At 36.6% G+C, this 88118-nt stretch carries 78 protein-coding genes, 16 tRNA genes, 1 rRNA gene, 1 pseudogene and 1 riboswitch; of the genes and pseudogenes, 71 read left to right on the top strand and 25 right to left on the bottom strand.

Features of this window, described 5'->3' with window-relative positions; translation table 11 throughout:
* Window positions 1–58: 58 nt before the first annotated feature.
* The 31 genes from rrf (at window position 59) to FHY47_RS16675 (ending at window position 19824) form a co-directional block, all read left to right on the top strand.
* Window positions 59–175: ribosomal RNA gene (gene rrf / locus FHY47_RS16825) — 5S ribosomal RNA — on the top strand.
* Window positions 176–186: 11 nt separating this feature from the next.
* A tRNA-Asn gene (locus FHY47_RS16820) sits at window positions 187–261 on the top strand.
* 5 nt (window positions 262–266) lie between these two features.
* Window positions 267–358 (top strand) — tRNA-Ser (locus FHY47_RS16815).
* A gap of 18 nt (window positions 359–376) precedes the next feature.
* Window positions 377–451 (top strand) — tRNA-Glu (locus tag FHY47_RS16810).
* Window positions 452–459: 8 nt separating this feature from the next.
* A tRNA-Val gene (locus FHY47_RS16805) sits at window positions 460–535 on the top strand.
* Window positions 536–562: 27 nt separating this feature from the next.
* Window positions 563–636, top strand: a tRNA-Met gene (locus FHY47_RS16800).
* Window positions 637–641: 5 nt separating this feature from the next.
* Window positions 642–718: transfer RNA gene (locus tag FHY47_RS16795), tRNA-Asp, on the top strand.
* 16 nt (window positions 719–734) lie between these two features.
* A tRNA-Phe gene (locus FHY47_RS16790) sits at window positions 735–810 on the top strand.
* Between the two features lie 45 nt (window positions 811–855).
* A tRNA-Thr gene (locus FHY47_RS16785) sits at window positions 856–928 on the top strand.
* 11 nt (window positions 929–939) lie between these two features.
* Window positions 940–1023 (top strand) — tRNA-Tyr (locus FHY47_RS16780).
* Between the two features lie 8 nt (window positions 1024–1031).
* Window positions 1032–1105 (top strand) — tRNA-Trp (locus FHY47_RS16775).
* A 9-nt stretch (window positions 1106–1114) separates the two neighbouring features.
* A tRNA-His gene (locus tag FHY47_RS16770) sits at window positions 1115–1190 on the top strand.
* 52 nt (window positions 1191–1242) lie between these two features.
* Window positions 1243–1317 (top strand) — tRNA-Gln (locus tag FHY47_RS16765).
* A gap of 7 nt (window positions 1318–1324) precedes the next feature.
* A tRNA-Gly gene (locus FHY47_RS16760) sits at window positions 1325–1399 on the top strand.
* An 8-nt stretch (window positions 1400–1407) separates the two neighbouring features.
* Window positions 1408–1481, top strand: a tRNA-Cys gene (locus FHY47_RS16755).
* A gap of 7 nt (window positions 1482–1488) precedes the next feature.
* Window positions 1489–1570 (top strand) — tRNA-Leu (locus tag FHY47_RS16750).
* A 383-nt stretch (window positions 1571–1953) separates the two neighbouring features.
* Window positions 1954–3228, top strand: a complete 1275-nt coding sequence (gene codB / locus FHY47_RS16745) for a cytosine permease (protein ID WP_140462301.1) — start codon at window positions 1954–1956, stop codon at window positions 3226–3228.
* Complete coding sequence (codA, locus tag FHY47_RS16740) at window positions 3212–4477, top strand: cytosine deaminase (protein ID WP_148631206.1); 1266 nt, start codon at window positions 3212–3214, stop codon at window positions 4475–4477. Before codB ends, codA begins: the two co-directional genes overlap by 17 nt.
* Window positions 4478–5580: 1103 nt before the next feature.
* Window positions 5581–6924, top strand: coding sequence for an ABC transporter substrate-binding protein (locus FHY47_RS16735; RefSeq protein WP_148631204.1), 1344 nt, complete (start codon window positions 5581–5583; stop codon window positions 6922–6924).
* A gap of 92 nt (window positions 6925–7016) precedes the next feature.
* Window positions 7017–7958 (top strand): carbohydrate ABC transporter permease, encoded by a 942-nt coding sequence (locus FHY47_RS16730; protein WP_225983650.1) that lies wholly within the window; start codon window positions 7017–7019, stop codon window positions 7956–7958.
* Complete coding sequence (locus FHY47_RS16725; RefSeq protein WP_066102847.1) at window positions 7958–8800, top strand: carbohydrate ABC transporter permease; 843 nt, start codon at window positions 7958–7960, stop codon at window positions 8798–8800. Before FHY47_RS16730 ends, FHY47_RS16725 begins: the two co-directional genes overlap by 1 nt.
* A gap of 27 nt (window positions 8801–8827) precedes the next feature.
* The gene (locus FHY47_RS16720; protein WP_066102844.1) at window positions 8828–9487 is read left to right on the top strand and encodes a DUF624 domain-containing protein; all 660 of its coding nucleotides are present in this window, start codon (window positions 8828–8830) and stop codon (window positions 9485–9487) included.
* 245 nt (window positions 9488–9732) lie between these two features.
* Complete coding sequence (locus FHY47_RS16715; RefSeq protein ID WP_066102841.1) at window positions 9733–9990, top strand: hypothetical protein; 258 nt, start codon at window positions 9733–9735, stop codon at window positions 9988–9990.
* Window positions 9991–10049: 59 nt separating this feature from the next.
* Entirely contained in the window at window positions 10050–11564 is a 1515-nt protein-coding gene (gene arfA, locus FHY47_RS16710; RefSeq protein WP_148631202.1) for an arabinosylfuranosidase ArfA, read from the top strand.
* Window positions 11565–11892: 328 nt separating this feature from the next.
* Window positions 11893–13224, top strand: coding sequence for a xylose isomerase (gene xylA, locus FHY47_RS16705; RefSeq protein ID WP_148631200.1), 1332 nt, complete (start codon window positions 11893–11895; stop codon window positions 13222–13224).
* Between the two features lie 66 nt (window positions 13225–13290).
* On the top strand, window positions 13291–14790 hold the full coding sequence (gene xylB, locus FHY47_RS16700; RefSeq protein ID WP_148631198.1) for a xylulokinase: 1500 nt from the start codon (window positions 13291–13293) through the stop codon (window positions 14788–14790).
* 299 nt (window positions 14791–15089) lie between these two features.
* On the top strand, window positions 15090–16712 hold the full coding sequence (aspD, locus tag FHY47_RS16695; RefSeq protein WP_148631196.1) for an aspartate 4-decarboxylase: 1623 nt from the start codon (window positions 15090–15092) through the stop codon (window positions 16710–16712).
* 303 nt (window positions 16713–17015) lie between these two features.
* A complete protein-coding gene (locus FHY47_RS16690; protein WP_148631193.1) occupies window positions 17016–17708 on the top strand; it encodes a DUF969 domain-containing protein in 693 nt (230 codons plus the stop codon).
* Window positions 17708–18637: a DUF979 domain-containing protein gene (locus FHY47_RS16685; RefSeq protein WP_148631191.1), complete on the top strand. Its 930-nt coding sequence runs from the start codon at window positions 17708–17710 to the stop codon at window positions 18635–18637. The genes FHY47_RS16690 and FHY47_RS16685 overlap by 1 nt, the downstream gene beginning before the upstream one ends.
* 30 nt (window positions 18638–18667) lie before the next feature.
* Window positions 18668–19309, top strand: a complete 642-nt coding sequence (pcp, locus tag FHY47_RS16680) for a pyroglutamyl-peptidase I (RefSeq protein ID WP_066102816.1) — start codon at window positions 18668–18670, stop codon at window positions 19307–19309.
* The gene (locus FHY47_RS16675) at window positions 19309–19824 is read left to right on the top strand and encodes a gamma-glutamylcyclotransferase family protein (RefSeq protein ID WP_077247998.1); all 516 of its coding nucleotides are present in this window, start codon (window positions 19309–19311) and stop codon (window positions 19822–19824) included. Before pcp ends, FHY47_RS16675 begins: the two co-directional genes overlap by 1 nt.
* Window positions 19825–19963: 139 nt before the next feature.
* On the opposite strand, the gene FHY47_RS16670 is transcribed toward FHY47_RS16675, so the two are convergent.
* From FHY47_RS16670 to FHY47_RS19050, 6 genes are all read right to left on the bottom strand, one after another.
* Window positions 19964–20650: a YoaK family protein gene (locus tag FHY47_RS16670; RefSeq protein ID WP_066102813.1), complete on the bottom strand. Its 687-nt coding sequence runs from the start codon at window positions 20648–20650 to the stop codon at window positions 19964–19966.
* Window positions 20651–20966: 316 nt separating this feature from the next.
* Entirely contained in the window at window positions 20967–22445 is a 1479-nt protein-coding gene (locus FHY47_RS16665; RefSeq protein ID WP_140462306.1) for an amino acid permease, read from the bottom strand.
* 211 nt (window positions 22446–22656) lie between these two features.
* Window positions 22657–23334 (bottom strand): ABC transporter ATP-binding protein, encoded by a 678-nt coding sequence (locus tag FHY47_RS16660; protein WP_066102807.1) that lies wholly within the window; start codon window positions 23332–23334, stop codon window positions 22657–22659.
* 4 nt (window positions 23335–23338) lie between these two features.
* On the bottom strand, window positions 23339–24406 hold the full coding sequence (locus FHY47_RS16655; protein WP_148631189.1) for an ABC transporter permease: 1068 nt from the start codon (window positions 24404–24406) through the stop codon (window positions 23339–23341).
* 153 nt (window positions 24407–24559) lie between these two features.
* Window positions 24560–25453 (bottom strand): MerR family transcriptional regulator, encoded by an 894-nt coding sequence (locus tag FHY47_RS16650; RefSeq protein WP_140462308.1) that lies wholly within the window; start codon window positions 25451–25453, stop codon window positions 24560–24562.
* A gap of 417 nt (window positions 25454–25870) precedes the next feature.
* Window positions 25871–26017 (bottom strand): hypothetical protein, encoded by a 147-nt coding sequence (locus FHY47_RS19050; protein ID WP_175354247.1) that lies wholly within the window; start codon window positions 26015–26017, stop codon window positions 25871–25873.
* A gap of 268 nt (window positions 26018–26285) precedes the next feature.
* On the opposite strand from FHY47_RS19050, the gene FHY47_RS16645 reads away from it, so the two are divergent.
* The 6 genes from FHY47_RS16645 (at window position 26286) to FHY47_RS16620 (ending at window position 33005) form a co-directional block, all read left to right on the top strand.
* The gene (locus FHY47_RS16645; RefSeq protein ID WP_066102797.1) at window positions 26286–27461 is read left to right on the top strand and encodes an ABC transporter substrate-binding protein; all 1176 of its coding nucleotides are present in this window, start codon (window positions 26286–26288) and stop codon (window positions 27459–27461) included.
* 71 nt (window positions 27462–27532) lie between these two features.
* On the top strand, window positions 27533–28411 hold the full coding sequence (locus FHY47_RS16640) for a branched-chain amino acid ABC transporter permease (protein ID WP_066102795.1): 879 nt from the start codon (window positions 27533–27535) through the stop codon (window positions 28409–28411).
* A gap of 13 nt (window positions 28412–28424) precedes the next feature.
* On the top strand, window positions 28425–29393 hold the full coding sequence (locus FHY47_RS16635; RefSeq protein ID WP_066102793.1) for a branched-chain amino acid ABC transporter permease: 969 nt from the start codon (window positions 28425–28427) through the stop codon (window positions 29391–29393).
* Entirely contained in the window at window positions 29368–30147 is a 780-nt protein-coding gene (locus FHY47_RS16630; RefSeq protein WP_066102791.1) for an ABC transporter ATP-binding protein, read from the top strand. The genes FHY47_RS16635 and FHY47_RS16630 overlap by 26 nt, the downstream gene beginning before the upstream one ends.
* Window positions 30147–30854: an ABC transporter ATP-binding protein gene (locus FHY47_RS16625; protein ID WP_066102789.1), complete on the top strand. Its 708-nt coding sequence runs from the start codon at window positions 30147–30149 to the stop codon at window positions 30852–30854. The genes FHY47_RS16630 and FHY47_RS16625 overlap by 1 nt, the downstream gene beginning before the upstream one ends.
* A gap of 243 nt (window positions 30855–31097) precedes the next feature.
* A riboswitch (Lysine riboswitch) is annotated at window positions 31098–31278 on the top strand.
* Window positions 31279–31424: 146 nt separating this feature from the next.
* The gene (locus tag FHY47_RS16620) at window positions 31425–33005 is read left to right on the top strand and encodes a Na+/H+ antiporter NhaC family protein (protein ID WP_148631186.1); all 1581 of its coding nucleotides are present in this window, start codon (window positions 31425–31427) and stop codon (window positions 33003–33005) included.
* Window positions 33006–33497: 492 nt separating this feature from the next.
* On the opposite strand, the gene FHY47_RS16615 is transcribed toward FHY47_RS16620, so the two are convergent.
* A complete protein-coding gene (locus FHY47_RS16615) occupies window positions 33498–33761 on the bottom strand; it encodes a hypothetical protein (RefSeq protein WP_066102780.1) in 264 nt (87 codons plus the stop codon).
* A 218-nt stretch (window positions 33762–33979) separates the two neighbouring features.
* Here FHY47_RS16615 and FHY47_RS16610 point away from each other — a divergent pair, with 218 nt between their 5' ends.
* A complete protein-coding gene (locus tag FHY47_RS16610; RefSeq protein WP_148631184.1) occupies window positions 33980–34765 on the top strand; it encodes a glycosyltransferase family 2 protein in 786 nt (261 codons plus the stop codon).
* A 121-nt stretch (window positions 34766–34886) separates the two neighbouring features.
* Window positions 34887–34957: transfer RNA gene (locus FHY47_RS16605), tRNA-Gly, on the top strand.
* A 57-nt stretch (window positions 34958–35014) separates the two neighbouring features.
* Here FHY47_RS16605 and FHY47_RS19355 read toward each other — a convergent pair.
* Together FHY47_RS19355 and FHY47_RS19350 are read right to left on the bottom strand one after the other, a co-directional pair.
* Window positions 35015–35344, bottom strand: a complete 330-nt coding sequence (locus tag FHY47_RS19355; protein ID WP_262366035.1) for a hypothetical protein — start codon at window positions 35342–35344, stop codon at window positions 35015–35017.
* Window positions 35320–35682, bottom strand: coding sequence for a hypothetical protein (locus FHY47_RS19350; RefSeq protein ID WP_262366034.1), 363 nt, complete (start codon window positions 35680–35682; stop codon window positions 35320–35322). Before FHY47_RS19350 ends, FHY47_RS19355 begins: the two co-directional genes overlap by 25 nt.
* An 82-nt stretch (window positions 35683–35764) precedes the next feature.
* On the opposite strand from FHY47_RS19350, the gene queG reads away from it, so the two are divergent.
* From queG to yhbH, 7 genes are all read left to right on the top strand, one after another.
* A complete protein-coding gene (queG, locus tag FHY47_RS16595; RefSeq protein ID WP_148631182.1) occupies window positions 35765–36904 on the top strand; it encodes a tRNA epoxyqueuosine(34) reductase QueG in 1140 nt (379 codons plus the stop codon).
* 71 nt (window positions 36905–36975) lie between these two features.
* Window positions 36976–37842: an amidase domain-containing protein gene (locus FHY47_RS16590; RefSeq protein ID WP_148631180.1), complete on the top strand. Its 867-nt coding sequence runs from the start codon at window positions 36976–36978 to the stop codon at window positions 37840–37842.
* A 72-nt stretch (window positions 37843–37914) separates the two neighbouring features.
* Window positions 37915–38391 carry a tRNA (uridine(34)/cytosine(34)/5-carboxymethylaminomethyluridine(34)-2'-O)-methyltransferase TrmL gene (gene trmL / locus FHY47_RS16585; RefSeq protein WP_148631178.1) on the top strand — a complete coding sequence of 159 codons (477 nt, stop codon included), beginning with the start codon at window positions 37915–37917 and terminating at the stop codon, window positions 38389–38391.
* A 107-nt stretch (window positions 38392–38498) separates the two neighbouring features.
* Window positions 38499–39236, top strand: a complete 738-nt coding sequence (gene nfsA, locus FHY47_RS16580; protein WP_148631176.1) for an oxygen-insensitive NADPH nitroreductase — start codon at window positions 38499–38501, stop codon at window positions 39234–39236.
* Window positions 39237–40063: 827 nt separating this feature from the next.
* Window positions 40064–41959: a PrkA family serine protein kinase gene (locus tag FHY47_RS16575; RefSeq protein ID WP_066102762.1), complete on the top strand. Its 1896-nt coding sequence runs from the start codon at window positions 40064–40066 to the stop codon at window positions 41957–41959.
* A 310-nt stretch (window positions 41960–42269) separates the two neighbouring features.
* A complete protein-coding gene (locus FHY47_RS16570) occupies window positions 42270–42464 on the top strand; it encodes a hypothetical protein (protein WP_066102759.1) in 195 nt (64 codons plus the stop codon).
* A 521-nt stretch (window positions 42465–42985) separates the two neighbouring features.
* Entirely contained in the window at window positions 42986–44149 is a 1164-nt protein-coding gene (gene yhbH, locus FHY47_RS16565) for a sporulation protein YhbH (RefSeq protein ID WP_066102758.1), read from the top strand.
* Between the two features lie 82 nt (window positions 44150–44231).
* Here yhbH and FHY47_RS16560 read toward each other — a convergent pair whose 3' ends face one another.
* From FHY47_RS16560 to efeO, 3 genes are read right to left on the bottom strand one after another with little or no spacing between them, the layout of a single operon-like run.
* Window positions 44232–45959, bottom strand: a complete 1728-nt coding sequence (locus FHY47_RS16560) for an FTR1 family iron permease (protein ID WP_148631174.1) — start codon at window positions 45957–45959, stop codon at window positions 44232–44234.
* Complete coding sequence (efeB, locus tag FHY47_RS16555) at window positions 45934–47166, bottom strand: iron uptake transporter deferrochelatase/peroxidase subunit (protein WP_066102869.1); 1233 nt, start codon at window positions 47164–47166, stop codon at window positions 45934–45936. Before efeB ends, FHY47_RS16560 begins: the two co-directional genes overlap by 26 nt.
* 27 nt (window positions 47167–47193) lie before the next feature.
* Window positions 47194–48078 (bottom strand): iron uptake system protein EfeO, encoded by an 885-nt coding sequence (gene efeO / locus FHY47_RS16550; protein ID WP_175354246.1) that lies wholly within the window; start codon window positions 48076–48078, stop codon window positions 47194–47196.
* A gap of 573 nt (window positions 48079–48651) precedes the next feature.
* Between efeO and FHY47_RS16545 the strand changes: the two genes are divergently transcribed.
* Window positions 48652–53430, top strand: a complete 4779-nt coding sequence (locus FHY47_RS16545) for a S8 family peptidase (protein WP_148631172.1) — start codon at window positions 48652–48654, stop codon at window positions 53428–53430.
* A 190-nt stretch (window positions 53431–53620) separates the two neighbouring features.
* On the opposite strand, the gene FHY47_RS16540 is transcribed toward FHY47_RS16545, so the two are convergent.
* Complete coding sequence (locus tag FHY47_RS16540; RefSeq protein WP_077247996.1) at window positions 53621–55000, bottom strand: peptide MFS transporter; 1380 nt, start codon at window positions 54998–55000, stop codon at window positions 53621–53623.
* Between the two features lie 416 nt (window positions 55001–55416).
* Here FHY47_RS16540 and arcA point away from each other — a divergent pair, with 416 nt between their 5' ends.
* The gene (arcA, locus tag FHY47_RS16535) at window positions 55417–56649 is read left to right on the top strand and encodes an arginine deiminase (protein ID WP_148631170.1); all 1233 of its coding nucleotides are present in this window, start codon (window positions 55417–55419) and stop codon (window positions 56647–56649) included.
* Window positions 56650–56706: 57 nt separating this feature from the next.
* On the opposite strand, the gene ald is transcribed toward arcA, so the two are convergent.
* The 5 genes from ald to ltaS all read right to left on the bottom strand — a co-directional run bounded on the left by ald (window position 56707) and on the right by ltaS (window position 63476).
* Window positions 56707–57846, bottom strand: coding sequence for an alanine dehydrogenase (ald, locus tag FHY47_RS16530; RefSeq protein WP_066102745.1), 1140 nt, complete (start codon window positions 57844–57846; stop codon window positions 56707–56709).
* A gap of 149 nt (window positions 57847–57995) precedes the next feature.
* Complete coding sequence (locus FHY47_RS16525) at window positions 57996–59231, bottom strand: PucR family transcriptional regulator (protein WP_148631168.1); 1236 nt, start codon at window positions 59229–59231, stop codon at window positions 57996–57998.
* Window positions 59232–59380: 149 nt separating this feature from the next.
* On the bottom strand, window positions 59381–60379 hold the full coding sequence (locus tag FHY47_RS16520; RefSeq protein ID WP_148631166.1) for an inorganic phosphate transporter: 999 nt from the start codon (window positions 60377–60379) through the stop codon (window positions 59381–59383).
* Between the two features lie 20 nt (window positions 60380–60399).
* The gene (locus tag FHY47_RS16515) at window positions 60400–61020 is read right to left on the bottom strand and encodes a DUF47 domain-containing protein (protein ID WP_066102736.1); all 621 of its coding nucleotides are present in this window, start codon (window positions 61018–61020) and stop codon (window positions 60400–60402) included.
* A 473-nt stretch (window positions 61021–61493) separates the two neighbouring features.
* Complete coding sequence (ltaS, locus tag FHY47_RS16510; protein ID WP_066102731.1) at window positions 61494–63476, bottom strand: lipoteichoic acid synthase; 1983 nt, start codon at window positions 63474–63476, stop codon at window positions 61494–61496.
* A 1158-nt stretch (window positions 63477–64634) separates the two neighbouring features.
* Here ltaS and FHY47_RS16505 point away from each other — a divergent pair.
* Window positions 64635–64889 (top strand): GlsB/YeaQ/YmgE family stress response membrane protein, encoded by a 255-nt coding sequence (locus FHY47_RS16505; protein ID WP_066102728.1) that lies wholly within the window; start codon window positions 64635–64637, stop codon window positions 64887–64889.
* Between the two features lie 110 nt (window positions 64890–64999).
* Here the strand turns inward: FHY47_RS16505 and FHY47_RS16500 are convergent, their stop codons facing one another.
* A complete protein-coding gene (locus tag FHY47_RS16500; RefSeq protein ID WP_066102726.1) occupies window positions 65000–65884 on the bottom strand; it encodes an RluA family pseudouridine synthase in 885 nt (294 codons plus the stop codon).
* A gap of 107 nt (window positions 65885–65991) precedes the next feature.
* Here FHY47_RS16500 and FHY47_RS16495 point away from each other — a divergent pair, with 107 nt between their 5' ends.
* The gene (locus FHY47_RS16495) at window positions 65992–66384 is read left to right on the top strand and encodes a DUF5365 family protein (protein ID WP_148631164.1); all 393 of its coding nucleotides are present in this window, start codon (window positions 65992–65994) and stop codon (window positions 66382–66384) included.
* A gap of 34 nt (window positions 66385–66418) precedes the next feature.
* On the opposite strand, the gene FHY47_RS16490 is transcribed toward FHY47_RS16495, so the two are convergent.
* Both FHY47_RS16490 and FHY47_RS16485 read right to left on the bottom strand, forming a co-directional pair.
* Window positions 66419–66883: a thioredoxin family protein gene (locus FHY47_RS16490; RefSeq protein ID WP_148631162.1), complete on the bottom strand. Its 465-nt coding sequence runs from the start codon at window positions 66881–66883 to the stop codon at window positions 66419–66421.
* Window positions 66880–67317, bottom strand: a complete 438-nt coding sequence (locus FHY47_RS16485; RefSeq protein ID WP_148631160.1) for a disulfide oxidoreductase — start codon at window positions 67315–67317, stop codon at window positions 66880–66882. The genes FHY47_RS16490 and FHY47_RS16485 overlap by 4 nt, the downstream gene beginning before the upstream one ends.
* 186 nt (window positions 67318–67503) lie before the next feature.
* Between FHY47_RS16485 and FHY47_RS16480 the strand changes: the two are divergent.
* The 3 genes and pseudogenes from FHY47_RS16480 (at window position 67504) to FHY47_RS16470 (ending at window position 72732) form a co-directional block, all read left to right on the top strand.
* Window positions 67504–69181: pseudogene (locus FHY47_RS16480) on the top strand (glycoside hydrolase family 13 protein).
* Between the two features lie 164 nt (window positions 69182–69345).
* On the top strand, window positions 69346–70890 hold the full coding sequence (locus tag FHY47_RS16475) for a bifunctional GNAT family N-acetyltransferase/carbon-nitrogen hydrolase family protein (protein ID WP_066102710.1): 1545 nt from the start codon (window positions 69346–69348) through the stop codon (window positions 70888–70890).
* A 114-nt stretch (window positions 70891–71004) separates the two neighbouring features.
* Window positions 71005–72732, top strand: a complete 1728-nt coding sequence (locus FHY47_RS16470) for a phospho-sugar mutase (RefSeq protein WP_066102708.1) — start codon at window positions 71005–71007, stop codon at window positions 72730–72732.
* A 111-nt stretch (window positions 72733–72843) separates the two neighbouring features.
* Here the strand turns inward: FHY47_RS16470 and FHY47_RS16465 are convergent, their stop codons facing one another.
* Complete coding sequence (locus tag FHY47_RS16465) at window positions 72844–73095, bottom strand: YhdB family protein (RefSeq protein WP_066102706.1); 252 nt, start codon at window positions 73093–73095, stop codon at window positions 72844–72846.
* A gap of 398 nt (window positions 73096–73493) precedes the next feature.
* On the opposite strand from FHY47_RS16465, the gene FHY47_RS16460 reads away from it, so the two are divergent.
* Window positions 73494–74906 (top strand): SpoVR family protein, encoded by a 1413-nt coding sequence (locus FHY47_RS16460; RefSeq protein ID WP_066102703.1) that lies wholly within the window; start codon window positions 73494–73496, stop codon window positions 74904–74906.
* A gap of 790 nt (window positions 74907–75696) precedes the next feature.
* Here FHY47_RS16460 and FHY47_RS16455 read toward each other — a convergent pair.
* Window positions 75697–75927: a hypothetical protein gene (locus FHY47_RS16455; protein ID WP_066102700.1), complete on the bottom strand. Its 231-nt coding sequence runs from the start codon at window positions 75925–75927 to the stop codon at window positions 75697–75699.
* A 372-nt stretch (window positions 75928–76299) separates the two neighbouring features.
* On the opposite strand from FHY47_RS16455, the gene corA reads away from it, so the two are divergent.
* The 3 genes from corA (at window position 76300) to FHY47_RS16440 (ending at window position 78444) form a co-directional block, all read left to right on the top strand.
* Window positions 76300–77241, top strand: coding sequence for a magnesium/cobalt transporter CorA (corA, locus tag FHY47_RS16450; protein WP_066102697.1), 942 nt, complete (start codon window positions 76300–76302; stop codon window positions 77239–77241).
* Window positions 77242–77468: 227 nt separating this feature from the next.
* Window positions 77469–77867 (top strand): DUF3021 family protein, encoded by a 399-nt coding sequence (locus FHY47_RS19535; protein ID WP_148631157.1) that lies wholly within the window; start codon window positions 77469–77471, stop codon window positions 77865–77867.
* Window positions 77868–78009: 142 nt separating this feature from the next.
* A complete protein-coding gene (locus FHY47_RS16440; RefSeq protein ID WP_148631155.1) occupies window positions 78010–78444 on the top strand; it encodes an SMI1/KNR4 family protein in 435 nt (144 codons plus the stop codon).
* 102 nt (window positions 78445–78546) lie between these two features.
* Here FHY47_RS16440 and FHY47_RS16435 read toward each other — a convergent pair whose 3' ends face one another.
* Complete coding sequence (locus tag FHY47_RS16435; protein WP_148631153.1) at window positions 78547–78915, bottom strand: winged helix-turn-helix transcriptional regulator; 369 nt, start codon at window positions 78913–78915, stop codon at window positions 78547–78549.
* Between the two features lie 323 nt (window positions 78916–79238).
* On the opposite strand from FHY47_RS16435, the gene FHY47_RS16430 reads away from it, so the two are divergent.
* From FHY47_RS16430 to FHY47_RS16380, 13 genes are all read left to right on the top strand, one after another.
* The gene (locus FHY47_RS16430) at window positions 79239–79436 is read left to right on the top strand and encodes a VOC family protein (protein ID WP_148631151.1); all 198 of its coding nucleotides are present in this window, start codon (window positions 79239–79241) and stop codon (window positions 79434–79436) included.
* A 190-nt stretch (window positions 79437–79626) separates the two neighbouring features.
* Window positions 79627–80013 (top strand): DoxX family protein, encoded by a 387-nt coding sequence (locus FHY47_RS16425; RefSeq protein WP_148631149.1) that lies wholly within the window; start codon window positions 79627–79629, stop codon window positions 80011–80013.
* Window positions 80010–80363 (top strand): DoxX family protein, encoded by a 354-nt coding sequence (locus FHY47_RS16420; protein WP_148631147.1) that lies wholly within the window; start codon window positions 80010–80012, stop codon window positions 80361–80363. The genes FHY47_RS16425 and FHY47_RS16420 overlap by 4 nt, the downstream gene beginning before the upstream one ends.
* Before the next feature lie 134 nt (window positions 80364–80497).
* Window positions 80498–81361: an SDR family oxidoreductase gene (locus FHY47_RS16415; RefSeq protein ID WP_148631145.1), complete on the top strand. Its 864-nt coding sequence runs from the start codon at window positions 80498–80500 to the stop codon at window positions 81359–81361.
* Window positions 81362–81678: 317 nt separating this feature from the next.
* Window positions 81679–82464 carry a helix-turn-helix domain-containing protein gene (locus tag FHY47_RS16410; RefSeq protein WP_148631143.1) on the top strand — a complete coding sequence of 262 codons (786 nt, stop codon included), beginning with the start codon at window positions 81679–81681 and terminating at the stop codon, window positions 82462–82464.
* 145 nt (window positions 82465–82609) lie between these two features.
* Window positions 82610–82984: a DUF2750 domain-containing protein gene (locus FHY47_RS16405; RefSeq protein ID WP_148631141.1), complete on the top strand. Its 375-nt coding sequence runs from the start codon at window positions 82610–82612 to the stop codon at window positions 82982–82984.
* Window positions 82985–83133: 149 nt separating this feature from the next.
* Window positions 83134–83532, top strand: a complete 399-nt coding sequence (locus FHY47_RS16400; RefSeq protein WP_148631139.1) for a DUF5412 domain-containing protein — start codon at window positions 83134–83136, stop codon at window positions 83530–83532.
* Window positions 83533–83686: 154 nt separating this feature from the next.
* Entirely contained in the window at window positions 83687–83836 is a 150-nt protein-coding gene (locus FHY47_RS19045) for a hypothetical protein (protein WP_175354244.1), read from the top strand.
* Window positions 83837–83897: 61 nt separating this feature from the next.
* The gene (locus FHY47_RS16395; RefSeq protein WP_066102689.1) at window positions 83898–84098 is read left to right on the top strand and encodes a hypothetical protein; all 201 of its coding nucleotides are present in this window, start codon (window positions 83898–83900) and stop codon (window positions 84096–84098) included.
* 117 nt (window positions 84099–84215) lie between these two features.
* On the top strand, window positions 84216–84704 hold the full coding sequence (locus FHY47_RS16390) for a tetratricopeptide repeat protein (RefSeq protein WP_066102683.1): 489 nt from the start codon (window positions 84216–84218) through the stop codon (window positions 84702–84704).
* Between the two features lie 3 nt (window positions 84705–84707).
* A complete protein-coding gene (locus FHY47_RS19040; RefSeq protein ID WP_187393504.1) occupies window positions 84708–84878 on the top strand; it encodes a hypothetical protein in 171 nt (56 codons plus the stop codon).
* A 47-nt stretch (window positions 84879–84925) separates the two neighbouring features.
* Window positions 84926–85234 (top strand): hypothetical protein, encoded by a 309-nt coding sequence (locus tag FHY47_RS16385; RefSeq protein ID WP_148631136.1) that lies wholly within the window; start codon window positions 84926–84928, stop codon window positions 85232–85234.
* 135 nt (window positions 85235–85369) lie between these two features.
* Entirely contained in the window at window positions 85370–85927 is a 558-nt protein-coding gene (locus FHY47_RS16380) for an AAA family ATPase (protein WP_148631134.1), read from the top strand.
* A gap of 419 nt (window positions 85928–86346) precedes the next feature.
* Here the strand turns inward: FHY47_RS16380 and FHY47_RS16375 are convergent, their stop codons facing one another.
* On the bottom strand, window positions 86347–87006 hold the full coding sequence (locus FHY47_RS16375; RefSeq protein WP_148631132.1) for a hypothetical protein: 660 nt from the start codon (window positions 87004–87006) through the stop codon (window positions 86347–86349).
* 331 nt (window positions 87007–87337) lie between these two features.
* Here FHY47_RS16375 and FHY47_RS16370 point away from each other — a divergent pair, with 331 nt between their 5' ends.
* Window positions 87338–87946 carry a hypothetical protein gene (locus tag FHY47_RS16370; protein ID WP_148631131.1) on the top strand — a complete coding sequence of 203 codons (609 nt, stop codon included), beginning with the start codon at window positions 87338–87340 and terminating at the stop codon, window positions 87944–87946.
* Window positions 87947–88118 lie beyond the last annotated feature (172 nt).

Raw genomic sequence — 88118 nt, 5'->3', positions numbered from 1 at the left:
ATTTCTCTTGAAAAATGTCAGAAATACGATATAATAATAAATGTCGCTGACAAAATCGTCTGGTGACGATGGCGAAGAGGCCACACCCGTTCCCATTCCGAACACGGAAGTTAAGCTCTTCAGCGCCGATGGTAGTTGGGACGCGAGTCCCTGTGAGAGTAGGACGTCGCCAGGCATTATAATTATTCCGCAGTAGCTCAGTGGTAGAGCATTCGGCTGTTAACCGAACGGTCGTAGGTTCGAATCCTACCTGCGGAGCCATAAATGGAGAGCTGTCCGAGAGGTCGAAGGAGCACGATTGGAAATCGTGTAGACGGTCAACGCTGTCTCAAGGGTTCGAATCCCTTGCTCTCCGCCATAATAACTCACAATAATTGGCCCCTTGGTCAAGCGGTTAAGACACCGCCCTTTCACGGCGGTAACACGGGTTCGAATCCCGTAGGGGTCACCATTTAATGTGGAGGATTAGCTCAGCTGGGAGAGCATCTGCCTTACAAGCAGAGGGTCGGCGGTTCGATCCCGTCATCCTCCACCATAAAAACTAGTATCACACTCACATTGGCGCGGGGTGGAGCAGTCTGGTAGCTCGTCGGGCTCATAACCCGAAGGTCGCAGGTTCAAATCCTGTCCCCGCAATAAATGGTCCGGTAGTTCAGTTGGTTAGAATGCCTGCCTGTCACGCAGGAGGTCGCGGGTTCGAGTCCCGTCCGGACCGCCATTTACATAATGAAGTTGGCTCAGTAGCTCAGTCGGTAGAGCAAAGGACTGAAAATCCTTGTGTCGGCGGTTCGATTCCGTCCTGAGCCACCATTATTAATTAAAATTTAACAGATAATGATTTTCCCTAAATATTATGCCGGTGTAGCTCAATTGGTAGAGCAACTGACTTGTAATCAGTAGGTTGGGGGTTCAAGTCCTCTTGCCGGCACTCTTAATATCGGAGGGGTAGCGAAGTGGCTAAACGCGGCGGACTGTAAATCCGCTCCTTCGGGTTCGGCAGTTCGAATCTGCCCCCCTCCACCATTCATTATAGGGGCATAGTTTAAAGGTAGAACAGAGGTCTCCAAAACCTCCAGTGTGGGTTCAATTCCTACTGCCCCTGCCAATAAATATGGCGATTGTGGCGAAGTGGTTAACGCATCGGATTGTGGTTCCGACATTCGTGGGTTCGATTCCCATCAGTCGCCCCATTTTTAGATTAAACTCGAATAATAGCTTATACTAACTAATAAATTTAATTGTTGGGCTATAGCCAAGTGGTAAGGCAACGGACTTTGACTCCGTCATTCGTAGGTTCGAATCCTGCTAGCCCAGCCAACTTAATGCGGAAGTAGTTCAGTGGTAGAACATCACCTTGCCAAGGTGAGGGTCGCGGGTTCGAGCCCCGTCTTCCGCTCCAACAAATTTGGCGGCATAGCCAAGTGGTAAGGCAGAGGTCTGCAAAACCTTTATCACCGGTTCAAATCCGGTTGCCGCCTCCAAAATCTTGCCGGTGTGGCGGAATTGGCAGACGCGCACGACTCAAAATCGTGTTCCGTAAGGAGTGTCGGTTCGACCCCGACCACCGGTATCATTAGATTAATTCTTGCCAAGATTAATCATTAAAAAGACTCCCAAATGTTGAATTAAAACATTTGGGAGTCTTTTTTTGTATAAGAGTAGCAAATCGAAATAGATACCGGAATCTTTATACATTCCCTTCAAATCCCTCCATCTATTACCATTGGACTATCTGAGATAATCTGTTAATATAGATTTAATTTAAATTGAGAACCTTTAAGAGCAGTCCAGAGAGGCTGACAAGGTGGGCGATACTTTGTTTGGAGAACGTATTTATACACATAATATATTATTGTGTGAATAATACGGTTATTTCTGACACCTTCCACTTGTCACTTTATGGCAAGTGGTTTTTTTTTGCTCACCAAGACTAATAACTTGGGAGGAAACAAAATGCAATTAAAAGACAAAGATTTTTCATTTCAATCAGTACCTGAAGCAAAACGTAACAGCTTTCTGAAAATGCTTGTTGTTATGCTTGGCTTCACATTCTATTCAGCAAGTATGTGGGCTGGTGGATCATTAGGTGAAGGATTAACATTTATGCAGTTGATTGGTGTCATCTTATTAGGAAACCTTATATTAGGAGCATTTACCGGTGCATTAAGTTATATTGCAGCAAAAACAGGATTATCGACTCACTTACTGGCACAATATAGTTTTGGTGAAAAAGGAGCATATATCTCTTCATTCATGTTATCTGCAACCCAAGTCGGATGGTTTGGTGTAGGGCTAGGAATGTTTGCCTATCCGGTTTCTAAATTAACTGGCCTCCCACTGGTACCGATTGTCATCATTACAGGGATTTTAATGACAGCAACTGCTTATTTCGGTATGAAAGCTTTAACAATCTTAAGTTTTATCGCTGTACCGGCTATTGCGATTTTTGGATCAACGAGTGCAGGAATGGCCATTTCAGATATGGGAGGAATGGAAGCGCTCATTGCTTATAAACCTGAAACTTCATTAACATTAGCAGCAGCTTTAACGATTACAATCGGTTCATTCATTAGTGGTGGTACATTAACACCCGACTTTGCACGCTATGCAAAATCAGGAAAACATGCTGTAACAACAACTGTCATTGCCTTTTTCTTAGGAAATACATTAATGTTCCTATTTGGTGCGATTGGTGTAATAGCAACCGGTCACAATGATATTTCAGATGTAATGATTTCACAAGGCTTACTATTGCCGGCTGTTTTAGTGCTCGGATTAAACATTTGGACAACAAACGATAACTCCCTGTACGCATCTGGACTTGGTTTTGCAACCATGTTCAAGAAGCCAAAGGTATTTATGGTTATGATGAACGGTACGATTGGTACGGTATTTGCCATCGTACTTTATAACAATTTCACAAGCTGGCTGACATTCCTAGGATCCACTCTGCCGGCTATTGGATCAATTATTATTGTGGATTTCTTCTTTATCCAAAAAAGACAATATATTCAGTATGAGCAGGCAAACATTGCAAAAGTACATGTTCCAGCCATCATTGCATGGGCTGTTGGTGTCATCTCGGGGTTAACATTGCCGGGAATCGCTTCACTAAACACATTATTGATTACAGGAATTGTTTATGTAGTTGCTGTTAAGCTAATGAAAACAACAGTTGTTACGGTAAGGGAAGAGGAGGTAGGATGCTATTATGAAAAAGTGGGCTAATGCTGCAATCTTCGGAAGAGAAGGCCTTTGGGATTTACTAATAGAAAATGGTTCATTTTTAAAGATTGTTGAGGCAGGTACAGGTGAATTTGACAGCTGTGAAACAATTGATCTAAGTGGAAAGCTGGTTTGTGCGCCATTTATTGAACCTCATATTCATCTAGATACTACTTTAACGGCAGGCCAACCACGTTGGAATGAAAGTGGGACTTTATTTGAAGGTATTCAATGTTGGTCTGAACGCAAAGATTCCTTAATAAAAGAGGATGTAAAAGAGCGTGCAAAGAAAGCCCTTAGCTGGCAAATTGCTAACGGAATAGGTGCTGTGCGTACACATGTCGATACAACGGATCCTTCTTTAGTAGCATTAGAAGCTATGCTTGAAGTGAAAGCAGAAATGAAAGACTTTGTTGATTTACAAATTGTCGCTTTCCCGCAGGAAGGTCTAATATCTTATCCAAATGGGTTGGAGCTAGTAGAGGAAGCCTTAAAAATGGGTGCTGATATTGTTGGGGGAATCCCTCACTTTGAATTTACGCGTGAAGACGGAGTTCAATCGGTTCGCGAGATTTTTAAATTGGCCATGAAATATGACAAGCCGATTGATATTCATTGTGATGAAATTGATGATGAGCAGTCTCGCCATGTGGAAGTTGTAGCACGTGAAACGATTATGAATGATTACCAAGGTCGTGTTACAGCAAGTCATACGACGGCAATGGGATCTTACAATGATGCCTACGCATATAAATTAATGCGTGTACTTAGACTTGCCGAATTGAATTTCGTAGCAAATCCATTAGTGAATATTCATCTGCAGGGGCGTTTTGACACGTATCCAAAACGTCGTGGCTTAACACGCGTAAAAGAGCTTGATCAAAACGGATTAAATGTTTGCTTCGGTCATGATGATATTATGGATCCTTGGTATCCAATCGGAAACGGGAATATGCTTCAAGTATTGCATATGGGCTTACATGCTTCACAGTTAATGGGCTATAGTGATATTGCAAACAGTTTACGTTTTGTGACTGGTAATAGTGCTAAAGCATTGAACCTTAAAAATTACGGTATTGCAGAAGGAAATCCAGCAAACTTCGTTGTGCTGAATGCGGAAGATGGTTACCATGCCCTTCGCCTGCAAGCAGAGATTCTATACTCTGTTCGAAACGGTAAAGTGATTGCTGAAACGAAGCCTCACGAGACGAACATTTTTCTGCAAGGTCAAAAGAACATTACCTTTATGTAAGTAAAAGTGAAGACTATCATCAGTTAATGAACTGCCCCTGAAACGGTAGACACGGATTTACCTCTTCAGGGGATTTTTTGAGTGAATGTATATGATGAACAACGTATTGAAGCGGTTAAAAGATACATAAATGGCTCTGAAACATAAGAGAAAGTTCGAAAATGAAATTAAACACGGGAGTTATCAAAAAACGAAATTTATATATGAAACGTAGTGCCATCTTCCGGATTGTGGAAAATTCTCGAAGCAGGTAGGTTAATCTTAATAAAATATAAAAAAGCCAAGGGCAAATTCTTAGCTTTTTTTCCGATTATTGAGTGGGATGGATGGCTGAGAATTCTTTTTTGATTTGTATGATTGCTTTAGTTTTTTCTCCTTTTGTTACCTCGGATGATAAAGAACCAGGGCCTCCACTACGTTCATAATAGACTTTCCCATCAACCTCTCTCTTTTTCTGATTATCCTCTAAATATATTTCGAATTTAACCTCATCATTTTCTGGTAATGTATTTTCATAATAGTAAATATATAATTCTTTTGCTTAGTTCGCTTTCAATTTCTATAAAAGCAACTACAGTGGGATATCCACCACTTCCTGTAGGTCCATAGGGGAAAAAGACTCCATAATCAAAATTCTTATCGATGATCTTAGTAATTTTCTTTCTAATTGAGATTGATTCATAGAAGTTATGTTTTTCATATCTTCCTTAATGAACGATTTTATAATTATATTTTATCAAAATGAAGGATTCTCTCGCATTAGAAAATGGAAAATAATAGTTTTAATGATGTTCGTAACTGAATTCAGATTAATTGACGATGAGTAAGGTATATGAATGTTGGACATTTACTCACTATTCGCATGATTAGTAGTAATCGAATGGAACGTTATTCACCGAGTTGTTTGTATAATATTCAAAATATTAAAAAAGTAAGTTGACTTGTACAAACGAGTGGAATATGATGGTAAAAAATGAATACGCTTACAATAATAGAGCTTGTTTTAAAAGAGTAAAAGACTAAAGGAGGTTATAAATAGCTTGTAATTTAAAGGATTGACTAGGTTCAAATGAGTATAAACCATAAAAATTGAGGTGTATAGAATGAGCGTGTTAAGTGCTGGTAAACGTAAGATAATGACTCTTGTTTTGGCATTAATACTGGTTTTGTCCTTTTCATTGGCTGGCTGTAGTTCAGGTGACTCCCCTTCTGATGCTAAAACAAAAGATGGAAAAGCTCAATATACCATGTGGACATTTGTACAAGTACATGCTGATTATTGGAAAGATGCAGCTGAAACCTGGAATAAAAATCATCCTGATGAACAAATTAATTTGAAAATAAATGTTCTTCCTTTTGATCAGATGAATCAAAAGTTACAGGTAGCATTAAATTCTGGTAATGGTGCTCCAGATATCGCGGACGTAGAAATTGGACAATTCGCTAAATATACAAAAACAAACAAGCCTCCATTTGAAGATATTACAAATGAAGTAGAACCATATAATGAAAACTTAGTAAAAGGACGCACAGATAATTATACGGTAGATGGCAAAGTCTATGGTCTGGATTATCATGTAGGGACAACTCTTGTTTATTACAATATGGATATCATGAAAAAAGCGGGGGTAGATCCATCCACTATTAAAACTTGGGATGACTATGTGGAAGCAGGGAAAGTGGTTAAAGAAAAGACGGGTATATATATGACTTCTGTAGAAACAAGTTCCCAATTTGTATATACGGCAATGGTTGCTCAACAGAAAGCAGATATGGTAAGAGATGATAAGTCTATTTTATCCGAGGAAGCCAGTGTAACTGCTGTACAAACTCTTCAAGATATGGTCTACAAACATAAAATTGCTAAAACGGCAGAAGGCGGCCATCAAGATATTGAAGAATATTATGCAGCCTTTAATAAAGGTAAGTATGCTTCAGTGGTCATGCCAGCGTGGTATATGAGTCGTATGGTAAGCTTTATGCCTAAATTAAGCGGAAAAATAAAAATCCAGGGTTTACCAATATTTAAAGAGGGAGATCTCCGTTCGGCGGGACTTGGAGGAACAGCTACAGTTGTCACAAATCAAGCGCATGATAAAGATTTACTTAAGAAATTTGTAGTTGAATCCAAGGCCAGTGAAGAAGGATCTATTAAGACTTGGACAATACTTGGTTTTGATCCAATTCGATCAGATGTATGGCTGAGTCCTGAAATGGAAAAACCGAACAAATACACAGATTATTTCGGAACTGATATTTTTAAACAAATGGCAGTATTGAAGGATGAGGTAGGAACATTAAGTTTTACCCATAATAGTTATCCGATTATTATTGATGAGTTACTCACGAATGGTATGCCAAAAATGATGACTAAACAGGCGGACGTACAAAAAACTTTGGATGCTGTTGATAAATCTGCCAATAAACGAATTAAAGCAGGTAAATAATGTTTGCAATCTAACAAATTAAGGAGGGAACATTCTCTTCTTAATTTGTTGGATAACATTTTGGTATGAAGAGGGATAAGGGGGGAATGAAGATGACGAACGATATTACGGCACAAATAAGTCCAAAGAGCAAAAGTCCATTAAAAAGAGAAAAAAAGAAAATAAATATGCAGAAGATAGCTCCATATCTATTTGTCTCCCCGTTTATTATTGTATTTTTAGTGTTTTCTTTATACCCTTTTATAAATTCGATTATTATGAGTTTCCAAAGAATTTCAGGTTTCGATGAAACGACATTTATAGGTTTAGAGAATTATAAGCGGTTGTTTGCAGATCCTGTATTCTATAAAGCTTTATGGAACGTTACCAGGTATACATTTTGGACTATTTTAATTTTAATCCCATTACCACTCTTGCTGGCTTTAGTGATGAATAATAAAAATACTAAATATAAATATTTTTTTAGATCAATTTTCTTTATACCAGTATTAACATCTACGGTAATTGTAGGGCTGGTATTTAAATTTGCTTTCAGCAAAGAACCTACTGGAGTATTCAACAGTTGGCTTAGTTACCTTAACATAGGTCCGATTGATTGGCTTAATAATTCAGGGACAGCTATGTTTGCACTTGTAATAGTATGTGTGTGGAGATGGCTTGGTGTAAATATGATTTATTTTTTATCTGGGTTACAAAATATCCCACGGGAGTTGTATGAATGCGCTGAAATTGATGGCGCAAGTAAATGGGATAAATTTAAAAGTATAACATTGCCAATGATTAAACCAATTACTACTTATGTTTTAACTATATCTATACTCGCAGGCTTTTCATTATTTAATGAAACTTATGTGTATTGGGGAGCACAGTCTCCAGATAATATTGGAACAACTTTCTTAACATATATTTACAAAACAGCCTTTAGCGATGGGGATTTCGGGTATGCATGTACGCTTGGAGTAATAATGTTTGTGATTGTGGTTGCAATAAATTTGATTCAAGTTTCAGTAAGAGGCTTATTTAAGGAGGATTAATGATGAAGGCCAAAAAAAGAGTATCAACCTTGATCACAACCCTAATACTTAGTGTTATCGGATTTATTATACTGATTCCTTTTTGGTTTATGTTAGTCTCCTCCTTTAAAGAATCCTCAGATATTTTTGCACAGGGTTTAAATATACATATAGATTTATCCAGTATCAACTTTAGTAACTATGGAAAATTGTTTACTAATAATAATGGTATATTTCTATCCTGGTTTAAAAATAGTGCACTAATAACAATTATACAAACAGTTTTAGTACTGATTTTTTGTTCAATGGTAGGTTATGGTTTGGCGCAATATCGTTTTAGAGGCCGAAATTTTATTTTTATGCTTGTCTTGATTATGTTGATGGTTCCGGGTGATATTTTATTAATTCCGTTATATAAGCTAGTTACAAATTTAGGCTTAATGGATACTTACGCAGGGGTGATATTACCAGGAATAGTTCCGCCTGCTACAGTGTTTTTCTTTAGGCAATATGCAATTGGGATTCCAAATGATTATGCTGAGGCCGCTAGAATAGATGGGGCGGGAGAATTTCGTATTTTCTCGCAAATATATGTACCGATGATGAAACCGGCTTTTGGAGCAATGACTATTATGACTTCCATGGGAGCTTGGAATAATTTTCTTTGGCCATTGATTGTTATGAGGTCAGATGAGAATTTGGTTATACCTGCAGGGTTATTAACTGCAATGACACCATATGGTAATAACTATGATATCGTCTTTTCGGGCTCGATCATGTCTATTATTCCTATACTTATATTATTCTTATTCAATCAAAAATCTTTTATATCAGGAATGACTGTTGGTGGGGTAAAAGGTTGATAGTGTCAGTAAATGAGGTGTTTTTTGATGGCAAATAAAAGCTTTTTAATCAAAACTACAAATATTGTCTGGAGTTTATTTGTGGTAGGTATTTGTGCTTTGTTAACGAGTGGTATTCTGATTTTTTTATTGCTATTTGTAAAATTCCACTTAATTACACTTCCCTTATATTTAATTGCTTTTTTGTTAATTGGCCCAACAATGGGGGCGATATTCCAAACTATTTTTAAAATGCTTTTTGAAACTGAAATTAGGGTCGTGAGAAAATATTTCTATTACTATAAGAAAGATTTCAAAGATTCCTTAAAACTATGGATTCCATACAGTGTATTAATACTGATTTTGTGTGCAGATATTGATTTTCTGGCCTCCAACGAAAAAGGCGCATATTTGTTACCTATGTTATTTTTAATCCTTCTTTTATCAATGATTAGTTATGTCTATTCACTCATTCTATATAGCCGCTTCATTATCAGGATGAGAGACATTATAAAATACTCCCTTTATTTAGTCATCAATCGCCCGGTACAATCTTTATCTATTGTTATATTAATCTTTATCCTGTATCAATCGTTTAAATATTTTGGCAACTTTGCGATATTTTGGGGAGTCCCGATGTTTGCAGCGTGTACTGTCTTGTTAGTGAGAAATGTGTTACTACAGATTGAAATGAAATATGTTCAATAAATAGATTGAAGAATACTATCATGCATATTACAGAAATCTGTTGAAGAAATATGGCTCTTAGTGAGGGATTCGGCAATTTATGAATGTGAGTTAAAAGTGAAATGATCCGATCTATCGTTTAAAACCAGAAAGCATTTAGAAATTGGAGGAGGATTGAGCGAATACGAAAATTATCACAACTGACATTTCATGTCGATCGTTACGGTAGAGATTGAAAGAGGTGAAAGAATGAATAGGAGAAATATTTGAAAAGCTGTTCAGGAAGTATCAAAGTCAGTGAAGATCATATTCAATCTTTAATTAAGGAAGCAGATTTAAATAAGTTCAATATTGTATCCGATGAATTATATAAAGCAAGGGTAGAAATATGCAAACAATGTTCTTCTTTTCAATATGGGACAACCTGTTCTTACAGCCGGTCAATCATTCATTATCAAGCGAAATTTAAAAGTCAGACTTGTCCGTACCCAAGGGAATCAAAATGGGCAATGATAACGATCTGATTTGAACATATTGTACTTATATAAGTTAGGCTAGTACAAACAAAATGGAGGGATTGTAAATGGCAGCCAATAAAGCAAAAATGATTCTAGAGAAAGATTTTAAAATCGCTGAAATTGATAATCGTATATATGGTTCATTTATTGAACATTTAGGCAGAGCTGTATATGGAGGTATTTATGAGCCTACTCATCCTCAGGCAGATGAAAATGGCTTTAGAAAGGATGTTCTAGAATTAGTAAAAGAACTAAAAGTGCCGTTAGTCCGATATCCTGGAGGGAATTTTGTCTCCGGCTATAATTGGGAGGATGGTGTGGGTCCTAAAGAAAAACGCCCAAACCGCTTAGATCTTGCATGGAGTACTACAGAAACAAATGAAATGGGTACCAATGAATTTATGAAATGGGCTAAATTGGTGAATGCAGATGTAAATATGGCTGTTAATTTAGGTACGAGGGGAATTGATGCAGCTAGAAATTTAGTGGAATATTGCAATCATCCTGGAGGCTCTTATTATAGTGATTTGCGCATCTCGCATGGTGTAAAAGAACCCTATAATATAAAGACATGGTGTCTTGGCAATGAAATGGATGGTCCTTGGCAAATTGGACATAAGACCGCTGCTGAATATGGAAGAATAGCTCAGGAAGCAGCAAAGGTGATGAAGTGGGTAGATCCAAGCATCGAATTGGTAGCATGTGGAAGTTCGCATAGAGCGATGCCTACATTTGCTGATTGGGAAGCAACGGTATTAGATTATACATATGACCATGTTGATTTCATCTCTCTTCATCAGTATTATGGGAATCGAGACAATGACCTATCCAATTATTTAGCTTTATCTTTAGAAATGGATGATTTCATAAAATCAGTTGTCGCCATTGCTGATTATATTAAGGCGAAAAAACGTGGTAAGAAAACTATAAATCTATCTTTTGACGAATGGAACGTTTGGTATCACAGTAATGAGCAGGATAAACAGATTGAACCTTGGAGTATTGCGCCTCCTCAATTAGAGGATATATATACTTTTGAAGATGCGCTCTTAGTTGGATGCATGTTGATTACGTTGCTGAAGCATGCGGATCGAGTTAAAATTGCCTGTCTTGCGCAGTTAGTGAATGTCATTGCGCCGATTATGACAGAAAATAACGGACCTGCTTGGAAGCAAACTATATTCTATCCTTATATGCATACTTCCGTTTATGGACGGGGTATTTCGTTAAATCCGATTATTACTAGTGATAAATACGATAGTAAAGATTTTACGGACGTCCCATATTTAGAGTCTACAGCGGTTTATAATGAAGAAGAAGATACATTAACTATTTTTGCGGTTAATCGTCATCTTGAAGAAGGTTTGGAGCTAGAGGTAGATATACGTAATTTTAATGAATATGAGGTAATCGAGCATATTGTTCTAGAAAATGAAAATATTAAACAAACCAATTCAGCACACAAAGAGACAGTAAAACCACATTCCAACGGGAATGCAAAATGTGAGGAAGGTAAAGTAATAACGATTCTGCCGAACTTGTCATGGAACGTCATTCGTTTAGCAAAACAGAGGTATTAGTATTAGAAAAGCCGCCATATTTCTGAATCTAGAAAATATGGCGGCTTATCTAGTATTATTTGAAGCAAGTAAGTACTTTATAGCTGTTCACAAATTGAGTGAGAGTTGTGGATTTAAAACAAGATCGATAGAAGAAAGAAGTATTTCTACATTTTCTCAATTAGACAGCTAATTTTGTTGTATACTTTGTTTATCTATTAGACAAACAAAGTATAAAGTGCTACAATGCTAATTAATACAGGTTGCAGATTAAGAATTTAGAGACTCATATTTTGTAAGCATTTACATAAACGATCTGAAACCTAAAAAATTTGGGAGGCATGCCACAATGGCTTATTTCGAAACTGTTAATAAAATCCAATATGAAGGCGCTTCATCTAAAAATCCTTTAGCATTTAAGTATTATAATCCAGAAGAAATGATAAATGGAAAAACAATGGAAGATATTCTCCGATTCTCAGTTACCTATTGGCACACGTTCACAGCAGATGGAACAGATCCATTTGGTGTTGGTACAGCGATTCGCCCATGGAATAATCTCAAAGGTTTAGATTTAGCAAAAGCCCGTGTGGAAGCGGCATTTGAACTCTTTGAAAAATTAAATGTTCCTTATTTTGCTTTCCATGATGTAGATATCGCTCCAGAAGGAAGCACATTAAAAGAAACAAATGAAAATCAGGATATTATCGTAGCAATGATTCAGGAATACATGAAAACAAGTAAAACAAAGTTGCTTTGGAATACAGCAAATATGTTCACAAATCCTCGTTATGTACATGGTGCTGCCACTTCTCCAAATGCTGATGTATTTGCCTATTCAGCTGCGAAAGTAAAAAAAGGCTTAGAAGTAGCGAAGGAACTTGGCGCTGAAAACTATGTGTTTTGGGGCGGTCGTGAAGGCTACGAAACACTCCTAAATACGGACATGAAGCTTGAACAAGATAACTTGGCTCGCTTCTTCCATATGGCAGTTGACTATGCGAAAGAAATCGGTTTGAATGTTCCTTTCTTGATTGAGCCAAAACCTAAAGAACCTACAAAACACCAATATGATTTTGATGTGGCGACTAGTATGGCTTTCTTGCAAAAATATGATCTGACAGATTATTTCAAGTTCAATATTGAAGCTAACCATGCAACTCTTGCTGGCCATACATTTGAGCATGAGTTAAGAACAGCTCGTATCAATGGAATGCTTGGATCAGTGGATGCAAACCAGGGGGATACACTCCTTGGATGGGATACAGATGAATTTCCGACTGATCTTTATTCTAATACATTAGCAATGTATGAAATATTGAAAAATGGAGGTTTAGGCAAAGGTGGTTTAAACTTCGATGCAAAAGTACGACGGGGTTCATTTGAGCCAGAGGATCTTTTTCATGCCCACATCGCTGGTATGGATGCATTTGCTATTGGATTAAAGGTAGCAAACAAGCTTATTGAAGATAAAGCTTTAGATAGCTTTGTTGAGGAACGCTATAGCAGCTATCAAGAAGGCGTTGGCTTAGATATCGTTGAGGGCAGAACCAACTTCCGTGAATTAGAAAAGTATGCTCTTCAATTAACTGAGATTAAGAACACATCTGGAAGAACAGAGCGCCTGAAAGCCATCATCAACCAATATTTATTAGAAACACTATCAAGCGTACACGTTTAATCTATTAATCTTACAAAGTGCTGGAAGCCTTTCCTCCAGCACTTTTTTTAGAAAAGGATGATAAGGATGAAATATGTTATTGGTGTAGACCTCGGAACAAGTGCAGTGAAAATCTTACTGGTGAATCAGCGTGGAGACGTATGTATGGAAGTAGCAAAGTCATATCCGCTTATTATTGAAAAATCTAGTTACAGTGAACAAAACCCGGAAGAATGGGTTGAAAAAACAACAGCAGGAATAGCGGAATTAATTCACCAGTTCGATGGAGATGTAAATGATATCGAGGGGATCAGTTTCTCGGGTCAGATGCATGGTTTAGTTTTACTAGATGAAGATAATCAAGTCTTAAGAAATGCAATTTTATGGAATGACACGAGAACGACAAGGCAATGTCAGGAAATATACGATGTTATGGGGAGTAAACGTTTATTAGAAGTAACGAAAAACCCTGCATTAGAAGGCTTTACCCTGCCTAAAATTCTCTGGGTAAAAGAAAATGAACCAGACATTTTCAAACGTGCCAGATTATTTGTGCTCCCAAAGGATTATTTACGCTACCGTCTAACTGGAAATATCCATATGGACTACTCCGATGCTGCAGGAACGCTATTACTGAATGTGGCGGAACGGGAATGGAGCCAGGAAGTATTGGCGGCATTTGGTCTATCCTCTGATTTTTGCCCACCATTAGTGGAATCACATGATTTCGTAGGTACAGTAACAGCTGAATTTGCCCAAAAAACAGGATTGACTGAAGCGGTAAAAGTGTTTGCAGGCGGAGCTGATAATGCATGCGGTGCGATTGGTTCCGGAATTTTAACACCAGGAAAAACGTTAGCAAGCATTGGTACCTCTGGTGTCGTACTATCTTATGAAGAAAGAAATGACCAAGATTTTAATGGGAAAGTTCACTATTTTAATCATGGTGAAGAAAATGCTTACTATACAATGGGTGTGACGCTTGCGGCTGGCTATAGCTTAAGCTGGTTTAAGGAAACGTTCGCGAAGCAAGAAGATTTTGATCAATTTTTGGCTGGAGTGGAAGAAGTACCTGCAGGCAGCAATGGTCTATTATTTACGCCATATATTGTCGGTGAAAGAACACCACACGCAGATGCCACTATTCGCGGTAGCTTTATTGGCGTTGATGCATCTCATGATCGGAAATATTTTGCCCGTGCGGTTCTGGAAGGGATAACGTTCTCTCTAAACGAATCAATTGAAATTTTCAGGGAAAATGGTAAGACGATTAATTCAATAATCTCTATTGGCGGCGGTGCCAAAAATGACACATGGCTGCAGATGCAAGCGGATATTTTCAATACGAAAATTGAAAGACTGACAAGCGAGCAAGGTCCAGGAATGGGAGCGGCGATGCTTGCAGCGTATGGATGCGGTTGGTTTGCTTCATTAAACGAATGTGCCAATCATTTTATTCAAGTTGCAAAATCCTATGATCCGATTCAAGAAAATGTCGAGACGTATAAGCGATTATTTAAGGTATATCAACAGGTATATACTCAAACGAAGGGGCTTAATGAGCAACTTGAAGAATATAGAAAATAATTAATGGTAATGGTGTTATTTGGGTTTTGAAGTGCCAAAGGTGATGTTGTAATCCTTTTCTAACTGCTAGTAAAAGTAAATAATATTCGTAAAATAAGTCGGACTATTAAATCTGACTTATTTTTTTGATTAATAGGTCAGATTTTTTTGTAATGAGAGAGAAAGTTCTAACCGTTATTAAATTTTTATAGGTCCCTCAATATTCTGTTAATGAGAGAAATAAATGAGTTCGATTATATTCCACGTGTACTTGTGGAATACTTTTTATATGGTTTTAGCAGTTTATTAGGAGGATCTTGATGGATGAACTAAAAAAGGAAAGTCATCAATTGGAGAAAATAAGTCCGTTTGAGTTAAAAGATAAGCTCATTGATCTTGCAAAAGGAAAAATGAGAATCACTAGAACTATGCTGGATGCAGGACGGGGGAATCCTAATTGGATTGCAGCGACACCTCGAGAAGCGTTTTTTGCTTTAGGGCAATTCGCTGTTACAGAATCGAGGCAAGTATGGGATGATGGCAATTTAGCGGGGATGCCAAGTCGGATAGGAATTGCAGAACGTTTTAATAAATATGTTGAGGCCAATCAGCAAGTTCCAGGAATTCATTTGCTGAAAGAAATTATTCAATACGGTATCAAAAATAAACAGTTTGAGCCAGATACATGGGTCTATGAATTAGTAGATGGAATTATTGGTGATAATTACCCGATTCCGGATCGAATGCTTGTTAGAACTGAACAGGTTGTACATGATTTTTTAATTAAAGAGCTATGTAATGGTGATTCGTCGGCTGGTCCGTTTGATTTATTTGCTGTTGAAGGAGCAACGGCAGCGATGTGTTATATATTTGATACGTTATTTAAAAATTATTTGCTGCCCAAAGGATCTAAGATTGCGGTGATGGTTCCAATTTTTCCGCCTTATATAGAGATTCCAGAGCTTCCTAACAATGATTACGAACTTGTGAAAATTGAAGCAACCGAATTAAACAATGAAGGACAGCATACATGGCAATACCCTGATGAAGAAATAGAAAAATTAAAAGATACGGACATTAAAGCACTTTTTTTAGTAAATCCGAGCAATCCGCCTTCAGTTTCTTTGGAAAAGAAATCCACAGAAAAAATCATACAAATCGTGAAACAAGATAATCCAAATCTTATGATAATTTCAGATGATGTATATGGTACTTTTGTTGAAGGGTTCCGTTCCTTAATGGTGGATTTACCATTCAATACAATTGGGGTCTATTCATTTTCTAAATATTTTGGTGTGACAGGCTGGCGATTAGGGACGATTTCCATAAATCGATCCAATGTCTTTGATAAATTAGTCGATGATTTACCAGAAGAAACGAAGGAGGTTCTACATAAAAGATACGCTTCGCTTACACGGAATCCAGAAAGTCTTACGTTTATCGATCGAATAGTTGCAGATAGCAGAGCCGTTGCGATGAATCACACAGCTGGATTATCGACACCACAACAAGTACAAATGGCTTTATTTTCAATTTTTGCAATGCTCGATACCAATAATGAATACAAGAAAAAAACAATAGACATTTTACATCGGAGGATGAATTTATTATACAAAGGTCTTGGTTTACCTAAGAAACATTTGCCCAATGATGCAGATTATTATACAGAAATCGATTTGGAAATCTGGTGTAATCATCATTTTGATAAAGGGTTCACCGATTACCTGAAAAAGAATTATAACCCGGTTGATATTTTATATCGCCTTGCAGAAAACTCATCGATAGTATTATTAAGCGGCGAAGGATTTTCAGCACCAGTATGGTCCATTCGTGTATCTCTTGCTAATCTAAATGATGAAGACTATTTGCATATTGGCCAAGAGTTAAAAAATGTACTCGAAAAGTATGTGATGGAATGGAAAGAGAAAATGGGAAATATCTAAATTAAAGCGTCTAAATTTCAGGAATTTTACTAATGCTATGAAGGTTCATTAGTCATATAATTATTATTTCTGTATAATAGTAATCAAAGCCTTGCTACGAAATTATGTAGCAAGGCTTTTTAAGTTATTTATTATTCTGTCATTTCATTTCTGTCATCTATTATTGATAATAACCATATTTTACTCCTTTACCAGATTAAAATGTTGAAGTATATTTATACGTGTTATTTACAATGTTAAAAGATGACTATATAATTATAAATTATTGTAGAATAACAAAAATGTTAGAATGGGAGAGTAGTAATGGAACTATTAGGGATCTTGATTATAATAATAGGATTTGCACTAAAGTTAGATACCATTGCAGTAGTAGTTGTAGCAGGTATTTCGACTGGACTTGTGGCAAACATGAATATCGTAGATATACTTAATACACTTGGAGAAGCATTTGTATCAAATAGAGTAACTTGTTTATTTTTGATTACCATTCCTGTTATAGGGTTGAGTGAAAGATACGGATTAAAAGCCAAGGCAGTTATGCTTATTAAAAAAGCAAGCAGTTTATCAGTAGGAAAATTACTGAGTGGTTATACGTTTATAAGAGAAGTAACGATTGGTATGGGCGTAACACTTGGTGGACACCCACAATTTGTTAGACCTTTAGTAAGCCCAATGGCAGAAGGTGCAGCCGTTGCTAAATACGGAGATAAGGTCGACGAAAAAGATATTGAAAAAATAAAATCATACTCAGCAGCATCTGATAATATCGGTAATTTCTTTGCACAAAATGTATTCATCGCAAATGCAGGTGTACTTTTAATTGCATCTACACTGGAAGGGCTAGGCATGCAGGTAGATACACTTGAAGTAGCGAAAGTTTCAGTACCAGTTGCCGTTATTGCATTCATATTCTGGACTGCTCAAAATTTATTATTCGATAGAAAAATGACGCAAAAATATTCTAGTAAAAATGGAGAAGGACGAGGTGAACAATAATGGATATAACACAAATCTCTAATCTTTTATTAGAACTCTTTTATATTATAATCGGTTTATTCATGGGAGTTACCATGGTATTTACTTTAAAGGATAAAAACCACAAAACAAGAATCGGTACAGCTATGTTTTGGGGAATACTAGCCGTAATTTTCATACTTGGAAACTATATTCCAAGTACGATAGTAGGTATTTTAGTAGTTCTTATCGCTGTATTATCGGCAACTAAGCAAATAAATATTGGAACGTTAAAACAATTAGATGAGACATTCGCTAACCTAAAAGCAGAAAAATTAGGCTTGAAAATTTTCATCCCATCACTGTCTATCGCAGTTATAGCCATGCTTGTGGCTCAATTTACAAGTTTCCCTGGAACGGTAGCGATTGGCATAGCATCAACAATAGCATTAGTATTAACGTTTATATTAACTAAAGCTACTTCTAAAGAGCTATTAGAGGATACAAATAGAATGTATCAATCAATTGGAGCATTTGCGATTCTGCCTCAATTATTAGCTTCATTAGGCGTATTATTTACGACAGCGGGTGTAGGCGATAAGATTGCATCGATTATTTCGAATGTGATCCCAACAGGTAATGCATTGGTAGGTGTAGCAACTTATTGTGTAGGTATGGCTTTATTTACAGCTATCATGGGTAATGCATTTGCCGCATTTGCTGTAATAACGGCTGGAATCGGTGTTCCGTTTGTATTTGCTATAGGCGGAGACCCCCTTATCTGTGGAACTCTGGCATTAACAGCTGGATACTGTGGAACATTAATTACACCTATGGCTGCGAACTTCAATATGTTACCAGCTGCATTGCTTGAACTAAAAGATAAGAATTCAGTCATAAAGGCACAAGCTCCAATCGCTTTAACATTATTAGTTGTTCATATATTTATGATGTATATTTGGGGATTTTAAGATAAAAAACTTACAATAGGAGAATAAATTATGAAAGTATTAATAACTGGATTTGATGCATTCGGAGGAGAGCCAGTAAATCCAGCTGAAGAAGCTGTTAAAATGGTAAACAACAAAATCGCAGGAGCAGAGGTTATTAAGGTCATTATACCGACGGTTCAAAATAAATCTGTTGAAGCAATAGAGAATGCAATAGAACAGCACAAGCCGGATATTGTCATATCAGTAGGGCAGGCAGGAGGAAGATTTGATATAACTCCTGAAAGAGTTGCTATTAACCTGGATGATTATAGAATTAAAGATAACGAAGGTAATCAACCAATTGATGCAGTTATCCAACCGGATGGTCAACCTGCTTATTTCTCAAACTTACCAGTAAAAGCTATGGTTAAACATATGAGTGAAAATGGAATCCCGGCAACGTTATCAAATACAGCCGGAACATTTGTATGTAACCATGTAATGTACGGAATTCTTTACATGATTGATAAGAAGTATCCAAATATAAAAGGTGGATTTATTCACATCCCTTATATGACTTCTCAAGTGATGGATAAGAAAAATACTCCGTTTATGTCGTTAAATGATATTGTAAAGGGCTTGGAACTGGCTATTGAAGCTTGTGTTATCTATGACGAAGATATAAAAGCAATCGGCGGAGAGATTTGTTAATGAGTCGGATCAATCTTTTTGTTTATGGAAGCTTACGGGAAGGGTTTTTCAATTATAATAAGTATTTAGCTAATAAGGTCATTGAGAAAAAAGAAGCCAAATTAGAAAATATGAAATTATATCATATGCCGTATAAAGGTTATCCTGCTATTACATTTGGTGAAGATGTAGTATGGGGAGAAATCATGGTCATAAAAGAAGATTGTTACGAGGATACAATGAAGGCAATGGATGAGATGGAGGGATACATTAGTGAAAATAATCCCGAAAATGAATACCATAAAGTAGTGCTGGAAGTAGAAAATCTTCATACCCATCAAAAAGAAAAATGTTTTGTTTATTTCTATAACAAAGACAAAGATTCAATTTTTGAGAGTAGTACCATTTATATTCCGCATGGTGATTGGAAAGAATACATGATAAGTGGAAATTTACAAAAAGAGCTTTCTCCAAATAAGAATATTTTAATCGGGATGGCTAAAGAAGAAATGCGAGAAAGCTATGTTTATAGCTGAGCTTTCTAATGAAATCCGAGTATTAAACAGCTGTGTAAAAGCAGCTGTTTTTCTTTTTTTGTTTTTTGATCTGGAATTAAAGAATTTCACCTAACCCTATCTCTTGGTAAGGTGTTGAAAACTAGCATTTTTCATTAGGTCAGGAGGTATTATTGTCCTCCATAAATCCTTTATTTTTATGATATAAAATAACGGTGAGCAGGATAATACTGGCTGCTATCCAGATGGCTGTGTTCCCCATATGAATACTGGAATAGGTCCCAACTAATGCACCAAAAATAAAGGAGAGTATAATGGCGGAAAACCCTTTAAATTTTCTTTTTGATTCTGAATCACGATCTATAAAGGCGCCGTAAAAAGCTGAAGAGGCAGTTCGCAGATTTCCGGTTGTGATGGTTGAATTGTAGCTCCAATTTTCCAATTTGTTAAAGGTAGCGATTTGCAGGGAGGATACAAAGGCAATGCTCATAGTGACAATCATATTCGGTACACTTCCTGGTAACCAACCGACAATAAATAAAATGACACACTCCAGTATTAAAACTGCTCGTCTATGCATATCGTGTTTGTCTTTGATGTATTCGGCTGTTAACACGCCGGCAATAAAAGCTAAAAAAGGCGGTACATTCTGAATGGCTGCACCGTATTTTGTGCTGGCTGCTCTCACCGCAAATAAAACGGTATTTCCTGTTTGTGCAGTTGCAAAAACTCCGTCCCTTGTAACGTATGTATAAGCATCTAAAAACCCACCTACTAATGCCAGGATCATTCCCATAACTAAGGAATTAGCTGATAATGAAAGAAATTTTCTTATTCTATGTTCCATATATATCTCCTTACGACCAGCCCATTTTTAGCAAAAAGGAAGAGAACGTGGCTTTTATGAAAATGATTCCACATACCTACTTAGATTATTCAAAAAATCTTGAATGTCATTATCCGAAAAATAAGTGGATGAGGAAACGGATGCGATTTTTTTGCATTTTAGATGGACGGAGAAGCTAACTGCTACTAAAGAATGTAAATGATTTATTACGCACTATTAGACCGTTTGCTCGAGGAAGAGGGGAGATGAAATAGAGGGAGTTATCTTTGCAACGAATGAAGAACCTCCATTAGTAACTAGAGGTTCTTCATTCTTTTTAGGCTTTAATTTTCTTTACATTCATTTCTTTTAGAGAAACAACTTTTGTTTTCTTACTATATTTATATCCAAACCACAAAATTAGAAATAGCGGAAGACTGATATAGGATACTAATAAACCGTACCAATCTATAGTACCGCCAAATAAGGCATCGGTATTTTGGCCAAGTATGATCAGGGTACATAGTGTGGCAGCAGCGAGCGGTGCGAACGGGAACCATTTTGCTTTATAAGGAAGATCATTTACATCATATCCCTGAGCCACATATGCTCTGCGAAAACGATAGTGGCTAATGGCGATGCCAAGCCAGGCAATAAACCCAGATAAACCGGCTGCATTAATGAGCCAGACATAAACCACACCATCTCCAAAAAATGAACTTAAAAATGCCAGACAGCCAACCAGGCCAGTAGCAATTAAGGCATTGATGGGTACACCTTTTTTGCTCAATTTTCCAAGGAATTTTGGAGCATGTCCTCTTTCTGCTAAGTTCCATAGCATTCGGGCTGCTGCATACATTCCTGAGTTACCTGCTGAAAGAATGGCGGTCAGGATGATTGCGTTCATAACAGATGCAGCAAAGGCAATGCCAGCGCGCTCAAATAGAAGAGTGAAAGGACTTTTTACGACACTATCGGTAGCAGCAAGGTCCGGAGTAGTATAGGGAATCACTAAACCGATGATTAAGATAGAAAGAATAAAGAAAATTAAAATCCTCCAAAAAACTGAATTTACAGCTTTAGGAATAGTTTTTGCTGGTTCCTTACTTTCTCCGGCCGTAATCCCAATAAGCTCTGTCCCTTGAAATGAAAAACCAACGACCATAAAGACTCCTAATATAGCCATGATTCCTCCATTAAAAGGTGCATCATCAACTGTGAAATTCTTGAATCCAATGGCTTCTCCGCCCATAATTCCAAATATCATCAAGACACCTGTACCAATAAAAACAATAATGGCAATTACTTTTATTAATGAGAACCAATATTCTGACTCTCCGAAGCTTTTAACAGAGAGAGCGTTTAGTAGAAAAATAATGAGAAGAAATAATCCACTCCATAATGCTGAAGGGCTATCAGGAAACCAAAACTTCATTATTAACACAATCGCTGATAGCTCTGCTGCAATCGTGACTGCCCAACTATACCAGTAATTCCAGCCAAGTGCGAAGCCAAAGGCAGGATCGACGAACTTTTCTCCATAGATACTGAATGATCCCGCAACGGGCATATGTGCGGCCATCTCTCCCAGACTTGTCATTAAAAAATATACCATTATACCAACAATTGCGAAGGCAACAAGGGCACCGCCAGGACCGGCAGCATGAACTGTATTTCCACTAGCCAGAAATAATCCCGTACCAATCGTTCCGCCGAGAGAAATCATTGTTAAATGCCTGGTTTTTAAATCTCTTTTTAATTTTCTTTTCTTTTTACGTTTATATATAGGTGATGTTTCTTTAATGGCAGGTTCCATTATTATGCCTCTTTCCTTCTTTATGTCATTTATTAATTAGTAGTGTTATATACCAATTTAGCAAGCAAGCTTAAACATTCTTGTTAACAATCTAATATTTTAGAAAAAACAGTAAATTTATAATTTGGGAATAATAAAAATAGCGTGGGCAATGAGAAAAGAGCCTCTCTTCTTTACAGAGAAAGGCTCTTTAAAACAGAGGGTAAGCTATTTATTTATGAGATTCGAGGTTTAGCGTTCCATCAATAATTTTATAAACTTTATCACAATAATCTATTAGTCTTGTATCGTGTGTGACCACAATGGTTGTTTTACCATGATTGGTAGTTGCATTTTTCAACATTTCCATTACCTCAAAGGCGCGGTCAGAATCAAGGGAGGCGGTTGGTTCATCAGCAAGAATGATACTAGGATCTGTATATAATGCTTTTGCTAATGCAACACGTTGGCGCTCACCACCCGATAAATCTGATGGAAAACTGGTAAGCAAATCCTCAATTCCAAGTGCCCTGTAAAGGCTTTGAATTTGAGTATTATCCATATTATCCTTCTTTACTTTATCCAGTAAATGCATTTGCTGATTTACTGTAAGAAAGGGTACAAGGTTAGAGGCTTGCAAAACAAAGCCTATTTCTTTTAAACGAATGGATGCTCGTTCTTTTTCCTTTAGGTTAGTCAGGTTTTGATCATTTACAATCACTTCACCGTTGCTTGGTGCTTGAAGACCGCCCGCAATGGTTAGAAAAGTACTTTTTCCAGAACCGGAAGGACCGATAACGGCAATTAATTCTCCTGAATCTGCCGAAAAGTTAGTAGTTTTTAATGCTTCGATTTCTGTACGGCCGGACATGAAAACTTTGTTGACCTCTTTTAATTCAAGTAATGCCATTATGTTAACCTCCTATCGCGTCTAAAGGATCGATTTTGACAATAGTCTGTACAGAGAATAGCGCTCCAAGTATAGATACAATAACCAGGACAGCAGCGTATATCAGCATATCCATATAGTTAAAGGCAACAGGAACAGCTGCTGGTAAGAAATATCCGGTTATAAGAGTTATGGTGAAACCAACAATAACTCCTGCTAAGGATAGGATAAATGTTTGGGCAATCACTGATTTGGACAAATAGCTGTTGGAAATTCCCTGTGCTTTCATAACTCCGAAAATACTGATTTTTTGAATGGTTAATACATAAAGGAATATCGCCAGGATGACGGCAGATATGATAAATAGAAAATAGATCATAAAGGTTAATGTCAAGTTTTGTTCGGAATATCCGGGCATGTTTTCAATAAATGTTTGTGTTGAAACCACACTAAGTGAATCGTCGACAGCGACGCTTTCTAAGTTATCTGTACGAATGACATAACCATTAATTTGATCATCTTTTTGCTCTGCTGCATCACCAAAACGAACTTCCTGTATCGTTTCCAGTGATCCATACAATACTGGTGCAGCATTAAATTTTGCATCCTCAGTGAATCCGGTAATCGTAAGAGTGATGTCCGTAGAAGAAAGGCTCAATTCATCGCCAATTTTAAACCCTTCATCTTTGAGAGAATCATCGGCTATTACATCACCCATTTTACTAAAAGCCTTCCCTTCACTTACATCAGGCATAATAAATTCATCTTCATTGATACCGAAAAGTGAGACATTTGTTTTTATATCATCTGTTTTTGCGATGGAGTTTACTTGAGACAAAATGGCGTATTCATCTGTACCGTCCCCCTCAAAATCGCCGATTGCCAAAGTTGATTGCGGGAGATTTATATCTGATTCATCCGTCAGTATGACTCCATCTGCCTCCCATTTATCAACGGCTTCTTTATTTAGGTTTTCAAGCCCATTAGCTAATCCGGATAAAAAGAATACTAGGTAGGAAACGAGTGTTAAAACACCGACAATTAATAAAAAGCGAAGTTTATTATTCTTTATTTCATTCCAGGCTAAAAACATGTACCCCATCCTCACATTATTTGTATTTAAAATATAATTAATATATAGATAATGTATAAGAAAAATATAATAATAGCAAATAATTGAATTTGAGGTAACTTTAATTATGAAAAGAAAAATGCCCCAACAGGAATTGGGGCATGAAGTAAGTATTTAATTTTTATAATCATTAATCTGACTCATGATGTTCAGCCAGTCTTTGTCAAACGGAGATACATCCCAGCGAGGTTCTTGTTTTTTGCTTTCTTTAATTCCTAAACCGCCGATGATGAATTTTAACTTTGGATTTTGCTTATAAAGAATATCTATATATTTTTGGGCCTTCAGTTCGTGTTCATCACTGGAGATAGAAATGGCCACTATCTCAATATCTTTTTCCTTAATCAACTCATCCAACCCATCAAGTGGTGTATCGGCGCCTATATAATAGACTGGATAATGCTGCTCTTTTAAAAAGAGAGTAAAGAGGATTAATCCAAGTTGATGATGCTCCCCTTCCGGACAAATGGCAATCACTTTGGGTAGAATGGGGGATGAATGGAAAATCGTAAAAAAATTAATGGCACGCTGAAGCACAATATTACTGATCATATGCTCCTTAATAACAGACAACTCTCCCTTTTCCCAAGCATCTCCAACTTTATACATAAGTGGGACGACAATTGAATAAAAGACCGTTTTATAATGAAATTGAGAAAAATATAAATCAAAGAGCTGATTGCATCTCTCGGAATCAAAATGTAGCGTTGCTTCAAATAATTCATTAATTTGCGCTTCAAATGAATGATTAATCGTGTTGTCGATTAATTGCTCCTTTTCAATTTCACCTTTGTGGATTTTCAGAAGCTGAACTGCCTGGCTGACGCTCATCTTATGATCCTGAACCTGTTTTTTGAGCCATTTTAAATCATTTACATTTTCTTCTGTATATACTCTATGACCCGATTCAGTACGTTTCGGAGTAATAGCATGATAACGGGTTTCCCATGATCGAATAGTAACAGTTGGCATATCTAATAATTTAGAAACAGCATTAATCTTATACATAAAATAACCTTTCTTTTACAAGTACTATAAATTCTCTATATTTTAACTGTATATTAAGTTTATAAAAGAATGCAATTCCTGGGTTACTATTTAGTTTTGGATTTTGTTAGGTTTAGGAAAAAAGAGTTACTTTAGTGGGGTAGTTTTTTTAAATGGAAGAGTTATGGATTGAGGTAATTCAATATTATAATAGAGGTAGTGTTGAAATTAATAGAAAACATACAAAGATAGTTCAGCCATTCCTTTATAACATAATCCCTGAACATTTTTTTAAGAGATGAACTACCAATAATATATGCACTCTAAAAAGAAAATTATGATTTGTGGATGATTTTAAGGAATATTAAAAAAAGTAGGCATTTCATACATAAAAGAGAACCCAGTCAAGAGACTGGGTTTCTTCAGTTTTAATATAATTTAAGGCAGTCTAGTTTCTTGGTTCTTTAGGCGATTTTGTTGATCCGGTTTACGGCCTTTATCAATTGCGTTTTCTGGCTTCTTCTGACTGTTTTGAACTTTTCTTTCGAGTTCTCGTAATCCTTCAGTGTTATTTTTGTCTGTCATATTGTCGCCTCCTAACGTGTTGGTTATATTTTTCATTCCTGTATTCTTGAGCTGAAAACAGCTTTATCCAGCTAGCGTATTTAATATTTTACTGATTATCCCTATAGATTTAAGTGAATTTATAGGATAACAGTTAGCAGATTTTAAAATAAAAAAATATATGTACATATTTTCCAGTAGGGGTTAAACTATATTCAGAATATTTTAATCTTTCAATCAAATCACCGTTTCATATCTTTATCTATAAGAAAAATAGGGGGCATGTGTAATGAAAAAGAAGAAACTAGCTGGTATTATTCTTTCATTATCATTAGGTATGGGTGTTTTGGCCGGCTGCGGTGGAGAGAAATCAGGCGGCGGAGAAAAAGGAGATACGATTAAAATTGGAGCCAACCTTGAGTTAACTGGCGGTGGGGCATCCTATGGTCAATCCATTGTGGAAGGGATGGATCTGGCACTTGAAGAAATAAACAAAGAAGGTGTCGGTGGCAAAAAACTGAAAATAGTAAAATATGATAACAAGTCAGATGCAGCAGAAGCAACGACCGGAGCAATCAAGCTTGCCAGCCAGGATAAGGTGGATGTCATGATTGGTGCGGCGACAAGTACAAATACATTGGCGCAGGTCCAGGTTGCCAATGATAACAAAGTTCCATTAATTACACCTACAGGGACGAACGAAACGATTACTTCGAAGGATGGCAAGGTTAATGAATATGTTTTTAGAACGTGTTTCATTGATCCGTTCCAGGGAACAGTTGCAGCGAATTTTGCTCAGCAGGAATTAGATGCAAAAACAGCTGCTATCTATATTGATAGCTCCAGTGACTATTCCAAGGGGCTAGCTGCAGCATTTAAAGATGCATTTACAAAAGCAGGCGGTCAAATTGTAGCAGAAGAAGCATTCCTGCAAAAAGATACCGATTTCCAATCAACATTGACAAGAATCAAAAAAGCAAATCCGGACTTTGTTTTTGTTCCAGCATTCTATGAAGAAGTTGGATTAATTTTAAAACAAGCACGTGAGTCAGGAATTGAAGTTCCAGTTATGGGAGGAGACGGTTGGGATTCTCCTAAGTTACTAGAAATTGCCGGTAAGGAAGCGCTGAATAATACCTTTATCACGAACCATTATTCTGCTGGAGATCCGGACAAAAAAATCCAGGATTTTGTATCGGCATTTAAAAAGAAATATAAAGATAAATCACCGGACGCCTTTGCAGCACTTGGTTATGACACAGCCTACTTCATTGCAGATTCGATAAAACGCGCAGGAGATGACGCAACACCGGAAAAAATTAAAGATGCACTTGCTGAAACAAAAGATTTACAGCTTGTATCGGGGAATTTAACGATGGATAAAAATCATAATCCGGTTAAATCTGCGGCCATTTTAAAATATGAAAATGGTGAGCAAGTTTTTGAAACAAAGGTAAATCCATAAGAATGAGGAATAGGAAGCTTTGTGATAAAGCTTCCTATTTTTGAAATAATGACCGAGGGGAGTCTAAGGTTATGGAATTTATTCAGCAACTTGTAAATGGGATATCACTTGGCAGTATTTACGCGTTAATAGCGCTCGGTTATACGATGGTGTATGGAATTGTAAAATTGATTAATTTTGCACATGGCGATGTATTTATGGTTGGAGCCTTCATCGGCTTTTATGCGATTACGTTTATGGAATTATCTTTTTTTCCCGCACTGCTTCTTGCCATGGTTGCCTGTGCTATCTTTGGAGTTTTGATTGAACGGATTGCGTACAAGCCTCTGCGTAATGCGACTCGTATTGCGGCACTCATTACGGCCATTGGGGTTTCCTTATTAATCGAAAACGGGATGATCCAAATCAGGGGAGCGCAGCCTGAAGCATATCCAAATAATGTTCTGCCAGCAGATTCAATAGATATCTTTGGTGTTACGATAAAAAGTCAATCGCTGATGATTTTGGGTGTTTCACTCTTCTTGATGATCGTTCTGCAATTTGTTGTTCATAAAACTAAAATTGGCCGGGCGATGCGTGCAGTTTCATTTGATGCAGATGCTGCTAAATTAATGGGAATCAGCGTAAACAATACAATTTCTGCTACGTTCGCAATCGGATCAGCACTTGCGGGAGCAGCGGGTGTTATATTTGGGACCTACTATACAAAAATAGAGCCATTAATGGGAGTAATGCCGGGACTTAAGGCTTTCGTCGCCGCGGTCCTTGGAGGGATTGGCATTATTCCAGGTGCCATGGTAGGCGGTCTGTTGCTTGGTGTAGTAGAGGGGTTGGTAAGTGCCTCCGGTTTATCCTTATGGAGGGATGCAGCTGCATTTGTTGTCCTCATCTTGATATTAATTTTTATGCCGCAGGGCTTGTTCGGAAAAAACAGAAGAGAAAAAGTGTAAGGGAGACATGGCGATGGCAATTCTTAAGAAGGTTAAAGGTTTTTGGCTCTCTATTTTACTCTCATTCGTCTTGTTTATCGTGGTACAGGTTCTTATTTCAGGCGGATATTTAAATGCTTTTAATACTAATCTTATTGTGACAATTGGAATTAATATTATTCTGGCAGTTAGTTTGCATCTAATTATTGGAATTACGGGCCAGTTCTCGATTGGACATGCTGGCTTTTTGGCAATTGGGGCATATGCTTCTGCTGTCATGTCTATGATGCTAGAGGTCTCATTCTTATCTGCCTTATTAATGGGAGGGATTGCAGCGGCCTTGGTAGGCATGCTTATCGGGATCCCGAGCTTGCGTTTAAAGGGAGATTATTTGGCGATTGCCACTCTTGGGTTTGGAGAAATAGTTCGTATTGTTTTTCTTAATATGGACTCCGTTGGTGGGGCAAGAGGGATGATGGTCACGCAAATGACAACCTGGCCTTGGGTTTTTGCCTGCTTACTAGTGACCATTATCGTCATTCGGAATTTCACTAATTCTACTCACGGTCGTGCTTGTATATCTGTGAGGGAAGATGAAACAGCAGCTGATTCCATGGGTATTAACACAACCTATTATAAGGTGGCTGCCTTTGTCATTGGTGCCTTTTTTGCTGGGATTGCCGGTGGGTTATATGCTCATAACTTTTATATTATTAATCCGTCAACCTTTGGTTTCCTTCGGTCGTTTGATATTTTAATATTCGTCGTGCTTGGGGGATTGGGCAGTATGTCAGGTTCTGTGATTGCAGCAATTCTCCTTACATTAATTTCTTCCTTCCTATCAGATTATTCTGATACGCGGATGATTCTTTACAGTATTATCCTAATTGTGACAATGCTGTACAGACCGCAGGGATTGATGGGTACAAAGGAAATTACCTCATTTTTCAAAAGGAAGACAAAAGGAGGCATGAAGGATGCAAACCACCAAACCACTGCTTAAGGTTGACCAAATTGGAATTCATTTCGGAGGGTTAAAGGCTGTAGCAGATGTATCTATGGAGCTGTATCCCGGTGAACTGTGCGGCTTAATAGGACCGAATGGAGCAGGGAAAACCACCTTTTTCAACCTTTTAACTGGTGTGTACGTACCATCAGAAGGAACCATTCATTTAAACGACGATAAGCTTAACAAATTACCGCCTTATAAAATTACAAGAAAGGGAATTAGCAGGACATTCCAAAATATTCGCTTGTTTGGAGATTTATCTGTCATAGATAATGTCAAAGTTGCTTATCATTCACAGGCTAAACATTCTATGCTCAGTTCAATTATACGAATGCCTAATCATTTTTCGGGAGAATTGGAAATGGACCAAAAGGCTGTAGATTTCCTGAAAATATTTAATCTGGATTCTTATCGTGATGAAAAGGCCAAGAATCTTCCATATGGAATGCAACGCAGACTTGAAATAGCCAGAGCCCTAGCAACGGGTCCGCGGTTACTGCTGCTGGATGAACCGGCAGCGGGTATGAATCCGAAGGAAACAAGTCAGCTGATGGAGTTAATCAGCTTAATACGTGAAAAATTTGATTTAACTGTACTTTTGATTGAGCATGATATGCAGCTTGTGATGGGGGTATGTGAACGTATTTATGTACTTGATCATGGACAATTAATCGCACACGGTACACCGGATGAAGTCCGCAATAATCCTAAGGTTATAGAGGCTTATCTTGGCGAGGAGGTTTCCTGATGCTGAAGGTTGAAGATATTAACGTTTACTATGGAAATATTCAGGCATTAAAAGGTGTCTCTTTTCATATTGACGAAGGGGAAATTGTTACCTTAATCGGTGCAAATGGGGCTGGAAAAAGTACACTACTTAAAACTGTTTCAGGTTTACTTAAACCGAAGCAGGGTCAAATCATGTATCAGGGTAAATCCATAGGTGGAAAAGCAGCTCAAGTGATTGTAAAGCAGGGAATCTCACATGTACCAGAAGGACGGCGGGTTTTTGCCAATATGACAGTGGAAGAAAATTTACAGCTTGGTGCTTATTTACGTAGGGATCGAGCTGGGATTAAAGAGGATATGGAGAAGGTATTTGATCTTTTTCCAAGGATGAACGAACGTCTTAAACAGCCGGCAGGAACATTGTCAGGTGGAGAACAACAAATGCTCGCAATGGGAAGGGCATTAATGGCTAAGCCCAAATTGCTTTTACTCGATGAACCTTCCATGGGATTGGCTCCACTACTGGTTAAAACAATTTTCCGCATAATTGAAGAAATAAATAATGCGGGAACAACTATTCTTTTAGTTGAACAAAATGCTAATTTGGCACTATCGATTGCCAACCGTGCCTATGTAGTGGAGACCGGCAAAATCGTCCTCTCGGGTTCGGCAGATGAGTTAACCTCAAGTGAAAAAGTAAAGATGGCCTATCTTGGCGGACATTAAAGGTGAATCACTCCTCTGTAAACTTTTACAGGGGAGTTTTAGTTTTGTGTGGGTTACAGGAACGAGAGGATTGGATTAATTAGCCTAACATGTTGTCGATCGGGTTACTCGTTAAGCAATTGAGTCAGGCTTCATCCTAATAATTAATCAGATAATTGTAAAAAAATACACATCTATTCCACATTGTGAACAGGAACGTAATCTGTTATATTAGAATAACAATTAGATAGTACCTTATCATTCCGATGGGGTAGAGGCGCAGGATTCAAGAGTAAGCTATGTGAGGATGACAACAGAGAGCATAGCCGAAAGGGGAAACTGCCGAAGCAAGTTGATTAGTCAGAAATGAATTTGCTGGGGTTGTTTTAAATAAAAGCAACACTGTCATTATAAGAGGTTCTTATAATGAGGAGCTACAGGTCGTGATGGAGAAAGAAAAGCTGATACAGGGCTGCGGTAGATATTTCTCTATTGCAGCCCTTCTTTATTTTCTTTTGCATAAAAGGTAAGAGCGCAAGGGTCAGCACTCACGACGAGTTCCCCTTATTTATTTGGAGGAGGAAAAAAGGAATGGAGTCGACAGTTTATACGCTTATTCCCCCACTATTGGCAATTCTAATGGTGGCTATAACAAGGAAGGTTTTGCTTTCACTTGGTGTGGGGATTGTAGCATCAGCTTTAATGCTTGCTGATTTTAATATTGGTGAGACATGTGTCCTTATATGGGAAGCAGTAAAAGGAATCTTTATATCAGATGGATCACTCAATGTATCTAATATATATATTATTTTATTTTTGCTCATCCTTGGCATTATTACGGCTTTTATTTCAATTTCCGGTGGGAGCCGTGCCTTTGGTGAATGGGCGATGAAGCATGTTAAAACCAGAGTTGGAGCTCAGCTGGTAGCTGCATTACTTGGGATACTCATTTTCATTGATGATTATTTCAATGCTTTGGCGGTTGGCCAGGTAGCACGTCCGATTACAGATAGACATCAAATACCGAGAGCTAAGCTTGCCTATTTGATTGACTCTACCTCAGCGCCTATCTGTGTAATTATGCCTGTATCCAGCTGGGGGGCTTATATTATTGCACTGATAGGAGGAATTTTTATCACTCATGAGGTGACAGAATACAGTTCCATATCAGCGTTCATTCAAATGATCCCAATGAATTTTTATGCGATTGCAGCGTTGGCGATGGTATTCATTGTGATCTATCGAAATTGGAATATTGGTTCGATGAAAGTACATGAGGATAGAGCGGTAAAAGAAGGTATTCTTTATAATCCATCCAAGACAGTTCCAGGTGAATTAAAAGAAGATTTACCGAGAAGTACAACTGGCAGGGTTGGAGATTTGGTAATCCCCATTGTAACTCTTATTGTAGGCACAGTGGCTGCGATGCTTTGGACAGGTTATCAGGCAGTTGCTGGACATGCAACACTTCTAACCATTTTTGAAAATACTAATGTCACTAAATCATTGGTTCTGGGTGGTACAATCGGAATTATAGTAACAATCATTATGTTTTTACGACAAGTCTTTGTTTTGCATGGAATATCTGTAAAGGTATTCACAGTAGGAGTAAAACACGGAATAGGGTCCATGCTGCCAGCGGTTTATATTTTATTGTTTGCCTGGACAATCGTTGATTTAATCGGAAGGCTAGGAACTGGCCAGTATTTGGCTGGACTTGTACAGGATTTAAACTTAAATGTATCCTTCCTTCCATTACTTTTATTTTTAATAGCAGGATTGATGTCATTTGCAACGGGTACTTCATGGGGATCATTTGGTATCCTGCTTCCGATTGCAGGAGAAATTACGGCTGTAACAGATATTACGATGATATTGCCGGCGATGGCGGCTGTATTGGCTGGTGCGGTATTTGGTGACCATTGCTCACCGATTTCCGATACAACCATTCTTTCTTCTACCGGTGCCTGTGCGAATCATATTGATCATGTGATGACGCAAATCCCATATGCTTTAATCAGTGCGGGTGTTGCGATGGCAGGGTATATTGTCCTTGGATTTACAGGAAGTACGCCTATGGGATTGATCACGGTCGTTATCTTGCTGGCATCTTTTGTATGGGTATCTAAGCCCAAAAAGCAGGAGCAATTAGAAAACAGTATTATTCATTAATAGATAGGATGGCTGGATACCGGCCATCCTTTTCTTTTTGTCTCTTTAACTAATAATGTGATGTTTGAACCATAAAATGCTCTACTTAAATTTTTGTTGAAAAGGGTTAAAATTGTATTTCTCCTGTTATAAGACCTATATAAATAATTGCAATAAAAATGGCTAATATGGAAAGGGATATTTTGTAAAATAAAGAAATAGATTTCAGACGTTTTTTTAACTTATCAGAAAGATGTAAAGTAAGGATTAGTATAGAAATTCCAATTATTATTGCTAGTAAATCCGTGTAAGTAAATGGCTTACTAATATAACTGTCTAAATAAAAATTAGTCAGGATAATCATGCCAATTAGTAGACATTGTATACCTAAATATTTAATAAGGTTCATTTTTATACTCTCTTCTTTGTAAAAAATTAGCTAAGATAAAAAATTGAAAAAGCTCCCATGATAATTGTGGGTTTCCCCCTTTCACTATCATGTAAAGAATTGATTTATTTTATCCGCACAAATTTCCTAATAGTAGTAATGATTATTCCGCATATCAAGGCAACGGCGATGAAGGTAATTAGAAAAAACAAAGGAGAACCAACTGTTCCAAAAGCCACTTCACTTTGTAGCATTTTTACATTTTCCCATTCATCTTTAATATCGGGTTTATAAGTCTTTATAGTTATATAGCCTACGATTAGGGATCCACCAATATAGATTATATGAATCACAAATGAAACAACCAATGATTGAATAATAGTTTTCATTTAAACACACCCTTAAGCACCTTGTATTTCCATTATAATCCATGTTGGTTATTTCAGTAAATAGGACATGTATAAAGTCTGGATAGAGTCTGAAAAACCCATCTGAAGTGTTTAATACATGAATAAAACGGGTAAATATTATTATATTTATATAATAATTTACTATTCGGAGAGTTTTATAACTTTTAGGATAAATTTTATCAGGAGGGTGAGGAATCGTGAGAAGCAGTATTCCATTTAGGTCATTGGTATCTATTATCATGCCAAGCTATAATTCAAAGGTTTTTATTCGTCAAACCATAGAATCAGTTAAAAAACAAACCTATGAAAACTGGGAATTAATTATTGTTGATGATGCTTCGACTGACAATAGCAAGGATATGATAAAAGAGTATCTAATGGATGATTCCAGAATTAAATTAATTACCCTGCAGGAAAATGTCGGTCCGGGCGAAGCCAGAAACATGGCTATTCAGGCAGCCAAAGGACATTATATTGCCTTTCTAAACAGCAAAGATTTATGGGCACCGAATAAATTGGAAAAGCAGCTTGAATTCATGGAAGCGCATAACTTGGCATTTAGTTACACTGATTATCAGTTTATTGATGAGGAGAACCAAGCATATGAACCTGTTATTGAGATGCCGGTTCATCTTACATATCAAGATTTGTTAAGAGATACAACAGCTATTGGCTGCTCGACTGTCATGATTGATAAATATAAGGTTGGGAAAATTCAATTAGTACATAACCGAGATATTCCTGAAGACTTCGCCCTTTGGCTTTCTATATTGAAAAGAGGATTTAAAGCGAAGAGACTAAAAAATGTCTATGTTTATCTTAGAAAAAGCAATGATGTTTTGGAAAAAAACAATTACCAAACGGCATCAAGAATCTGGTCGTTATATCGCCAAGTAGAGAAATTAGGTGTTTTTGAATCTGCTTTCTGTTTTGTAAATTATGCAAAACACGAGGCGAAAAGAAATCGAAGCTTAAAAGAATAAGGGAAAAGTGACGCCTACTAAATAAGGGCGTCACTTTTTAAGTAAATAAAAAAATGCGATTTTTGTCGAAAAAAGGTTGAAATCAGGTGAACTTTCTGCTAGTATAATATTTATCTTCTTTGCGGGTGTAGTTTAGTGGTAAAACCTCAGCCTTCCAAGCTGATGATGAGGGTTCGATTCCCTTCACCCGCTCTTGAATTGTTAACAACGCAGTGTTTCGTAACTTAGGAGTACGAAGCATTGCGTTTTTTATATTTTGATAGTATTGCATTCTTGGCTCAGTAGATGGATGGCAGATTCCCCTCCATGGACTTGAATGAACATCTTGGATATCGTGCGCATCATTTGCTGTGCTTGTTCAATGGTGATTTCGGGATAAAAATAAATGATATGCAGTGCATCTGAAGTATGGTCATCCACACTTGTGCGTACAGAATCAACATACGGGCTACCAAAAGGGCCTATTTGATCAAAAGAACCTATAATACCCTCCGATTTATTTACACGGCCATTTAATCCCTCATAGGTATCCTCAGCAACACCAATTCGAAATTCTACATCACCATTCCTAATGGACAAGTATATTGCAGGGAGAAAAAATTATTGAGAGCAATCGCTGAGTTGCCTGACGGTGTGTATGCTTCTTTTTTGACGCGTCTAAGTAAGGATTCTACTGAGGGACGGTAACGAGATGGATCACTTCCAGTTTGTTTAAATACTTTCCTCCATGATACAATCCCTTCGTATGCATTCAAGGATTTACTCTCTAGTTCAGTATGTAAATGTTCAATATAGAGCTGAAGGCGTCCTACTAGCATCGGGGGAATGGCATCAGCAACAATTCCTTGATAGCGGATAATACCGATTTTTACATCGCCGGCCTTTGCGAATAGCTGGCGATCTACATGAATTTGCATAAATTTACACCTCCAAAATGATTGGATATAGTTTACCATACATATAAAAGTTATTCATTTTCCAGAGAAAGGAGAGGCTAAGATGGATTTTCAAATACTCAAAGATGAGCTTATCGAATATAGCAAGACAATAGGGATTGATCAAATTGGATTTACATCAGCTGATCCTTTCCAGGTTTTAAAGAAACGACTGATTGATCAACAGAACCTCAATTTTGCATCGGGTTTTGAAGAGCCAGATTTAGATAAGAGGACTAATCCAAGAAGGCTAATGCCAGAAGCACAATCTATTATAGCTATTGCTGTAGCTTATCCATCTAAACTCAAAGATGCACCTAAAAGTAAAGTGGGGGATAGACGTGGCATTTTTAGCCGCTCTTCTTGGGGGCAAGATTATCATTATGTGGTGAAAGATCGCCTGAAGAAGCTTGAAGCTTTTATTTTAGAGCGCATGCCGAATTCTTATTTATCCTCTATGGTAGATACAGGTGAGCTGGTTGATCGGGCCGTAGCAGAGCGGGCTGGTATAGGCTGGAGCGGCAAAAATTGTTCGATTTTAAACGAAGAATTTGGTTCATATATGTACCTTGGCGAAATGATTACAAGCATTCCATTTCCTCCGGATAATCCAATGGAGGATTTGTGCGGAACATGTACAAAATGTTTGGATGCCTGTCCTACCGGTGCGTTGGTTCAAGGAGGACAGATTAATGCAAAGAGATGTATATCCTTTCTGACTCAAACGAAGGATATGATTCCTTATGAATTCAGAGATAAAATGGGTAACAGAGTATATGGATGTGATTCCTGTCAGACATCATGTCCTTATAATCGCCGTATAGATTTTCATAATCACCCTGAATGTGAGTCTGATCCTGAGTTGGCAAAACCTCAGCTGGTCTCCCTTTTAAGCTTGAGCAACCGCCAGTTTAAAGAGAAGTTTGGCAGTGTTTCAGGTTCTTGGCGTGGGAAGATGCCCATTCAAAGAAATGCGATTATCGCATTGGCACATTTTAAGGATTCAGAAAGTGTTGCTTCAATTAAAGAATTGCTGCAAAAGGATCCTAGGCCTGTTATCAGAGGTACAGCAGCATGGGCGCTTGGAAAAATAGGTACCGAGGAAGCAATGGCTGTATTAAAGGATTGTTTAAAAGAAGAGACCGATCAGATGGTAGTGGCTGAAATAAATAATGCCTTAGAACGTCTTATGTTACCGGAGTAGCTTTTTACTCCGGTTTTTTGTATGTATTTTAGTCATTCATCATACTTTTTAGAGAAGGAGTGGATGAATGGATGAAAGAGAAACTGCAAAAACTGGTCGAGGAGAGGATACAAAAACTCAAAGAGAATACATCCTCAAATAAGACAGATAATATGGAAACCTTATTGAAGAAGCAGGAAGGCATGCGTAAACGCAATGGAGAAATAGTGAAGGTCATGGCAAAAGGGCATGTGAAAAAAATCAAGGAGCGGGAAGATGTCGTCGATGCTATATATGAGACTCATTGGAAGCTTGTAATGAAGCAAGGGACACAATTTTACATGGAAGAACATGTGGAGCTTCGTAAAGCTTCCTTTAAAGAAACTAAACTCTTGATAGATCAGAAATTAAATGTTAAGCCTCAAATAATGGAACAAGACCTCCTGAGGAGTTTAGATCTTACTTCCTCGCGTGCCAAGATTGCCTATAATCGGTTAAAGGCGGTTCAATACGCCGAGAGATGGTGGAATTCCTTTAATCTCACCTATCCACAATTCACCGATGATTGTACGAATTTTATATCTCAATGTTTATATGCCGGTGGTATACCGATGTGGGGTAAACCTAATCGTTCAAAGGGGTGGTGGATAGAAGGGAAAAGCAATTGGAGCTTTAGTTGGACAGTGGCACATGCTTTTATGCTCATGTTAAAGGCAGCTTCTTGGACGAAGGAAGTAAAGAATCCTTCCCAATTAATGATTGGAGATATTATTTGTTATGATTTTGAAGGGGATGGCAGGTTTAATCATAATACGATTGTGACCGGAAAGGATGAATATGGCTACCCTTTGGTGAATGCTCATACAACGAACAGCCGTATGAGATACTGGAATTATGAAGATTCTACTGCCTATACGCCTAATATCCAATATAAATATTTTCATATAATAACGAATTAGGTCTTCCATTTTTGGAAAAAGAGAAATAGTGTTATAATGAAGGCTGCTTATACTAACCAGAGGTGAGGAAAAGTGTCTTTACATATTGTTTTATACCAACCATTAATCCCGGCAAATACGGGGAATATTGCCCGTACATGTGCAGCTACAGATACAACCCTGCATTTAATCCGTCCTTTGGGCTTTTCCACTGACGATAAAGCTTTAAAGCGTGCCGGCCTTGATTATTGGGAGCATGTAACTATTATTTATTATGCTTCAATTGAAGAATTTTTTGAAAAGAACAGTGGTGGAGAGTTCTTTTATATCACAAAATTTGCGAAGAATTATCATAGTGATATCTCATATGAAGATACCAATAAAGATTACTACTTTATCTTCGGCCGAGAAACGACAGGTCTGCCAAAGCATTTATTAGAGGAACATCCTGAAAGAGGATTGCGTTTACCTATGAATGATACTCATGTTCGTTCGCTTAATTTATCGAATACAGCAGCAATTGTTATCTATGAAGCTTTACGCCAACAAAATTATATTCATTTGACATAACTTCTCTTTCTAGAGAAGTTTTTGTTTTATAAAGAGTTAAACAAAATTTTAGATAACACTTCTATAATTTGTTATATTTGTACTACGTTATAAAGGAGCTGAGTCCAGTGAATGAAACGATTAACCTATTAAATAATCACCGATCGATTCGTAAATTTAAAGAAAAATCTCTCTCAAGGGAGCAGGTTGAAACAATTATAAGTGCAGCCCAGTCTGCATCCACATCGAGTTTTGTTCAAGCTTATTCAATCATTGGGGTCAGTGATCAAAGTAAGAAGAGACAATTAGCGGAGCTGGCAGGTGGACAATCGTATGTTGAACACAATGGATATTTTCTAATGTTTTGCGCCGATTATCATCGCCATAAGATGGCTGCTGATATGGAAGGTATGAATATGGATCACAATCTGGAAAGCATGGAAACATTCATGATTGCGTTAATTGATACAGCCTTGGCTGCACAAAATGCTGCTATTGCAGCTGAGTCTATGGATCTTGGTATTTGTTACATCGGTGGTATACGGAACAATATCGAAAAGGTATCTGAGCTTTTAAAATTGCCTGATCGTGTTATTCCACTCTTTGGAATGGCTATTGGCTATCCAGATCATGAATCTGATCTTAAACCGCGCTTACCGCTGAAAGCAGTCTTTCATGAGAATGAATACAAGGACAAGCAAGCAGAACTCGAAGAATACAACGAAATTATCTCTGCTTACTATAATGAGCGTACAAACGGATTGAGACAAGATAGATGGACAGAGCAAGTCGTTGGTATGTTAACTAGTAAACAACGTGAATTTATGATGGATTTTGTTAAATCTAAACACTTTGCGCTCAAATAAATAAAAACACAAAATACCCTTCACTTTGAGATAAAAGTGAGGGGTATTTTGTGTTTTGTTGCTATGGGACATGATTATTTTAGTCTTTGTTCCTTAATGCAGTCGTTTCAGCTTTTTAGTTAATCCAGCTTCGACGGCTAGAAGCTCAGGACATAAGCATGGTCTCTGCAGGAGGAAGAACACCTCCTTCCAAGCCCCTGTCTTATGCTCCTCGCGGGCCTACACGATGTAGGTCATGAAGACGTTGCCACAGGACGTGGCGTATTTAGTCTTCGTTCCTTAATATAGCCGTCTTAGCTTTTTAGTTAATCTAGCTTCAACTCCTAATCCCTCGAGTCATAAGGATAGCCGCTGCGGGAGGGAAAAGCGCCTCCCTACGTGCCTATCCTTATGCTTGTCAGGCCTGACAAGTCGTCTCAGCCTTTTAGTTAATCTAGCTTCAGGGCCTAGCCGCTCGAGACATAAGTGTGGCTGCTACGGGAGATAAAAGCGCTCTCCCTACGCACCTCATCTTATGCTTGTCGGCTGATCAAGGCCCTTCAGCTTTTTAGTTAGTTTTATCATTGTAGCCGCCGGTGAAGATGGCTGCGAGGAATGCTAGGGATACGGCAATAATAATGGCAAGTTTCATTGGATGATCCTCCTTGTATGAATGCTTTGGAAAAAGTATACCATATAAGTTAATTTTTTCTCCACTAAGAATATTTTAGAAAATTATAAATTGGTAATTCATTATGGATTCTTAAGGGGCTTACACATGTTTGACTATATACGTGCATACAGTATTAGTAGCAGCTGAATCACAGCTAGGGGAGGATTAATACTGAATGGATATCATTAAAAAAATAGAACAATTTAGAGAAGAAGAGGAAAAGCTGAAGTGGGAAGGGACATTCGGTGATTATTTGCAATTATTAAAGAAAACACCCTTAGTAGCTCAATCAGCTCATTCCAGGGTTTACAACATGATTAAGGATGCAGGTGTAGAAATTGTTGATGGGAAGAAAAAATACAGCTTTTTTAAAGATGAATTATTTGGCCTCGAGGAGTCACTTGAGCGCCTTGTAGAGGAATATTTTCATCCAGCTGCTAAACGATTAGATGTGCGAAAACGTATTTTGCTACTAATGGGGCCTGTGAGTGGTGGTAAATCGACCTTAGTAACGCTTTTGAAACGCGGATTAGAACGATATTCACGGACGGATCGGGGAGCGATTTATGCGATAAAGGGTTGCCCGATGCATGAAGATCCATTGCATTTAATACCGGCACATTTACGTAATGATTTCTTTGAGGAGTATGGAATCAGGATTGAAGGTAATCTTTCACCTCTAAATTTGATGAGGTTGGAACAGGAATATGGTGGCCGTATTGAAGATATGCTGGTAGAAAGGATATTCCTCTCAGAAGATAAGCGGATTGGAGTAGGGACATTTAGTCCATCTGATCCGAAATCACAGGACATTGCAGATTTAACTGGAAGCATCGACTTTTCTACGATTGCTACGTATGGGTCAGAGTCCGATCCGCGCGCATATCGATTTGATGGTGAGTTAAACAAAGCGAATCGCGGGATGATGGAATTCCAGGAGATGCTGAAGTGTGATGAAAAATTCCTGTGGCACCTGCTTTCTTTGACTCAGGAGGGTAATTTTAAAGCTGGCCGATTTGCGTTGATCAGTGCCGATGAATTAATTATAGCGCACACTAATGAAACAGAATATCGCTCCTTTATTTCCAATAAAAAGAATGAAGCCCTGCATTCCAGGATTATCGTAATGCCAGTCCCTTACAACCTGAAAGTATCCGAGGAAGAAAAAATCTATGAAAAAATGATTCATGACAGTGATGTATCGAATGTTCATATTGCTCCGCATACTTTAAGGGTTGCAGCCATGTTTACTACTCTTAGCAGATTAAAAGATCCAAAAAAAGGTGATATTGATCTTGTTAAGAAAATGAGGCTATATGATGGAGAAAACGTGGAAGGCTTTAATTCTGCAGATGTAGAAGAATTGAAGAAGGAACACTCGGATGAAGGGATGGGCGGCATCGATCCGCGTTATGTCATTAACCGAATATCTTCAACTATTATTAGAAAAGAAACACCTTCGATTAATGCACTGGATGTATTGCGTTCCCTAAAAGAAGGATTGGATCAGCATGCTTCCATTACAGCCGAGTTGAAAGAACGGTATATGAATTATATCTCACTTGCACGAAAAGAATACGATGATATCGCGAAGAAGGAAGTACAAAAGGCATTCGTTTATTCCTATGAGGAATCAGCCAAAACCTTGATGAATAATTATTTGGATAATGTGGAGGCATTCTGCAATAAGTCAAAACTTCGTGATGTCCTAACAGGTGAGGAAATCAATCCTGATGAAAAATTAATGCGATCTATTGAAGAGCAAATTGGAATTTCTGAGAATGCTAAGAAAGCGTTTAGGGAAGAAATTTTAATTCGAATTTCTGCATATGCCCGTAAAGGAAAGCGGTTCGATTATAATTCTCATGACCGTTTACGGGAAGCAATACAGAAGAAACTGTTCGCTGACTTGAAGGATGTCGTTAAAATTACAACCTCCTCTAAAACTCCAGATGAAAGTCAATTGAAGAAAGTAAACGAGGTAGTTGCCAGATTAATAGATGAACATGGATATAATTCTACCTCGGCAAATGAGCTTCTGCGTTATGTAGGCAGCTTGTTGAACAGATAAGTATTGACGAAGGAGAGCTATCTTACATGTCGAGGTATTCGACTTGTGGATAGTTCTTTTTAGGTTGCTTTCTGAAGATTAATGAGGGCACCTATCTTAGGTTAGCTGAAATATCGAGGGTATCGGCTGGATAAAAGACTAGTTTGGCTGGATTATGACGTGAATCGGCTGCATAAAGGCTAGGATTGGCCGGATACAAAGTTAAAACGGCTGAACGAAGGCTCAGTCTAAGTATTCTCTATGGCTTTAGAATGGGAAAAAATGTTTATTAGGTTGATAGGATGGGAATAGGTCTTATGAGGTGATAGTGATGAAAAAAGACGAAAAGGCAGATACAATCGCTGAAAGTCTTGCTGAAAATGGCTCGATGGCACCGGATCTTGAAGAAATGAAAAACCTTGGAAAACAGATGGAGCACCTAAGGACAAATAAAGAATTATCCAAAGAATATAATAAGCAGCCTGATCCTGTTCAACATGAGGAAGAAGAGGCAGAAAATAAATAAATAGTAGTAGTTTTACAAAACGCTTGGTAAATGGCATCTCCCATTGTATATTCTGTTTGACAGTAGGGGAGATTACTAAGCGTTTTTTTCTTTTGATTAGATATATAGCCTAACACCAAATCGTTGGTTCGGTACATAGAGGTGAAGGGAATCTGGATACTTGGTCAATTTTTAAGATAAATTACTCTTTGCGTTCAGCTTCCATATTTAGCACTTCTCCATAATATTCAGGATAGTAATTTCCCTTTTAATAACTCTCAATGGCTTTATCTGAACCTTAATCTCATAATCTATATTACATTTGTTAATACTTACTAAACTATTCTCAGTAATAAGGATGGTTATAGATTCTATAATTCCAAATGACAAGGGGATAAGCAAAACTTTGTCTTATTTTAAGAATATTTTGGCAATAAATTGTAGTTTACGCATAGGATAGAGTAATCAAACATTAAATTCTAAAAAAGACTATTTAACATCTAGAGTATTATGATAAATGTGTTATAGGAGGGGGAAAAACGATGTCGGATAAGAACAATAGCCATCAGTTCGCCATTTCAAAGGAAGATTGGGCCCTCCATCGAAAAGGTTTTGATGATCAGCAAAGACATCAGGAGAAAGTACAGGAAGCGATACGTAATAATCTACCTGATCTAATAACAGAGGAAAGCATTATTATGTCCAATGGAAAGAATGTTGTAAAAATCCCGATACGCTCTCTTGATGAATATAAGATTCGTTATAATTATGATAAAAACAAGCATGTTGGTCAGGGAGATGGAGATTCCCAGGTTGGAGATGTAGTAGCAAGAGATGGAAGTGGACAAAAGGCGCCAGGAAAAGGAGGAGAAGCTGGAGATCAGGCAGGAGAGGATTATGTTGAGTCTGAAGTTTCTTTATTGGAAATAGAGGAAGCCTTATTTGCAAAATTGGAATTACCGAACTTAAAAGAAAAGGAACAGGGAGATCATACCATTGAGCATTACGAATTCAATGATATTCGTAAAACAGGTTTAATGGGAAATGTGGATAAGAAGCGAACGATGATTAGTGCATTTAAAAGAAATGCACTGGGTGGCAATCCTGGATTTACACCTATTTATCAAGATGATCTTAAGTTTAAAACATGGAATTCAGTTGTGAAGCCAGAATCTAAAGCAGTCGTTTTGGCTATGATGGATACTTCTGGAAGTATGGGGCTTTGGGAAAAATATATGGCACGTAGCTTTTTCTTTTGGATGACACGTTTCTTGAGAACGAAATATGAAACAGTTGACATCGAATTTATTGCTCATCATACAGAAGCAAAGGTGGTAGACGAAGAGGATTTCTTTTCTAAAGGTGAAAGCGGTGGGACGATTTGTTCATCAGCCTATCGGAAAGCATTAGAAATAATTGAACAAAAGTATCCGATGGAACGCTATAATATTTATCCTTTTCATTTTTCGGATGGTGATAACTTAACTTCAGATAATCCTCGTTGCATAAAACTTGTGGAAGAATTGATGGAAGTATCTAATATGTTTGGGTATGGTGAAGTTAATCAATACAATCGTAATTCCACATTAATGTCCGCATATAAAAATATTAAAGATGAAAAGTTTCAACACTATATATTGAAGCAAAAGGCAGATGTCTTTCATGCTTTGCAGTCATTCTTTAAACCAGAAAGTATGATTCATTAAAGTATGTTTCTCTTTAAGGAGTAAATAATTAAATTGCTTAGTATAAAGACGCTAGGGTATTTATCCTCTAGCGTCTTCTGATTTAACTGGACTTCTTGGTATTACTATTTTTTGTTTTATTATAAATTGCTATTGTCACATAAATAAGGATCAAAATGAGTTGACCGGCCATGGTTTCAACTGTTGGATAAAAACCAATTTGATTGAACACGGGTAATTGGTGAATGACGGTCGTCGGCAATATATTGGTGAGCTGTAATGTATGAATGCTTGAACCGATGATTTTAAATGCCAATACATAGATGAAAATGGTGGCTACAAAGAAAAATTTATGCACTTGGATTCGTACACTCATTTTGAATAATATAAAGGCAACAAGAGCCAGAATGGCTAATGCAATGATAATACCGAGGGTAAAATCAAACATCGGCATGTTGGGGGCAATACCCACGTAAAAAATAATAGTTTCCGCTCCTTCACGGAAAACAGATAAAAACGATACAGTAGCCATGGCAAACACAGATTGTTTTGAGATGGCCTGTCCCATTTGCTTCGATAAATAAGAGTTCCAGGATGCAACATTAGATTTGTTATGAAGCCATCCCCCGACCCCAATCATCATGGCAGCGGCAATTAGTCCGACATAGCCCTCCAAGATTTCGCGGCTCGTATTAACGGTCAATGAATTAAAGATGAACGATAATGCCACAGCGGCTACTGCAGATACAAGGACCCCTAAAAGAGCACCCATATAAATCCATCGAGCCATGTGCTCCTGATTCGATTTCTTCAGGAATGATACGAGTACCATAATAATAAGAAGTGCTTCCAAACCTTCACGTAATAAGATCAATGCAGAATCCCAAAAAGTATAATCGCTATCTTCCTGCAATAATTGGATTTCTGTTTTGAAATTAGATAATTGGTTAGTGATCGAATCTGTATCTATAGTATCCTTCGTTAATTCACTGACCAGAATTGGTAAATCACTTTCCAAGTTTGTATATAAGGAACTGTTGCGGGTAGAAACCTCCATTTCAATGTTCGGCCAAACAATAATGAATTCCGTCAAAGCATCACTGGCCTCGTCAAACTTTTCCATATCAATTGCCTGCAAGGCATCATCAATATGATTAATTAACGTTTGGAGTGAGTAACTTCCTTCTTCAACAGCAATATCTTCACCTGCCAAAAATTGTTCAATGGACGCTTTAAACGCTGCATATTGACTTGCTACAAGGGGTAAGTCTGGGTCTTCGCTTGCCAATGTGATGCGGATAAAAGCTAACTGTGTTTCAATTTGTCCATACATACCTACACTTTGATCACGTACAGGCTGTTCGTATTGATTCCATTTTCCATTAAGAACATTGTATGCTGGTAGAATCTTTTCATAGTCGTCCGTGGCTAATGCTTCTTCAAATTGCCTCATAAAAGGTGTATACTTCGTTTCAAACTCTTTCCGTTCTGCTTCCTCATCAACTGGATTTTCAAGTTTTTCTAATTGAGAAAGAGTTGTTGATAGCTGCATGATTGTCTTAACCCGTTCTTCTTGTGTTGAAGATTCAAGTACCGCGTTTAGTGCATCATCAACAGCTCTTTTTGCTTCCTTCTGTTCGGAAGTCACCGATGCCCAATTTTCTGCAAACTTATCTATAGCTTTTTGGGTTTGTTCGTCATTTCCTTGCTTTGCATTAATTAATGCATCACTAATTGATATGTAAAAAGAGCTGTAGGATGTTGCAGCTAAAGCTGGCAAAGCTACAAGCATACAAACTAGAAAACTACAAATTTGTAAAAAGCGCTTCACCTAAATAACTCCCTTTTTCAACACCAGGGAAGCAGGCAAAAATGGCGCTGCCTCGATGTGTAATATATTCATTTAATTTATCGTTACGGCCTAAACTATTTTGAATGTCGATAAATTGTTGCGGATGTTTTTGGAACGAGATAAACAGTAAGCCAGCATCATAAGCCCCGGTGTTTGACATAATGCCTGAAGAATAAGAAAAAGAACGGCGGAGAATCTTTTGCTTTGCTAATCGTGCAAGATGGACATGGGATGTTTCCGGAACAATGTAGTTGCCATTTGCATCTTTCTCTAATTCATTAAAATCGTCAAATTCATCTTTCTTACCGAATGCCGCTCCGCTTTCACGATAGCGGCCAAATGTTGCCTCCTGCTGATGTAAGCTGGTCCGATCCCATGTTTCCAAATGCATTTGAATGCGACGATAAACCAAATATGTTCCATTTACCAGCCAACTTTTCGATTCACCGGATTGAATCCATACAGAATCATTATATTCACTGTTTTTGGCAGGATTAACCGTACCATCTTTAAATGCAAATAAGTTGCGCGGTGTACTTCCATCGCGTGGAATGGCATTAAAACCAGATTGAGACCATTTGCTTCTGACCTTCCCGTTTGCCGCACGAACCAAATTCCGTACGGCGTGAAATGCTATTTGAGGATCATTGGCACATGCTTGTATGCAAATATCTCCGCCATTGTATGCTTCATCTAATTGATCTTTTGGGAAATGCGGCAAATCCATCAATTCTTTCGGCCTTAAATGCTGAATGTTAAGATTTTTATTATCGAATAGAGAAGGACCAACCCCAAACGTTATAGTTAAGTTAGAAGCATCGATTCCCATGGCTTCACCAGTATCAGTGGGAGGGATGTGACCGTTAGTGGAAGGTTCGACGATTTGTTCACCATTCATTAACCGAACAGTAAGAGATGTCCACAATTTAAATAATTGGCGCAATTCCTCTTTTGATTCTACTAAAACGTCCAATGCGGCAAAGTATATATGGCCTTGTAAAGGGCTTGTGATACCGGATTGATGGCGTCCATAAAATGCAATTTTGTTTTTTACAGACTGGTTATCATCCAAGGAAGGTTGCAACTCATAGCCTAAAGCATTCATCGTGGAACCCAATCCGCTTGCACCGATAACCATTCCTGTTGCTCCGATGCTAGTTAATTTCAACATCTCGCGTCTTGTCATTTTGTTAGTAGACAACGATACTCACCCTTATTCTAAAATGATCCCCATTTGGCTCAATGGTTCACCTAGTTGATTGACGGCTGTGGCTAATGCATTTGTATCTTTTTTCGTCAATTCATTGTATGATACATAGCCGCCATCAGCTGTTTCATATTTTGATAATAATTCATCGAGCTTAGCGAATTTCTCTTCTAGTGTAGTGACCAAGGCTTCATCTTTTGCTTCGATTTTATCATGTAAAATCTCGAAGATTTTTTCTGCCCCTTCAATATTTGCTTTAAAGTCATAAAGGTCTGTATGTGAGTAAATTTCTTCTTCACCTGTAATTTTTGAAGTGGATACTTCGTTCAATAAATCAACAGCACCAGTAATCATTAAATCCGGTTCTACTTCGACTGTTTGTACTAATGCATGCAATTCCTTTGTATCAGCTAATAATTGATTCGCGACTTCTTCATAACCCTTAGTTGTGTTTTCAATCCATAATGCATACTCAAGTTTATGGTAGCCAGTCCATTCTTCTTCGCCTTTGCCTTCTTCCTGGATATCAGCCAGACGGCCATCAATGCGTGGATCTAAGTCACCGAAGCTTTCCGCGATTGGCTCAGAGCGTTCAAAAAACATGCGCGCTTCAGGATATAATGCTTTCGCGGTTTCGATATCTCCATCCAGGAACGTAGTAACAAATTTTTCAGTTTCGACTAGAAAAGAATCCATTTGTTCCAAAGCGAATGTTTTATAAGTATCCGTTTCGGTTTTCAAGTCGGCAACAGTTGTTTTAGTCGATGTTGTTTGGTCTGCCGGTGTTGCAGTGGAAGCTGTTTCTTCTTCTGTACCGCATCCAGCTAATAGTAGGGAGGCTGATAAAACAGCTGCTGACATCATATTGAATTTTATAGACTTAAATTTCATAATTTGTAACCTTCTCTCTAGAAATTGTTATTGTAGAGATAATAAAATCCTTCTTAGTGTCCTACCCAGCCAATTTTTGAAGTAATGAATAATTGATATACATATTAGATTGATTAGACCGAGTTATTAATAATACTTTTTTATCTATTCAAAAATTAAATGTGATAGATAAGTAGGAGAATAAGGATGATTGTCATTATCTGCTAGTATACAAACTATATGATATTGATAATCATTATCAATTGTCAATTCAAAGTTTAAAAATAGGACTTTATACATGTCATAAAAATATTTTCGACAAACGTCATTAAAAAATATATTAGAAAATTATCGAACTGAGAATCATTATCATTGACAATGATTCTCAGTATTGCTAATATTTAAACCGCAAATGACTGATATATGGTTATTTATGTATTGAGTGATGTACATGTCATCAGGTTGATTAGGAATTTTAGGGAGTAAGATCGAAGAAGTAAAAGGAGGAAGATATCTAGTTTCAAGAAAAATTTTCTGAAAATACTTAAAATTTTGTGACTTAAGATCTATTTACACGAAAAGAGGAGTTTAAAGATGGGGAAAAAGTTATTCAAAGGATTAACAGCAGCTACAGTGGCGTTCACATTTGCTATGCCGCTTGGGACAGTTTCAGCTAAAACAGTGCAAAAGACCCAAGTTGAGGTGCCTGCTATCGGCACTGCCAACAATGGCCAATTGATAGAATCAGAGGGGAATACAGCAACGAATGTATCTTATGGTGGGAAAGCTAGTGAAGAACAAATAATCGTGAAATATAAAGATGAAAAAAGTTCTGCCAAATCCGTGGAGAAAGTTGAACAATTGGGTGGAGAAGTGGTAGAGACTACGGATGAAATGGCTCTTTATAAAGTGTCGGAAGAAAATGTTGAAACTTCGATCGAAAAGCTAGAAGAAATGGATAATGTGGAATTTGTTGAAAAAAACACAATTTATTCAATTGAGGGTACAGTTAATGATACATACTTTGACAGTCAGTGGAACTTAGAAGCAATCAATGCTCCAAAAGCTTGGGAAGCAGTAGAGAACACAGATAGAGATGACGTAGTAGTGGCTGTCTTGGATACAGGTGTCCAAAGCTCTCATGAAGACTTGGAAGGCCGTGTGTCGGAAGAAGCTGCCACTTTCGTTGATGGATATGAAGAAACATTCGCAGGGGACGATAATGGCCATGGAACCTTTGTTTCCGGCATTGTTGCAGCAAATTCCAATAATGAGAAGGGGATTGCTGGGGCAGCAGGCAACAACAACGTTAAAATTTTACCGGTTAAAGTCATGAGTAAATCGGGTGTTGGTGATGCTTATAATATTGCGAGAGGAATCCAGTATGCAATAGAGAAAAAGGTAGACGTCATCAACTTAAGTTTTAGCGGAGAATATAGCGAATCGGTCGATAAAGCTATACAGCAAGCCCATGAAGCGGGAATTGTTGTTGTAGCTGCTTCAGGTAACGGAGGCGGAAATGCAGATGTTTCGTATCCTGCAGCATTACCGAACGTTATTTCAGTTGGTGCCATTGCCGCCAAAGACCAAGTGTATGCGGGTTCTAACTATGGTAGTACATTGGATCTTGTGGCTCCTGGTGTAAGTGTTTTGAGTACATCGATTTCAGGGGATTTAGGCGATGAAAATGGTTATTACAAAACAGGTACCGGTACTTCTTATGCAGCGCCGCATGTAGCAGCAGTAGCGGCACTATATAAATTGGAAAATCCAGAAGCCACTGCAACGGCAGTAGAAGAAGCTTTAACAACGACAGCCGTTGATATGAATGTGGAAGGATTTGATGAAAAAACAGGCTATGGAAAAGTCGATGCACTAGCTGCTTTATCTGATGATGTAACGATCTCTCCCTTATCCTTTACCTTGCCAAAAGCGAATGCAATTGTTATTGGTAAAACAGCTATTCAAGCAGAATTAAATAATGTAACAGACGTTGTAAGTACAAGGTTTTATATCGATACAACGGATGAAACTAACTTGATCGGCACTGTCTCCGATACAGACTCAACTACTGTTTCTGTAGAATGGGATACAACGCAGGTTGCCGATGGTGAACATAAAATCATAGCTGTTACATATGATGAGAATGGAAATAAGATTACTCAAGCTGAGCGTTCTGTAAAGGTTCTTAACGAAGCGCAATCCGGTTATATGTTCAGTGTGAAAACACCGAATGATACTGTCGCGAAAGGCGCGGCCGTTCAGTTGTACGAAAAAGTGAAAGCGAAGGATGGCGAGTATTCTTATTCATCACTTTGGTCCGGTGCAACAGACTCTGAGGGAGTTGTTCGTGTACCTAGTCATGTCGGTACAGATTTAAAAAAACTTACAGTTGTCGTTCAAGGAAAATTTGATTCCGAAGAGGGTAATGCATGGTTCATGTATTCACGTGAAGTAAACAGCAGCGGCACAGTGGAATTGTCCAGTGATAAAACGCAAGCGGTATCATTGAGAACACTTGGTGTAAATGGTGAAAACGTTGAAGAGGCACAATACTTCATTAAGATGAAAGATGAAGAAGGATTGGATATTACTGCCGATACAGCAATCAATGAAGAAAATGCAACAAAGTCCCCTGTTGTGTATTTGGATAAAGGTGCATACAGTCTTTACTCTTATTATAAACAAGATGGAGACACGTACTTTTTAACAAACTCTGATGCTTCGATTACGAGTAAAACATCGTCATTGGTCTTTGATAGTCGTGAAACCGGTGAAATCGCTATCGATAATTCAGACGGAAAGCTTGTAAATGCAGTACTTTACTTGGATAACGAAGATGTGTCTGAAATTTTTGGTACATCTGAAGTATTAACAGGCCAAAAATTTTTCGTAACAGCTGGTGAATATGATTATATTGTCGATGCAGAGGTCAAAGATCCTGATGGCGGTGAAAATTGGATTTATGTTTTAACGAATGATGACCAAACCGCTGTGGTTGAAAAAGGCGGAAAAACATCCATTAAAGCTGGTGGATCGCTTGAAATCAGTGAATTCCTACCGGATCAAGAGTCATTAAAACGGTATTATGCACAACGCGGATTGACATATATTGAGCGTACAAGTCCATATACGGCTTATAAGTTAGATGGTGCGATTTATACTAAGCAAGTATTCTCTGATGAATACGGAAATATGTTAGTCGGGATGTACCGTGGTTCGGTAGACCCAACAAACGCATTGTACAAGAAGAATGTTGAAACTGGCGAAACGGTCATTATGGATGAGGAAAATACCGTAGCTGCGATAAACTTTGGTGACCTTTATCCAGTTTATCAAGTAAAGAGGGTTTCGGATGGCGAAATCATGTTAAATAGTTATACGAAAAACCCTACAAACCCAGCTAATCGTAGTTATTATTTTTATTCCTTCTGGGTACCGAATAGTTCAAAAGTGACAAACGGTGAGTATGAGCTTTCATTAACATTGGATTCAAGCCCGCTTGCACCGAATGGTTTGAATAAGGCAATGACCATCGACATGCAAGATTCAGGTGTCAATGTAACATTAAAAGATGATCAAGATCAAAATAAAGCAACATACGTGACAATCAATCGAGTGGAAAAAGACGAACATGGCGAATATCAGTGGGTACAGGCATTTGGACGGAATTCAGATTCTACAACGAAGGTATTATCCGTTCCTTCAAATCTTGAATTGAGTCAAGAGGAAAATGGAAACGTTGCAATCATCCGGTACACAACATCGACTGGTGAGTTTGCGTATTTGTTCCGTCAATTTACTGATCTTGAGGAACTTTCTGTTCCGATAACCATCCCTGACAATATGCAAAAAGTCTCCATCTCTGCAATGGATGGCAGTGAAAAACTGGATAATGTTTCTTCGAAGCTTTGGATGATTAAAAAGCCTGTTGAAGTAGATGGCGTAACCGTATATCCCACAGCAAACAACTTGCAAAGTTACAAAAAAGAAGCGGTTTACTTAGAGCCAGGTTCATTTGTCATCGAAGGCAGCTATGTTACCCTGCCAAATGCGGATGGTGAAAAATCAAACTATTATTTCTTAGAAAACGATGTAGAAATCAAAGCTGACGATGAAAATCAAGTTATCTTCAATACGGAAGAATTAGCGGAAATTAAAATCGATGCAAATACTGAAGACTTCAAAGATGTTCGTGGAGCTATATTGTATCCATACAATCAATATAGCTCGGCATTTACAAAAACATTGCGAGTTGGCCATAAATTCTATGTGCCAGCTGATATGGAAATGGACTTGCAGGTACAGCTTGGTTATGGAGATCCAGAATCAACTGATTATATCTGGAATTACTTCTTATATAAAGGTACACAAACATTCAGCGCTGATGAAAAGGTAAACTGGAAGGTAGGCGGCCAATTCAAGGCTTCCATTGCTTTAAAGGATAACAAACTGAAGCAAGGTGAACCTTTATCTGCCGATACATCCATTCAAGATGAATATGGAAATACCATTAGTTCGGTAATTGTGAATAAGACGTCTGATTATAGCATCGCGGAAAATCAGGAGATTGTTTATGAACGTTTGGCGAATGGGCAAATCGTCGAAAAAGTGGGGACAACAGACAGTGGGAAATACCAGATAACTCATAGTGGTGTAACTGAAGCCAGTTCGGAAAGTGTAAAACCATTACTGCGTATATATAATAAAAAAGGTGAAATAGTAGTGGAACAATCCAATCTGGATTTCTATCAATCTGTTGAAGACTTACCATTATCATTGAATACAGGCAGATATCGAGCTGAATTAGCGATGGCAGCAAGCCCCATGGGACCAATAACATCAAGTGAGAAGGAGGGATTATTTAAGGTTACAAAGAAAAAATATCCTCCAACCACTAAACCAAACGGGAACTGGTCAAGTGAAGATTTAACAGCCACTATGACTAAGAAGAAAAATGGTTTCTCGTTTACTTTTACAGAAGAGCAGTTGAATACAATCAAGGCATCGGATGTGGGAAAGGTAACATTAGTCACAAATACCGGTGTAAAGATTCAGGTTGATACAAGTGAGTTTAAAGAAAAATATGCAAATACTTTAACAATGAGTCTTTCATTGAAAAAAAACCGACTGATCTTTGGAGCTTCTACAAATGGTAAGAGCATTCACTTCTCGAACTATGTATTCATTAGTCTGCCTAAAGAAGAGCTTTCCGCTCCTCTTGAGAAAATAGTCATTTTACGTGAAGGACGAAAAGGAATTGAAGTGGTTCCTCACATTGTGACCGATGAAGGCATCGTGCTAAAAGTAAAACAGGGTGGACAATTCAAAATAAGCACAAACAAAAAACCTTTTCATAATAAACGTTCATAAAGAGTATATTGAAGGAAGCGATTGATCTTAGGTCAGTTTTAACATTTTTGTTTGAAACAAAAGGCTGAATTTCATGTAAAGAGAAGTTTCTTTAAAAAAGAGATGGAGAGTATAGGTTTGATATAATAAAAAAGACTGACGTTATGGCAGATGAAAATCGTGCCTTGCGTCAGTCTTTTTTATAAGTTAATTATTTTATTTCCATCATTGCAACAAGTTTCTTGGATAGTGCTAAAAGAATTAGACCGAAGAAAATTGCTACACCGCCGATAAGGGCGAATACTTCAAAATATCCAAGTGATTGTGTTACAGCAGCTAATTGTCCAGCAATAATGTTAGCGACACCAGAAGAAGCTAACCATACACCCATTAGCAAGGACGCTAATTTAACTGGAGCAATTCTACTTACAAGGGAAAGTCCTACTGGAGATAAGAACAATTCACCCATTGTATGAAGGAAGTATGTTACCACGATGAACATGATACTTGCTTTTTGTTGAATGCTTGCAGCATCATTACCTGTTTTGAAAATTGCAAATAACAATACGATATAACCTAAACCTAGCGTAATCATACCCATTGCCATTTTAGTTGGAACTGGGATGTCACCACGTTTGGAACTTGCAAGTTTAACCCATAATGCAGATACAATTGGTGCCAAGAGTACGATGAATAATGGGTTAAGTGATTGGAACCAGGATACTGGCACTGTCCAACCGAATACTTCACGATCTACAAAGTCTTTTGTATATAGAGTTAACGAACTTCCAGCTTGTTCAAAACCAGCCCAGAAGAAAACAACAAAGCAAGTAATGATAATGATTACCCATGTACGTTGTTTCTCACTGCGTGTTAATGGAGCATTGGATTTTTCTTTAGATTCTTTTGTTGCAGAAACTGCTGGGCGTTTACCAGCATCACCTAAATATTTGTTAGCCAATAAGTTAAATAGTAATTGACCAATGATCATACCAATTGCTGAAATTAAGAAACCATATTTGTAGCCATAGGTCATAACACCGTCAATTGTCTTAGTAAATAAGTCTTCCGAAACAAAACCGATGACTAATGGAGCAAAGAAAGCACCAACATTTATACCCATATAGAAAATTGTATAACCTGCGTCACGGCGAGATTCATTGCCTTCATATAATTGGCCAAGCAATGTGGAAATATTTGGTTTGAAGAAACCATTACCAGCGATTAATAGAGCTAAGCCAATGTATAAGAATGTTTGGCTTTGATGGGCGAACAACGCGATATTACCTAAAGCCATCAAGACCCCACCAATCGTGATGGACAGACGGTGACCTAAATAGCGGTCTGCTAACCATCCACCGACAAGCGGCGTGAAGTAAACAGCACCAGTGTAGAATCCATAGATACTGAGAGCTGTTTTATTATCAATCCCTAATCCGCCACTGACTAATTCAGTAGTTAAATAGAGGATTAAAATGGCACGCATGCCGTAATAACTAAATCTTTCCCACATTTCTGTTAGGAATAAAAGATATAATCCAGGAGGATGCTTTTTCTTGCCAAGCTCCTGAGCTTGAGTGTTAACTGACATCTTTATTTCCTCTCCTTATTTCATTTCGCATAAACATTATTTTAAAAAAATTTTAACTAAATAACAATAGTTTTTTAACGCTTTAGCGAAGTAAAAAGATTCATAAATATTCAATAATTATTAATTTTTAAATAATGTTTTTACACATAGTAAGCTGAAGATATGAATATGAGAATAACTTTTTTGTATATAAATACATTGGTTTGTAAATCTATATTAACATAAATAACTATATTAAAAAAGTGTTTAATCGGATTCAGGAAAATAAAACTATTGGAAATAAATTTACAAATAAAGTATTATTAGGGAAATGGATGTGTGATATAAATAATTTGGTGTAATAGGATTACGTTTTCCTATAAAAGGGGAAATATCTAGATAAAATATAATATGGTATTTCAAAGGGGATTGGTGGAGTGTTTAAAACAGAAAACAAATTACATATTTCATCTGAAATAGGCCAACTTAAAAAAGTACTATTACATAGGCCGGGTAAAGAAATTGAGCATGTAATTCCTTCAAATATGGAGAGATTGCTATTTGATGATATTCCCTTCCTTCCCAGGATGCAATTGGAGCATGATCAATTTGCAACTGAGCTGGAAAAACGAAATGTTGAGGTCATCTATTTGGAAAGTTTGGTTAAAGAGTCATTTACTTCTCCAGAAATCAAGTTGCAGTTAATAGATACTTTTTTACGCGAAAGTAAACATCATCTTGTTGGAAGCTATGAAATGGTTAAAGAATACCTTGAATCCTTAACAGATACAGAGTTAGTCAGAAAATTTATGGAGGGTGTATTAAAAAAAGAACTGGATGATCGTAAAAAAGTTCATCTGGATGATTTTCTATCAACCTATTATCCTTTTTATATTGATCCCCTTCCAAATCTGTACTTTACAAGAGACCCTGCAGCAATCATAGGGGATGGAATGACCATTCATAAAATGTCTACAGCGGCCAGGAAAAGGGAATCTCTATTTTGGGAATTTATTATGAAACATCATCCTGATTATCAAAAACAGGATTATAAACACTGGTCCGATCGTTCCGAGCCTTTTGCAATTGAAGGAGGGGATATTCTAGTATTAAGTGATGAGGTTGTGGCCATTGGTGTAAGTGAGCGCACATCAGCACGGGCAATTGAAAGGATGGCCTTTAATCTGCTTAGTAGTTCTATGACCTATAAAAAAGTACTGGCTGTTGAGATTCCAAAAAAACGTGCATTTATGCATTTAGATACAGTGTTTACTATGGTTGATTATGATAAGTTCACTATTCATCCGGAAATTGAAGGGACAAATGGGCAGATGAATATCTTCATTTTGGAGCTGGTAAATGAGTCTGGTATCCAAATATCAAGAAGATATAATTTAGTAGATACCTTGAAGGAAGTATTGAACTTATCGGAACTGGCCTTAATTCCATGTGGTGGGGGAGATGATATCGTTTCACCGAGAGAACAATGGAATGATGGATCCAATACACTGGCAATAGCGCCGGGAGTTGTAATTACGTATGATCGCAATCAAGTAACAAATAAGCTACTTCAAGATTTTGGAGTGGAAGTTATCGAAATCCCAAGTTCAGAGCTGTCACGTGGCAGGGGAGGTCCTCGTTGTATGAGTATGCCCCTTTTACGAACCTAACAAAAAAACAGATGTAACGGTTAAAACCGTTACATCTGTTTTTTATTATCCAGTTTCTTAGTTGAGGCTTTCTTCGGCTGTCAGATTCATAGCATCTTTAATCGCCTTATAAGTGTATCCAAGATCTGTGGCTACCGCTTCATAGGTAACATAACCGTTAAGCGTGTTAACCCCCTTAGCTAAGCCAGCATTATCCGTAATAGCTTGGATTGCTCCTTTATTTGCAATCTCAAGGGCATATGGAATAGTTACATTTGTTAAAGCTATCGTAGAGGTTCTTGGTACTGCACCTGGTATATTGGCTACGGCATAATGAATCACGCCATGTTTTGTATATGTTGGACAATCATGTGTGGTAATATGGTCGACTGTTTCAAAAATGCCGCCTTGATCGATTGCCACGTCTATAATCACTGAACCAGGAGTCATAGCTTGTACCATTGAATCTGTCACAAGCTTTGGCGCCTTAGCACCTGGTATAAGAACAGCACCAATTACCAAATCAGATTCAGCAACAGCATCAGCAATATTAAATGGATTAGAGATAATGGTAGTCACTTGGTTGCCGAAAATATCATCAAGCTCCCTTAAACGATCAGGGCTTAAATCGATAATGGTAACTTCTGCTCCTAAGCCGATGGCAATTTTGGCAGCATTCGTACCAACTACACCACCGCCAATAATGGTTACTTTTCCTCTTTTAACCCCTGGAACACCGCCTAATAAGATTCCTTTGCCGCCCTCTGGCTTTTCTAAATATTGCGCACCGAGCTGAACAGCCATCCTGCCGGCTACCTCACTCATTGGAGTTAATAAAGGTAATGATTTTCCAGATGAAACTGTTTCATAAGCGATGGAAAAAACCTCAGAATCAACTAATGCTTTTGTTAATTCTGGACAAGCAGCTAAGTGAAGGTAAGTGAATAAAATCAAACCAGGACGAAAATAAGTGTATTCCTCAGGTAGTGGTTCTTTAACTTTCATAATCATGTCTGCTTTTGTCCAAACCTCTGCTGCTGTTGGGTATATTATAGCTCCTGCAGACTCATAATCTGAATCTGTAAAGCCACTGCCCATTCCAGCTGAGGATTCAATCATGACTTTATGTCCGGCAGATACCAAAGTCAAAACGCCTGCTGGAGTTATGGCAACACGATTTTCGTTGTTTTTAATTTCTTTTGGGATTCCTATCAGCATGTTTTATCCTCCAGTCTTATCTAATGTACAATTATTATAATCCGTATTTTATCTGAATAGTATGTTAAAAACAGAAAATTTAAAAATAACGTTTTGTGATAATTCACAAAACGTTCAAAAAATTTTTGGTTATGAACTTATATATATGATTAATATTTAGATAATTTCATTTCGATTAAGAGATGAGAGGTTATTTTATGATCCTTTAAATCATATTGGCTGATCTCTGTTATTCTTTTTAAACGGTAAGAAAGAGTATTAGGGTGTATATGCAGAGTGTTGGCAGTAAAAGCAGGATTAGAATTATTTGTTAAATAGATTTCTAACGTTTCATATAGCTGTGTTTGATGTTGTTCATCATATTTTTTTAGGATATTCAGACCGGTAGGGAGTTGTTTTGGTTGGCTGCTTCGTTTTTCACTGATTATATGGAGGTATTGATAAAGACCAAGTTCATCGTACCATTGAACATTAGTTAATTCAGCTGTATATCTTTTTTTTAAACTAATAACCTCAAGAGCTTCTAAATAGCTCTTACTGGTATCAATATAGTCAGAATATACATTTCCGCAGCCTTCCGAACAAATGGTAACGTTAAAACGTTCCTTCATATCAGCCTTAAAGGATCGAATAAAGAATGATATCAAATCCTTAGATTGATTCTTACTGGTATTCAGTAAAAGAATAAGTTTATTTTGATCTATCGTATGAAAGATAATAGATACTTTTTGTGTTGTACTGATTAAATAGACGATTTGTTTATCCAAGTCAATATCAATAGAGGATGTGAACTCAAATACAAGAATCGTATAATGTTTCGATAATGTAAATGGGAATTTAACCAAATCTGCGAGTATTTCCTTTTCAGTAGGATAATGTCCGGTTAAAAGTTTCCAAAAGAATTCCTGATAGTTGTCTTCCTGACTTTTTAAGCGCGACTGAAGAAGTAAGAGCTGATTTTTTGCTTCCTTTGCTGCAAATGCCAGTATGGATAGTTTTTCATCCGTGATGGCAGTATCCGATTCAAGAGCCCAAATAAACCCCAGAATCTCATCATTTTTACGTATTGAAACAGCAATTCTTTTACCAAGTCCCACATCATCAAGGGGGTCAACAATAATAGGCTGATCATTTTGAAGTAGGAAGGGAATTATTCCTTTTTTCCACAGAGCATTAATTACTTTTTCAGGTACACGTCTGCCCATAATGGTTAGAATACGGGCTTGATCGGTAACATTGGTATGAGCACTATATGCCAGCAATCGATGATTGGCATCCTCAATGGTGATTGGATAGGTGATTAAAGAACTGATTCGATCAGCAAATTCATGCAGGCTACCATATAATCCTTTAAAAAAATCCTTGGAATAGTACTGATTCTCCATTGAAAGACTCCTTACCGAAAATGGTTGTTGCTTCCATTATACAAGAAATATTCATATGATATGATGATTCAATACAAAACAAAAAAGAGATTGGAGGGGATTACGAACGTAATACTCTCCAATCTCTTTCTATATTAATAAATTTCTATTTAAAAAAAGAAATTTAAACTAAGATAAATCAAACCAGCTAATGCTGCCGAAATAGGCATCGTAATAACCCAGGTTATGACCATTTTCTTGGCTGTACTCCATTTAACACCTTTTACACGGTGGGAAGCACCTACACCCATAATAGATGATGAAATAACATGAGTGGTACTTACAGGAAGATGAATAAAGGTAGCTCCAAAGATAATAGCTGCAGAGGTTATGTCAGCTGCTACACCGTTAACAGGACGAATCTTCATAATGTTTCCGCCGACTGTTTTAATAATTCTCCAACCGCCTATAGACGTTCCAAGCCCCATTGCGGCAGCACAGGATATCTGTACCCATAAAGGAATGTCAGTAGATGACGTAAAGCCATTTGAGATTAAAGCAAGGGTGATAATCCCCATTGCCTTTTGGGCATCATTTGTTCCGTGAGAGTATGCCTGCAAAGCAGCAGTACCAATTTGAATGAAACGGAAATTCTTATTGGTCTTTGTTAAATTATTATTTTTAAAAATTACTTTAAAGATACTGTAAACAATATAACCAGCAACAAAGGCAATAACTGGCGAGAATAATAAAGCATAGATAATTTTTAGGAATCCGTCGAAGTGTATCGCACCAAATCCAGCTGCTGCAATTGCAGCCCCGGCAATAGAACCGATAATGGCATGTGATGAACTACTCGGAATACCGTAATACCAAGTGATTAAATTCCAGGCAATCGCTGAGATTAAAGCTGCCATAATAACAATTGAACCATTTTCCAGTGTAAATGGGTCAACAATATCCTTCGTGATTGTTTTTGCCACACCAGTAAAAGTCATGGCTCCAACAAAGTTCATAATGGCTGCCATTAAAATGGCATGCCTAGGTTTTAATGCTTTTGTTGACACAGCTGTTGCGATTGCATTGGCTGTGTCATGAAACCCATTGATGAAATCAAAGGATAGGGCCAATATTACAATCAATACTGTAATTAAAAGTAATGTATCCATAATTGTTTAAGAACCTTTCATCAAGCGTTTTTCATAACGATTGTTTCTAATGTATTCGCCACAGACTGACAATAATCCGCAATTTCTTCTAGGTTCTCGTAGATTTCTTTATATTGAATAATACGGATTGGATCTTTTTCCACAAGGAAAAGATGTTTAACAGATTGACGATGCAGAGTATCACAATCAGATTCATGTTCTTTTATTTTAATTGCAATAGGACGAATGTCATTTAATTTTTTAGTCATTAGTAATTCTACAGCGCGGTCAATTTCATGAGCGGCATTGCGAATTTCATCGACAAATTTCAACATATATTCATTTGCATTGACAATAGAGTACATTTCAAAGAGCGCAGAACAATGCTCAAGACCATCGAGAACATCATCCATTGTCATGGCAAGCATCAATATATCTTCACGCTCAATCGGTGTGATAAAAGCATTATTAAGCTCTTTGATCACTTCATGTACATAATCATCTCCAGTTGTTTCATATTGCTTCATTGTGTCGGAGAAGATTTTTAAATCGCTGATATTTTTTAATTTATAATCTGCGAAGTAATCAGAGCTTTCTTTTAAATTCGACGAAATATTTAAAAGCATAACCGCAAATTTATCTTTCTTTGATTTGAATACCATAGTGACCTCCACTTTCGGAAAATAATAATAATAATTAAGATTAACAATGCAAAATTAATTCTAAACCTTTTATTTAGACATGAAAAGAAAAAACCTTTTTTTAGAGGTAATATTTACATAAAAGCGTATACAACTTATTTAATATTTACGTTATATTTACAAAGCTGTAATATTTAGAAATAGAATTTACAAAATAATAACAAGCAGAATGATTTCAGTTCTGAATTACTTTCCGATTTAACTAACTCATTGTAGGGGGAAAAGGCTGGTATTATTGACAATTCAGTTGGAATAAAAGATAAGTTATATCACCTTGGACTTTAAGGAGATATGAGTGTATAGTACCCAAATTAGGGACATTTAAGTTATTCAGATATGTAGTCTGTAAGCGTGGTCTGCGAAACAAGATATACATTGTAAGATTTAATTAAAAAAGAAAGCCCCCAATTCTTTAGGAATTGGAGGCTTTTAGCTTACTCTTCGCTCTTCGTTGATGTAGTTTCACCATCAGCAGCGTTAATATTATAGTTGTATTTTGATGGGTCTACAGGTTTGAAACCTTCTGGAGTATAGAATCTGAGTAAATCTCCGTAAATAATTTTATCGGACATAGCGAGCATGGTTGAGGCATATTCGCCCATTTGAGCATACTCTTCAGTTTCTTCAATAAGTGTTCCAGTGGAATCATAGTACTTGCCATCAATATATTTTACATTCGGACTCATAAAGTTACCATTTCTAAAAGGTACTATTTCAGTATGGTCTTCTGATAGTAAATCAGTTCCAAGTTGAATGTAATTCTTTGAATCAACACCTAGTAAGTGTAAAAGTGTAGGAAGTAAATCGATCTGCCCACCATACTGATGTTGGACGCCGCCTTCCATACCAGGAACTCGAATAATTAATGGTACTTCTTGAAGTTCGGCTGAGTCATACTTAGTAATTTCCTCTTTATTGAGTACTTGTGCCATCGCTTCATTATGGTTATCAGATATACCATAGTGATCGCCATAAAATACAAGGACAGAACGATCATAAAGACCTGTTTCTTTTAAATAATTCACGAATTCTTCCACTGATTCATCCAAATAACGAGCCGTTTGGAAATAACGGTCTACAGATCCATCACCTGTAGTTGCTGCTTCAATAGTAGCATCCTCTTCAGAAATTGGATAAGGGAAGTGGTGAGATACTGTTATGAACTTTGTATAGAACGGTTCTGGTAAGGATTCAAGTAAAGGCTTAGACTGCTCGAAGAACGGTTTGTCTTTTAAGCCATAGTTTAATACATCTTCATCCTTCATGTCATAATAGCTGGCGTCAAAGAAGTTTTGAACACCCCAATGTTTATAAACTTCATCACGGTTCCAGAATGATTTATAGTTACCGTGGAATACAGCAGAGGAATACCCTTTTTCTTGTTCAAGGATAGAAGCAGCTGACTGATACGTATTATTACCATTTGTAGTCATTGCTGAACCTTGAGATAGGCCAAACAAGGAGTTTTCTAGCAGCATCTCTGAGTCAGATGTTTTTCCTTGCCCTGTTTGGTGATAAAAATTATCAAAGTAAAGTGTATTCTTATCTTTTGTAAGCGAGTTGATAAAAGGTGTTACTTCTTCTCCATGCAGCTTGTAATCAATCAGGAAGTTTTGGAAGGATTCTAAATGAATATAAATTACATTCATTCCTTCAGCCGCTCCAAAGTACTTTTTATTTGGTTCTGCATAGTTTGCCTGTACAAAGTTTTGAACCTCTGTTAGGTCACTGGAATCAGCTGACGCTTTTTGGGCATTCACCTTCATCGTTTTTAATCCATCATAAATTGTGTAATTGTAGGTTCCCAGATATTTGACCAAGTAGTTACGGTCGAATGTTCTAGTTAATAACTGAGGACGGTCAATCTCGGCTAATACAACATTTAATACAAGCATTCCTACACCAAATGCGAAAACTGCCCCTGTTTTACGGAATTTCAAGCGGCCTTCACTTGGTTGGAATTTCTTATAAACGATGAATAAAATAAGAATGATTGTATCAAGGAAATACAGTGGATCATAAATGCGTAAAAGCTCCATTACACTTCCGAGCAATCCACCGCCATCGCCCACATTGAGATTTTCTGTCTGCTTTAATGTTTGCCATGTAATAAAGTCGTTAAAGAATCGATAATAAACGATATTGGCATACTGTACAAAGGATAGAATAATGTTTATAAAAACTAACCATTTAAATGCACGTTTGCCCTTTGCTAATAAAGCAAGACTGAAGAAAATAACGGCTGAACTGATTGGATTAATGAAAAGTAAAAATTCTTGCATCGTATTCGTGATACCAAGATCAAATTCTACTATATAACTTGTATAGATTTTAATCCAAAAGAGAACAACAGCGACTATAAGGAAACCAACAGGTCCACTTAAGCTCTTCTTCGCTTTGCTCGTAAATGCACTCATTGTTTCACCTCAATATTTGATTTTAGATTTATTAGTAGTTTCAAATTTTTATGCTTATTTTTTGTCTGACTCCAAAAGGGATAACAATATTGAATTATAAACTGAATCTGGAAAAAGTCAAATGGAATCCTTTCGACAAAATACCAATGAATCCCTGATATATAAGGATTTTATATTTTGATTCAGGCTAAGTTTTTATATGGTTTTATTGACAATTCGAGGTGAGCTTAATCAACTGTTTCTAGTCAGAGGTGTGTCTATATAAAAATGGAAAAGTATTCTATGATTTAGATATTTTCAAATGGCGGGTTAATAGCCAGTTCTGTATTGTATGCTCTAGGTCTGGAACGAGAACAAGCTATGCAAAACAAATTTATATAGACATTTTCTTTTAAAGATTGGAGTCATAAATAATTTGCAAAGTGGATTCTTTCATCTAAAGGTAATTACTCGGATTACTTAAATACAAAAGAAGTTTACATCCATTATATATCGAAAATATTATTAAAACCATTTGTATGATCCTCTTATCTATATAGTAAGGTTAACCATACTAAACCAAAAATATTATTACAGCAGATTTATCTATCTAAATTAAAAATTAAATCTCTATTGGAAGATAAACCCTATAATGATCCATTATATAGTATAAAAATCTTTATAAACAGATTCTTTGGACTTGTTTTCCTATCTTGTTAGCGGATTTAAATATGCTCATAATCAGACCCAATACAAGATTTAAACCGTTTAATCAACTTTTCTATAGTATTTGTTAGTTATTGATTAGTACGCAATAAAAAAGCAAGAATTATTATTACCCTTAGTAACGAACGTTTAATCGTCTAAATTAAATTTAATATAAATAATGGACATAGATGTTTATTATAAAAATGAACGGGAATGTATAGAGTATTAACGGCGCCGTTGAATAAAACAAAACAGTCCATAATTGGTCTGAACAAGAAATTATTTGTGAGTAACCACAGATCTTGTTAAGTAAACATCTGAATAAACTTTTTTACAATCAGATTAGGGATAAACTTGAGTCTGTTGGCTACTCTATATATTGAAATATGTTTTGAAGTTATATCGCAATTATCCCTAATCAGGTAACTGACATAGTCAGGCCAATTGAACAAATAAAAGGAGGAAAATAACATGAGTTTTATTATATCATTAATCGTAGGTGGAATTTTAGGTTGGGTTGCAAGTTTAATCGTAGGTAAAGATGTACCAGGTGGTATTATCGGTAACATTATTGCAGGTATTATTGGTTCTTGGTTAGGTACAGCTATTTTTGGAGATATGGGACCAACAGTTGCAGGATATGCAATTATACCGGCATTAATCGGTGCGATTATTTTAATCTTTATCGTAAGCATGATTATGAAAGCTGTAAGAAAAACAGCCTAACTATCAATTGAAAATCTTACTATAGCTTAAAAAGTAAAAGACAAATCCTTTCTGCCATAGGTAGTAAAGGATTTGTCTTTTTTTTGCATTATTATTTCGAAGGAAATCTTCTATATAAATGGAATTTCGCTTTCGACCGATAATTCTTCTCCTGTAAGCGGCTGTATAAACTCTAATTTGTATGCATGAAGGGCCTGTCTATTGAGAGAGGCACTTTTTGTTCCTCCGTATAAAGTATCACCAATAAGCGGATGGCCAATAGAGCTCATATGGACTCGTATTTGATGAGTACGGCCAGTTTCCAATATACAGGCTACAAGAGATTGATTTTTAGATTTAAATCTTTGTAAAACTTTATATTTTGTTACTGCATGTTTACCGGAAGTGGATACTCGCATTCTCCCTGATGTATGCCGGTCTCTGGCAATCGGAGCATTTATGGTACCTTGCTCTTTTTTTACGATTCCCTGAACTAGGGCTGCATAAGTTCTTTTTATTTTCCCTTGACTCAAAGCCTGATCCAGTATCGCTCCTGCATAAGCATGCTTAGCAAAGAGAATGGCACCCGAAGTATCCTTATCTAAGCGATGGATATGGCGAGGCTTAATTTTATTATTATCAATATATGCGGTGACAGCATTCATTAAGGAATGGTTATCATTTTCTGAGATTGGATGTGTATTAAGAAATGGTGGTTTGTTCACGACCATAATATCATCATCCTCATAAAGGATATCTAATTTCATTTTTAATGGTACTAACACATTTAAATCTTCTGCATAAATGGGTATATACATAATAGAAGAAGATTCTATTTTAGTTGACCAGGAAATCACCTCACCATTTAATAAAACGATTTTTTCCATTCGCCATTGATGTAACATTTTCTTTGGTATATGCAGGTGATCTCTTAAAATAATTTCTACTGATTTTCCTATCCAGTCAGGAGGGCAGGTAATTAGAGCATATGGACCTGATTTAATTACGTTTAACATGTAAATACCTCGTTTTTAGCAAAGTTAATTAGTATTATCAATACATTATCATGTGCTATCCTATAAATGCCAATAGAGGAAGATTGCAGAAAGTGAGGGTGATCAATATGAAAATTGTAGAAGGCTCTCTTCATTTACAGGATATAGAAATAGATAAGGCTGTAGAGAAATTTTATTTAGAACTGTTCCCAATGTACTTTACTAAAGAACAAATTGATTTGTTCACTTTAAATGAAGTACTGTCTGTACCAGGTTCAAATTCTCATATCGGTACGTTAAAAGGTGCCTTTCAAGCATTATCCTGTATGCAAACCTTGATGATCATTCTAGAAAATCGAAGTGAAGATTCCAAGGCTGTTGAATTATTTAATCACAATGCACGACTCTTAAATGAACTTGGTATCTTTTTTCCTTTTGAGCATAAACACTTTTTTAGTGAGGATAGACAGATTGAGCTTCCATTGTACCAAACAAAAGCAGCCAACACCTATTTAATTTAAAGAAACACGCCGAGCAGTGCGCCCGGCGTGTTTTTTATAAATTGTCAAACCACTGTTTAAATTCTTCAGCGGAATGTTCTCCCGAAATACGGCTTGTTTCTTTACCATTTTTATAATGGATAAGAGTCGGTGTTCCTGATCCTTCGATTTCGTCCCAGCCTTGCTCAAACTCCAGCACATTATATTGATAAATATGCTCGTCCATTTCTTCTGCTACGGGCATTAGAATTGGAGTGGTTTTTACACAATGTGGACATTCAGGACTGAAATAATAAACAGTCATTGCTTCTTCTTTTTCAAGCTTTTCATCTAATTCATCCGGTGTAATGATGTTTTGATAAAGTGGATCATCCAACTGATCAACAGTTGCTGGACTTAAATTTTCTTTTCCATATGGATTGTCACTTGACGTTTTTTCTGTTTGCTGTTTATTAGATAAATACGCTATTGCGGCAAAAATTAAAACGACCGCTGCGACGAAAATAATGACTTTCTTCATTTTGTTTCCCCCTTTGTCACTTTAAATATATACAAGCTGCATACAAATATGATGATAAAAGCAATTAATGCAAGCATTGGTATAGTAATGAAGCCAAGCCAGTTAATATAGTCGCCTGTACACGGAATTCGGCCGCATGTAACAGCGCGATCCGTAAAAAACGGTACCTTCTGAATAAGCACGTGATAGGTTGAAATACACGCTCCGATGGCAGATAAAATCATAGTATAAAAAGCAATATGGTAATCCTTTTTCCAGATTGCCAGCACAAGGATTACAGTAAAAGGATACATCGCAATTCGCTGATACCAACATAAAACACATGGCTCATAGCCTTTTATTTCTGAAAAATACAGACTGCCAACCATCGCTATAAAGGCTGCAGCAAATGCCAGAAAAAGGGCGTTGTCACGATTTATAATTTTATGTTGCATGAAAATTCCCCCTTTTCATCATATTTCCTACATTAAAATTATAGTATGTTATCATAATATTGTAAAAAGAAATCGCTTACCAATACATAATTGGGGTATATTGGCTTTAAGGCTCAATATCTAGCGGTAGGGATTAGATTTTTAGTATTCATACCAATGTACACATCGTTAGGAAGGGGCTGAATAATGAAGAAACAGTGGTGGAAAGAAGCAGTTGTTTATCAAATTTACCCACGAAGCTTTATGGATTCCAACGGAGATGGAGTGGGTGATATTCAGGGAATCGTCTCACGCCTGGATTATTTAAAAGAGCTTGGTATAGATGTCGTCTGGCTTTCTCCGGTATATAAGTCACCAAATGATGATAACGGTTACGATATTAGTAATTATCACGATATTATGGATGAGTTTGGAACCATGCAGGATTGGGAAATAATGCTTGAGGAAATGCATAAAAGAGGCATAAGACTTGTGATGGACCTTGTCGTTAATCACTCATCTGATGAACATGCATGGTTTATGGAGTCGAAAAAATCTAAAGACAATCCTTATAGAGATTATTACATATGGCGTCCTAGTAAAGATGGAAAAGAGCCGAATAACTGGGAATCCTTTTTTAGTGGTTCAACTTGGCAATATAATGAAGCAACTGATGATTATTACTTACATTTATTCTCTAAAAAACAGCCGGATCTTAACTGGGAAAATGAAAAGGTTCGTAAAGAAGTATATGATCTCATGAAGTTTTGGCTTGATAAAGGGGTAGATGGATTCCGAATGGATGTAATCAATCTAATTTCCAAAGATCCTTCTCTTCCTGATGGTCCGGTTGTGGAAGGAAAAGATTATGCGTCTGGTGCGGATTATTATATGAACGGCCCTAAAATACATGAGTATTTACAGGAAATGAATAAAGAGGTGCTTTCGCATTACGATGTCATGTCTGTTGGGGAAACCCCTGGTGTAACACCAAATGAAGGTATTTTATATACAGATGAAGATCGTCGTGAATTAGATATGATTTTTCAATTTGAACATATGGACGTAGATTCCGGTCCATCAGGAAAATGGGACGTTGAGCCCTTGGACTTGGTGAAATTAAAAAAAATCTTATCAAAATGGCAAACAGAGCTCCATGGAAAAGGGTGGAACAGCCTTTATTGGAATAATCATGACCAGCCAAGAATCGTTTCCCGTTTTGGGGATGATGGCACATATCGTATAGAATCAGCCAAAATGTTGGGTACATGTTTGCATTTCCTGCAGGGTACTCCTTATATATATCAAGGTGAGGAAATCGGAATGACAAATGTACAATTTCCTGATATTGAGTATTACCGAGAGTATAAATATGTACAATGAAAAAATAGAAAAAGGCATGGAGCCAGAGCAGATCATGAAGGGTATTTTTGCAAAAGGCCGTGACAATGCACGTACCCCAATGCAATGGGATAACTCTGAGCAATCCGGCTTTTCAACCGGGAAACCGTGGATTAACGTAAATCCAAACTATGTGGATATAAACGCTAAGAGTGCATTAAAGGATCCTGATTCGATTTTCTACTATTATAAGAAGCTAATCGCCCTGCGTAAGGAAATGCGGATTATAGTAGAAGGAAGTTTTGAATTGATTGAAGCAGAAAACCAACATATCTTTGCCTATATGAGACATCTGGATAATCAAACATTGCTTGTATTAACCAACTTTTCAGGTGGAGAACAATCAGTAGCTTGGCCGGATAGTATAAAAGATTATCATGGACGAAAGATAATAAGTAATTACTCTGATCGTATTATGCAAGAAACTGCTGCTGAGACAATTTTGAGACCATGGGAAGCTATTGTTTATTTAATAGAAAGATAAAGCACTAATGAGCTGTTAGAGATAAAGCCAACAGCTTTTCTTTATGTGACGGCAGCTGTATCGAGTTTTCTTTCCATTTGGTCTTGGCTATTGTTTAAAAAAATAGATAAATGGGAAAAAACAGAGGATAGAGAGAATGGGTATGAAAAAGGAGTGTCGTGTCCGTGACAGAGGAATTGGATTTAACTAAATATGAACATAAAATGGAAATTAGGCGAATGGAGATCCGCGATATAGATGATATTATGGAGCTTCAAAAGCTTTGTTTTCCCGGGATGGATCCGTGGAAACGCGAGCATTTGGAAAGCCATTTATCCATTTTTCCGGAAGGACAATTTGTAGCAGAATTAAATGATGAAGTGATTGGTTCATGCTCTAGTTTAATCATTAATTTTGATGAATATGATGATCGTCATACTTGGTCTGAAATAACAGATGACGGATATATCACCAACCATAATTCTGATGGTTTAAATCTTTATGGAATTGAAGTTATGGTCCATCCTAAGTATAGAAAAATGAAGGTTGGGCATCGTTTGTATGAAGAACGTAAGGAATTAGCCCGTAAATTAAATCTAAAAAGTATTATTATTGGTGGAAGGATTCCAAACTACCATAAATATGCAGATCAAATGACTGCACGTGAATATGTGGAAGAAGTACGCTTACATAAAATATATGATCCGGTCTTATCCTTCCAATTTCTGAATGAATTTACGCTCACACGTATTAATCAAAATTATTTGGAGGATGACCGAGCATCAGGAAAATATGCAACACTGATGGAATGGAATAATGTAGATTATCGTCCTAAATCTAAACGGTATTATAAAACCGCATATCCTGTCCGAATATGTGTTGTGCAATATATGATGAGAAAGATCAACTCATTCGAGGATTTCGCGAATCAAGTTGAATACTTTGTTGATGTGGCAGCGGATGCAGATTCTGATTTTGTGGTATTTCCAGAAATTTTAACCTCTCAATTGATGTCCTTTTTAGATGAAAAGGTTCCAAGTAAGGCAGTGCGAAAAGTGACAGATTTTACAGAGCAATATATTGAGTTGTTTACAAACTTGGCGGTCCGCTATAATGTAAATATTATTGGCGGTTCCCATTTTGTGAAAGAAGAGGATGATAATATTTATAATATTGCTTATCTCTTTAGGAGAGATGGAACAATCGAGAAGCAATATAAACTCCATATTACACCGAATGAGAAAAAGTGGTGGGGGATTAATGAAGGTGATGAGGTAAATGTATTCGATACAGATTGCGGAAAAATCTCCATGCTGATTTGCTATGATATAGAGTTTCCTGAATTATCTAGGATCGCAACAGATAAAGGAGCAAATATTATTTTCACTCCATTCTGTACAGAAGATCGACAGGGATATTTACGGGTTAGATACTGTGCTCAGGCACGTGCAGTCGAAAATCAGGTATACACCGTCATATCTGGAACAGTAGGCAATCTGCCGCAAACAGAAAATATGGACATTCAATATGCGCAATCGGCGATCTTTACCCCATCTGATTTTGAATATCCGCGTGATGGCATTGTGGGAGAAACGAATGCTAATATAGAAATGGTGCTGATTGGAGATGTCGACCTTGAAATTTTGCGACGTCAAAGATTATCCGGGACCGTACGCCAACTAAAGGATCGGAGAAGGGATTTATATGAACTTCATTACAAAAAGTATTGATTGGTAAATATTTCTCTAAAGATATTCCTTGAAAATATTCAAGAAATATTAAATATTTAGTAAAATAAAGAAGATCTTATTTAGTTAGCAATTTATTTAGGAGGAATAAAATAAATGGATTGGAAAACAACTTTTAATAAATGGAATGATCACTTAACGCTTGAACCAGAGCTTCATGAGAAACTGACTTCTCTTGTGGATGATGAAGTTGCGTTAGAAGATTGTTTCTATAAGAATTTAGAATTCGGTACAGGCGGTATGCGTGGAGAAATTGGTGTAGGAACAAACCGCATGAATGTTTATACAATCCGTAAAGCAACACAAGGCTTTGCATCCTATATTGAGAAATTAGGAGAAGAAGCAAAACAGCGTGGAGTTGTTATTGCTTATGATTCTAGACATAAATCACCTGAGTTTGCGATGGAAGCAGCAAAAACACTGGCAACCAACGGAATTCAAGCTTATGTATTTGATAGCCTTCGTCCAACTCCAGAGCTTTCTTTTGCAGTTCGATACTTACGTGCAATCGGTGGTATTGTAATTACAGCAAGCCATAATCCTCCAGAATATAATGGATATAAAGTGTATAACGAAGATGGTGGACAACTGCCTCCTGCTGATGCAGATGTTCTGATTGAGATGGTTAATGCTATTGAAAATGAACTTGAAATTAAAGTGGAAGAAGAGTCTGTATTACGTGATAAAGGATTAATTAAAATCATCGGTAAAGAAGTGGACGATGCATACAATGAAAAAGTCCTTACTATTTCTGAACAGCCTAATTTAGCAAAAGAAGTAGATGTAAAAGTCGTTTTCACACCGCTTCATGGTACAGCTAATCTTTCTGTTCGCCGAGCATTGAAGGATTTAGGTTATGAACATGTAGAAGTTGTAAAAGAACAAGAATTACCTGATCCTGAATTCTCAACTGTAAAATCTCCTAACCCAGAAGAGCATGCTGCATTTGAATTGGCAATCGCTAAAGGCAAAGAGATCGGTGCGGATATTTTAATTGGTACAGATCCAGATGCTGACCGTGTTGGTATTGCTGTTAAGAATGCAGAGGGAGAATATACGGTTTTAACAGGTAACCAAACAGGTGCGTTATTCTTAGACTATATTCTGTCTCAGAAGAAGGAAAAAGGAACAATGCCTGAAAATGGAATAATGTTCAAAACAATCGTAACATCAGAATTTGGACGTTCCATTGCCTCCAGTTATGGAGTAGAAACAGAAGATGTTCTGACTGGGTTTAAATTTATCGGGGAAAAAATCAAGCAGTATGAAGAGTCTGGAGAGTATTCTTTCCTATTTGGATATGAAGAAAGCTATGGTTCATTAATTAAAGATTTTGCCCGTGATAAAGATGCGGTTCAAGCTGCAGTAATGGCGGTAGAAATTTGTGCCCATTACAAACGCCTTGGAAAAACCTTATATCAGGCATTAGAGGATTTATATGAGAAGCATGGTTATTACTTAGAAGGAATGCGTTCCCTGACTTTAAAAGGAAAAGAAGGAGCTGCTCAAATCCAGCAAATTCTTGCTACATTCCGTAAGGAGCCGCTAGCCTCTCTTGCAGGTGTAAAAGTAGTGGCTGTTGAAGATTATAAAGAAAGCACACGAATGGATTTACTTACGAATGAAGAGGAAGCAATTCATTTACCAAAATCCAATGTTCTTAAATATTTCTTTGAAGATGAGTCTTGGGTTTGTTTAAGACCATCCGGAACTGAGCCTAAAATTAAGTTCTACTTTGCCGTTAAGGATAGCCAAAAACAAGCAAGTGAACAAAAGCTTCAGTCCTTCATGAATGAAATGATGCAAAAAGTATCAGAAATATAAAATACAAAACAGAGAGCTGACTAAAAGTCAGCTCTCTGTTTGTTTACACCCTTGGTTTCGCTGTTTGCATTTAGCCGTATATTTTTCCCACCACAGAAAAAAATAAAGATATTAAAAAGTCTGCATCGCCCATCCTTCTTCCTGATCATAAGGCAGGAATGTTGCATGGTCTATATATTGAAGAAGGGCATTTAGGGTCTTTTCAACGGACGCATTATCCTTAGAGAAATGATAGGCGTGCAGAAAATGTTCAATTTTTTTGGACAAAAAGTGGTCTTTTGTCCTTACCATCAGAAGTAGGAGGTTATCCCATTCTGAACGATGCGTGTAGTACAAAGCACGATCATAATCAACCTTATCCATTTGCTTCACTCTCCTTCTAGTGAGGAGTTAAAATTAGTTTGTTCAAAGTCATCATTTTATCACCCTGTAAAAGTTGGTCAGTTTGTAAATAGTAAAAATGAAACTTTCCATGGCTTAATTGTTAGAGGAACGGTTATCCTAATATCCGTATTTGACGTTTCTATTCTATATTTAATGTACTCAGTGACGAGTATGTGTAAGATATGGGCTAGATTTTAGGGGAGACTATTACATAAAGGCAGTTAAGGAAGTAAGTAAATATAAATCAAGGGCAGGTCGAATAATTATTCTGTTTCTAACCCATTTTTCAGGTTGTTTTTAGACTCATTTGAGGACTTTTATACATGATTTTCCTATCCCTTCATATTAATGAGGTAAGAGAATGAGGGGGTGAATGGGTGAGAGCAGACGAGCAAAAAGACTTGGAGTATGCCATTGATGAAATAACGGAAATCGCTGTTGGATTTGGGCTCGATTTTTACCCAATGAGATATGAGATCTGCCCAAGCGAAATAATATATACTTTTGGAGCATATGGAATGCCAACTCGATATTCTCATTGGAGTTTCGGAAAACAATTTCACAAGATGAAGCTTCAGTATGACGTTGGATTAAGCAAAATTTACGAGCTGGTTATTAATTCTGATCCTTGCTATGCTTTTTTATTAGATTCCAATTCCTTGATTCAAAACAAATTAATTGTGGCTCATGTACTGGCACATTGTGATTTCTTTAAGAATAATGTTCGTTTTAAAAATACGAAGCGAGATATGGTGGAAAGTATGTCTGCCACTGCGGAAAGAGTTAGGCAATACGAGATTGAGCATGGGAAGCTGGAGGTTGAGAAGTTTCTTGATTCGGTCTTGGCGATTGAGGAACATATTGACCCATCGCTTGTTCGTCCACAATTGAATTGGTCCATGGATGAAGAGGAGATAGAGGATGATTCTCCGCAATTTACTACACCGTACGATGATTTATGGAACTTGGAAAGCAAGGAAAAGGGGCAAAAGAAAAAAACAAAGGTCAAGAAATTTCCCCCTCGTCCAGAAAAGGATATTCTTTTATTCATTGAACAGTATAGCCGTAACCTAGAGGATTGGCAGCGAGACATACTGACGATGATGCGTGAAGAGATGCTCTACTTTTGGCCGCAGCTTGAAACTAAAATCATGAACGAAGGCTGGGCGAGTTACTGGCACCAACGCATCCTACGTGAACTTGATTTAACCAGCGGTGAGTCAATCGAATTTGCAAAACTTAATGCAGGTGTGGTGCAGCCGTCAAGAACAGGCATTAATCCATATTACTTAGGCATCAAGATGTTTGAGGATATCGAAGAAAGATATAACAATCCAGACGAAGAGATGAGAAGGCGCGGGGTTAAACCAAATTCAGGTCGTGAAAAAATGTTTGAAGTGCGGGAAATCGAATCGGATATCTCCTTCCTCCGCAATTACCTCACAAAGGATTTGGTTATGCGTGAGGATATGTATCTATTCCAGAAAAAAGGACGCGACTATAAGATTGTCGATAAGCAATGGAAAGCGGTACGAGATCAGCTTGTCGGCATGCGGGTCAATGGAGGGTTCCCGTATATTACGGTGAATGACGGGGACTATTTAAAAAATGGGGAGCTTTACCTGAAGCATTGGTTTGAGGATATTGAGCTGGATGTAAAATACCTAGAGAAAGTTTTGCCGCATATGCATTATTTATGGGGACGAACGGTTCATATGGAAACGGTGTTGGAAGGTAAGGGAATTTTGTTTAGTTATGATGGGAAGAGTGTGAGTCGGAAGTATGTATGAGTAATGTGAAGAAGCCAATCAGGGATTGGCTTCTTTTATTTGAGAAGTGTTACTTTTTGAATATAAGGTCGTGCTCGATAATTGAAGAACGGGAATATAATTTGGTTACCAATTTTCTAAATTCCTCTGTCCACAAACAAATGGAAGCAATAGCAGAAGATCAAGATTGTCAAATGGATGGTATCTTTTTATGCTGCTAACGGGGGCACCATTCCTGCAATAAATGAACAGTGTGGTTAAATATGTGAAACAACGTAATTTAAACTATCAATGGCAATAGCAGAATCATCTATAAACACCTTGAGAGGCATCGCATAAGATAAAAAATACCGCCATTGACGGTATTCAATCTTCTACTTTTAAAATTGGGAGTGGAACAATGGTTGAAACTAATTGACACTATTATTCTTCCTGATTTCGTCACGAATGTCCTTTAGATAATCATTTTTTTGTTTCATTAACTTTATGAAAGTACTTGTAACATAAATAGCAAAAATGAGAATTCCTAAATATATTATGATAGGAATAATCCCTAAGAAATCTAATATTTCCATAAATTAACCCCTCCAAACTATATTTTATAATCATATTATCATATTTTTCACAAATTAATCGTTAATAAACTTATACTCTCAGGGTAGATTGCAAAATGAGGGCAATCGCTTTTTTATTAAAGGGGAAGGTTAACGGAAAAAGACAAACGGCATCGATTATATCTGTTTTTACTTTACGTAAACTCGAACTTTTCGCTTTGTATGAATTGATGAATTCACAACGATTAACAGATACCCTAGTTTTTCAAAATACTGTACAACAGGCACATAATGCCAGTAGACTCTAAAACTATGGGAGGTCTTGTTTCTGTTAATTCTTCTACCTCTTTAATAAATGTATGAAGTTCATCTAAGCCATCCAGTGTATGTGCGACTTTAAAGCTCTTTTTGTAAGGCTTCTTTTTCTCCAAGAATGCTTGAACCTGACTTTCACCTTTTGCGACATCCAGACCAATGACTGGATTCATGAGTATCTCCTCCTCATCAATGAATTAGCTGGTAACCCCTAAATGGCTCCTTATAGTGTCATAGCTTCGCTTGTTATGCGAGATCTGGGTCCCAACCAGCTTCAATCATGTTTCTATAAGTAGGGGGGAACGGTTTAGTTGTCGGGATTAACTTTCCCACGGGGGGCTTTCGTTCTACCCCAGCTACCTCTAGTATTCTAGACCTCAAAGAAAAAGGTCAACCAATTAACTTGGTCAACCTAATAATACGAAGGGCAGGATAGTTGCATAAGGAGTTATAATATATTAGACCAATTCTTTATGTTATTAATAATTTGTATCTGACACAAAGTGGTAGTGTTTAATTTACAAATAAAAGAGGAAGCGATACATATGATTCATACTTTTGCCGTAACAAACGATTTAAAACTAATAACTGATATACCATTAAAACGTTTAGATGATTCTGATATTAAATGGTTTTGGGTAGATTTCGATACACCTAGTGATAGAGAAGCACTCCTTTTACAAACTCATTTTGATTTGCATCCACTTGCAATTGAAGACTGCTTACATTCTCTACAACGTCCAAAACTTGATTATTATGATGGGTATAATTTTTTTGTTCTACACACTTTAAACCAATACTCCCTTGTACCTGAAGAATTAGATATATTTGTCGGACACAATTTTATAGTTACTTTCCATTCATCACCTTTAAGTGAAATAGGAATGGTTCGAAAAAGGGTAATGGAGGATAAAAATACTATTAATAAAGGGGTTCTCCACATTTTTTATTCAATAATGGATAAAATTGTAGATGAGTATTTTCCAAGTATTTATAAATGTGAAGATAAATTGAATGAAATAGAAATGAATAAAACAAATCAAGATTTAATTGAAAATGTTTATGAAATAAGAAACCAGTTACTTAAGTTAAGACGCACAATTTTTCCGATGAGAGAATTGCTGTATAGAATTTTAAATTCGGAGAGAGTGATAGTCCCAAAAGATGATCGAGTCTATTTTATGGATATATACGACCATTTATTGAGACTTTCTGAAATGATTGAGTCTAATCGAGAAATGACGGCAGATATACGAGACAATTATATTTCACTAAATTCAAACCGAATGAACAGAATTATGAAAACACTAACTGTTATGACATCAGTTTTCATTCCCTTAACGTTTATTGCCAGTATATATGGGATGAATTTTAAATATATGCCAGAACTTACCTTGCAATGGGGATATTTTGGAGTGCTGGGAGTTATGGTATCAGTTGGCTCTGTAATGTTGTTATGGTTTTGGCGTAAGGGTTGGTTTAAATGATTAAAAATAAAAAGCCGATGCAAAAAACGGGCACGATTGTTTAAAAAGGTTCACTTTTCCTTATAGAAATAACGGGGGCGTTGATCCAAGAAGGATTAATGCCTTTTTGTGTTGAATTTCTTATTGTAAAAACGGGGTAGGTTAGCGGAATGAAAAATTTTCTGAAACTTCAAACTAGTATCCATCGTATATAATTAATAACAGGAAATACCAGGAAAGGGTATTTTATGTTGCAGTTGTTTTTAAAGGGATTATATAGAGGGTCTATCTCATTTGGTATCTTACTAATAATTTCACTGTCGTATAAGTTGCAAAGGCAATCAGATGATTCGAGTGTTTATTTTTTTTATGGCCTTATAGCCTTTTTCCTTGGGGTGACAAGCGTCATATATCAAATTGAACAATGGAGTTTTTTAAAGCAAATTTTTGCTCATTATATGGCGATGCTGATTACTGTTTTTCCAACGTTGCTATTAAGTGGTTTTTATCCGTTAGATTCATTTAAAGATGTATTTGATGTGTATCTCCAATTTAATAAAGTGGGGATTATCTTATTTTTGACTTCATATTTATTTCATATTTTTTTTCACGTAAAAATTCTAATAATAGCACATCAATATGATTGAGGTATACGACTGACGGTGGGCATTGATCTAAGAAGGATTAATCCCTTTTGTGTTGAACCTCTTATGGAAGTAACGGAGCAGGTTAGCGGAAGAAGGAATATTACAAAGATAAGTTGAATCTATATATATCGGTGGGAATGAAATGTGGAAAGAATTTATCAATTCAATTACGAAAGAACAACACTTTAAAGATCCTGCTACAAAGAGCGAGATTGAAGAAATTCAACGAAAACTAGATGTTGTATTACCAGATGAGTTAGCTGCCCTTTTAACGGAAACAAATGGTGTGTCTGACGATTATGGATCATTGATTTGGCCTACATCTGTGATTATTAAGGATAATTTATTTTTTAGAAACTTTGAAGATTATAGAGATAATTATATGCCATTAGATAACCTTTTCTTTTTTTCAGACGCAGGTAATGGTGATTTATTTTGTTATGCAATATTAAAAAACGGAAAGATTGAAAAAAGCGATATTTACGTCTGGAATCACGAAGATGATAGTCGAACCTGGGTTGCCGCTTCATTAAAAGACTTTATTAAAGGTTGGTTAACTGGTGAAATTAGTGTTTAATTGTTTGAAAAAAGTAGAATTTGTGAAGACTGCCACTTAAAGTAAAGGGGCAGGTTAGTTCAACAAGGATAAGTAAAAAGGAGCTAAAATTTTAGCTCCTTTTTATTTGCTTTGCTCCCTATGGTTTTCTCCGTAAAGCTCATCTAAATGTTTTAAATGTCCTAAGCCCCATTCATGCATTGACATCAATAGTGGCATTAATCCTTTTCCATATTCGGTTATTGAATATTCAACTTTTGGAGGAATTTGTGCGTATATCTTACGGTTTATTATATCGTGATATTCCAATTCCCTTAGTTGAGTAGTCAGCATTTTTTTCGTTATATCTGGAATAAAGCGTTGAAGTTCACTAAAGCGTAGTGTTCCATTAACAATAATATGATAAAGAATAACAGGCTTCCATTTTCCAACAAGAATATCAAGAGCTGTCTCAACTGTTCCAGTTCCATTTCCTTTACATTCGTCAGCCATTTTCCCTACTCCTTTTATAGTATCTTTTTGTATACTATGATACATTAATGTGCCTACTTCCAAAAGTTGGTTCTAGAGATTATTATAACCTTAGTGGTTGATTTAGAACAGAGTATTTATTTCATTGCTAAAAACATGATTTGTAAATAAGTCTGAATTGAGGTGATTACTGATGCTTTTTGATAAATTACTCAAATAAAATAGGAGGTAAAAAAATGAATAACTTTCATAGCGACCTAATACTTTTGTAAATCACGTTCATTTAAAGGTTGAAAATTTTAAGAGATAAAACAGGGAAGTTAGATATTTCTAAACATAGTCCAATGGATTTAGAAAGCGTCATCGCTGCAGCGAACGGTGAAAGATGGAATAGCATTCCTGAAGGAACAATAATCGGTCATATTCATTTGCATGTATCTAATTTAGATAAAACAAAAGAATTTTATCATGATGGTCTAGGGTTTGATATAGAAATGGATATACCAGACCAAGCAGTATTCTTCTCAAGTGGCAAAATATAGAATGAATGGGTTATTTAATAAAAGAAGAAAAAGGGGAATTCTTTACCGAAGATCCTTTTGGGAATCGAATTCTTTTGTACTGTTAAAAATTGCAATATTCAGACTAGGGGATGAAAATCATGTGCTACATTCCTAGAAGAATTCAGAGAGATTAAATAAACTAAATTAAAAATAGGGAGAGATAATTACAATGAAGTGGACAGTTCGAATATTACAAGGATTATTAGCAGTAGGTTTCTTATTATTTGGGTTTATGAAGGTTAGTGCAAACCCTATGCAAGTACAGGCATTTACCAATGTTTATGGCTACGGTACTGGTTTCATGTATGTAGTAGGAGCTATTGAAATCATATCAGCGATTGGTTTGCTGATTGGGTATTGGAAGAACAGTTTAGTTCCTGTTTTCAGCGGTATATTAACGATCACTATGGCTGGGGCAGTATTCACACATTTAAATAGTGGTCAAGGGTTTGGAGTTGCTTTGACACCGTTTATTTTGCTGGTTTTAGCAGTAGTAGTGTTTTTTAGTCAGCGAAAAATGATAAACAAGAACAGTTTAGAAGGGCTTAAATTATGAATATTGCGTTATGGGTTGTTCAAATTATTTTAGGATTAGCATTTATTATGTTTGGGGCTATGAAAGCATTTCAATATGAGAAAGCTAAAGCAAGTTTGCCTTGGGTAAAAGATTCTTCAAAAGGATTGGTCACATTTATAGGAATGGCGGAACTGCTAGGAGGACTGGGGTTAATTTTACCTTATGTCACCGGAATCGCACCTATATTAACACCAATTGCTGCTCTTGGACTTGGATTAGTCATGATTTTGGCTGCTGGGTTACACGTTAAGAGGAAAGAAAATCAGGCAATTAGCATGAATATCATTTTTTTAGTCCCTGCCATATTCGTAGCAATCGGACGTTTGTAGGAGGAGTAAATAAATATGTTTCTTGCAATGGGCAACGGAGAAGAAAACAAGGAACCAGTAGTCATCAATGAAACGTATGAATTTGGTGAAATGTGTAATTTGTGTGTTAAATTTTAGAAGTGGAGAGGAACTATATGAAAATATTAGTTACAGGAGCAACAGGGAAATTAGGTTCAAAGGTTGTAGAATCATTATTGAAATCTATACCTGCAAGTGAACTGGCAGTAAGTGTTAGAAACCCTGAGAAAGCAGAAGGACTTCGTGATAGTGGAGTAGAAGTTCGTTATGGCGATTTTGACCATCGAGAAACATTGGAAAATGCTTTTAGAGGGATTGACCGCTTATTAATTATTTCTGCGGATGGAGACAATGAAACAAGAATTCGTCAGCATACTAATGCCGTCCAAGCAGCTGAGCGTGCAGGAGTAAAATTTATTGCTTACACAAGTTTAGCAAATGCAACCGATAGTAAAATATTGATTGCCCCTCCTCATGTTGCGACAGAAGCAGCCATCATTAAAACGGGTATCTCATATTCTTTCTTACGAAACAATTGGTATTTGGAAAATGAACTGGGAAGCATTCAAGGTGCTATTGCAGGAGCCCCATGGATAACTTCTTCAGGAGAAGGTAAAGTAGGCTGGGCACTGCAACAAGATTATGCAGATGCAGCGGCAGCAGTTCTCGTAGGAAACGGTCATGAAAATACAGTGTATGAACTTTCAGGTCCTCTATTAACTCAAGAAGAATTGGCATCTTCTCTTGGTAATGTATTGGGTAAAGCAGTACCTGTACAACAAGTTAGTGATGAAAAATATGCAGAGATCATGAAAGGCTTAGGTGTACCTGATTTAATGATTCCGTTTGTAGCAGGGATTCAAGCTAGCATTCGGAACGGTTCGCTAGAAGTTGCAAGCAATGATTTTGAAAAAGTTCTTAGTCGTCCAGTTACTCCGATTAACGAAGCTCTGAACCAAATTGTTAATACAATATCATAAACAAAATAAAATCCTGAAAAAACCGACATAAAAGTCGGTTTTTTTTCAGGATTTATGCACTTGTAATATATACATATGTATAGTTTTTTTAAACCGTAATTGAGAAGAATTTATTATCCCTTATTCAACTAACAGGGGCGTTGATCCAAGAAGAAGGATTAATGCCTTTTTGTGTTGAATTTCTTATTGAACAAACGGGGCAGGTTAGCTTAATAACATAATCGCAACCGTAAGTTGACAAAGTGCATCTCCCTAAATATGGAACTCATAGTGATGTTTTAATACAATTTAACTATCAAAAGAAAGGGGTGCTATATATGACTTTTAGTGAAAAAATTTTTAAACTTAGAAAAGAGAAAGGCTTATCCCAAGAAGCCTTGGCAGAGAAGTTGAACACTACGAGGCAGGCTATAAGTAAATGGGAAAATGGTCAAGGTTTTCCGGAAACTGAAAAGTTACTAATGCTTGGAAATATTTTTGAGGTGTCAATTGATTACTTGTTAAAAGATACCGTTGAACAAAGTAAAGAAAACGAAAAAGGATATTATGTAAGCAAAGAGATGGCAGAAGGTTATCTGCTATCTCAACGTAAAATGTCAAAATACTTCGCCGTAGGTTTTAGTCTTCTTATTTTATCCACTATACCTTATTTCGTTTTTAAACAAGATCCCGTAATTTTTACTATCCTAATTAGTATTATTGCTGTTCTTGGAATTGGAGCGATTACAGCAGGTTTTATAGAAGAAGATCGATATACTATTCTTAAGAAAGAATCCTTAATATTTGATCAAAATTTTCTTGAAGAACTGAAAGTTAGGTATGAAGATATTAAGAAAAAGTATGCCGTAGTGATGTTGGTTGGAATATGTTCTATTGCAGCAGGCGGAATTTCCTTTTTATTAGTAAGAAAGGCAATAGTACCAACAGGTATTCTGACGCCTTACTATCCAATCTTTATAGCTTTAATTGCTATTGGTATTTACACATTAATTCGTACATTATCAATAATAGATGCATATAGAATATTAGTGAAAAATGATGAACATATTAATCGTTTAAGTAACACATTTATGAAAAAAATAAGTAAACGTCTGTTCAACTAACAGAGCATTACTCAATATCAAGGGCTGTAATCAGCTCTTTTTTCTTATGCAGCTAAAGGGGCAGGTTAGCTTAAGAAGGTGTTTTTATCAGCATTGGAGAATATGTTAAATGCCTTGTTAAACGCAGTAACTGGAGGATATCAATATGAACCAAAAAGAATTAGATTCGATAATTAAACAGCCATCAAATATAAGATATGAGTATTTTATTAAAAAGGTCGCTGATTATGAGGAAGTCTGGGGTTTATATGACGATGGTTGGGCAACAGCACAGGATGATGATGGAAATATGTTGATTCCTTTCTTTCCTAGAAAAGAATTTGCAGAATACTGTGCCGTTAATGAGTGGAATAACTTCAAAGCTGAACCAATTGACTTAAATGAGTTTATTGAGAACTGGCTTGTTGGTATGAGGAAAGATAGAGTTAAACCATCCGTTTTCCCAATCAATGAAGACTCAGTAATGGTGGAGATCGATGTGTTATTAAGAGATTTAAATAGTGAGTTAGAGAATTATTAAGTAAGGTTTGCGTTTCAATATCAAGGGCTGTGGTTCAGCTCTTTTTTAGTTATTCGACAAACGGGGCAGGTTAGCTGAAAAAGGATTTTTATTATACATAGGAGAATTAATATTATATTATTAACCGTTACTGAGAGAGGTTTAACTGTATGACAACTTACTTGAAGAAAGAGAAAAATAAAGCTCCTAAAAAAGCACTTAGAGTATTCCTTGTTATCTGTCTTTTATTTACTGGGGTTATTGCTTATGGAGTATATTGGGCGTTTTTCGATATGAACAGACTACCAAAAGGAGAATATCTTATCGAAAAAACATCACCTGGCGGCCATTACACACTAAAAGCATATCTCACTAACGGAGGTGCTACAACGTCATATGCTGTTCGTGGCGAGTTAGTCTTTAATGAAGGCAATAAGAAAGCCAAAAATATTTATTGGAATGAACGAGAAGAAACTGCCAATATTACCTGGACAGACAATGATACAGTTGAGATCAATGGGCATACATTAGATGTACCTAATGATAAATTTGATTTTAGACATCAATGATTCATTACTAAACATACTGTTGAATTGAATCAAGATAGATCCAAACTTTTAATTCTTTATTGGACAAACGGGGCAGTTTGGTTGAAGAAGAGTTGTTGTAATATGGATAACAATATTGTGTAGGGAAATATTCGAGATAATGGGAAGGGCTGTTATGAATAAAAAAATGGTGCTAGTAGGATTTTTAGGGTTATTGTCATTTATGTTTGGCATTTACATATCACAATGGACAATTTGGGGCGTGATTATGGGTATTGGTGGAGGATATGCTATGGGGTTTGGTGCTTTCAAATTATTTAATTAGTTAATGAACAAAAGGGGCAGGTTAGCGGAAGAAGGAAAGTAATGCTTTAAGGGGGATTATTATGCAAGATTTAGAAGTCAGGAAAAAGTTCTTTTTGTCGCTTCTTATTTTCCCGCCAATTGGTCTCTTGATTAGAACATACGATGAACTGTCATTAGTAACGAAAGGCATACTGACTACAGATATGTATGTTTTGATTTTAATCACAATAGTTGGAATAGTTGGGTATGTGGATGCCAAAAAGAAAATAAACAGTAAATAGATATCAGTATGTTCTAGTCAATATTAGACAAACGGGGCAGGTTAGCGGAAGAAGGATTTTTTGTAGTGATGTGATGAACTTGTTAACAAATACATTTTGTAAAGGAGTTTATTAACATTGAATGAAGAACAATTGATAAAAGCACTTGAATTACGAAAAGATGGTAAGAAGAAAGAATCAAATCAAATCCTATTAAAGATGGTAGAGAAATATCCTGATAATGCAATTATTAACTACCAATGTGCTTGGAGCTTTGATGTTTTAGGAGAAGAATCAAAAGCAGTTCCCTTCTATGAAAAGTCTATTAAGCAAGGGTTATCTGATAAAGATTTAGAAGGAGCAATATTGGGACTTGGAAGTACATATAGAGCTTTAGGGGAATATGAAAAATCAGAAAAAGTTTTTTTAAAAGGAATAGAATTATTTCCAACTAATAGAGCCGTTCAAGTGTTTTATTCAATGACCTTATATAATCTAAACGAGCATAAAAAGGCTATGGAGTTTTTACTGAAATGTTTGATAGATACCACAACAGACTCTGAAATACTGAGTTATAAAGAAGCAATTAATTTCTATGCCGATAAATTAGATGAAATGTGGATATAGATAATGAAGAGTTGCATTAAACGAACTGGGGCATTGATCCAAGAAGGATTTATGCCTTTTTATGTTGAAGTTCTTATAGAAGTAAAGGGGCAGGTTAGCGGAAGAAGGATTTCATCGAAATTTATCGAATATAAATATACCTGGGTTTTATGGGGATATATTATGAATAAATAAAAACCAGCTATCCCCGTGTAAATAACAATGATTTACAAGGAGGATAAATGAATTCTTTTCTTGAAAGATTTATGAGTTTATTCTTTAAAGAAACTGGACGTAGCGTTAAACCTCTAATGTATGCACAATTAATATTATTTGTCGGTGCAGTATTTGGTTGGTTTCTAGTGAGATATAAATTTGATGATTCTTGGAGTTATTATGCAATTATCTACCTTATGCTTGGGACAGGGTTTCTTTTAATTGGCATAGAAGATTTTATGATCCGAGAAAAAAAGCGTAAGGACTACTTAATTTGGTCTATTGTTGCACTTCTTTTTTATTGGATAGCTATTGATAATTATTTCTTCAACTAATTGGGGTTGTCCTTAGAGGGATTAACTCTTTTTTTAAGATCTTATTGGACAAACGGGGCAGGTTAGTTGCATAAGAGTTTTAGATGACCGAAAATTTAATACATAATATCTAAATATAGTTATTGGAGGAATTTTATGAAATTTATACTTATATTTGGCCCTCAAGCTGTTGGTAAAATGACAGTAGGACAGGAATTAGAAAAGATAACTGAATTAAAGCTCTTTCATAATCATATGACCATCGAATTATTAGAGCCGTTTTTCGGATTTAGTAGTGAAATGTGGAGATTATCAAATCTATTTCGAATTGAATTATTCAAGTCAGTATCAGTAAGTGATTTGGAAGGTTTAATATTCACTTATGTATGGGCATTTGACCAACAAGAAGATTGGGATTATGTAGATAATATTTGTGAAATTTTCGAGTCGAAAGGTGCGGCTATTTATTTTGTTGAGTTAGAAGCTGAACTTAACGAAAGACTGGAACGAAATAAAAGCCCTCACAGACTTGAACACAAACCTACCAAAAGAAATCTCGAAAAGTCCGAAAATGAATTAAAGAATACAATGGAAAAGTATAGATTAAACTCCTACGAAGGTGAAATAAAAAAAGAAAATTACATAAGAATCAATAATACCAATTTAAATGCGATAGAATTAGCAAAATTAATAAAAGAAAGATTTAATTTATAAGAATATCGTATAAGGAGCGTTGATTCAAGAAGGATTAACGTTTTTATCAAGGACCTTATTGGACAAACGGGGCAGGTTAGCTGAAGAAGGTTATTCGTATACATATGAAGAATAACTTAAAAGGAATGGCCGTAATATGTAATATTCATCACAGGGAATAATACACGTATGGAGTAACAATGAAAAGGATGAAAGAAACGAAGTATTTCAATCGGTTGTGGGATTGATGTTGAATAAAAGTAGAGTAGGGACAATGTTAGGAATTTTATCTATATTATCAGTGATAGTAAGTATTATTTTTTTCTATACACAAAGAGGACCGATTGCTGACATTTACCTTTTTATGTCGGTGCTCAAATTGTAAAAATTAAGGCTCTGAACCAATAAAAAAGAAGGACCTAATTAGGTCCTTCTTTACTCTATTTGATTTCATTATAAACTGTTCCATCTGTATCTTTAATGACTACATTTTTTTCAATATCATCTAAAAGTATTATAATAGTAGGATTTTTTTCTTTCGATAGATTATTAAAGGTTTTTATATTAATCAATGTCCTATCCCCTTGCTTTTCTATCCCTTCTATCTCTATATTATTTCCCTGCTTTTCTTCTCCCAGAGAAAGAATGATAGCTTTTTCGCCTTCACTTGGCTCAAATTTTTTAAATCCTACAGTATCTGTCTTCGTTTGTAAGTCCTCATAGTGCTCTGCTAAATAGGAATCTAAATTTTCATTCTTAGCAGCCACGGTAAAATTATTACCATAAAACTTATCTACGCCGGCATATATAAAGACCGCCATTGGAACGAGAACAGCTATAGCCAAAACTCTATTTCTTATGAGCGTATTTTTGCCGAAAATAAATAATAAAATCGCTACGGTTAAGATACCAATGCCGATTGTGCTAATCGGCATTCCTTCAAATCCGCCAACTATTAACCCTCCAATAATCACTATTATACCTACTACAGCAACAAATATATTTCTTTTCTGATTACCCAGTTCTTTGTAAAAATAGCTTAATGCAATAAGAGCAATCCCTATTAATAATCCTGTTGAATATACTATAAAAAGACCCATAGAACATCCCCCCCTAATAAAGTTGACCTTTATATTAAGGATACCACAAAATGGATGCTCTTTTTTTTATCCTGGAGCAACAATCTATGCGAAAACAGCAAAAGAAATAGTTCCAATTCTCAGGTCCTTTCTGTGCTTTTTTAACTGCTAAATCACCGTCTAAATAGCAGCATATTATCAAATTTGCACCTCAAAACAGAACCCGTTACTGTCAAATAGATGGCATTTTTATGCTGCTAAAGGGGCAGGTTAGTGGATTAAGAAGAATATCATTAAGATATCAGCTATTATATAAGTATTAAAACCATTGATAATTAGTGGAGGTAAACGAATGTTTGACAATATCTATTGGATTGGTGGCTCAGCTTGTGCTGGTAAAAGTACATTAGCCAAAATGTATGCTGAGAAATATGGATTTGAACTATATTGTTGTGATGATTATTTTAATGAACATTTGAAGAATATAACTTTAAATGAACCTGCTATGTGTAAAGTATCTAAAATGGATCCGAACGAGGCATTTGTTTTAAGAGGGATTGAAGAACAATTAAGTGTATATATTCAATCTTTTAAAGAGGACTTTTCATTTGTTATCAATGACCTTGCAAAAAAATGTAACAAACCTATTGTTGTAGAGGGAAATCAATTATTACCTAAATTGGTATCACCATATCTTAACGAGAAAAGTAAGGCAATCTGGATAATCCCTACCGAAGAATTTCAAAGAGAGTATTATTCAAAAAGAATTTGGATGCATAATGTCCTAAAAGAAACAAACAATCCAAATGTAGCTTTTAATAATTGGATGACTAGAGATGCACTATTTGCAAAAATGGTATATCAAGAAGCTAATGATTTAAATTTAAACGTTCTATTAGTCGATGGTAGCAATGATTTAACGGATAATTTTATAATAGTTGAAAATTGTTTTAACTCTTAACTTAACAACATATTCGCTACTAGTTTGTGAATTTATACACTTAAACTAAACCAGCTAATAGTTTGTCAAACATTTCACTCAATCTTATAATTTAAGCATGTTATACTGAAATTAAGGCATGACAAATAAACTTCCTTTATTGATATGGAAGTTCCTTGAAGATATGTGAAAA

It is taken from the genome of Bacillus sp. E214 (assembly GCF_008087365.1).
GTDB lineage: Bacteria > Bacillota > Bacilli > Bacillales > Pradoshiaceae > Pradoshia.
Note: the sequence above shows the minus strand (reverse complement) of the source record. Positions and strands in the feature narration are given on the sequence as shown.

Excerpts from the sequence above, each read along its gene's own strand:
- FHY47_RS16385 (WP_148631136.1), top strand. The coding sequence starts at position 84,926 with ATGAATTCTTTTCTTGAAAGATTTATGAGTTTATTCTTTAAAGAAACT.
- FHY47_RS16665 (WP_140462306.1), bottom strand. The coding sequence starts at position 22,445 with ATGGAACCTGCCATTAAAGAAACATCACCTATATATAAACGTAAAAAG.
- xylB (WP_148631198.1), top strand. The coding sequence starts at position 13,291 with ATGAAATATGTTATTGGTGTAGACCTCGGAACAAGTGCAGTGAAAATC.
- FHY47_RS16685 (WP_148631191.1), top strand. The coding sequence starts at position 17,708 with ATGGATATAACACAAATCTCTAATCTTTTATTAGAACTCTTTTATATT.
- FHY47_RS16655 (WP_148631189.1), bottom strand. The coding sequence starts at position 24,406 with ATGTTTTTAGCCTGGAATGAAATAAAGAATAATAAACTTCGCTTTTTA.
- FHY47_RS16505 (WP_066102728.1), top strand. The coding sequence starts at position 64,635 with ATGAGTTTTATTATATCATTAATCGTAGGTGGAATTTTAGGTTGGGTT.
- aspD (WP_148631196.1), top strand. The coding sequence starts at position 15,090 with ATGGATGAACTAAAAAAGGAAAGTCATCAATTGGAGAAAATAAGTCCG.
- FHY47_RS16640 (WP_066102795.1), top strand. The coding sequence starts at position 27,533 with ATGGAATTTATTCAGCAACTTGTAAATGGGATATCACTTGGCAGTATT.
- FHY47_RS16620 (WP_148631186.1), top strand. The coding sequence starts at position 31,425 with ATGGAGTCGACAGTTTATACGCTTATTCCCCCACTATTGGCAATTCTA.
- FHY47_RS16520 (WP_148631166.1), bottom strand. The coding sequence starts at position 60,379 with ATGGATACATTACTTTTAATTACAGTATTGATTGTAATATTGGCCCTA.
- FHY47_RS16545 (WP_148631172.1), top strand. The coding sequence starts at position 48,652 with ATGGGGAAAAAGTTATTCAAAGGATTAACAGCAGCTACAGTGGCGTTC.
- FHY47_RS16735 (WP_148631204.1), top strand. The coding sequence starts at position 5,581 with ATGAGCGTGTTAAGTGCTGGTAAACGTAAGATAATGACTCTTGTTTTG.
- FHY47_RS16690 (WP_148631193.1), top strand. The coding sequence starts at position 17,016 with ATGGAACTATTAGGGATCTTGATTATAATAATAGGATTTGCACTAAAG.
- FHY47_RS16435 (WP_148631153.1), bottom strand. The coding sequence starts at position 78,915 with ATGGCTGACGAATGTAAAGGAAATGGAACTGGAACAGTTGAGACAGCT.
- FHY47_RS16395 (WP_066102689.1), top strand. The coding sequence starts at position 83,898 with ATGCAAGATTTAGAAGTCAGGAAAAAGTTCTTTTTGTCGCTTCTTATT.
- FHY47_RS16675 (WP_077247998.1), top strand. The coding sequence starts at position 19,309 with ATGAGTCGGATCAATCTTTTTGTTTATGGAAGCTTACGGGAAGGGTTT.
- codB (WP_140462301.1), top strand. The coding sequence starts at position 1,954 with ATGCAATTAAAAGACAAAGATTTTTCATTTCAATCAGTACCTGAAGCA.
- FHY47_RS16400 (WP_148631139.1), top strand. The coding sequence starts at position 83,134 with ATGACAACTTACTTGAAGAAAGAGAAAAATAAAGCTCCTAAAAAAGCA.
- pcp (WP_066102816.1), top strand. The coding sequence starts at position 18,668 with ATGAAAGTATTAATAACTGGATTTGATGCATTCGGAGGAGAGCCAGTA.
- FHY47_RS16670 (WP_066102813.1), bottom strand. The coding sequence starts at position 20,650 with ATGGAACATAGAATAAGAAAATTTCTTTCATTATCAGCTAATTCCTTA.
- FHY47_RS16380 (WP_148631134.1), top strand. The coding sequence starts at position 85,370 with ATGAAATTTATACTTATATTTGGCCCTCAAGCTGTTGGTAAAATGACA.
- FHY47_RS16515 (WP_066102736.1), bottom strand. The coding sequence starts at position 61,020 with ATGGTATTCAAATCAAAGAAAGATAAATTTGCGGTTATGCTTTTAAAT.
- FHY47_RS16420 (WP_148631147.1), top strand. The coding sequence starts at position 80,010 with ATGAATATTGCGTTATGGGTTGTTCAAATTATTTTAGGATTAGCATTT.
- FHY47_RS16495 (WP_148631164.1), top strand. The coding sequence starts at position 65,992 with ATGAAAATTGTAGAAGGCTCTCTTCATTTACAGGATATAGAAATAGAT.
- xylA (WP_148631200.1), top strand. The coding sequence starts at position 11,893 with ATGGCTTATTTCGAAACTGTTAATAAAATCCAATATGAAGGCGCTTCA.
- FHY47_RS19050 (WP_175354247.1), bottom strand. The coding sequence starts at position 26,017 with ATGACAGACAAAAATAACACTGAAGGATTACGAGAACTCGAAAGAAAA.
- FHY47_RS16405 (WP_148631141.1), top strand. The coding sequence starts at position 82,610 with ATGAACCAAAAAGAATTAGATTCGATAATTAAACAGCCATCAAATATA.
- FHY47_RS16570 (WP_066102759.1), top strand. The coding sequence starts at position 42,270 with ATGAAAAAAGACGAAAAGGCAGATACAATCGCTGAAAGTCTTGCTGAA.
- FHY47_RS16650 (WP_140462308.1), bottom strand. The coding sequence starts at position 25,453 with ATGTATAAGATTAATGCTGTTTCTAAATTATTAGATATGCCAACTGTT.
- FHY47_RS16410 (WP_148631143.1), top strand. The coding sequence starts at position 81,679 with ATGACTTTTAGTGAAAAAATTTTTAAACTTAGAAAAGAGAAAGGCTTA.
- FHY47_RS16725 (WP_066102847.1), top strand. The coding sequence starts at position 7,958 with ATGATGAAGGCCAAAAAAAGAGTATCAACCTTGATCACAACCCTAATA.
- FHY47_RS16625 (WP_066102789.1), top strand. The coding sequence starts at position 30,147 with ATGCTGAAGGTTGAAGATATTAACGTTTACTATGGAAATATTCAGGCA.
- FHY47_RS16730 (WP_225983650.1), top strand. The coding sequence starts at position 7,017 with ATGACGAACGATATTACGGCACAAATAAGTCCAAAGAGCAAAAGTCCA.
- efeB (WP_066102869.1), bottom strand. The coding sequence starts at position 47,166 with ATGACAAGACGCGAGATGTTGAAATTAACTAGCATCGGAGCAACAGGA.
- FHY47_RS16470 (WP_066102708.1), top strand. The coding sequence starts at position 71,005 with ATGGATTGGAAAACAACTTTTAATAAATGGAATGATCACTTAACGCTT.
- FHY47_RS19045 (WP_175354244.1), top strand. The coding sequence starts at position 83,687 with ATGAATAAAAAAATGGTGCTAGTAGGATTTTTAGGGTTATTGTCATTT.
- queG (WP_148631182.1), top strand. The coding sequence starts at position 35,765 with ATGGATTTTCAAATACTCAAAGATGAGCTTATCGAATATAGCAAGACA.
- FHY47_RS16720 (WP_066102844.1), top strand. The coding sequence starts at position 8,828 with ATGGCAAATAAAAGCTTTTTAATCAAAACTACAAATATTGTCTGGAGT.
- FHY47_RS16425 (WP_148631149.1), top strand. The coding sequence starts at position 79,627 with ATGAAGTGGACAGTTCGAATATTACAAGGATTATTAGCAGTAGGTTTC.
- FHY47_RS16440 (WP_148631155.1), top strand. The coding sequence starts at position 78,010 with ATGTGGAAAGAATTTATCAATTCAATTACGAAAGAACAACACTTTAAA.
- FHY47_RS16635 (WP_066102793.1), top strand. The coding sequence starts at position 28,425 with ATGGCAATTCTTAAGAAGGTTAAAGGTTTTTGGCTCTCTATTTTACTC.
- FHY47_RS16455 (WP_066102700.1), bottom strand. The coding sequence starts at position 75,927 with ATGAATCCAGTCATTGGTCTGGATGTCGCAAAAGGTGAAAGTCAGGTT.
- FHY47_RS19040 (WP_187393504.1), top strand. The coding sequence starts at position 84,708 with ATGAAGAGTTGCATTAAACGAACTGGGGCATTGATCCAAGAAGGATTT.
- FHY47_RS16540 (WP_077247996.1), bottom strand. The coding sequence starts at position 55,000 with ATGTCAGTTAACACTCAAGCTCAGGAGCTTGGCAAGAAAAAGCATCCT.
- codA (WP_148631206.1), top strand. The coding sequence starts at position 3,212 with ATGAAAAAGTGGGCTAATGCTGCAATCTTCGGAAGAGAAGGCCTTTGG.
- yhbH (WP_066102758.1), top strand. The coding sequence starts at position 42,986 with ATGTCGGATAAGAACAATAGCCATCAGTTCGCCATTTCAAAGGAAGAT.
- FHY47_RS16485 (WP_148631160.1), bottom strand. The coding sequence starts at position 67,317 with ATGCAACATAAAATTATAAATCGTGACAACGCCCTTTTTCTGGCATTT.
- arfA (WP_148631202.1), top strand. The coding sequence starts at position 10,050 with ATGGCAGCCAATAAAGCAAAAATGATTCTAGAGAAAGATTTTAAAATC.
- ltaS (WP_066102731.1), bottom strand. The coding sequence starts at position 63,476 with ATGAGTGCATTTACGAGCAAAGCGAAGAAGAGCTTAAGTGGACCTGTT.
- FHY47_RS16490 (WP_148631162.1), bottom strand. The coding sequence starts at position 66,883 with ATGAAGAAAGTCATTATTTTCGTCGCAGCGGTCGTTTTAATTTTTGCC.
- FHY47_RS16500 (WP_066102726.1), bottom strand. The coding sequence starts at position 65,884 with ATGTTAAACGTAATTAAATCAGGTCCATATGCTCTAATTACCTGCCCT.
- efeO (WP_175354246.1), bottom strand. The coding sequence starts at position 48,078 with ATGAAATTTAAGTCTATAAAATTCAATATGATGTCAGCAGCTGTTTTA.
- FHY47_RS16645 (WP_066102797.1), top strand. The coding sequence starts at position 26,286 with ATGAAAAAGAAGAAACTAGCTGGTATTATTCTTTCATTATCATTAGGT.
- FHY47_RS16660 (WP_066102807.1), bottom strand. The coding sequence starts at position 23,334 with ATGGCATTACTTGAATTAAAAGAGGTCAACAAAGTTTTCATGTCCGGC.
- ald (WP_066102745.1), bottom strand. The coding sequence starts at position 57,846 with ATGCTGATAGGAATCCCAAAAGAAATTAAAAACAACGAAAATCGTGTT.
- FHY47_RS16430 (WP_148631151.1), top strand. The coding sequence starts at position 79,239 with ATGGATTTAGAAAGCGTCATCGCTGCAGCGAACGGTGAAAGATGGAAT.
- FHY47_RS19535 (WP_148631157.1), top strand. The coding sequence starts at position 77,469 with ATGTTGCAGTTGTTTTTAAAGGGATTATATAGAGGGTCTATCTCATTT.
- FHY47_RS16525 (WP_148631168.1), bottom strand. The coding sequence starts at position 59,231 with ATGGAGAATCAGTACTATTCCAAGGATTTTTTTAAAGGATTATATGGT.
- FHY47_RS16415 (WP_148631145.1), top strand. The coding sequence starts at position 80,498 with ATGAAAATATTAGTTACAGGAGCAACAGGGAAATTAGGTTCAAAGGTT.
- corA (WP_066102697.1), top strand. The coding sequence starts at position 76,300 with ATGATTCATACTTTTGCCGTAACAAACGATTTAAAACTAATAACTGAT.
- FHY47_RS16615 (WP_066102780.1), bottom strand. The coding sequence starts at position 33,761 with ATGAAAACTATTATTCAATCATTGGTTGTTTCATTTGTGATTCATATA.
- FHY47_RS16575 (WP_066102762.1), top strand. The coding sequence starts at position 40,064 with ATGGATATCATTAAAAAAATAGAACAATTTAGAGAAGAAGAGGAAAAG.
- FHY47_RS19350 (WP_262366034.1), bottom strand. The coding sequence starts at position 35,682 with ATGCAAATTCATGTAGATCGCCAGCTATTCGCAAAGGCCGGCGATGTA.
- FHY47_RS16630 (WP_066102791.1), top strand. The coding sequence starts at position 29,368 with ATGCAAACCACCAAACCACTGCTTAAGGTTGACCAAATTGGAATTCAT.
- FHY47_RS16465 (WP_066102706.1), bottom strand. The coding sequence starts at position 73,095 with ATGGATAAGGTTGATTATGATCGTGCTTTGTACTACACGCATCGTTCA.
- FHY47_RS16375 (WP_148631132.1), bottom strand. The coding sequence starts at position 87,006 with ATGGGTCTTTTTATAGTATATTCAACAGGATTATTAATAGGGATTGCT.
- FHY47_RS16370 (WP_148631131.1), top strand. The coding sequence starts at position 87,338 with ATGTTTGACAATATCTATTGGATTGGTGGCTCAGCTTGTGCTGGTAAA.
- FHY47_RS16590 (WP_148631180.1), top strand. The coding sequence starts at position 36,976 with ATGAAAGAGAAACTGCAAAAACTGGTCGAGGAGAGGATACAAAAACTC.